The following is a 113,803-nucleotide window of genomic DNA, read 5'->3' as shown; positions in this document are numbered from 1 at the left end:
GCGCTATTCAGGCTGCAAGCGGCGCTAATCCATCGGTTTTTCCGCGGCTGCGGAACAGGCCGGTGCCGATCATCCGCCCCGTTTCAAGGGGAAGGGCAGTTGCGCAATAGGCGCATTCGGCGGTCAAGCGACCGACCATCCAGTGCGAACGGCCACAGCCTGGGCAATGGTTGGTTTCATTCGCCCGATAGACGATGCGAAATCCCATCCGGGCCGGGTCAAAGACTTTCTGGTCGTGACACATCGATTTTCTCCTCCAGGGTTCCATGTGTTGGAACGAGGCTGAGTATCGATGAAATGCGATGAATTGACTGTGACCGGAGTCACCAGTTTCTGTTCATCTTATTGCGGGTCCTCATTGCGAGCACCTTCCCGCATCCGCTGGGTTTGACGCGTCCGACGATTCTGCCGCTGCGGCGGCGCGCTCCGCTGGCGCGCCTGACGTGCTGGGCGAGCCTGGCGTTGCGCCGGCGCGGCTCCCTGACGATTTTGTCGTGCCTGGCGGCGTTGGCCTTGGGCAGGCGCCGTCCGCTGACGATTCTGGCGGGTTTCGGTCACGACCGGCGGATAGGGCCCCCGATAGCCGTTTCTCGTTCCGTTTCGATCGCCGCGCCGTTCCGCGCGTCGATCTGCCCGGCGGCCGTCACGCCGCGCTTCGCGTCGATCCTCACGCCGCTCGGCCCGTCGGCGATCACGTCGCCGGTCTCCCCGGGCATGGCGCCGAGCGCGTCGATCTTCCCAATGGCGGCGATGGCGATCGCCCCAGCGATGGCGGTTGCCGAGCCGATCATAGATGTAAAAGGAATGGCCGGGATAATAGAAGCCGTCATACCAGCCATAAGGGCCATAACGGTTGTTGTAGAAGATATTGCCATAGCCATAGCCATTGCGGGCGACATAGCCGGCATCTTCACAATCCGGGTACAGATACCCGTCCTTGTCATAGCATTCGGCCGGATAGAGGTCTCCGGCATAGCGATCGCCATAATAGCCCGTGCCATAGCCATCATAGATGGTGCAGGCCGACAGGCCGGTTGCCGCGATCGCCAACAGGGCGACATTTCTGATCCGTGTAAAATCCATAACTACCCCTTGCGCCCGTCCTTTCGGGCGACCCCCCGTCCTTTCGGGCACCCCCACTCTTCTTTCGGGCAACCCATAGCCACACTATCTAATGCGCCATGCTTGAACCGGTTGTGAACCGGCTGGTTTCATCCTGTGCCGGAACGGGACGGGCGCAGGAGAGGGTTCCCCAACGAAAAAGGGGCCCGCAAGCGAGCCCCTTCTCCGATTACCGTTGGACGGTAATTAGTCTTTGGTGATGAACTCAGGCAGCTCACCTTCGCCGCCCTTGTCTTCACTCTTTTCGTTGCGATCGCCCCGATCACGGCGCGGGCCACGACCACGTCCACCGCGACCACGACCACCCTTGTCGCCACGCGGTTCACGCGCTGGGCGGGTATCTTCCAGCTCTTCGCCGGTTTCCTGATCGACAACGCGCATCGACAGGCGGACCTTGCCGCGACCATCGACTTCGAGAACCTTGACCTTCACTTCCTGCCCTTCGGACAGTTCGTCGGTCACTTTCTCGACGCGCTCATTCTTGATTTCAGAGACATGGACGAGGCCGTCCTTCTGACCCATGAAATTCACGAACGCGCCGAAATCGACGATGTTGACGACCTTGCCGTCATAAATCTTGCCGACTTCCGGTTCTTCAACAATGCCTTCGATCCACTTGCGAGCGGCTTCGATTTCATTGATGTCGGACGAGGAGAGCTTGATTACGCCTTCATCGTCGATATCGACCTTGGCACCGGTTTCAGCGACGATCTCACGGATCACCTTGCCGCCCGTACCGATAACGTCGCGGATCTTCTCTTTGTCGATCTGCATCGTTTCGATCCGCGGCGCAAAGTCCGAAAGTTCGGTGCGCGTGGTGTCGAGAGCCTTGGACATCTCACCCAGGATGTGGGCGCGGCCGCCATTGGCCTGTTCCAGGGCGGACTTCATGATCTCTTCGGTGATACCGGCGATCTTGATGTCCATCTGGAGCGAGGTGATACCCTTTTCGGTACCGGCAACCTTGAAGTCCATATCGCCGAGATGATCCTCGTCACCGAGAATGTCGGACAGGACAGCAAAGTCGTCACCTTCGAGAATCAGGCCCATTGCGATGCCCGATACCGGCCGCTTCAGCGGAACACCGGCATCCATCATCGCGAGGCTGCCGCCGCAGACGGTGGCCATCGAGGAGGAGCCGTTGGACTCGGTGATGTCGGACAGCACACGGATCGTATACGGAAATTCTTCCGCATCCGGCAGGACCGGATGGAGCGCGCGCCATGCGAGCTTGCCATGGCCGGTCTCGCGGCGGCTGGTAAAGCCGAAACGACCCACTTCGCCGACCGAATAGGGCGGGAAGTTATAGTGGAGCATGAACGGCGAATAGGAGAGGCCGTTCAGGCCGTCGATCATCTGCTCTGCATCCTTGGTGCCCAGCGTCGTCGTAACGATCGCCTGGGTTTCACCACGGGTGAACAGCGCCGAACCATGCGTACGGGGCAGGAAGTGCACCATCGCTTCGATCGGGCGAACTTCGTCGAGCTTACGACCGTCGATCCGGCTACCATCCTTGATGATCGCACCGCGAACGATTTCGGCTTCAAGCTTCTTGACGACCTTGCCGGCAGTCATCTGCGTTTGGCCATCTTCCTCGGCAAAGGCTTCCTTCGCCTTGTCGCGGGCTGCGTTGAGCGCGTCCGAGCGTTCCGACTTGTCGGTCAGCTTGTAGGCAGCGGCGATATCGCCGCCAACCAGATCGCGAAGCTGCTGCTTCATGCCGTCCTGGTCATCGGCCGGAGCGAGTTCCCACGGATCCTTGGCAGCCTGTTCAGCGAGCGAGATAATCGCATCGATAATCGGCTTGGATTCTTCATGGGCGAACATGACAGCGCCCAGCATGACATCTTCCGGAAGCTCTTTGGCTTCGGATTCAACCATCAGAACGGCGTTCTGCGTGCCGGCAACCACGAGATCGAGTTCGCCTTCGGCGACTTCGTCCATGCTCGGGTTGAGCTGATATTCGCCATCCTTATAGCCAACGCGCGCAGCGGCGATCGGACCCATGAAGGGCAGGCCGGAAATGGTCAGCGCTGCCGAGGCAGCAACCAGGGCCAGAATATCGGGCTCATTCACGCCATCATAGGAGAGAACCTGCGCGATCACGTTGATCTCGTTGTAAAAGCCTTCTGGGAAAAGCGGGCGAACCGGGCGGTCAATAAGACGGCAGGTCAGCGTTTCTTTTTCCGTAGCGCGGCCTTCACGCTTGAAGAAGCCGCCCGGAATGCGTCCGGCGGCCGAGTATTTTTCCTGATAGTGAACGGTGAGCGGGAAGAAATCCTGCCCTTCGCGCACTGATTTGGCAGCGGTGACTGCGCACAGCACCACCGTGTCGCCGAGCTGCGCGAGAACCGCGCCGTCGGCTTGGCGGGCCACACGGCCCGTTTCGAGGGTCAGCTTCTGGCCGCCCCATTCTGTTTCGACTTTCTTTACGTCAAACATCTTTTCTTCTTCACTTTCCTTGCGAAGACCCGCCCTATGCGGGCTATCGCTAAAATTGCGGACCGAATTGTCCGCCTGTGTGGAGCCTTATTGCTCCTGTCTTTTGTTTAGACACAGACCGTAAGGACTGAGCCTGTCAAAGCCCGTTTCTCTGACTGATAAGCGCCCTTCGACATGCTCAGGGCTAACGGGAGGGGGATGAAACCATCCTCCATATGAAAACGGCCCCGCAAACGGAGCCGTTCCCCAAATTATTTACGAAGGCCGAGCTTCTTGATGAGGTCTTGATAGCGACCTTCATCCTTGTTGCGCAGATAACTGAGCAAGTTGCGGCGCTTGTTGACCAGCATCAGCAGCCCGCGGCGCGAGTGATGGTCTTTATGGTGGCCTTTAAAATGGTCGGTCAGGTTGGTGATCCGTTCGGTGAGGATCGCGACCTGGACTTCTGGGGAACCGGTATCGCCGTCTTCCCGTGCATTTTCTTTGATCACTTCAGCCTTGCGTTCGGCAGTAATCGACATCGCATCATTCCTTTCAAAACATCATAAGTTAAATCCCCGCACGACCTTCAGCTCGATCCCGTCACATTCGACGAGGGCAACCGGAACAGACTGGTCGGTTGCAAGATAAAGCCCGGCAGTGGCGGAATTCCCGGTCGTTCGCTGCCCCTTGCGGAGCTGCCTTGCCTGATCGGGAGTGACGGAAAGAGCCGGGATGTCGTCCAGCCCTGCCGCCAATGGCAAGAGTGCCTGTTCAAGGGAGCGCGTCTTAGCGAGTTCGTCCAGTTTGTCCAGCGAAATCGCGCTTTTCAGCGAAAAGGGCCCAGCCTTGCTGCGGTGCAACATAGTGACATGTCCAACCGTGTTCAAGGCGCGCGCAATATCGCGGGCAAGCGAGCGGATATAGGTGCCCTTCGAAACATGGGCGGTGAGGGTGACCTGCTGCATCAGGTCATCCCCGGGCAGGCGGGGATCTGGGTCCGCTGACGATGTGTCCTGCAGCTCTGGATTCCCGCCTGCGCGGGAATGGCAAAGCGCATGGATCGTTACGGCCCGCATCTTCATTTCCACATCTTCGCCGGCGCGGGCGCGGGCATAAGCGGGTTTGCCGTCAATCTTGAGCGCGGAATATTTGGGCGGGATCTGCTCGATTGGACCGGTGAATTGCGGAAGGATGGCCTTGAGCTCTGCGAGGGATGGGCGATGGTCTGACTGTTCAGTGACCGCGCCCTCCGCGTCCAGCGTATCCGTCTCCGCGCCGAACTGGATCGTGAAGTCGTAATTCTTGTTGCTATCGAGCATTCGCCCGGCCAGCTTGGTCGCTTCGCCAAGCGCGATCGGCAGCACGCCGGTGGCGAGCGGATCCAGCGTCCCGCCATGGCCGACCTTCACCTTGGCATAGCCGCCCTCGCGCAACGCCCGCTTCACCGCCGACACACAGGGCGTCGAACCGATACCGAGCGGCTTATCGAGAATGATCCAGCCGTGGAGTTTGGGGGTTAGGTCTGGCTCTGCCATTCGTCTGCCAATAGCCCGAAAACCGCCGTATCGCGAACATGGCCTGTCCAGGTGATGCGGTTTTTGCGGAGCGTGCCTTCATGGGTCGCGCCCAGCTTCAGGACAGCGGCCATGGAGCGCGCATTGCGGGTGTCGACGCGAAACTCGATGCGGGTATAGCCACAGGCGATCGCGTGATCGATCAGCAGGACCTTCATTGCCCGGTTGAACGGCCCGCCGCGGACCTCCGGCGCGATATAGGTCCCGCCAATTTCGACGACATGGTTCATCGGGTCGGCGTTTATATAGTTCGTCATGCCAACCACGGTATCGCCGTTGAGGATCGCATAGTTGGTCCAGTTTTTCGCGGTCGCCAGCGCGCCGATCATGTCAAAGCCGCGATCGAAATGCTCGTCCAGCATCGAAAAGGGATAGATGGTCCAGATGTCCGGATCCTTGGCGCACGCCGCGCGCAACCCTTCACGATGCGATTCGCTGCGCAGTTCAAGGCGGACATCGCCATCGGCCAGGGGCTGAGCGAGCGGTTGGGCAGGATCTGTCATGCGTGCCGGATGGCAGCGGAATATGGCCGGCTCGCGGCGACGTTACGGCACCGAAGGGATTATTCGGCGGCGGCGTCCGCCTCGGCTGCTTCCTCTTCTTCGTCCGGATCGGGGATCGCAACCAGGCTGCTCACAAAGCAGGGTCCGTCGCGGGTGATCACGCGGCTGAACCGATCGAAACGCGACGTCCCGCCGGTGTCGAAGCCCAGCGTCTCGGTAAAGCGCAGGCCTGGGCAGCGATTGGTGAACTCGGCGCGGTACCAGCGTCCATGATTGGCTTCGATCAGCAACACATCGCGTTCCGGCACGCGCCAGTTGCGGATCGATCGATTGGCAAAGGGGATATGGGTCTGTTCGGGCTCGGCCGCTTCACTACCCTCAGCGGCTTCGTGATGATCGAAGGCGAGGGCGGGCGCGGCAAGGCCGGTGAGAAGCGCGAGGGTGACTATCTGTTTCATGCGCATGATTCCTAATCCGACAAGCCTGAACAAAAGCTGAGAATTTTTGCCCAGCCGTGATAGACTGATTTCCAAAGAAGGAGCGTGTCATGGCCGATTTTGAATGTCATGTGATTGGCGCGGATAATGCCAGCTTGCTGAACGATATCGCGCCGGGGGTCTTCGAGGCGCCGGTGCGCGAAGATTTCCTCGTCACATGCCTTGAAAATTCCCAGCAATTTCTGATCGTTGCGGTGGGAGGAGGCCAGGTGGTCGGCAAGGCGATTTCCTATGTCTTCCATTTCCCGGAAAAGCCGAGCGAGATCTATATCGAAGAGATCGACGTCGCAAAGGACTGGCGCCGCAAAGGGGTTGCCAGCGCGCTGATGCAGTCGGTTGGTGCGGAGGGAAAGCGCCGCGGGATCGCTGAATATTGGCTGATCACCGAGAAAGACAATAAGGGCGCGCGGGCGCTCTACGAACGCACCGCCCATAACCGCCAGAAAAGCGTCTGGTACGAATTTTATTGTTGAGGGAGCGGGCCGGCACCGCGACATTGTGAGAGCAATGTTCTGACAAACAGACCCTCTAAACGTCCAGCCGTTCCATAAAGTGTCTACGGCACAGTGCGATATAGCGGTCATTGCCGCCAATTTCGGTCTGCTCGCCGGCTTTGACCGCCCGGCCTTGTTCGTCGATCCGCAGGTTCATCGTCGCTTTCCTCCCGCAATCGCAGACCGCTTTCAGCTCGACCAGCGAGTCCGCCAGCGCGAGCAATGTCGCCGAGCCTTCGAACAATTCGCCCTGGAAATCGGTTCGCAAGCCATAGGCCAGCACCGGGATGTTCCATCGGTCGGCGAGCCGCGCACATTGCCAGACCTGGTCCTTGGTCAGGAACTGCGCCTCGTCGATCAACACACAGGCGAGAGGGTTTTCGCGATGCTCGGCCAGCACTGCCTCTTCGATCTTGCTCGATCCGTCATAGCGATGCGCATCGCTGTGCAGGCCGATGCGCGAGCTGATCGCGCCAAAGCCTGGCCGGTTATCGAGCGCCGCCGTCCATAGCATCACCTTCATGCCGCGCTCGCCATAGTTGAACGCAGCCTGGAGCAGGGTGGACGATTTTCCCGCGTTCATCGATGCATAGTAGAAATAGAGCTTGGCCATTGCCCCAGCCTAGCGCCGGATGGTCGCAGCCGCCAAGTCTATTCCCCCCAGGCGAGATTCAATCCGTGCTCGCGCACCGCAACCGGCCAGTCAGCCGTTAGCGTTTCGAACCGCGATTGATCATTGGCATAGAGCGCCCGGATCGCATCTTCGAAATGCGGATAGTCACCGGCCATAGCGCTGAGGAAATGATAGGCCGCGTCGCGTTTTTCCCGATCGGAGGATCCCGCTTTGCGGGCCGTGTCGACCAATTTGCGCAAGGTTGCCGATGCGCCGCCGGGTTGCCGGGCCAGCCATTCCCAATGGCGCGGCAGCAAAGTCACTTCTTTCGAGGTGACACCAAGTTTCGGACGCCCGCGTTTCGGTGGCTCAACCTCCAGCGCTCGCAGATCGAAATCGATTTGCTGACCGGTTTCATCGTCGAACACCAAAATGTCGGATGATCGCGCGACATCCGGCAGGTCCCGCAGGGTTTCAACGATATGGTTGCGCGAACCCGTGGCGAGCCAGTTCTCGGTCACAAATGCAGTATAGCTTGTCATCATAGCCTCCAAAGGGATGGGCTATTTATGCCGGGGTAAAAATAGAGTCAATATACCCGGGTAAAAATACTCAAGCGGCTATTTTCCCTTGGATTCCTGCATGTCGGAGCGGATCGCCTCGACACCGGCCGGGTCAATCGGCCGACCGAAATTGATCCGCGCATTGGCATGGCCGACCTGTTGCCAGCCCATTGCTGCCTGGATCGCCGTCCATTGGCCCTGCGCATCGAGGCTCTGGTTGCAGGCCAGCTTGGCAAGCCGCAGTCCGATCATCGGCCGTTTTGCAATGCGCTTGGCCATGGTGAGAGTGAAATCATCGAGTTCGTCGCGCGCCACGACATGATTGACCATACCGAGCTCGCGGCACTCTTCGGCGGTGAAACTGGCGCCGGTGAACAGCATCTCCTTGGCCTTGCGATGGCCGACTTCCCAGACATGGGTGAAATATTCATGGCCGTTCACGCCAAAGGCGACGACCGGATCGGAGAATTGCGCATCCTCGCTCGCGATCACAATGTCGAATGGCCAGACCAGCATCAGCCCGCCGGCGATACACTGGCCCTGTACCTGGACGATGGTCGGCTTGGGAAGGTTTCGCCAGCGCCAGCACAGGCCAAGATACATTTCATGCTCGGTGCTCATCTGGCCGGCCTGGCCCGGCTCATCGAACCCGGCCCAAAGCGTCACCGGATCATGATCGGCGGGTGTTTCCCTGTCTTTCAGGTCATGGCCAGCGGAGAAATTCTTGCCCTCGGCGGCGATCATGATGCAGCGGATCGCATCATCCTGCGCAGCCTGGGTGAGCGCGCGATCGATTTCGTAGAGCATCTTCGCGTCCTGGGCATTCGCCTTGTCCGCACGATTTAGCGTGATCCGGGCGATATGCTCGGCCGGTTGATCATAGCGTATCCGCTCGAATTCCATCCCACTCTCCCTGTGCGCGCCTATGCGCAGCGATTCGGATAGCAGATTGGGAAGGGGGCACCTATTCCTCTTCGGACAGGTCCCGTGCGATTTTGGGGTCGCGCAGTAGCGTATCGATCTTGCCGCCCTCGTCGAAGCTTTCGTCGAGAATGAATTTCAGTGCTGCGGCATATTTTGTGTTCACCCGGCGGGATACTTCGCCGCGCAGATAGCGGACATTGCGCTTGAGCGCGGCGAGCACTTCTTCTTCGTCGCCACCGAGCAATGGCTTCACGAAAACCGTGGCATGTTTGAGGTCCGGTGACATGCGGACTTCGGTGATGCTGACCATATGCGTTGCCAGCACGTCGTCATGCACATCGCCGCGGCTCAATACCTCGGACAGCACATGACGCACGCGTTCGCCGACGCGCAGCAAGCGCACGGATTGGGTATCGTCAGAATTATTAGCCACGTCTCGTTTCGCCGTTCCGCCTTGCGCCGGAACCACCGTTCATGGCGTCAGGCGCAGCCTATTTCTTTTTGGAGTTGTCAGACGGCTTCTTGTCGCCGCCTTTGTCACCACCTTTATTGCCTGGCTTGCCTTTGTCGCCGCCTTTTTTGTCGCCCATCGAATCTCTCCCCAAGAATGGAGCGATGAGCTTAGGCGGTTTCCCAAGTCACTACAATGTCCGTTCTTTTTCCTCGACTTCGAACACTTCGAGTGTGTCACCAGGCTTCACGTCATTGGTCTCTTCGAGCACGACACCGCACTCAAGACCCGAACGCACTTCGTCGACATCATCCTTGAAACGCCGCAGCGAGGCGATCTTCGTGGCGCTGACGATCACATCGTCGCGCATCAGACGCGTGTTGAGGCCCTTGCGGATAAAGCCTTCGGTAACCAGCAGGCCAGCGGCCTTGTCTTTCTTGCCGGCCGGGAAGACTTCTTTGATATCCGCGCGACCCACGACATTTTCGATCCGCTCGGGGCCGAGTTCGCCAGCCATTTCGGCTCTGATCTCGTCGAGCAGATTATAGATGATATCATAGTAGCGCATTTCCACGCCATCGCGCTTGGCGATCTCGCGGGCTTTCGCATTGCCGCGGACGTTAAAACCGATGATCGGCGCGCCGGATGCAGCGGCCAGCGTCACATCGCTTTCGGTGATACCACCGACGCCGGAATGCAGGACGCGGACCCGGATATCTTCGGTCGAAATCTGCTCGAGCGAACTGATAATTGCTTCCACTGAACCTTGTACATCACCCTTGATGACGAGCGGGAATTCGATCGCCTGCTTCTCGCCCATTGCCGAGAACATATTCTCGACACTGGTCGGTGTTTGCGTCGTGCGCGCACGATCGATGACGTCCTGCCGATATTCGGCGACTTCGCGGGCACGCCCTTCGTCTTCCACCACGGTCAGCGGATCGCCGGCACGCGGGACGCCGGACAGGCCGAGAACTTCGACCGGAACCGATGGTCCGGCTTCCTTCACCTGCTTACCCTTGTCGTTGACCATCGCGCGGACCTTGCCGCTTTCCGCGCCGACCACGAAAATATCGCCGGTGCGCAGCGTACCGCGATTGACGAGGACGGTGGCAACCGGGCCGCGACCCTTGTCGAGCTTGGCTTCGACAACGGTGGCTTCTGCCTGGCGATCGGGATTGGCCTTGAGCTCGAGCAGTTCGGCTTGAAGCAGGATTTTCTCGGTGAGATCGTCCAGTCCATCGCCCTTGAGCGCAGAGATCTCGACATCCTGCACATCGCCGGACATCGCTTCGACCATCACTTCATGCTCGAGCAGACGTTCGCGCACTTTTTGTGGGTTGGCGCCTTCGACGTCCATCTTGTTGATCGCGACGATCATCGGGACTTCGGCGGCCTTGGTGTGATTTATCGCTTCGATCGTCTGCGGCATGATGCCGTCATCAGCGGCCACCACCAGGATTACGATATCCGTGACATTGGCGCCGCGGGCGCGCATTTCGGTAAAGGCAGCATGGCCCGGCGTATCGAGGAAGGTGACTTCCTGACCGCCCTTGGTCGTGACCTGATAGGCGCCGATATGCTGGGTTATCCCACCGGCTTCACCCGATACGACTTCACTGCCGCGCAGCGCATCAAGCACACTGGTCTTGCCGTGATCGACATGGCCCATAACCGTAACGACCGGCGGCCGCGGCTTCAGATCTTCCGGCTTATCTTCATCGCCTTCCATGCCGAGTTCGACATCGGACTCAGAAACACGCTGAATATTATGGCCAAATTCGGTGACGAGCAGCTCAGCCGTGTCCTGGTCTATCGTCTGATTGACGGTAACGGCCATGCCCATCTTGAACAGTGATTTGACGAGATCGGCGCCGCGTTCTTCCATCCGCTTTGCGAGTTCGCCCACGGTGATCGCTTCAGGCACGGTAACATCACGTGCTTTCTTGACCTGTGGCTGGTCATCGGCATGCGCGCGTTTTTCCTTGTCCTTTTCACGCGCACGCTTGAGCGCTGCGAGTGAGCGGGATCGCGGGCTGCCATCGCCATCGCGCAAAGCGCGGTTGACGGTAAGCTTGGAGCGTTCCTTGCGCTTGTCGCCGCGCTTCGGTTTGCCCTTGTCTTCTTTCTTCTTTTCGGCCCGTTTCGGCTTGGCTACCGGCGTGAAGGCACGCGGTGCCGGTTTGTTCGGGTCGAGTTGCGGTCCGCCGGGATCGTCCGGCGCAGCAGGATCGGCGGCTTCTTCTTCAACTGGTGCAGCCGCTGCTTCTTCCGCTGCTTCCTCGGCCTTGCGGCTTTCTTCAGCGCGATTTTCTTCGGCGCGTTTGGCTTCTTCCTGAGTCGCCTGTTTCTTGGCGTCGTCCTCGCGACGGCGGGCGTCTTCGAGTTGGGAAAGGCGGGCTTCTTCGGCTTCGCGCAGCAGTTTTTCCTGCTTTTCCTTGCGGCTCAGCGTTTCGTCGGCCTCGCTGGTCTTTTTGGCGGCTGGCGGCGGCGGTGCTTCAGGCTCTGCCGGCGGTGGCGCCGGGGCTTCTGCCGCCTCTTCAACCGGTGCAGGGGCAGGGGTTTCGCCCGGCTTGGTGAGCACGCGACGTTTCTTGCGTTCAACCACGACGGTGTTCTTCCGCCCATGGCTGAACTGCTGCTGGACCTTGCCCTCAACGGTGCGCTTTACGCCGAGGGTCCGGGTGCCAAGTGTCTTCTTGTTATCGTCGCTCATTCTAAGCCTTTGTCTTCCAACTCTTAATCGTTCGGTTCCAGCGAGTCTCGCCCGCCGGGACCGTTCGTGCCATTCGATCCAGAAAATTCCATCCAGCGCGAGAGTGCGCCTGATACACGTATTGCAGCCCGTTCGTCCACAACCGCGATATGTACAGTATTTTCGCGGCCCAGCGCCTCGCCCAATATGGTACGATCAGCCGGAATAACCAGCCCCCGCCGGTCACTGCCTTCTTCATCCATTCCGACCCGCCAGGCCTGATCCAGCTTGCGCCGTCCATCCTCGGCCGCATCGGACGCATGCATCAGCAATTCGACCTTGCCGGAGCGGGCTGCATTTTGCAGTTTTTCCGAGCCGGTCTGCAAACAGCCGCTGCGGGCTTCAAGGCCCAGCCGGTCCAGCGCATTGCGAGCCAGAGCAGCGTCGATACGTCCGACAAGATCATCAGGTATCGCAAAGGCACCGGTCTTGAATGCCCGGGCGAGGGCGCCCTTGAGCTTGCCATTGGCGAGCGCAGCGGTCAGCGCCTCACGATCCGGAGAAATCCATGCGCCGCGGCCCGGCGCCTTGGCGCGGACATCGGGCAGGATATCGCCATCAGGAGAGAGCGCCAGCCGGATCAGCGATGCGCTCGCGTCCGCCTCGCCCGAAAGGATGCATTTCCTTTCAGGCTCATGCGGCTTGCGCTGCTTCGGCTTCAGGCCGTCCGCGGTCTCATTGGTCGTCATCCGCAGCTGCGTCCTCCTCGGAAGCCTCTGCGGGTGCAGCCGGTTCGTCTTCGTCTTCGAACCAATGGGCACGCGCGGCCATGATGATCTCGTTGCCTTGTTCCTCGGTGAAGCCATATTCGCCGAGCACGCCGCCCTTGGGCTGCGCCCGGGCCGGTGCGGCCTGATCGCGGCGGCGCTGTTCGACGCGCTTCTTCTCGATCAGCTCATCGGTGGCGAGGTCAGCAAGATCGTCGAGCGTCTTGATGCCCGCTTCGCCGAGCGTCACCAGCATGGCTTCGGTAAGATAGGGCATGTCGACCAGATCGTCTTCGACACCCAGCTCCTTGCGGCGGTTGCGGGCCGCTTCTTCACGCTTTTCAAGCGCTTCGACAGCACGCGACTGCAATTCACCGGCAATCTCTTCGTCCAGCCCTTCAATCGCGGCGATTTCGGCCGGATCGACATAGGCGACTTCCTCAAGCTCGCTAAAGCCTTCGGCGACGAGCAGCTGCGAGAGCGTTTCGTCAACATCGAGCTCCGCCTGGAACATGTCGGAGCGCTGCATGAATTCTGCCTGGCGCTTCTCGTTCGATTCATCCTCGGTCATAATGTCGATGGCTGATCCAGTGAGCTGCGAGGCAAGCCGGACATTCTGCCCGCGCCGACCAATTGCCAGGCTCAGCTGATCGTCGGGAACGACAACTTCGATCCGCTCTTCTTCTTCGTCGAGCACAACGCGGCTTACCGATGCCGGCTGCAGCGCGTTGACGACAAAGGTCGCAAGATCGTCTGACCAGGGAATGATGTCGATCTTCTCGCCATGCATTTCCTGAACGACCGCCTGGACGCGGCTACCCTTCATGCCGACACAGGCGCCGACCGGATCGATCGAGCCGTCATGGCTGATCACGCCGATCTTGGCGCGGCTTCCCGGATCACGGGCCGCAGCCTTGATCTCGATAATGCCGTCATAGATTTCGGGGACTTCCTGGGCGAACAGCTTGCGCATGAAATCGGGATGCGCGCGCGACAGGAAGATTTGCGGCCCGCGATTTTCGCGTACCACCTTGAGGATCAGCGAACGGATGCGATCGCCGACACGAACGATTTCGCGCGGGATCTGCGCATCGCGGCGGATAACGCCTTCTGCGCGGCCGAGATCGACAACGACATGGCCAAATTCAACCCGCTTGACGACGCCGGTGATGATTTCACCCGCACGGTCCTTAAACTCGTCATATTGACGCTCGCGCTCGGCTTCGCGGACCTTCTGGAAGATCACCTGCTTCGAAGCCTGGGCCGCGATCCGGCCAAATTCGATTGGCGGCAGCGGATCGACGATGAAATCGCCAACGCTCGCGCCATCCTCTAGCTTCTGGCCCTGCTTCAGATCGACCTGCTTGAAATGATCTTCGACTTCCTCGACCACCTCGACAACCCGCCACAGGCGCAGATCGCCGGTTTCGGTATCGATCTTGGCGCGAATATCATTCTCGGCGCCATAGCGAGCCCGGGCAGCGCGCTGGATCGCGTCTTCCATCGCCTCGATAACGATCGCCTTGTCGATGATCTTCTCGCGCGCAACGGCGTCCGCAATTGCGAGCAGCTCGGCTTTGTTGGCGGAAATGGCAGAGGCCATGTCTTTATCCTTCTTCTTCCGTGATCGTTTCCGCGCCGTCGGTAGAGAGTGGAGCGGTTTCTGCAATGAGTTTGTCGGTCAATACCAGCTTGGCCGAATGAATATTCTGAAAATCGAAAATATGGTCATCCTTGCCGGGGACTTCGGCGTGAATGGCCTGGCCTTCACGTCCCTTCAGGACGCCTTTGAACTGTTTCGTGCCCATCACCGGTTCGAGCAGGTTGAACCGCGCTTCATGGCCGGCCCAATCGTCAAAATCGGTGAGCCGGGTCAGCGGCCGATCAATCCCCGGTGACGACACTTCGAGCCGGTAGGCGTCATCAATCGGGTCCTGTTCGTCGAGCATTTCGGAAAGCGCACGGGAAATCGCCGCGCATTCTTCGATCACCAGCTGGCGCGTATCTTCGCGCTCCGCCATGACCTGCAGGATCGGGCCATCCTCGCCGTTCATCATCTTCACGCGCACGAGCGCAAAGCCGAGCTTTTCGACTTCGGGTTCGATCAGGCGTGTCAATGCGGCGATGTCCGCCATATGGTTTCCGATACTCTCTTCCGGCCCAGTCTCAATCAGGCACAAATATGTCTTGCCGCTGCCGGCCCGAAGTTTCGGACCAGCCTCTGCAACGTTACCGATGTAGAGATAGGCAGGGGCTATATAGGCGGGGGTTTGATATCCGGCAAGGGAAACCATAAAGATGGTCGAAACGTAATAAATCCCATTTTCTTCACTCCCCGGGGGATCGCCATGCGCACCTATATCGCCAGCCTGTCCGTTATTGCTCTTGCCGCCTGCAGCGCAGCCGAAACCGTGTCGGCGCAAGAGAGTGATGCCGTCATCGCAGCCGCAACCGAGACCTTTTCTGTCGAGGAAGTCGCGACCTTTAACGAGCCCTGGGCGATGGCCTTCCTGCCGGATGGCCGGGCGCTGGTGACCGAGAAGAGCGGCACGATGCGCTTGTGGAGCCCCGATCAGGAGACGGTTGAGGTGAGCGGCATTCCGGCCGTCGATTATGGCGGGCAGGGCGGCCTTGGCGATGTGACGCTGCATCCCGACTTTGCCGAAAATGGCATGGTCTATTTCAGCTATGCCGAAGCGGGCGATGGCGAAACACGCGCTGCGGTCGTGGCGCGGGGCATATTGGTGGTGGCCGGCGATGATAGCGCCAGCCTCAACGATGTCGAAGTGATCTGGCGCCAGGGCCCCAAGACCGGGCGGCGCGGCCATTATGGCCATCGCATCCTGTTCGGTCCGGAGGGCTATCTGTTCATTGCATCGGGCGATCGACAGGAGCTGGAGCCGGCCCAGGATACCAGCAATAATCTTGGTACCGTCGTGCGCCTTAATGCTGACGGCAGCGTGCCGGACGATAATCCCTTTGCCGATCAGGGCGGCATGACCGCCGAGATCTGGTCCTATGGCCATCGCAATCCACTCGGTTTTGCATTCGACACTGAGGGCCAGCTTTGGGATGTCGAACATGGCCCGGCTGGCGGCGATGAGCTGAACCGGATCGAACGCAGTGTGAATTATGGCTGGCCAACGGTGTCCAATGGCGAACATTATGACGGCCGGCCGATCCCCGACCATGATACCGATGCCAGGTTCCGTGCACCCTATCTCAGCTGGACTCCGGTGATCGCGCCGGGCGGTATGATTTTCTATTCGGGCGATATGTTTGCCGATCTGACCGGCGATCTGCTGATTGCGGGGCTTTCAACCAACGCGATCATTCATGTCGAAATCGACGGAGAGACTGCGCGTGAAGCCGGTCGCTTCACCTTCGACAATCGCATCCGTGAGATCGAACAGGGCCCTAACGGCACCATCTGGATCCTCGAAGATGGCGAAGATGGCCGGATGATCCGCCTGACGGCCGGCGGCTAATGTCGGCGCTTGCAACGGTTGCCGAATATCAGCGCGATCTGGGCGCCAGCCTGGAACGGATGTTCGAAAACGCGCTGGACTGGGAGCATCTGCCCTATGTCCATTCCCACGCCTTTGCCTCGATCGATCTGGTCGAGGAGCGGGACAGCGGTTGGCAGGCGCGCGTCGGCACGCCGCAGGGCGGTGAATTGCTGATCGATCTCGAGCTTGATCGCGAAGCGGGCATCTGGACGACCAACAGCTATGCCGGCGATACGCTCGTCGGACGGATCATCACCCAGGCCACGGCGACCGGTGCCAATAGCTGCCGTGTTGATATCGACTTCCAGCTGCCCGATCCCGATGGTCCGCAGCGCGAAGCATTTTCGGCTTATTATCCAACCCTCTACGCGATGCTCTATGATGAAGACGAAGCGATGATGGTTGCCCGTTCCGAGGCTGTGGCTCGCGGACCGGGAGCTTTGGCCGAGCGGCGCAATGTTACGCGCGCCGATGGCAGCGCAGCGGAAGTCGCCCGCTATTGTCCGCATCTTGGGCTACCGCTTGATGCAGAGCCCGATAGCGATGGCACGATTACCTGCCCCTGGCACGGCTATCGCTTCGATATTGAAACCGGCAAATGCGTCAGCGGCGCAAGTTGCAGCTGGGCCGTCTGAAGCCAATTATTCCGAGAACAGCCATTCCAGATAGGCGGCAAGCCTGACCCCGCCCTGTTGCAGCCGTTGTTCGGCGATCGGCAGGTTCTGGTAGTTATACGCATAGCTCAGGTCCGTCTCGCCCGCCGCCGGATAGATGGTTGGGCGGATCGCGGCGCTTTCGGCGATCCAGACAAGCGCGTCGGCGGTCCACCAGCCAATCTCGGTTTGCGGCGCGATCGCCCGGCCAAGCCAGCGCGCATATTCGGTATAGCTGAGATTCTTGTCCATGATCATGTCGGTGTCCCAGACCCGGTGGAGATTGGTCTCCTCGCGGAACCAGGTCACCTGCTCATCATTGCCGCCGCGATCCGCGCCATTGCCGACATGGAGCGGCTGATGGAGGTCGCCGACGATATGGATGATGAAGCGCAGCGCCAGCGCCCGATCTTCGGCGGGCGCGCTGCGGTCCCGCACGGTGGCGGCAAATTGGGTGAGGGCGGAGGCCGCATCGCCTTGGGGCGGCGCGCCGACATCGGGATAACTGTTTCCTGGCGGAACCGTCACATAATGCCAGGGGCTCGCGTCATTCTGCCAGAAATCGGCGGGATTGGAGCGTTCCTCGTCGGGCCAGGTAGAGGCTTCGGCGAGATCTTCGACCCCCAGGATCAGCAATATCTCAGCGCGCGTCCGCCCGGACACACGCTCGTCAGCAAGCTGGCCGATGATGCGATGGCCAAGCTGGCCCCAGGCCTGGGCCGGCATAGGCGCTGCGACGATGATCGTTGCGAGCAATGACAATAGGATTTTCGGCACTGGAACTATCCCCCCAAGGTTGGCGCCCGCCCGCGCGGTCACAGGGGAATGATCCTAGATCAGTGGCCGGATGTTTCCAATGACAAGGCGGTCCGAAATGGTGGGGTCGTTCTAACCGATCATGAAAGTCGTTAGAGCTGAGCTTGTCGACGTACGTCTATCGGCGGAGAAACACCCTTCGACAGGCTCAGGGCTAACGGTATCTGGACGTGCTCCGGCGCAGGCCGGAGCCTAGGCCTGCCCTGTCGGGAAAGTCGGCCCCTTTCGGACTGGGCTCCGGCCTGCGCCGGAGCACAGGTTGCGCAAAATCCGCTCCCCGTCATGCTGAACTTGTTTCAGCATCCACTCCTCAGCATGAACGGGCCGCGCCTGTGGAGCGGTGGAAAATGAAACAAGTTCAGGGTGACGAACAGAATATACTGGGTACCTTATGTGCTCCGGCGCAGGCCGGAGCCTAGGCCTGTCCTGTCGGGAAAGTCGGAACCTTTCGGACTGGGCTCCGGCCTACGCCGGAGTACAAACTCAATCAACTGCACCTCACCCCAAATAGAAAGGGCCCCCACGGGAATGCCGTTGGAGCCCTTAATATTGCCGCGGGAGCAAACTATCCGCCGACGAACAGGATCTCGCGATCGCCGGTCGGCTGCACGGGTCGTGCGGTATTTCCATAAAGCTCGGTATAGGCCGTGATCTGTTCTGCAGAGATCGTCACAGGCTCGCTCATAAAGACCCAGTTCACGCCTTCGCTACAGGGCGGCGTGGTGAGAGATCCGGGGAAGCGGAAGAAGCTTTGCGTTTCGGGAAGCACTGCGCTCGGATCGAAGGTCACGCCCTCAAGCGTCTGGGAGCCTTCATCCGTGCTGAACGCGTCGAACGCAGCGGCGAGCGCTTCATTGGCTTCGCCTTCGGCAAGGAACACGCCGATCACGGCCAGTTCACCCGCTTCGCTGGCATGGACAAAGTGAATATCGCCGGCCGGCTGTTCGCCTTCGATCGTATATTCGCTCGGCATGTGCATATGTGCCTGGATGAAATCATAGCGCTCGCCTTCGAGCATGATGTAGCCGCCCTCGGGGGCCACGACATTGCTGTTATAGCCGGCGCCTTCGATCGTCATCGGGCCGCTCTGCCAGTTGATCTGCAGTGATACGTCTTCGCTGTCCGTCGCATCGGCGCGGACGAAATTGATCGGCGACTGGACGGTACCGGTGGCGCAGGTCGCATAATCTTCGTTGGCCGTGCCCCATTCTGCGGAATTGTCATAGGTCCAGGAGGCGTCGTCTACAGCGCCATCGACGCCTTCGTCGGGGCCGGTTTCACGTTCGGCGGGGCCGCTGCAGGCGGCGAGCGCGACGGCCGAGACCGCGAGCAAAACTGTCATTCGCATCGGAAACTCCAACTCATTATATGATCTGCCGTTCCCATAGGCTGTTTTGGCGGTGTACAGAATAGATTGTTTTCAACGATGATCATAGACACAGCCTATCAAAGACGCACCTCAACATCGAATCACCTATTGGCGCAGATAGCGGAAATACCAGACTTCATGGCCTTTTCCGCGGGCCTTGCGCTCATAGCGGGTTTCGGGCCAATCCTCAGGGCGATCCAGAAAATCGCGCGGGTTTTGCGCCTGCCAGGCGAACTCGGGTCGCTGGCCCATGATCATCATCGCCCAGCGGCAATAGATCGGATGATCGGTGCCCAGGCGGAACTCGGCGCCGGGTTTGAGCTTGGCGGCAATCATGTCGATCGGGCCGTGGTTCATCATCCGGCGCTTGGCATGTTTGGCTTTGGGCCAGGGATCGGGGTGGAGCAGATAGAGCCGGTCGAGCGAGCCATCGGGGAGCCGCTCAAGCGCGTCGAGCGCATCGCCCATATGGATGCGGATATTGGTGAGCCCGGCATCCTTGATATGGCCCAGCAGCCCGACGACGCCGTTGATGAAATGCTCGCAGCCGATAAAGTTGGTATCCGGCCGCGCGGCAGCCTGGGCGGCGAGATGCTCGCCCGAGCCAAAGCCGATCTCGAATTCGAGCGGGCTATCATTGCCGAAGATGGCGCGCGCATCGAGCGGACCGTCTTCGGGAATCGCGAGCTCGGGTAGCATCGTATCGAACATCGCCTGCTGGCCGACACGCAGCTTGTGCCCCTTGGAGCGGCCATAGAGGCGGCGGATGGTGGCGGGATCTACGGTCATGTGCTGGCAAATAACTCGCTATGGTCGTCGCGCAGCTTGGCTTTCTGCACCTTGCCCATCGCGTTGCGGGGCAGGGCATCGGCAAATAGGATTTTCCGCGGCTGCTTGAAGCGCGCGAGCCGATTTTCCAACACAGCGGATATCGCACTTTCATCGATAGTTTCGGTCTCGCGCACCACGATCCCGACCACCGCCTCACCAAGATCGGGATGCGGCACCCCGATCACCGCGCTCTCGCGCACCCCGTCAATCGCATCGATCGCAAGCTCTATTTCCTTGGGATAGATGTTGAGCCCGCCAGCGATAATCAGATCCTTCGCCCGGCCAACAATCGCGACGCGGCCTTCGGCGTCCATCGTCGCAATATCGCCGGTGATGAAATATCCATCGTCGCGCATCTCTTCGGCGGTCTTGTCGGCTTTCTTCCAATAACCCTGAAACAGATTTGGTCCGGTTATTTCGAGAACGCCGGGCGTCCCGCGTTCAACTTCATTGCCAAGCTCATCCGCCACGCGCGCTGAAACGCCCGGCAGCGCAAAGCCGACGGTGCCGGGAACCCGATTCCCCTCATAGGGATTGGAGGTGATCATGCCCGCCTCCGTCATTCCATAACGTTCGAGAATCGGCTGGCCGGTCTTGGCTTCGAACTCGGTAAAAGTGCTTTCGAGCAATGGCGCCGATCCGCTGATGAAGAGGCGCATGGCACTGCTGGCGTCGCGCGTGACGCCTGGATGATCGGCGAGGCGGACATAGAAGGTCGGCACGCCCATCAATACCGTCGACTGCGGCAGGTCCGCGATGATCGCGTCCGCGTCGAAGGCCTTGTGAAAACGGATCGTAGACCCGCCGAGCAGCGCGAGATGCAGCGCTACGAACAGGCCATGGACATGATAGATGGGCAGCGCATGGATCAGCACATCGTCTGACTGCCAGTGCCAGTAATCGAGCAAGACCCGCGCGTTGGAAGCGAGGTTGTCATGGCTCAACATCGCGCCCTTGGACACGCCGGTGGTTCCGGATGTGTAGAGGATCGCGGCGAGATCGTCTGCCGCGCGCGACGCGATTGGGGCGGCCTCTGTGCTGGCCTGCGAAACGCGTTCGGCCAGGCTGCCGCTGCCGGTGGCATCCAGGGTGACGAGCTTCGCATCTCCGGCAATACCGGCCACCGAGCCTTCCGCAGCCGGATCGCAGACAATGATCACCGGTTCCGCATCAGCAATGAAATAGTCGAGCTCAGCCGCGGTATAGGCGGTATTTAGCGGAACATAGACGAGGCCCAACCTCAGGCTCGCCAGATAGAGCAGGACATTCTCGATCGACTTACCGACCTGTACAACGATGCGGTCACCCGGCTGTCCGCCAAGGTCCGTCAGCGCATTCGCCCAGCGCGCGGTTTCCGCGTCGAGTGCATCATAACGCAGCCGGACGGTATCGCCCTCGACGATAAGCGGCTTGTTGCCTGCCTGTTCGGCGGCCGCAGCAATATGGGCGTAGAGATTAGCCGGATCGGTCATCGCAGCCGCTCATACTGTAGTCGGATTTGCTTGTCTGCCCGGTTGCCCGGCGTGGCTATTGCCCGACAGCAGCCTTGAGCGCATCGACCAGGTCTGTCTTTTCCCAGGTGAAGAAGTCGCCCTCGGCGGTCCGTCCGAAATGACCATAGGCCGCAGAGCGTTCATAGATCGGTCGATTGAGGCTCAGATGTTCGCGAATGCCGCGCGGTGTCAGGTTTACGAGATTCGGCAGCACTTCTTCGAGCACAGCTTCGTCCACCTGACCGGTGCCATGCAGATCGACATAGAAGGATAGCGGGTGCGACACGCCGATCGCATAGCTGACCTGGATCGTGCATTTCTTGGCAAGCCCGGCAGCCACGACATTCTTGGCGAGATAGCGAGTCACATAAGCGGCTGAACGATCGACCTTGGTCGGATCCTTGCCGCTGAATGCGCCGCCGCCATGCGGGCTGGCGCCGCCATAGGTGTCGACAATGATCTTGCGTCCGGTGAGCCCGGCATCGCCGTCGGGTCCGCCGATTTCGAAGTTGCCGGTCGGATTGACGTGGATTTCCGTTTCGTCGGTGATCCAGCCATCGGGCAGCACGTCATGAAAGACGCCGACCACATAATCGCGGATCGCGGCCTGGCCTTCATCGTTGGAGTGGCTGGCGGCATGCTGGGTCGAGACGACCAGCGCCGTTGCGGCAACCGGCTCGCCATCTACGTAGCGCAGCGAGACCTGGCTCTTGCTGTCGGGTTCGAGGAACGGGGCCGCACCGCTATGGCGATCATCGGCAAGACGCTCGAGTATCTTGTGCGAATAATAGAGCGTCGCCGGCATCAGGTCCGGCGTTTCGTCGCACGCATAGCCAAACATGATGCCCTGGTCGCCAGCGCCTTCATCCTTGTTGCCATCCGAATCGACGCCTTGCGCGATATCGCTCGATTGCGGGTGAAGATGGCAGGCATAGTCGAGCGTCTTCCAATGAAAACCCTCTTGTTCATAGCCGATCCGCTTCACCGCACTGCGCGCTGCCTGTTCGATAGCTTCGAGCGCGCCGGGTTCCCAATTTCCGTCCGTATCGATCATGCCGACACCGCGAACTTCTCCAGCCAGAACAATGCGATCGGTTGTCGTCAGCGTCTCACAAGCGACCCGCGCTTCGGGATCGCGCGACAGGAACAGATCGACGACGGCGTCCGAAATCTGGTCCGAAACCTTGTCCGGATGGCCTTCTGAGACGCTTTCGGACGTGAAGAGATAATTGCTGCGCATGCTGGTCCTCAATCCAATAAAGAAAGACCGGATAGGCCCTGCTGGCACGTCCGGTCTACATATAAAGAAATCCTTATGTCACTTAGCGAGGGCGGCGCATCAGTGCAAACGCCAATCCGCATAATAGGAGCGCAAACAGCAGGGGGATGAGATTGCCGTAGCGGGCGAACACAGTCGGGCTGGCTGCGGCAGGCAGCGCACTGCTGATCATTCCGGCTTCCTGATACGGGATATGATCGACAACATAGCCGCGCGCATCGATCACCGCGGAAATGCCGGTGGGCGTTGATCGGATTACCGGCAACCCTTCCTCAACCGCCCGAAGTCGCGCCTGGGCGAGATGCTGGGGCGGACCCCAGGCGCCAAACCAGGCGTCGTTCGACGGATTGAACAAAAAATCTGGCCGATCGTCCCGGTCCACGACCTGGCCGGAAAAGATAATCTCATAACAAATCTGTCCACCAACCCGACCAAAGCCCGGCAGGTCCAGCGTTGCAGGCCCAGGCCCCGGCCAGAAATCGAGATCGCCGGGTGCGAGGCGCGACATACCAACCGCTTCGAAAAAGCCGCGCAAAGGCAAATACTCACCGAAATGCACAAGATTGGCCTTGTCGTAGCGGGCGAGAATTTCGCCATCGCCATCCATTGCATACAGGCTGTTGCGCGCACCCACAGCGCGGCGGCGACCATCCTCGTCGGTCTCGACGATAAGCTTGGTTGCGCCCAGTAAGAGTATGTCATCCTCACCCAACAGGCTGGCGATGCGGAGGCGTGCGACCGGATCATCCTCGATAAATTCGGGTACCGCGGCTTCCGGCCAAAAGATAAGGCGCGGCTCATCTGACGGCTCGCCTGTCGTTGCAGCGAGGCGCTCGAAATTGTCCTGGGCAAAGGCCGGATCCCATTTCACCGCCTGATCGATATTGGGTTGGATCACCTGAATCATTTGACGATTGGCGTCTGCGGGAGCGGTCAGGGTCAGTGGCAGGTTCCACCAGCCGGCAATGCTCAGGACCAGCGGTATTCCGACCAACATGGCGAGCGCAGGCCAGCGCCGCTCGTGGAAGATCAGGAAGATCGCGCCTGCCAACAGGATGAGCAGCCCCGACAGGCCATAGGTACCGACGATCCGCACGGATGGTGCCAACAGTCCCTCGCTTCCCAATGTGCTGACAGTGATCGCGGCGAGGGGGTTCCAGGCAAAGTCGAACAGGATCGAGGCGCGCAGGAACTCGGTTGCGATCCAGGTCGCTGCAAACAACAGGACGAAGGTAACGGGCATCGCCTTGCCGATCCGCCAGGCCAATGCCGTGGCGAGTCCCGGAAACAGGGACAAATAGAGCGCAGCGATGATAACCGCGACCCAGCCCAGCCAGGCAGGCATTGCCGATTGATAGGCAAAGGAGCCCGCCATCCAGTTCAGCCCAACGATGAAATGCCCCAGACCAAATACATAGCCGGTCGCAAAAGCTGTGCGCATCCGGGCAACGTTGAGCGTCAATGCGATCAGCACCGCAAAGGCGGCGAGCGTCATCGGCCATAGCCCAAGCGGCGCAAAGCCGGTGGCGGACAAAGCGCCGGCACCCAAAGCGATTAGCATGTGTCTCACCCGACCATCGCTATTCCCTGAAGCACCGCATTTCAATGCAGAGCATCATTCCCGCCATCAACAGAATCGCCTAAGGACGGGCCATGACACATCTTCCACCTTTCCATCTCGCCTTCCAGGTCAATGATCTTGAGGCTGCGCGCCGCTTCTATGGCGAGATCATCGGCTGTACCGAAGGAAGATCGGACAGCCATTGGATCGATTTCGATTTTTTCGGGCATCAGATCGTCGCGCATCTCGATGATAATGCCGGTTCGAATGCTGTCAGCAACCCGGTCGATGGCCATGACGTGCCGGTTCCGCACTTCGGTGCAGTGCTCGAATGGGATGCGTTTCACGCATTGAAGGCCCGGCTAGAGGCAGCTGGCATCCAATGGGTACTCGAACCCTATCTCCGCTTCGAAGGCGAACCGGGCGAGCAAGCGACAATGTTTGTGCGCGACCCGAGCGGCAATGCGCTCGAATTCAAAGCCTTTCGCGATCCCGATCAGCTCTTCGCGACAGATTAGCTGTCGGCTTCGCCGTCCGCCGCATCTTCGTCACTAGCCGGCGGCGCGGACGGATTGCTGACCCGCCAGATCACGTCGCCGACATCATCGGCCACGAGCAAGGCACCGGTGGCATCGGTCATCACCCCGACCGGACGGCCAAGCGCGTTATCGCCATCAACGAAACCGGTCAGCACATCGACCATCTCGCCGACCGGTCGACCATTTTCAAATGGCACGAATACAACCTTGTAGCCTGAGCGCGGTCGGCGGTTCCAGGAACCATGTTGTCCGATAAAGGCACCGTTGCTGAACTGCGATCCAAGCCGCGCGCGATCTGCAAATTCGAGGCCGAGCGAGGCGGTATGCGGGCCCAGGGCGTAATCCGGAACCCGCGCATATTGAGCGAGACGCGGTGTCATCGGCTCGACCCGTTCGTCGAGATAGCGACCCCAATATACGCCCGGCCAGCCATAATGGGCACCGAACACCACTTCGCCCAGATAGTCAGGGGCAAGGTCGCCGCCCAGCATGTCGCGCTCATTCACGACCGTGTAGAGACGGTTGCGGGTCGGCTCCCAATCAAGGCCGACAGGGTTGCGCAGGCCAGCGGTGAAGATCCGGAAATCGCGCTCCTCGACATTCACTTCGAGGACCGCCGCACGATTTTCCTCAGCATCCATACCACGTTCGCCGATATTGCTGTTCGATCCGACAGCCACATAAAGCAGGTTCGGGTCATCGGGATGGGCGACGACATTCTTGGTCCAGTGGCTGTTGGGCGCATTGGCCGGGAGCTCAACAATGACTTCGCCCTGGCCTTCAATTTCGGTCTGGCCGGGTTCGAACGGATAGCGGATCAAGGCATCGGTATTGGCGATGTAGAGATAGCCCTCCGTCACCGCCATTCCGAACGGTGAGTTCATCCCATTGCTTTCGTCGAGCAGCGTCGTTCGCTGATCTGACGTCCCATCGCGATCGACATCGCGCAGCAGGGTAATGCGGTTTGCCGAGGCGCCCAGTGCGCCGGCGCGGGTCATCAGTCGTCGCTCAAACCAGCCCGTGACGCCGCTATATTCGCGCTCCGGCGCCCGGCTTTCAGCGACCAGCACATCGCCATTATCAAGCGTCAACATCCAGCGTGGGTGATCGAGATCATCGGCAAACAGATTGACCTCAAGCCCTTCGGCCGCAATTGGCATCTGGCCTTCGTTCCAGCCGGTTGCTTCGGCGACATTGATCGTCGGAAAGGTTTCGGCGCGCGGATCGGTGATCTGCGGGGTCTGTCCGCTGACCGCTTCAACGCTGAGCCGAGCCGGATGCGGGCGGATCATCAGCCACACAACAACGCCCAGCACGAGCAGGGCGAAGGGGATCATGATCAGTCTTCTGCGGCTCATTTCTCATTCCTTCCGGATTCGTCATCAGCATTGTCACCCGGGGGGTGTAGTTTCAATCGCGTGACGCGCTTGCTGTCGCCCTCGGTAACTTCGAGCTGCCAGCCGCTCGGGTGGTCCAGCAGATCGCCTTCGACCGGGACCCGCCCGGCCAGGACAAAGGCGAGGCCGCCCAGCGTATCGACATCCTCGTCAATCTCGCCAAGCCGCTCGTCAATAATCTCGGCAACATCATCAAGCTCGGCGCGGGCTTCGGCTTCCCAATGGCCATTGGCCGTTTCGGTCAGCAGCTCGCTGGCTTCTTCGTCATGCTCGTCTTCGATTTCGCCGACAATTTCCTCGACAATATCTTCGATGGTCACAATGCCTTCGGTGCCTGAATATTCATCGAGCACGATCGCCATATGGGTGCGCGTCGTCTGCATCTCGGCGAGCAAATCAAGAACCCCCATCGATTCGGGGACATAGCGCGGCTCGCGGATAAAGCTCTCAATTGTCGCCGGCCGGGGTTCGTCCGATACCAGCGCGGCAAAGATATCGCGGATATGGACCATGCCGATCACCTCATCGAGGCTCTCGCGATAGACGGGGAGGCGGCTATGACCGGCTTCTGCAAACACCTTCACTATGGTGTCGAAGCTCTCTTTCTCCTCGATGGCTATAATGTCGGCGCGCGGCACGCAGACATCGTCGGCTGTTGTTTCACCGAAATGGAGCAGGCGCTTGAGCATCTGGCGCTCAACGGCGGATAAATCGCCATTATCATCGATTTCCGCATCATGTTCATCGATGGCTGCTTCCAGCTCATCGCGCAGCGTCGCTTCGCCATTCTCTCCGAAAATCAGGCCGCGAAGGCCTTTCCATAATCGCCCGCCGCTGTTTTCAGCGGGGGCGGTGCTACTCGATTCTTCTGGCATAAAATTGGTGTGCTATACCTCGTTCAAGTTCACAACGGGCTGATAAGGGTCAGCAATACCCAGAGCCGCTAGGGCCGCTTTCTCAAGGGCTTCCATCGCGTCGGCCTCGGCTTCGCCCGTTTCGTGATCATAGCCTAGCAAATGCAATGTACCATGGACAATAAGGTGCGTCGCATGGTCCGGGACAGAAATGAATTTCTCTTCGGCTTCGGCCCGGCAAACATCATGCGCCAAGACGATATCACCGAGCAGCACCTCGCCATCGTCGCTATTGGACAGCGTGGCGAGCATATCCGGCTGGACCATCGGGAAGGACAGGACATTGGTCGGCTTGTCCTTGTCGCGATAGGCGGCGTTGAGCTGTTGCATCTCCGCATTGTCGGTGAGTTTGACGGACACTTCGACGGCCCAGGGTTGGGAGGCGAGCTCGGCGTATGGTGTCTGGCGAATGGCTTGGTCGACCGCCTTTTGTGCCAGCTCTTCCCAATTTTCGCGGTCCGCCCAGTGGTCGCCGCGTTGTACCGCGACTGCGATCATCCCGCGCCCTCATAGGCTTCGACGATCCGGCCCACGACGGGGTGACGGACAACATCGCCAACGCCAAAGCGCACGGTGGCGATGCCCTTTACATTTTCGAGCCGGGATACCGCATCAGCAAGGCCGGACACGCCTTCGCCGGGAAGGTCGACCTGTTTCGGGTCGCCGCACACGACCATCCGGCTATTTTCGCCGAAGCGGGTCAGGAACATCTTCATCTGCGCCGGTGTGGTGTTCTGCGCCTCATCAAGGATCACAAAGGCATCGGCGAGTGTCCGTCCGCGCATAAAGGCGATCGGAGCAATCTCGATTTCACCGCTGGCGATCCGCCGCTCAACCTGGTCGCTGGGCAGCATGTCATAGAGCGCGTCGTAAAGCGGTCGCAGATAGGGATCGACCTTTTCGCGCATGTCGCCGGGCAGGAACCCCAGCCGTTCGCCGGCTTCCACAGCCGGGCGTGACAGGATGAGGCGATCAACCGAGCCGGTGATCAGCTGATGCACGGCCTGGGCGACCGCGAGATAGGTTTTGCCGGTCCCTGCAGGCCCAAGCGAAAAGATCACATCGTCGCGGGCCAGCGCTTCCATATAATGGGTCTGGGCAACCGAGCGGGGGACGATCGTTTTCTTGCGCGTGCGGATCATCACCTTGGGCGGTTCCGACACATCTTTGCGGACAACTCCGTCCAAGGTTGGCTCAGCCGACATGGCGATCACCGCGGATACGGCTCCGGCATCGATTTCCTGGCCCTTGGCCAGACGGTTATAAAGGCCGGTCAGCACATCGCGGGCGCGCTCGGCATTTTCTGCGTCGCCTTCAATCGTCAGCTGATTACCGCGCGCGGCGATGTAAACGCCCAGCCGATTTTCGATGGCGACGAGATTTTGGTCATATTCGCCAAACAGACCGCCAAGCAGGTCCTGCCGCTCAAACTCAAGATCGAGCCGGGTCCGGCCGGGTTCAGCCTTGGCTGTATTCTTTTTCGCCATCAGGCCGCTTCCTTTCGCGCCAGCGCGCCGCCGAGACTCTTCGGCCCGGCACTGACAATGTCGACATCTACCATAGTTCCAATTGCAGCGTCGGTTTCCAGGTGAACCGATTGGAGCCAGGGCGATTTGCCGATACGCTGGCCGGGCTTGCGTCCGTCGCGCTCGAGCAAGAGCCGGGTGCGCATGCCGACGGTCTGCTCATTAAACGCCATTTGCTGTTCGTTGAGCAGCGCCTGCAGCCGCTGGAGTCGTTCGTCAGCCAGTTCGGCCGGAATAAAATCGTCAGTCATTTCGGCGGCCGGGGTGCCTGGGCGCGCGCTATATTTGAACGAGAAGGCCTGCGAATAATTGGTCGCGCGGACGATATCGAGCGTCGCTTCGAAGTCACTATCGCTTTCGCCCGGGAAGCCGACGATGAAATCGCCGGAGATTGCTATGTCCGGCCGCGCAGCGCGCATCCGTTCGATGATTTTGAGATAGCTCTCGGCGCTATGACTGCGGTTCATGGCTTTCAGGATCGGATCGCTGCCGGATTGCACCGGAAGATGCAGATAGGGCATCAGCGTCTCGACCTCGGCATGCGCCGCGATCAACCCGTCGGTCATGTCGTTGGGATGGCTGGTTGTGTAGCGAATGCGCTCAAGACCGGTAATGCCGTCCAGTGCGCGGATCAGGCCATCCAGTCCTTGCATCGTCCCGGACGCGTCTTCGGCGGCCCAGGCATTCACATTCTGGCCGAGCAGGGTGATCTCCTTCGCCCCGGCATCGACCAGCGCCTTGGCTTCATCGACAATCGCCGCCCAGGGCCGCGATATTTCCGCGCCGCGCGTATAGGGAACGACGCAATAGGTGCAGAATTTGTCGCAGCCTTCCTGCACGGTGAGGAAGGCGCTGGGTGCCTGTTTGGCGCGCTTCGGCAGCGCACCGAATTTCGAATCCGCCGGCATGTCGGTGTCGAGCGCATTTTCGCCGCGCGCAGCCTTGGCAACGAGCTCGGGGAGATTGTGATAGGCTTGCGGGCCAACGACGATATCGACTTCGCGCGCCCGGCGCGGAATTTCTGCACCTTCGGCCTGGGCCACACAACCGGCGACAGCGATCATCGGCGTCGATCCATCATCGCGCCGCATGCGGCCAATATCGGAATAGACCTTCTCGGCTGCCTTCTCGCGAATGTGGCAGGTATTGAGCACGACGAGATCGGCCGCATCCGCGTCATCGGCGGGCGACAATCCCTTGGCGTCCAGCAGCTCGGCCATGCGCTCGCCATCATAGACGTTCATCTGGCAGCCAAAGCTTTTGACGAAATAGCTTTTCGGATCGGTTCGACTCATGGGGCGCGCCTATAGGACGGACTTGCCGCCAAGAGAAGCGGAGAGCGCGCGGCGTATCTGTTCGCGGGCTGTCTGGGCAATCTCCTTGCGGTCGTTGCAATGGGTCGGATCGAAGGGTGTCAAAAACACCATGCGGACCGGGATAACGTCCCGCCGACACATGATCCGCCAGGTATAATGGAGGGCGCCCTCGGTGCCGATCCAGCCCACTTCCTGACCCAGGCCATTGAAATCGAGCATGATTGGCTGGACGCGAATCCCGCGCGGCGGCGGAACCAATACTGCAAAGAGCGAGGGTTTGAACGGCAACAGGCTGGTACCGTCGGTGGTCGTCCCTTCGGGGAAGATTGTCACCGGCTGGTGTTCTTCGATCGCCGCTTTCAACTCTTCAATTTGTTTGGCAACGCCGAGCCGATCGCCCCGCGAAACGAAGACCGTATGGTTCATGGTCGCGAGCCAGCCGGTAATCGGCCATTTGCGAATCTCGGCCTTGGCGACAAAGGCTGACCGGGTGACGCCGCCGATAATCGGAATGTCGATCCAGCTCAGATGGTTGGCGACGTAGAACACGTCTTCTTTCAGCGGTACGCCTTCGGTGGCGATCCGAATGTTGAGGATCCAGGCGATGCCGTAGAGAAAACGCGCAGGCCAGGGCGAGGTCAGGCCAACCAGCCGATAGGCAACATGCACCACAAGGCACAGGCCCAACAGGACAAACATCGCGATGAGCCGGAGCAGGAACCGAACCGGTCCAAAAAATCCGATGGGCGGATAGCTTTCTGGGTCTTCCGTGCTCATTCCTGCGTTTGTTCGATCCTTTGTCCAAGCGCGCCTGCAATTGTCGTTCCGCATTGCTCGGCAATATCCTTGCGGTGCGAGTTTTCGTCGATTGGTATCGGTTCGAGCAAATGAATTGTTACATCCTCAACCCCGCGCCGTGCAAAAATCGATCGTGCGTTGGTCGCAGCATGTGTGCCCCGCTGCCAGATCAACTCCATGCGGTTGTCGCCATAATCAAGGGCGATCGGCTGCACGCTGATATGATCAACGGGGGGAATGACTGCGCCGAATAATGCCGGGCGGAATTGTTGGAGTGTGCCATTGTTGAGCCGGCCTTCCGGGAAGAATGCGACCGATTTGCCTTCGTGCAGCGCTTCGCGAATGCGTTCGGCCTGCGCGCCCGCGGCGCGGCGATCGCTATTGGCGATGTAAATTGTACCAACCATTGTCGCGAGCCAACCAGCGATGGGCCAGCGGCGCACCGTTTCCTTGGACACAAAGGAGGCGCCGGTCGCCCCGCCGATCAGCAGGATATCCATCCAGCTTTGATGGTTGGACGCGAACAATATGGTTCCGGGTGCCCGCTCGCCGACAATCGTCGCGCGCATTCCGCAAGCCCGCGCGCACCATCCCAAAAAGCGCTGGGGCCAGGGGGATCGCGCGCGAAACAGGCGCCACAAGAGGTGGAGCGGCACGCACAACAGGATCAATCCCGCCAGCCATGCCAAGCGAAACAGGAAGCGTATCAACCGGCTATCCTATTTGTCTCGATTGAGGGACACACCGTATAATTCCATACGGTGATCGACGAGCCGATAGCCCAGCTTCTCAGCGATCTGGCGCTGGAGCTCTTCCAACTCCTCATCGACAAACTCGATAACCTTGCCGGTCTCGACATCGATCAGGTGATCATGATGTTCATCGGCCGCCGCTTCGTAGCGGGCGCGCCCATCGCCAAAGTCATGCCGTTCGAGAATACCGGCTTCTTCGAACAGCCGAACCGTTCGATAAACGGTGGCGATAGAAATGCCGCTGTCCACGGCCGAAGCGCGTTCGTGCAGCGCCTCGACATCGGGATGATCATCGGCTTCCGACAACACGCGAGCAATCACGCGCCGCTGTTCGGTGATGCGCAAGCCTTTTTCGGCGCACAGGGCTTCAATGTCGATTTTGCGATGCATGACTTCGGTCTAGAGAAATTCCGTGCGGCTGAAAAGAGAAACGCGACGCTAATATTATGCGGCGCGATTTACGTCCCGCCAGCTTTGATTTTACTTGCGTTTGCGGCGGCTGCCGGGTTTACGCCCAAGGCCGATTTTTTTGGCCAGTTTGCGGCGCTGCTCTGCATAGTTGGGCGATACCATCGGATAGTCGGCCGGCAGGCCCCAGCGCTGGCGATACTCATCTGGTGTCATGCCATAGTGGGTCATCAGGTGGCGCTTCAGCATCTTCAGCTTCTTGCCGTCTTCAAGGCAGACAATGTAATCGGGCTTGATTGACGAGCGGATCGAAACAGCCGGTTCTGGCTTTTCTTCTTCGGCATTTGCCTCATCGAGATCGCTAAGCGCGCTGTGCACATTCTGGATCAGTAAGGGCAGGTCGGAAACTGCAACGCTATTATTGCTGACATGGGCCGATACAATATCGGCAGTCAAAGTAATGAGCGTTTCGGTCATATCGACAGTATCGGTCATGTAATTACGATCCCAAGTTGTTCGTTTTTTTGGTGTTATGCTGCGATGCAGACGGCGTCACCATGTCAATCCAAAATGGATAAAGCAACGCCATCGCGTTGATGGTCAGCCGGACACCGGATTTAGCTGCAATGCCAATGTAATAGCGTCGAAACGCTCACCGTCCTCGCCGCTATAATAGTCGCGCCGCTGGCCGATCTTTTCGAATCCGGCGGCTTGGTACAACTTCGCAGCGGCGTTGCCGTCTCGAACTTCCAGGTGCAGTCGCTTGGCACCCCGTTCGGCAGCAGCGTCCTGAACCTGGCGGAGAAGATCGCGTCCAATTCCGCGCCCGCGGAAAGCCGAGCGGACGGCTATCAGCAATAATTCAGCCTCGTCCACGATCATCCGCGCCATCGCGAAGCCCGCCGGTTCATCATCAAGCGTTACCAGAGTGATCCAGCTATGCGCGTCGCCCAGCATTCCATCGCATTGCGAGCGCGACCAGCCTTCGCCGAACCGCGGATCGAAGGCGTCCTCCATAATCGTCATGACATCGTCGAGCTCGCGGTTGGACCGGCGGCCTGTGCTGGTGGCACCGAAAGAAGCGATGACACTCATTGCGACGGCTTCGCGTCGGGTGCGCGTCCATAGATTGGGTGGGGGGCGAGGGAGCGGTAGCTTTCAGGCAGCAGCAGGACATCTGCGGCGCGGGGCCATAGATTGCGGGCCTCGCCCTTGCCGGCGAGGGCGACCAGCTCAGCGGCGCCATTCCCTATCATAAGATCTTCTTTGATTTCGACAATTGCGCGGTCGGGCGTCATCGACGCCAGAGGCGCGATCTCACGCAGACCGGTTCTTTCGAATCGCTGGACGAACATTTCGCCATGACCTCCGAGGATGGTGACGGCCAGTCTATCGACTGCTTCGTCATCCGAAAAGGCCATTGCAGCCATCAAAGGAAGCGCAGAGTAACCATAAACCTCTGCTTGCCAGGCAAAACCCAAGGCACGTGCCATGGCCAGCCCGACGCGAAGGCCGGTAAAGCTGCCCGGTCCGCAATCCACGATGATGGTGTCCGCCCGGCCTTTGTCCGGCAGTTCTGCGATCATCGGCGCGAGACGCTCGGCATGGCCACGGCCGATGATTTCATGCTGCGCCGCGACGACAGTGTCGCCATCGATCAGCGCGACCGAGCAGGCCTCGCTCGTTGTGTCGATGGCCAGGATCATGGTGTCAGAGGATCGTATTGAAGGTGGAGAATTCGGGCCGCGGGCTGCGCTCGAAGATTGTCTTCGGATCGCCATAGCCGAGCGTTGAAATGAAATTCGCCTTGAATTTGGTGCCGGCGAAGAAGGCTGCGTTCACCTTGTCATGATCAAAGCCGGACATCGGCCCGGTATCGAGCCCGATCGCCCGGGTTGCGATGAGGAAATAGGCACCCTGAAGCGAGCTGTTGCGAAAGGCATGGTCCTCACGCGCAACAGGATCGGCTTCGAACCAGCTTTTTGCGTCGGCGTGCGGGAACAGCCAGGGGAGCTGCTCGTGAAAGTCGGGATCCATGCCAATGACGACTGCGGCAGGCGCAGTACGGATCTTGTCGACATTGCCTACAGCGGCACAGTCGGCGAGCTTATCCTTGGCATCCTGGGTCAGACACCAGGCAAACCGCCCTGGTTGCTGATTGGCCGAAGTCGGCCCCATTTTCATAAGATCGTAGATCTGATGGACCTGCTCTTCGGTTACCGGCCTATCGACATAGCCATTATAGGTGCGCGCGGTGCGAAAGATGGTGTCCAGCGCGTCATCGGAAAGCGGCGTGCCCATATATGGTCCCCTTTGATCGGATTGTGTCGGCACGGCCAGCTTAAATGGCGCGCACCTCGGTCACTTCCGGCACATAATGTTTGAGCAGCTGTTCGATGCCCTGTTTGAGTGTCGCGGTTGATGAGGGGCAGCCCGAACAGGCGCCCTGCATCTGGAGGAACACCTTGCCCTGCTGGAATCCGCGATAGACGATATCGCCGCCATCGCGGGCCACGGTCGGGCGGACGCGCGTGTCGATCAGCTCGCGAATTTGCGCGACGATTTCGGCATCCTCGGGATTATCTTCGAAACTTTCTGCCGGAATCACGATCTCTGCGGCGCTGCCTTCCTTGAACAACGGTGCGCCGCTTGCAAAATGATCAAGCATCACACCCAGCACATCGGGCTTGAGACCGGCCCAGGGAACGCCCTGCGCAGCGGTCACCGAGACGAAATCACGGCCGAAGAATACACCCGTGACATCGCCAAGATTGAACAGCGCTTCGGCGAGCGGAGACACGTCGGCATCTTCGGGAGTCGCAAAATCGCGGGTGCCGGAGGCCATGACCTGTTCACCGGGCAGGAATTTGAGGGTCGCCGGATTCGGCGTGGTTTCGGTTTCTATCAGCATGGCCCCGACATGGCGTTTCCTTGCGATCGGATCAAGGCCGCGTTGGCGCCGGATTTGACAGGCGGGCGCTGCAGGAACAGTCTGGCGGCGGGGATTTTCAATAGGAGAGTAGCAATGATGGTATTGTTGGGTCGCATCCTGCTTGGCACTTTGTTCGTCTTGGCAGGCTTTAACAAGACACAGGGTATTGACGGTTTCGCCGCATTTCTGGCGACCGGACCGGTTCCCTCAATCATGGCCTGGCCCGCCACAATTTTCGAGATTGTCGCAGGCCTGATGATCATTGTCGGCTTCTACACACGCTACACTGCCATTGCGCTAGCGCTCTTCTGCGTTGCAACGGGCCTCTTCTACCACCCGGCTGAAGGCGGCGGCATCGATATGAGCGCATTGCTCAAAAATCTCGCAATCGCCGGTGGTTTCCTGGTGCTCTATGTCAACGGCCCTGGCGCGCTCAGCGTTGACGAACGGCGCGGCGGTGGCGGCGAATAAAGCCGAATACCAATGATCCCGAAAAGCACCTTCGATTTTCTGCGGGAGCTCGCCGGGAACAATGAGCGCGATTGGTTCAACGCGAACAAGGATCGATACAAGGCGGAGGTCGTTGAACCGGTCTCCGCCTTTATCGAGGCAATGGCGCCGCGCGTGCATGCGATCAGCGAGCATATCGTGGTTGATCCCCGGCCGCATGGCGGGTCGATGTTCCGCATCTATCGCGATACGCGCTTTTCGAAGGACAAGACGCCGTACAAGACACATGTCGGCTGTCAGTTTCGCCATGCCGCCGGAAAAGACGCGCACGCGCCCGGCTTCTATGTGCATTTCGAACCGGGCAAATGCTTTTTCGGCGGGGGTGTCTGGCACCCGCCGTCCGAACCGTTGCGGGCGATCCGCGATCGGATAGTCGACAAGCCCGAACGCTGGCGCGAAGCGGTCGCCGATATCGATATTCGCGGCGATCAGCTGAAGCGCGGTCCCAAAGGCTTTGATCCCGATCATCCGCTGATCGAGGATCTGAAGCGCAAGAGCTTTTTTGCGATGTTTGAAGGCAAGGAAACGCTCGCGCGCTCGAAAAAGCTGGAAGATGAGGTTGAGGCGCAGTTCCGCCGGGCCGAGCCATTGATGGGGTTTATAGCGGACTCGATCGGCGTTGCTTTTTAACCAAAGCGCGCAAGATACTTGCGTATTCGCGCAACATCACCCATATGTGCTGCAGCGCAGCATGAAACAGACACCCTGTTTCTCCTAACAATCGGCAGCGTGATCGTCCGCATCAACTGCGGGACCGGCCGATAACCAGCGCCAAATTTTTTGAGGCTTCCCTTTTCACGCGGGTCGTTTCGCAACCCGCGATATGCGGTTCGTGCGATCGATCGATGGTGCGCGCCTGCATGTTGCTTATGTGAGTATATTAAGTGACCAAATTTTCCGATCTCGGCCTCGCCGAACCTCTTCAACGCGCGCTTGCCGCCAAGGATTATGACACGCCGACACCGATCCAGGTGCAGGCGATCCCGCCCTTGCTGGAAGGCAAGGATCTGTGCGGCATTGCGCAGACCGGCACCGGCAAGACCGCAGCCTTCGCGCTTCCCTCGCTCGATTATCTGGCTGAGGAAGAAGTCAACCGGCGGCCAAAATCCTGCCGGATGCTGATCCTTTCGCCGACGCGCGAGCTGGCCAGCCAGATTGCCGACAATATGCGCGGCTATGCCAAATTCCTGCACATGCGGATCGACACCGTCTTTGGCGGCGTTCCGGTCAACAAGCAGAAGCGCAAACTGTCCGACGGTGTCGACGTGCTTGTCGCCACCCCGGGCCGGCTGCTCGACCTGATCGACCAGCGCGCCCTGACCCTCGACGAGGTCGAAATTTTCGTTCTCGACGAAGCGGACCAGATGCTCGATCTCGGTTTCATTCACGATCTGAAGCGGATCGAGCGACTGTTGCCCAAGCGCCGTCAGAGCCTTTTCTTCTCGGCCACCATGCCGAAGAATATCGCCAATCTCGCTGACAAATTTCTGTACCAGCCGGTCAAGGTCTCGGTTGCGCCGCAGGCGACGACCGCCGAGCGGGTTGAGCAATATGCGACCTTTGTTGGCCAGAAGGAAAAGCAGGCGCTGTTGACGATGACCTTGCGCGACCAGGATATCGAACGCGCGCTGATCTTCTCGCGCACCAAACATGGCGCAGACCGGATCGTGCGCTTTCTTGCGGGTGCAAAAATTGGTGCCGCTGCGATCCATGGCAATAAGAGCCAGCCGCAGCGCGAAGCCGCATTGCAGGCCTTTCGCAACGGCGAGATCAAATATCTCGTCGCGACCGATATCGCCGCACGCGGGATCGATATCCCGGCCGTCAGCCATGTCTTCAATTTCGACATGCCCAATGTGCCGGAACAATATGTCCACCGGATCGGGCGGACGGCTCGGGCCGGTGCGAGCGGCATCGCGATCTCCTTCGTCAATGACGAAGATGAGCGCAGCTATCTCAAGTCAATCGAACGCCTGACCGGTATTCGCCTGCAGAAGCAGCCATTGCCGGAAGATTTTCAAGCCAAGGCGGCGGAACTGCCCAAGGCCGTGTCACGCGGTGCGCAAAAACAGAATTCTGGTGGCGGACGTCCGCGTCATGCCAATAAGAAGCGGCGTCCACGCGACGGGGAACGGTCTGAAGGCCAGGGTCAGAAACGGCGTCGGCGGCGCAACAACCGCAATGGCGTTGGCCAGCACCGTAACTCGGTGAAGCGCCAGGGCGCGCGATAGAAATCCGATGGGCGCGCGCCGCGTGCGGTGCGCGCCCAGCCGGTAGTTTAATCCTTAAAGGGCGTCGACCGCAGCGACGATATCGGCCGGTTCCGGGCGAATGCGATAGTCGGTTTCGACCATCTTCGCTTGGACCACGCCGTCCGTGCCGATCACGAGAATGGCCGGCCGCGGCACGCCATTGGCGAAGCTTTCCGGGCCATATTGCGGATCGCGCAAGTCGAACGCGTCGATCATCACCGATCCTTCGTCCGACAGCATTTCATATTCGATATCTTCGCGCTGAGCGAAGTCGGCAAGCAGGTCCGGCGCGTCATAGCTCAGCGTTGCGAGCGTATAGCCGCGCTGCTCGAGATCGCCTTGAATCGCGCGCAGGTCGACCATCTGACCCTGGCAATAGCTGCACCAGTCCGCGGAGCGATTGAATACCAGTACCAGCCCGTTTTCACCGCTGAGATCGCCGAGGCTACGCTCAGCGCCGGATGTGTCACGGGTCAGGAAATTTGCGGGAATGGCCTCGCCAACCGCCGGGCCGGAATGGTCCATCGGTGCGGTTTCAACCTGTTCGACCGGCTCGGTCGGGGCTTCGCTTTCCTGCGTACAGGCGGCAATGCCAAGAGTGGCGGTCGCGGCGATAAGGGCAATGGTATAGGCGCGCATGGTCTGCTCCAAATTTGAAAGTCTGCCTTCTTATTCGCGATAAGGGGCGCGCAGGTTACGATCCAGATCACAGTTTTGTGTGATACCCAAGAATATCTATTGTCTGCCGCCGGAAGGCTTGCACCGCCATGCGTTGCTGTGAAATAGGGATGCAAAGGGGATTCCGATGAACAAGAATATCATCATCATTGCCGTTGCCGCGATCGCCGCCTTCATGGCCGTACTGCTGATACCGCGGCTTTTGGAGCGCGATGTCGTTGCCGAACCGCGTGAAGAACCAGAATCCAGCTCGACGGCAGAAACCGGCTCTGCCGGATCCCGACAGAGCGATGCCCCTCAACAGCAAAGTTCCGCGCCGACAACCCCGCAACAATCTGGCGCCAATCCGATCCTTGAAGCGCAGCTCGCTGACGCTGTGCGCCAGGTCAACGCAGCCGGTCCGATCGTGATCGATGAGATGACGACGATGACTGCCGCCCGGTCACAAGGCGTCCGGATTCAATATCGCTATGAGCTTTCGCGGGAACTGAATGCCAATCAGGTACGCAACTTTCAGAATATTGCGACGACACAAAATCAACGCACCATTTGCGCTCGCCCGGAAACGCGTGAGCTCATCGATCTCGGGGGTGAGATTGAATATGTCTATTACGGCCCGGGCGATCGCTACCTGTTCAGCACGCCGATTGTCGGCTGCTAGAGCACATATTTGCTGAGGTCCGTGTCGCGCGCCACTTCGGCGAGCTGCTTTTCGACATAAGCGGCATCGATCACCAGAGCGTCGGCATCGTCGTCGGGTTCTTCCGACCCGGCCGCGAAGCTGATCTCCTCGACCAGCTTTTCGAGCACTGTCTGTAGGCGCCGGGCGCCAATATTTTCGATCTGGCTGTTCACCTCGGCGGCAATCTTGGCCAGCGCCGCAATCGCATCCTCGGTGAACTCGATCTCCACGCCTTCGGTGGCGATGAGCGCCCGATACTGTTCGGGCAAATTGGCTTTGGTCTCGGTCAGGATGCGAACAAAATCTTCTTCGGTCAGTGCACGCAGCTCGACCCGGATCGGCAGTCGACCTTGCAGCTCGGGGAGCATATCGCTCGGTTTGGCGACATGAAATGCGCCGGACGCGATAAACAGGATATGATCGGTTTTCATCGGGCCATATTTGGTGGCCACGGTCGTACCTTCGATCAGCGGCAGCAGGTCGCGCTGCACGCCTTCGCGGCTGACGGAACCGCCGCGAACATCTGAATCCGCGATCTTGTCGATCTCGTCCAGGAACACGATGCCATTGGCTTCGGCGTTGGCAAGCGCCACGCGGGCAACATCATCCTGGTCGAGCCGTTTTTCGGATTCTTCCTCGACCAGCTTGTCCCAGGCATCGGCGACGCGCATCTTGCGCTTCTTGCGCGCTTGCTGGCCGAATGCCTTACCCATCATGTCAGACAGATTGATCATGCCGACCTGGCCCGACATGCCGGGAATATCCATCGGCATATTGGGCGTATCCTCGACCTCAATCTCGACTTCGGTGTCATTCATATGATTGTCGATAATGCGCTGGCGGAAGCTTTCGCGCGTCGCATCGCTGGCGCCTTTGCCGGTTAGCGCATCGAGCAGGCGTTCCATGGCCGCCTTGGACGCGTCTTCGCGCACGGCTTCGCGGCGGCGATCCTTTTCCAGGCGCACGGCATCTTCAACCAGGTCCCGGGCAATCTGTTCGACGTCGCGGCCGACATAGCCGACTTCGGTGAACTTGGTCGCTTCGATCTTGACGAAGGGCGCGTCGGCAAGCTTGGCGAGCCGGCGGCTGATCTCGGTCTTGCCGCAACCCGTCGGCCCGATCATCAGGATGTTTTTCGGCGTGACTTCATTGCGCAACTCTTCGGACAGCCGCTGGCGGCGCCACCGATTGCGCAGGGCAACGGCCACCGCGCGCTTCGCATCGTTCTGACCGATAATATGCTCGTCGAGCGCAGCCACAATGGCTTTGGGGGTGAGGGCGTCGTTCATCAGGATACTGTCTTTCGAAAGGGAGTGACGATTAGCCGTTTTCGATCGTTTCGATCGTCAGCTGGTCATTGGTGTAAACACAGACTTCCGCCGCGATTGCCATTGCACGGCGGGCGATCTTTTCTGCATCTTCCTCATAATCTGTCAGCGCACGGGCGCCGGCGAGCGCATAATTGCCGCCAGATCCGATCGCCGCGATCCCGTCTACCGGTTCAAGCACATCGCCATTGCCGGTGAGGATCAGGGTGATGTCCTTGTCGGCAACAATCATCATCGCTTCCAGATTGCGGAGATATTTGTCGGTCCGCCAATCCTTGGCGAGCTCAACCGCGGCGCGCATCAGCTGGCCGTTATGGCGCTCCAGCTTTGCCTCAAGCCGTTCGAACAGGGTGAAGGCATCTGCCGTCGCGCCAGCAAAGCCGCCAATCACATTGCCATCGCCCAGGCGCCGCACCTTTTTGGCGTTGGGTTTCATGACTGTCTGGCCCATCGAAACCTGGCCATCGCCAGCGATTACGGCCTTGTTGGAATCTCGGACGGCAAGAATGGTGGTTCCATGCCACGGGGCAGTGCTGTGATTGTCGCTCATGATCGCCGATATATGGCCTGATCGGCGCGCCGCAAGATCGCGAACCCTTAAGTCGAAGGTAACCAATAGCCACTACCTCTGGCTGCGGGGATTTCGGGGATTAGTTGGCATGTCATCCAAAGACGATCCGCAGATTGCGGCATTACTCGGCGAAGCTGTTGATTCTGCGCTTTTTGCGCTGGATAGCGAGGGCCGGATTTCCAGCTGGAATAGCGGTGCAGAGCAGCTTTTCGGGCAATCTGCGGATACTGCGCTGTGGCAGCATTTTTCAATCTGTTTTACCAAAGAAGAACGCGCCAACGGCCTTGCCGACGCGATATTGGAGCAGGCGCGGGTCGCTGGCAGCTATCAGGAAAAGGCGCTGAAAATTTCGCGGGGCGACAAAGAGTGGCGCGCGAAATTCTATCTCCAGGCGGTCCATGATGAGCATGGCGAAGTCACCGGCTTTGGTGGAATCGCCCGAGATATTACCGCAGAATTTGCCGCCGAACAGCGGTTGATTGCGCAGCAACAGGCAGTGCATCAGCAAGAACGCCTCCGTGCGCTGGGCGTGTTGACGGGCGGCATTGCGCATGACTTCAACAATCTGCTGACCGTCGTTCGCGGTTCGGCCGAATTACTGCAGAGCGACACGCTTTCGCCTGAGCAGAAGGCAAAGCAGGTCGATGCGATTGTCGAGACTGCCGATCGCGCTGCCGAGCTCACCGGTCAGCTGCTCTCCTTTGCGCGGCAACAGCCGCTGCAGCCCGAGCGCATCGATCTCAACACTGTCGTCGCAGCCATTGCCGAGCGCCTGAAATCCGAACTCGGTGGCGGCATCAAGATTCTCAAGGCACCGGAATCCGCGCTCCACGATGTGCGCGTCGATCCCGCCCAGCTTGAAAATCTGGTGCTCAATGCTGCGACCAATGCCCGCGACGCCATGGACGGCGAGGGCACCATGACATTGGCGACGCGCAACGTAGAGGGCGCGAATGGTGAGGAAGTGTGTCTCTCGATCGCTGACACCGGTACCGGCATGACGCCAGATACGCTTCAACGTGCTTTCGATCCCTTCTTCACAACGAAGGATCCAGGTAAGGGAACGGGCCTTGGCCTGTCACAGGCCTATGGCTTTGCGGTCCAGTCCGGCGGTCGTCTCGATATCAGCAGCGAGCCTGGCCGCGGAACGACGCTCAGCCTTTACCTTCCGAAAGCCGATGTCGCTGTTCCCGGCGATAGTGCCGATATCGATCCGGCCCGCCATGATCTGCCGAATGGCACGCGGATCTTGTTGGTCGAAGACAGTCGAACAGTCGCGATTTTCGCGCAATCCCTGCTCGAAGATATGGGCTGCCATGTCGTCCACGCAGCCAATGCGGATGAGGCAATCTTGGCGCTCGAAGAGGAATCCGAAGAGTTCGACATCATCTTTTCCGATATCGTCATGCCGGGGCGGAGCGGGCTTGATCTCGCTGAAGAAGTGCGCAGCCAGAAGCCGGAACTGCCGATCCTGCTGGCCACCGGCTATAGCGAGGCGGCGGCGCGCGGCGAGGGCGGCGAATTCCCGATTCTGCCCAAACCCTATAAGCGGGACATGCTATCGGAGAAATTGTCGGAGACGATCAACGCGTTTCGAGCGGCAGCCTAGTCAGGCGATCGCCTCCAGGTCGAGCGGTCCGCTCGACAGGATTTCCAGCTTTCGATCATCAAGCGATTGGCCATGCAGCTTTTCATCGCGGGTGCGGATGAGGCCGGCAATCTGATCACGAAATACCGCAACCGCAGCGGTCAGCCAGCTGTTAACGAGCGGATCGCCAGGTGCATCGGTCACGTCGAACCGATCGAGCCGATCGATAATCGCGTTGCCTGCCATGAAATATTCGTTGGTGACCCAGCGATTGGTCGTGAACCAATGGGTCGGGATACCATCCAGATTGCAGGACAGCGCGACGAAATGGACGACCCTTGCCGGGGTCTTGCCCTCGGTTTTGGGTTTGGCTTCGGCTAGCGGTTCAATGCCGTCGAAATCGTCAAGCGGCAGGAACAGGTGGAAATGGCCATGTTCGCCGGGCTCGCGCTGTTCAGGCGGATGGGCATGATAGAACCAGCGCGATTTGGTCGCGGGGCTGACAGCGTCTTTTTCGGGATAATGCGTCCATTGCCGAAATTCGGCTTCCGGCGGAACGACGCGGGGTACCAGCGAAACGCCCTGCGACGCCATTTGCTCGGTAAGGGCAAATAGCGTCGCTTCGGGACTTTCGCCTAATAGGCTGCGCAACAGCCTTCGGCCGCCGCACAGCAGCCTTCCGCAGCAGCGGTTTCAGTGGCGGCGCAGCAGCCTTCAGCCGCCGCAGCGCAGCAACCTTCAGCCGCAGCACAGCAGCCTTCGCTGGCCGCATCGCAGCCATCATGGGCCGCGCAGCAGCCGCCTTCGGCTGCACAGCAACCTGCCGATCCTTCGGCCGCAGCGGCGCAGCATCGGGCTCCGCAGCTACAGGCTTGCAAGGCAGGCGCAGCCAGAGCCAGCCCGCCGGCGACGGCGAGCATGGAGGCGAGGCTACGTTTTTCAGTTTTTTCAGGCATGAGTATCTCCCAAGAGTTTAGTGGCCATCCGGGTTCGCCCTGAATCTGCAGCCGGTTACAAGAGACGGCAAGAAATTCGTCAACGGCCCAGCGCTGGGATGTGCGATACTATGTCCGCAAATGCCGACCTAGCGATCGACACCCTTTATCTTTCCCCATTGCCGGGCAGCGGTATAACCGAGATAGCCGGTGCCGAACAGCGCATATAGCGGCTCGGGGATTCCGGCGAGATAGGCGTTCATGCCGGCGGCGATATTCTGCGCCGCTTCAGGTCGAAAAGCGGCGAGCACGCCCATCGGCAGCGCCCAGAGCAGCAGAACATACATCACATAGAGAAAGCTTGGCCGCGCCCGGCTGGTCCAGGGGTCGGGCGATTGTGCTTCGGCAATGATTGCAGACAGCTGGGTCTGCAGCGTTTCCGCCGCCTGGCTGCCCTCCAGTTTGAGGAGCTCCAGCTTGGCGCGATCCCGTGCCTCGCGGTCCGGCAGGATACGATCGATGACGGTGCTGAGCGGGCCCAAAAGCCCGGAAATGATGGACATATCTATCTCCTTGGTAAAGTGATAGATACATAAATAACCTATTTGGATATCTGTAGGACAGCGCGGCGCGCACTGTGCGATACCCAATGATGCGATAAATCTGGGGACGAGATGGTCGGGGCGACTGGATTCGAACCAGCGACCTCCACACCCCCAGTATGATGCGCTACCTAGCTGCGCTACGCCCCGACCGAGGGGGCGCGCTGTAAATCCGATGACGGGGCAATGCAAGCGGTTCGCGAACCGCTATCGGCTCAATTGCCGAGAAAGGTCGTGAAACTCTCGATCGGCTCGCGATCCGTCCGGAAGCTGTTGATCGGCGCATCGGGATCATGATGGCCAAGGGCCAAGCCGCAATAGAGCATCTGTTCATCCGGTATGCCGAGCCAGGGCGCGACCGTGTCATGCAAGATTGCCCAGGCCTCCTGCGGGCAGGTGTCGAGGCCCTCTGCTTGCGCGGCGAGCATCAATGTCTGGATGAACATGCCGAGATGCGCCATCTGGCCATTGCCGACCGCAAGCGCGCGATCGATTGAAAAGAACATGCCAACCGGCGCATCGAAGAAGCGGAAGTTTGCCGCCATCTGTCCCATCCGGCCGGCCACATAGTCACGGGCAACGCCAGCTGCACCGAACATCTCTTCGGCATTGCGCAGGCGCCGCTCGGTATGCACGTCGCTCATTCCAGCCGGATAGATTTCAAACTCGGCCGCCCCAAGATCAACGCCATTGGCAATCGCCTTGAGCGCCACTGCCTTGAGTTCGTCCAGCTTGTCACCGGTCACGACATAGACGTTCCAGGGCTGCATATTGCTGCCCGAGGGTGAGCGGCTGGCCAGGGCCAATAACCGCTCAACTGTTTCGCGCGGAACCGGCGTGTCGAGAAAGGCGCGGCGGGACTGGCGCGCGTTGATCGCTTCGGATGCTGTCAGCTCGGCCATTATTCTAGTCGGCGCCCATCAGCGTCTTGCCGGCTTCGGCCGGATAGGCCTTGATACTGATGCCGAGAATTTTCGCGCTGCCCAGCGATTGGTTGAACGTCGCCATATGTGGGCTCTTGCCATGCGCATCGAGCGATGCCTGATCTTCCCAGACTTCGGCGATCCGCATGAGATTGGGATCTTCCATCGCCCGGCTGAAGGTATAGGCGATACACCCCTCTTCCTTGCGGGTTTCTTCCATCATCGTGATCGCGACATCATGCAGGCGATCCAGTTCGCCTTCATCCAAGCGAACCCATCCTTGAACGATAATCATAGCATCTCTCTCCATTTTTGATTTCGCGCTTGGTGCTAGCGCCCCGGAGCGCGGATGCAAATAAATTTGCCGCTGATGGATGGCAGTTGCGCAAAACGCACCTTAGATGATAGAGGCGCGCCACTTACTTGGAGCGTAACGATACGCTTCACCATCCAGCTTACAGGTCCGTACCATGTCCGCCACACCCGTTCTTGCCGCAGCCGCTCCATCTGGAGGCGCCGGCGCTTTCATCATTCAGCTCGTTCCACTCTTGCTGATCTTCGTGATCTTCTGGTTCCTGCTGATCCGTCCGCAACAAAAACGGATGAAGGATCATCGCGATATGATCACGGCCGTGAAAAAGGGCGATCGCGTGGTTACCGGCGGTGGCTTGCTCGGCAAGGTTACCAAGGTCAAAGATGATGAAGTCGAGATAGATCTCGGCGGCGGACAGAAAGTCACGGCATTGAAAGCCACCCTGTCCGATGTGCGCAATCCCGGCGCAGCCAACGATTAAGGCCATACGCACCCAATGAACGATTTCCCGACATGGAAGGTCTGGATGCTGACGGCATTGCTGGTCGTCGGCGTGCTGCTCGCTATTCCGAGCCTGTTGACCGATGCCCAGCGTGAGCAGATCCCCGATTTCCTCCCGCAACCCTCGATCAATCTCGGCCTCGATCTGTCGGGCGGCGTGCATATCCTGCTCGAAGCGCAGACCGAAGAATTTGAAGACCAGCGCCTCCAGACCATGTCGGATCGCATCGAAGATTCGATGGAAGATGATGGCCCGCTGATTGAAATTGGCAGCCTGTCCCGCAGTGGCGGTGAGGTCAGCTTCACGGTGCGCGACGAAGCGCAGCTCGACGATGCGATGGAGCGGGTTCGGGCGCTCACCCAGCCGGTTGGATTTACCGGTGAGCGCGATTTCAGTGTCGAGAATGAAGATTCGCTGCAGATCGTCGTGCGGCCAACCGAAACCGGCACCGCCGAAGCGGTCAATACAGCGGTGGAAACCGCAACCGAAGTTGTTCGGGCGCGTATCGATGAACTTGGCACCCGCGAACCAACGATCATTCGCCAGGGCAGCGAACGGATCGTGGTACAGGTCCCTGGCCTCGATAGTCCTGAATCGCTGATGAGCTTGCTTGGCCGAACGGCGTCGCTCGAATTTCGCATGGTGAACTATGATGCCGATCCGAATATGGCACTGGCCTGCCAGGCCCCGATCGGCAGTGAAGCCTTGCCCTATGCCAATCAGCAGGAAACGGCTGGCTGTGTGATCGTGCAACGCCGCGTGATGGTGTCCGGTGACCAGTTGGTGAATGCCCAGCAGGGTTTTGACCAGCGCACCGGCGAAGTGACGGTGAACCTCACCTTTGACGGACCGGGCGGCCGCGCCTTTGGCCGGGTGACGCAGGAAAATGTCGGTCGACCTTTTGCAATCATCCTTGATGGCGAAGTGCTGTCAGCACCGAATATCAACGAACCGATCCTCGGCGGTAATGCACAGATTACCGGCAGCTTCTCGGTCCAGTCGGCCAATGAGCTGGCGATTGCGTTGCGCTCGGGTCGCCTGCCGGTTGAACTGGCCGTGATCGAAGATCGCACCGTCGGCGCGGAAATCGGTGAAGAAGGTGTGCGGCTTGGCGGATTGGCCGGCATGATCGCGACGGTTGCCGTGATGACATTCATGTTCATCACCTATGGCCGCTTTGGCATCTATTCGAACATTGCCCTGGCGCTGAACCTGTTCCTCATCCTGGCAATCATGGCGATGCTGGATGCAACGCTAACGCTTCCAGGCATTGCCGGCTTTGTCCTGACGGTGGGTGCCGCAGTTGATGCGAACGTGCTGATCAATGAACGAATACGAGAAGAACAGAGACGCGGGCGCAAGATCATCGATGCGGTGCAGACTGGTTACAAGGAAGCCAGCCGTGCTATTTTCGATGCCAATATCACCAACTTTATCGGTGGCGCGCTGATGTTCTCATTCGGCTCCGGTCCGGTGCGCGGTTTCGCGGTCGTGCTGGTCGTCGGTATCATTACCTCGGTCTTTACCGCGGTTACCATCACCCGGATGATGGTATCGGTCTGGATCAAGAATAAGCGGCCCAAGGAGCTTGTGATCTGATGCGACTTCTCAAGCTTGTCCCCGACACGACGAACATCCAGTTCCTCAAATTTCGCAATATTGCGATTATCTTCTCGATCATCCTGACCGTGGCATCGATTACGCTGACCGCGACCCGCGGCCTGAATTTCGGCGTCGATTTCGCTGGCGGCCAGATGATCCAGGCCACCTTTGCCGACGATCTGGAGGCACCGGTTACAGAGCTGCGCGAAGATATTGCGGCGCTCGGCATCGAAGGTGCGTCGATCCAGCGGTTCGGTGATGAAAACCAGGTGTCCATCCGCATGCGCGTAACCGAGGGTGCGAATGACGATCCGGCGCTCGCCAATGAGGTGTCAACGCGCGTCACCCAGATGATGCAGGCCGAATATGAAGGGGTGCGGATCGATTCCGTCGATTCGGTATCGGGTAAAGTATCGGACGAGCTGTTCCGCGCCGGTGCACTGGCGCTGGGACTCGCGATGATCGCGATTGCGCTGTACATCTGGCTACGCTTTGAGTGGCAGTTCGGGGTGGGGGCGTTGTTCGCGCTGTTCCATGACGTCGCGCTGACCTTCGGTTTCTTTGCGCTCACCCAGCTGGAGTTCAATCTCAACATCGTCGCCGCGCTGCTGACAATCATCGGCTATTCGCTCAACGATACGATCGTTGTTTATGACCGGATCCGCGAAAATCTACGCAAATATCGCAAGATGGAGATTGTCCCGCTGCTCGATCTGTCGGTGAACGAAACGCTGGCCCGCACGGTGATGACGAGCTTGACCATGGCGATTGCACTGGTTGTGTTGATCTGGATTGGCCCGGATCTCCTGTTCGGCTTCACCACGGCGATGCTGTTGGGGATCTTCGTTGGTACCTATAGCTCGGTCTATATGGCGGCACCGATCCTCATCTGGCTCAAAGTCGGCCCGGATACGTTCGTGCCCGAAGAGACCGGTGGCGAGCAGAAGATCCATAAGGAGGGCTACGGCCGCTAATGGCCTCGCTTGAACGCGATACACCTGCTGCAGGGCCGGTGGTCACGGGATTCGCCGGCAATGCGTTCCGCCTCGATGAAGAGATAGTCGCGGGCGGCCTGTGGCTGACACCTGAATCGGCGCGGCCCTGGGATATTGCCGATATGGCCGATCTCAAGGTTGAGACGCTGGCGCCGTTGCTCGCCTTGGCGCCGAGCCCCGAATTTCTGCTGCTTGGCACCGGCGCGCGGCTCGAACGCCCATCACCTGCCTTTGTCAGCGCTGTGGAAGCGCTCGATATTGGTGTGGAGGCGATGGATAGCCGCGCCGCTGCGCGGGCCTGGGGGATGCTCCGCAGCGAAGATCGCTGGATTGTCGCAGCTCTCCTACCGATCGACTAGGGCGGAGAGATGGGCGAAGAGCTGTTCGCTATTCTGTTTCCATGAAAATTTGTCGACTGTGGCGCGCACGGCCTGTTGATCAGGGGGATCGGCGAGGATCGCGTTGATGGCGGTGGCGATGGCCGCTGGGTCGCTCGGGACAATCGCACCCGCTTCGGGCCGGTCCACCAGTTCCTTTGCGCCGCCGGCATCGCTGATCACGATCGGGGTACCGCAGGCCAGCGCCTCAACCCAGGCATTGGCCAGTCCTTCCGATACGGATGGGAGCGCCAGAACATCCGCCGTAGCCACCAGTTTTGCGACTTCGTCATGCGGCAGATTGCCCGGAAGATGGACGCGATCGGCGAGACCGAGTTGGTCCGCCAGGGTCGTCAGGCTGGAACGGTCCTCGCCTTCGCCGATGCACCATAGCTCAGCGTCCGGGATTTCTTTCAATGCGCGAATCACCAGGGACTGGCCTTTGCGCGGTATCAGCGCGCCGACCGTAACAATCATCGGGCCGGCAACATTGATTTCCTGTTTGGCCTTGCTCCTTTCGATCGGCTTGAATCGGTGCTTGTCGATGCCGGTATAATGGACGGCAATCTTCTCGCCCGGCATCCCAAGCGCCACCATGTCGGCCTTCAGCGCTTCGCTGACGGCCAGCAATCCGTTGGCCGCCTGACCGGCCGCCAGCACCTGTGAACCCGAACCCGGTCGAGCCCCCCAATAATGGATGTCTGCGCCGCGGGCCTTGACCGAGAAGGGCACATCGAACGCTTTGGCAATGCGCATGGCGGCGGGACCATCGGGGTAGAAAAATTCGGCATCGACAACGTCGAACGCAAAGCGTTCGCGGATCGTCTTGATCACCGGCCTTAGCGCCCTTGCGATTGCGGCAGGGGATCGCGATCCCCCGATTTTGGGGAGCACCCCAAAACGTGGCCGGTGGACAATGACATCCTTCCACAGCTCTTGCTCGGGAACATCGCGGAATTTTCGATAGCGCTCGTGCCGGCTAAGCGGCCAAATCGGGACCCCAATTGGGGCGACAACCTCCAGCTGGACATCATCCCGTGCCGCAAGCCCAAGCGTCTGACGCTCGACAAAACCGCCAAATGTCGGGCGCGCGGCGTCCGGGAACAGGGTGGCGAGGGTCAACACGCGAAGCATTGGCAAGCGCTATAGCCGAACATCGCGGGTTCGGAACCCTTTACAGCATCGTTGAATCTGTTCTCTTGGCGCGAGCGATCCGCTGCGCTAGAGGCTTGTCTCATGCGTATCCAGTCCCGCCCCGCGGCCATGTTGTTTGCCGCCATCGCTCTCGTCCCGCTTGCTTCATGTGCCGGTCCGAGCGCGCAAACCCGCGCCGACAACCAATATGTCGCCAGCGATGTGAACACCCTGTACAATCTCGCCAAGGACCGGCTCGACCGGAACCAATACGGGCTTGCAGCGGCGATCTTCTCCGAAGTCGAGCGCCAGCACCCCTATTCGCCCTGGGCGCGCCGTGCGCAGTTGATGGGGGCTTTCAGCAACTATCTTGATGGCGAATATCCCGAAGCGATTTCCGCGGCGCGACGCTTTCTCGCGATCCACCCAGGCAACCGGGATGCGCCTTACGCCTATTATCTGATTGCGATGAGCTATTATGAGCAGATCTCAGACGTCACCCGCGATCAATCGCTGACCCGCCAGGCGCAGGCTGCGCTGAACGAAGTCGTGCGGCGGTTCCCGGACAGCGTCTATGCGGCTGATGCCCGGCTGAAGCTGGACCTCGTTAACGATCATCTCGCCGGCAAGGAAATGGAAATCGGACGCTTTTACCAGCGCCGTCGGCAGTGGCTCGCGGCGACTGTCCGCTTCCGCAATGTCGTCGACAGTTTCGATACGACCACCCATGCACCCGAAGCGCTGATGCGTTTGACGGAAAGCTATCTGGCTCTGGGTATCGTTGAGGAGGCGCGCCGTGCCGCCGCCGTGCTCGGGAATAACTATCCTGAGTCGCGCTGGTACAACCGGGCCTATGAACTCATGCAACGCCATGGTGGCATTCCCGCTCCGGCAGCGGGCTAACACTTGGCGGCGATAGCCTCTGGCCTGATCAGCGAAAACCAGTAAGAGTCGGGTCATGCTGACCGGGCTTTCCATTCGCGATGTCGTGCTGATCGAAGCGCTGGACCTCAGCTTTTCGGACGGGCTTGGCGCGCTGACCGGTGAGACCGGGGCGGGTAAATCGATTCTCCTCGATGCGCTGGGACTAGCGCTCGGCGTGCGCGCGGATAGCGGGCTTGTGCGGCAAGGTGCTGAACGCGCGGTAGTCAGCGCCACCTTCGATATCCCGCCCAGCCACCCGGTTGGCGCATTGCTTACCGAGAGCGGCCTCGACGCTGAGCCTGGCGAACCGTTGATCGTGCGGCGGATCGTCAAGGCCGATGGCGGCAGCCGCGCCAGCGTCAATGATCAGCCCGTATCCGCTGCGCTCCTGCGGGAGATTGGCGGGTTGATGGTCGAGATTCACGGCCAGCATGACGATCGCGGGCTGCTCAATGCCAATGGCCATCGGGCGCTGCTCGACACGTTCGGTGGGATTGATCTTGCACCGCTTGCCGCCGCCTGGACTGATTGGCGCGCAGCCGAAGAGGCGCTGGCCGCCGCGCGCACGGAGGTCGAAGAGGCCGAGCGCGATCGTGAGTTTCTTGACTATGCCGTTGCTGAGCTGCGCCAATTGGCGCCGCAACCGGGTGAGGAGGCGGAGCTCGCCGAAAGCCGCGCGACCATGCAGAAGGGCGATCGGATTTCGGGCGATCTCTCTGAAATAGTCGAACTGCTCGACGGTTCGGAAGGCGGACTTGCCAAATTCCGCCAGGCCGCGCGTCGGGCCGATCGGATAGCCGGGGAGCATGAGGTGCTCGCTGAAGCACTGGCCGCCCTCGATCGCGCGCTGATCGAGGCGGACCTCGCCGAAGAGAAGCTCGCCGAAGCGGGACATATCCTCGCCTTTGATCCGGCCCGGCTCGATGAGGTGGAGAGACGCCTTTTCGACATCCGCGCACTCGCCCGCAAACACCGGGTGGAGCCTGATGCATTGTCGGAATTTGCCGTAGAAATGGCAGCGAAGCTCGAACGCATCGAAGCTGGCGGCGCGCATCTCGCGGCGCTGGAAACGGACGTTGCGGCAAAGAAGACGGCCTATGCGAAGGCTGCCAAATCCGTCCATGACAAGCGCACCAAGGCTGCCAAGGCGCTGGATACGGCCGTTGCCGCCGAACTTGCGCCGCTGAAGCTCGATGCCGCGCAACTGCGCACCGCGGTCGAACCACTCGACGAAGACCAATGGACGGCCCAAGGGCAGGATCGCGTGGCGTTCGAGATATCGACCAATCCGGGCGCGCCTTTTGGCCCGCTCGCCAAGATCGCCAGTGGCGGGGAGCTCTCCCGCTTCATCTTGGCGCTCAAGGTCGCGCTCGCCGAACAGGGCGGCGCGGCGACGATGATCTTCGACGAGATCGATCGCGGCGTTGGCGGGGCGGTTGCCAGCGCGATTGGCGAACGGCTGGCGCGTCTGGCCGAAGGCGCGCAATTGCTGGTGGTTACGCATAGCCCCCAGGTGGCCGCGCGCGCAGGCCATCAATGGCAAATCGCCAAAAGCTCCGACGGCCTCGTCACGCGTACGGGCGTGCAGCGTCTCGATGCGGAAGAACGCCGCGAGGAAATCGCCCGGATGCTGTCGGGGGCTGAGATTACCGATGAAGCCCGCGCACAGGCGGATCGGCTGCTCGAGGCGATGTGATGGTCAGATCGACAGTCATTAGCGCCTGTGGTTCGCCGCACCACCCCCTAACGTCCTCCCTTGAACGGGAGGGAGAATGATGGGGCAAGGTGCGATGGTCAGCGGATGCGGTATAGCCCCCTCCTCTTTAGAGGAGGGGGTTGGGGGTGGTGGCATGTCGCGAAAAACTCTGCTCGACCGAGCCGCCAAAATGCGTCGCGAGCCCACCGAACCAGAGCGCCGTCTCTGGATGGAGCTGCGCGGCAGCCGATTGCTCGGGCATAAATTCCGGCGCCAGGCAGTTATGGGAAACCGCATTGTCGACTTTTTCTGCCCGACCAAAGGACTCGCGGTTGAGATCGATGGCGATACGCATGATGCCGATCGAGACGCGGCAAGAGATGAGCGGTTGACCCGTGAAACCGGATTTCGCGTGGTCCGGTTCACAAATGCGGATGTCATGCGGAATATGGAAGGGGTCCTGATTGCGTTGAAGGCTGCGTTGCATGGGCAGGAAGATCGATGGACTGGGGAGCACCACCCCCTAACCCCCTCCTCTAAAGAGGAGGGGGGATGATGGACGAAGCCGATGTGGCGAATGAGCTGATGCGGTTGGCGAAAGAGATCGCCAAGCATAACCGGCTCTACCATGCCGAAGATTCGCCCGAGATATCGGATGCGGACTATGATGCGCTCATACGCCGCAATGCTGAGCTGGAAGAGCAGTTTCCGCATCTGGTGCGCGAGGATAGCCCGTCCAAGCTGGTCGGCGCGGTGATCGCCCATTCACCGCTCTCCAAAGTCCAGCATGAGCAGCGGCTCTATTCGCTCGACAATGGATTTTCCGACGAAGACATCGCCGAGTTCGCCGCGCGCGTGCGCCGCTATCTGAATCTGGCTGAAGACGAAGCCATTGCGATGACGGCCGAAGACAAGATTGACGGGCTGTCATTGTCGATCCGTTACGAGGATCGCAAGATGGCGCTGGCCGCGACCCGGGGCGATGGCCAGACCGGCGAGGATGTCACCGCCAATGCGCGGACAATCGCAGATATTCCGGACGAATTGCCCGAGGGCGCGCCCGATATCTTCGAGGTCCGCGGCGAGGTTTATATGTCGAAACAGGCCTTTGCCGATCTCAATGCGCGCCAGGCTGAACAAGACGCCAAACTCTATGCCAACCCGCGCAATGCGGCAGCCGGTTCGCTGCGCCAGCTCGATCCGGCGATCACTGAGAGCCGCAAGCTCAACTTTCTTGCCCATGGGTGGGGCGTTGCCAGTGCGGTTCCCGGCGAGACGCAGATGGCGGTGATGCAGGTGATTGCCGATTGGGGCATCCCGGTCTCGGACGACCTGAAACGCTGTGAGACGGTGGATGGCCTGTTGGGTCATTATCGGGCCATCGAAACCAAACGCGCTGACCTTGGCTATGATATCGATGGTGTCGTCTACAAGGTCGATCGGCTCGATTGGCAGCAGCGGCTCGGCTTTGTCGCCAAGGCGCCGCGCTGGGCGCTCGCGCATAAATTCCCGGCCGAGCGCGCCGAGACCGTGCTGGAGGATATCGATATCCAGGTCGGGCGCACCGGCAAGCTGACCCCGGTCGGGCGGTTGAAGCCGGTTACGGTCGGCGGTGTCGTGGTTTCCAATGTGACCCTGCACAATCGCGACGAGATTGAGCGGCTGGGTGTTCGTCCGGGCGACCGGGTGGTTGTCCAGCGTGCGGGCGATGTCATCCCGCAAGTTGTCGAAAACCTGACTCGCGACGAAAAGCGTGCGGCCTTTGATTTTCCCAATGCCTGTCCGGAATGTGCGTCCGAAGCGGTTGCCGAAGAGGGCGAGGTCGATGTGCGGTGCACGGGTGGGCTGATCTGTCCGGCCCAGCGCGTCCAGCGCCTGATCCATTTCGTCAGCCGGGTGGCGATGGATATCGACGGGTTGGGCGAGAAAAGCATTTCGGAATTTTATGATCTTGGCTGGCTCGACAAGGGCCCGGCCGATATTTTCCGCCTCCACACCAAACGCGAAGAACTGCTCGCGCGCGAAGGCTGGCAGGAAAAATCGGTCGATAATCTGTTCGCGGCGATCGAGGCGAAGCGCAATCCGGATGCGGCGCGGTTCCTGTTCGGCCTCGGCATTCGCCATATCGGCGCCGTGACCGCACGGGACCTGATGAAGGCCTTTGGGACGGTCGAGGCGTTGGAGGCGATCGCCATCCGCGCCCATGACGATGAAGAGGCTCAGGCAGAAATATCGGGCATTGATGGTATCGGGCCGACGGTTGTCCAGGCACTGACGGATTTCTTCCATGAGGCGCATAATCGGGATGCCTGGCACGATATGCTCGCGGAAATTTCGCCCGAGCCCTATGTTGTAGAAGTCACCGAGAGCGCGGTGTCGGGCAAGACGGTCGTATTCACCGGCAAGCTCGAAACGATGAGCCGCGACGAAGCCAAAGCCCAGGCAGAGCGGCTGGGCGCCAAGGCCTCCGGATCGGTCAGCGCCAAGACGGATTTGCTGGTGGCGGGTCCCGGAGCGGGATCTAAGCTCAAAAAGGCCGCCGATCTTGGCATTGAAGTCATCGACGAAGCCGGTTGGGCCGAGATTGTGGCACAGGCGGCAGACTAGGAGCGCGCGGTTCCGAAAACCCGGTCCTACAGGGCCGGTGCGTTGAACCAGCGCATGACGCCGGAGTTGAACGGCGTCCAGGCACCGATGCGTATGCCGGAGTCACGCAAGATCGCGCCGGTCCATTCGTTGCAGGTCCTGAAGGCCGTGTAGCGGCCATGGGCGGCATAAAAGGTATCGGCCGGGCCATAGGAACCCGCAGGTTGCGATGCGCCGCTCTCGTCAAGCGCGAATTGGGCGCGGATCGCGCCGGCAATCTCGCGATACTGGTCAGCGGTTACCCGGATTGCCCGGAGATCTTCGGCGGCATTGGGGGCTGCGATGTGATCGACATGGACCAGGCTGGCTTCACTGCCGAACAGCGCGGCGAACGCGGTTGAGAGGCGCAGATCACCCCAGGTCGGGGTCTCGAGATAGAATTGGCGATCGCCCCAGCCGAACAACAGGTGATCGCTTGCATAGCGGGGATCGCTCAGATGCTCTGGACGGATCAGATCACTCCAATCGGCGATTTCATTGCGGCGCGGCAGGACGAGACCAGTATGGATGCCATTGTCATGGACATAGAGGGTGATGCCGGTTTCCGGCTCGCGCCAATCATTATTGACCGGGATCAGCGATCCGCCAATGCCCGCTACCGGGTAGAACAGGGCGATCAGGGCGAGGATCGCCAGAAAACGTCCGATATTACGCAAAGCACGCTTCATCGCCCTCATCCTGCCGGTTTTGACCTCGATCATTCCTTCTTTTACGCCTTTGATGCTATACGGATCGCATGACAGCCGAAACACATGTTTTTGAACGCCCGCCAGAGGGCGCTGCCGAGGATTGGTCGATCCCGCAGGATTGGGACGCCTATACCACGGAAGATCACGAAACCTGGGATATCCTGTTCAAACGCCAGGTTCAGCAGCTACCGGGCCGCGCAAGCCAGGCCTTTCTGGACGGGATCGATGTGCTCAACCTCTCCAAGCCCGGCATTCCCGATTTTATCGAGCTGTCCGAGCGGTTGATGGACGCCACGGGCTGGAAGGTGATTGCCGTACCGGGGCTGGTTCCTGACGATGTTTTCTTTGACCATCTGGCCAATCGCCGCTTTGTCGCGGGGAATTTCATCCGGCGGCGCGAACAGCTCGATTATCTGCAGGAGCCCGATGTCTTTCATGACGTGTTTGGCCATGTGCCGATGCTCGCGAACCCGGTATTTGCTGATTATATGGCGGCCTATGGCCGGGGCGGCCTTCGGGCGCTCAAATATGACAGCCTGGATCATCTGGCCCGGCTCTATTGGTATACCGTCGAGTTCGGCCTGATCGAGGAAGCAGACGGACTGCGCATCTATGGTTCAGGGATCGTGTCCAGCCATGGCGAAAGCGTCTTCTCGCTCGACGATCCGAGCCCGAACCGGATTGGTTTCGACATGAAGCGAGTGATGCAGACCAATTACCGGATCGATGATTTCCAGCAGGTTTATTTTGTCATTCCGAGTTATGAGGAATTGCTGCGGGTAACGGTCGAGACGGATTTCGCACCGCTCTACAAGGAACTCGAGACAAGCTGCGATTACGCGCCCGACGATATTGCCGAAGGCGACCGGGTGATTACCCGCGGGACGCAGGCCTATGCCCGCGAACGCGCCGCCGCTTCTCCAGCCTGAGAATAGACCATTCGCCGCGCTCGAGCCGCTCGGCGAGCCGGAAATGCTGGCGTCGATAAGCGGCGATGACCGCATCGGCCTGGGTCTCAAGAAGGCCGGCAAGAATGAGCGTTCCACCGGGTGCAACCGCGCTGCCAAAGGGTGGTGCGAGATCAATGAGTGGTCCGGCGAGTATATTGGCGATCAGGAGGTCATAGGGCGCGCGGGCGCGCAAGCGGCGGTGAACAAGACCGGCTGCTGTGACCAACTCCAGTCGCCCCGGCCCATTGCCGAGTGCTATGTCGTTGATCGCTGCATTCTGCTCGGACACTTCAATCGCGAGCGGATCGATATCGGAGGCAATGGCGCGCGCCTGCGGCCAGATGGCGAGCGCTGCAAAGGCGAGGAGGCCTGTGCCGGTCCCGATATCGGCAAAGTTGCGATAGCGTCGACCGGTCGATTTCAATCGATCGAGCAGCGCAAGGCAGCCAGCGGTCGTTTCATGGTGGCCGGTGCCGAACGCCTGTCCCGCATCGATCTCGAACGTAGTCGCGCCCTCGGGCACTTCGTCGCGATGGATCGGGGTGTGGACGAAGAAGCGGCCCTCATGGATCGGCTCGAGACCAGCCTGGCTGAGGGCTACCCAATCTTCATCGCCGAGCCGGGTGATGACGGGTTCATGGCCGGCAGCACTGGGAACCAGATGGATGGCGGTCGCAATGGTGTCGGCGGCCGGTTCGTCTTCGAAATAGATATCGAGCTGCCATTCATCGGGTCGGGCGGGATCAATCTCGCTGGTCATCAGAACCGGCACCGGTTCCATAAGCGCGAAGGGCGCAATGTCTTCCTTGAGAATATCCGCTTCGGCGCGGGTGCAGGGCAGGGTCAGCTTCCAGCTATCGGACAAAGCTGGCCCCGTTAATGTCGAGCACTGCGCCGGTCATTGATGGCGGGGCGTCAAGCGCGCAAAAGCGAATCGTCTCGGCAACTTCTTCCGGGCTCGCCACGCGACCCAATGGAATGTCGCGTAGCAGCTGCTCACCGCCGCGGCTCTGGAGATAGTCTTCCGCCATGCCGGTCATGGTGAAACCCGGACAGATGGCAAAGGCGAGGATATTCTCAGCCGCATAGGCGCGGGCGATCGTCTTGGTCATCGCCACCATGCCGCCCTTGGACGCCGCATAGTGCCAATGGTTCGGGCTGTCGCCGCGATAGGCCGCGCGACTGGCAATATTGATGATCCGTCCGCCGCCATTTTCTTGGAAATGGCGCACAGCGAGGCGGCAGAGTTCGGCCGATGCGGTGAGGTTGATGCGCATCGTGCGCTCGAAGTCGCTCCGCCAGGCGTCATCGTCCTGGTCGATGGGCGAGGCTTCGAAAACGCCTGCATTGTTGATGAGGACATCGATCCGTCCATCGAGCAGGTCGAGCGCGTCCGACCATGCCCGGGACGCGGCACCGGGTTCGTCAAAATCCGCCGCGATCGTCACATGTTCGCCGGTCTGGGTCGCATGACAGGCAAGCTTGGTGTTGGGCGTGTCGAGCGCGGTGGCAGCGGCCTTGCCGATGCCTCGCCGTGCACCAGTGATCAGGATATGCGTATCGTTGTCCATCCGCCTTGGATAGGCGGACTGGCGGGTGAACGAAAGCGCTTAGCCGTCGGCCATTCGGCGGACGAATTCGCCAGCAGCGCCGGTCAGCTTTTGCAGGTGACCGTCCACACCGTGAAATCCGTCGGATACGCGCGTGATATCTGCCGAGACACTTTCACTATCCTCGCGGATCGCGGCGATCGTGCCCGACATGGAGTCAGCGGCAAGCGCTGTCTCGTCGACCGCGGCCGTGATCGTCGTGACCGTTTGGGCCTGTTGCTCCATCGCCGTCCGGATCCGGGTGGCAGAGGCCTGGACTTCGCTCACCGTGGCGCGGATCGATTCATTCGTCTCGACCGTCTGGGCCGTGGCGGACTGAATTGCGGCGATCTTGTTGGCGATATCGTCGGTTGCCTGGGCGGTTTGGTTGGCAAGCGTCTTCACCTCCTGGGCGACCACCGCAAAACCGCGACCGGCATCACCGGCGCGCGCCGCTTCAATCGTCGCATTGAGCGCCAGGAGGTTGGTCTGTCCGGCAACGTCGCGGATCAGGCCGAGAATGGATTCGATCGACACTGTGTGATCGGACAGGGCTTCGCTGACGCGCACGGCTTCCTGCGCTTGTTCAGAAGCCCGGGTCGCAACATCTGCGGATGTTTCGACTTCGCTGCGCGCTTCTTCGATCGCGCGGATAAGGCCGGCTGCGGTCTGTGCCGCTTCGCGCATGGCGAGCGCGGACTGTTCAGCCGCCGCAGCAACTTCGGAGGCCTTGCCAAGCATGCCATTCACCGATCGCGATGCATCGTTGGTGTTAGCGATCACCGACTGGCTGTCGGTGGTGGCGTCATTGACCGTCTTCTCGATCATTTCGCGGAAAAGCTCGGTGCTTTCCTGGCGTTTCGCTTCCTGTTCGGCGAACAGCAATTTGGTGATGAACGAGGATGTGATCTCGAGCTCCAGTGCGGAAAACTGGAAATGGGCCTTGGACAAAGCGAGCCGTTCATCGCGATCACCCTCGGTGGCGTCATCGATGATCTTGAGTACCGTCTGGTTGACCAGCGAAAGCGCCGCATAAAGCTCCTTGGGCGAGATACCGGCGGCAAGAATACGTTCGGCATGTTTGCGGGCAATTTCGGTCCAGCGAACGTCCATCGGCCGATTGAGCTTTTCGATGCTATATTCGGTGGAATAGATGATCGCTTTGTCGAGCTGCTCCGGGCTCATCGCCTTTAGCGAGGGGTTCAGTTCGATAAACCGGTCCCAAAACTCGGTCGCAAGCTGGCGTTCATGGCCATTGACCAGTTCGCCAATTCGCTTGACCTTATCTTCAAGGCTGCCGTCATGATCGAAAACGGCAATATGATCCTGGATACCCATTAAGCCTCCGCCCACGCTGTAAATCTGCGAGTTCAGGCCTAAAACAGATTGGTTAAGGCCACGTTAGCTTTGTGCATCCTGTTCGAAAGCGCAGCTTGCATGAAAAGGCCGTTCGTCTAAGAGGAAGACCACACAGGGAAAGCGCTAGAGACCATAATGTCACGCAATCATTCACGTCCATTATCGCCGCATCTTACCCATTGGAAATGGGGCGCCAATATGCTCGTTTCCATCCTGCACCGGATTACCGGCGTTGGCTTGGCTATTGTCGGCGGGATTATCTTTGCCGGCTGGCTATTGGCCGCTGCCAGTGGCGAAGCGAGCTATGCCTGGTTTCTTGATCTGCTGACCGTCGAGAGTGGCGCGATCAATATTGTCGGGGCAATTTTCGGCATCGGACTGACCTGGGCCTTCTTTACGCACCTGTTTAACGGAATGCGCCACTTCGTGCTCGATACTGGCGCGGGTTATGAGCTGCGCACCAATCGCTTCTGGTCGATCGCCGTAGTGGCCGGGGCCATCCTTGCAACAATCGCGCTATGGGCCTGGTTGTGCTGGCCGTTCATTGCCGCGCTCACCGGAGGAGATAGCTGATGAGTACGGGTCTCGGTCGCGTTCGCGGTCTCGGTTCAGCCAAGCAAGGCGCGCATCACTGGTGGACGCAGCGATTGACCGCGGCAGGCAATCTTCTGCTTGTCAGCTGGTTTGTAATTTCGCTGATCCGCTTGCCAAATCTCAGCTATGATGTCGTCACTGACTGGCTGTCTGCGCCACTCGTTGCGATCGCCATGATCCTGCTGTCGGCCAATGTCTTCTGGCATATTCGCCTCGGCCTTCAGGTCGTGGTCGAAGATTATGTTCAAAACGAAGCATCCAAATTGGGGATGATTGTGCTCATCAACTTCTTTGCGGTCGGCGCTGGTGCCATCGCCATTTTCTCCATCGCGAAAATCGCATTCGGGGGAGCTGCCTGATGTCGGACGCGTACAAGATTATCGATCACACCTATGACGCGGTGGTCGTCGGCGCCGGCGGATCCGGTCTTCGTGCAACAATGGGCAGCGCCGAGGCTGGCCTTAAAACGGCGTGTATTACCAAGGTTTTCCCAACCCGTTCGCATACCGTGGCAGCGCAAGGCGGTATTGCCGCTTCGCTCGGCAATAATACACCCGATCACTGGACCTGGCATATGTATGACACGGTCAAAGGGTCTGACTGGCTCGGCGACCAGGACGCGATCGAATATCTTGTCCGCGAAGCGCCGCAAGCGGTCTATGAGCTCGAACATGCGGGCGTGCCGTTCAGCCGTAATGATGATGGCACCATCTATCAGCGGCCCTTTGGCGGTCATATGCAGAATATGGGCGAAGGCCCGCCAGTCCAGCGAACCTGCGCTGCAGCTGATCGGACCGGCCATGCGATGCTTCATGCGCTATACCAGCAGAGCCTCAAATATGACGCGGATTTCTTCATCGAATATTTTGCGATCGATCTGATCATGGAAGATGGCGAGTGCCGCGGCGTGATCGCCATGTGCCTCGAAGATGGTTCGATCCATCGCTTCCGTTCGCAGGCCGTGGTTCTCGCGACTGGCGGCTATGGACGCGCCTATTTCAGCGCGACCAGTGCGCATAGCTGCACGGGCGATGGCGGCGGCATGGTGTTGCGCGCTGGCCTTCCGCTGCAGGACATGGAGTTCGTCCAGTTCCACCCAACCGGCATCTATGGCGCTGGCGTGTTGATCACCGAAGGCGCGCGAGGCGAAGGCGGTTATCTGACCAATTCCGAGGGCGAGCGCTTCATGGAACGCTATGCGCCGTCGGCGAAAGACCTGGCATCACGCGATGTTGTGTCGCGATGCATGGCCACCGAGATCCGCGAAGGGCGCGGGGTTGGATCGGACAAGGATCATATCTTCCTGCATCTGGATCATATTGACCCGACTGTGCTGGCCCAACGGCTGCCTGGTATTACTGAAACCGGCAAGATTTTTGCTGGCGTCGATCTGACGCGCCAGGCGCTGCCGGTCGTTCCAACGGTCCATTACAATATGGGCGGCATTCCCTGTAACTATTGGGGCGAGGTGGTGAATCCCACGGCTGACGATCCGGATGCTATCGTCAACGGTCTTTACGCGGTCGGCGAAGCGGCCTGCGTCTCCGTCCATGGCGCCAACCGTTTGGGCTCGAACTCGTTGATCGATCTTGTCGTGTTTGGTCGCGCAACCGGCCTGCGGCTCAAGGACAAGCTTGAAGGTGGCGCGAACCAGAAGCCGTTGCCAAGCGATAGCGCCGATCTCGCGCTCGAACGGCTTGATCATTTCCGCCATGCCGATGGCGAAACGCCGACAGCCGAGCTGAGGCTCGACATGCAAAAGAGCATGCAGGCCCATGCTGCCGTTTTCCGTGACACCAAGCTGCTCGACGAAGGCGTTGAGAAAATGACGGCGGTGAACACCAAACTGGCGGACGTGCAGGTAAGCGATCGGTCTTTGATCTGGAACACCGATCTCATCGAAACGCTTGAGCTCGATAATCTGATGAGCCAGGCGGTCGTGACCATGAATAGTGCCGCCAATCGGAAAGAAAGCCGTGGCGCGCATATGCATGAAGACTATCCGGATCGCGATGACGAGAACTGGATGAAACACACCGTCACCCGTTTCCCCGGCTGGGGCGGCAAGGATGGCAATGTGGCGATCGACTATCGCCCGGTCCACGATTTCACGCTGACCGATGACGCCGACTATATTGAACCGAAAGCGCGGGTGTATTGAGGATGGCTTGGCCGGCCTGGGTAATCTCCGCGCTGGCTCACCCCGAGGTTCGACGCGTGGGTATAGAGGCCGCTTCCAAAGCTGGCGGTTTATTGGCTGACCGATTGGGTAAGCGCAAAGGCCAGACGGAAATCCTCCCGCCGGCAGAGGGCGAACCGAGCGACGCCGAACTTTTGCGCGAGGCGCTGGAGAGTCTGCCGACCAAGCAGGAACTGGCCGAAGCGATCGCCGCCCTGGATGCTCAAAGCGAAGCGCGCGTTGCTCGCCTGCGCGGCACCATTATCATTATTGCGATCGTTCAGTTCACAGCATTGGGCATTGTGTTGGCCGTGTTACTTTGAATGCAGCGCAGATTGAGATGATAAGGAACTTTATGAAAAACAATGCTATTTCCGCGATATTTCTCGCCTGTGCTGCGGTGTTGGCAAGCCCGGCTGCTGCGGAATTGAGTGCCGCTGAGCAGCAAATCACCGCGACCGTCGATGCGGAATATGAGCGGCATATTGCGTTGCTCGAGCGCATGACAAACCAAAATAGCGGAACTCGCAATATTGAAGGCAATCGGGCGGTCATGGAGATGCTCCGGCCGGAATTTGAGGCGCTCGGCTTTACCGTCGAAATCATCGACCAAAGTGAGGTGGATCGCGCTGGCCATTTCTTTGCCCGGCACGAAGGCGATCCGGCCAATAAGCGGATATTGCTGATCGCCCATACCGATACGGTGTTTGAAGTCGATTCTGATTTTCAAACCTTTGTGCGCGACGGTGACCGCGCAACCGGCCCGGGCATCTATGATGACAAGGGCGGGATCATCATCATCTTGTCAGCGCTGCGGGCAATGCATGCGGCAGGCACGCTCGAAGGCGCCAACATCACCGTCGCAATTACCGGGGACGAAGAGGATTTTGGGGAACCCGCCAGCATCTCGCGGCGCGACCTGATCGCCGCTGGCCAATGGGCTGACGTGGCGCTCGGCTTTGAAAGTCTCTCCATCCAGGACGGCCAGGATATGGGCGTGGTCGCGCGGCGATCGTCCAATGCGTGGACGCTGCGGACTACCGGCAATGAAGGTCATAGCTCGGCCATCTTCAGTGAACGCATGGGTGACGGTGCGATTTATGAGCTGGCAAGAATTATCGCGCGATTCCGGACCGAGCTGCCCGAGCCGAGCCTCACCTTTAATGTAGGGCTGATCGCTGGCGGAACCACGGCGAGTTTCAGCGAAGACCTGCTGGCCGCAGAGGCGACCGGTAAAACCAACATTGTGCCGCCGATCGCCATGGCTCGCGGCGATTTCCGAACATTGACCCAGGAGCAGACGGACCGCGTTCGCGCTCGCATGGAAGCGATCGTGGCGGATCATTCGCCCGGCACCAGCGCCGCAATCACGTTCGATGAGGGCTATCCGCCTATGGCGCCCACCGAAGGCAATCGCGCACTTCTGGCACGGCTGAATGCCATCAATCAGGATCTCGGTCTGGATGCGCAACCCGAGCTCGATCCGCTGCGTCGCGGTGCAGCTGATATCTCATTTGTAGCGCCCTATACGGACGCACTTGCTGGCTTGGGGCCGTCAGGCGAAAGTGCGCATGCTCCTGGTGAGGCGATCCATTTGGACAGCATTCCGCGCCAGGCCCAGCGCGCTGCCATTTTGATGTCGCGCCTGGCCAGCGAAGCCCGGTAAGCGATTTGATGGCGGCTTGACTTCGCGCCTGTCGGACAAGACTGTTTAACGGGTCTGTCTAAGGGGGCTTGCATGCACATCATGTTTGAGCAGATTCGCGTGATTCTAATTGTGATGGCGTTGGTCTTGGGGATCACGGCCACGCCGAGCCTCGCCCAATCTCAGTCCGCGCCGGTGGTGACCCATACGCGACCGCTTCCCTCCTTCCTGTCTCGCGTCCAGCCGCATGAGGCTGTGCTTGGTGCCAATGCGGGTACCGAGATCGAATATGATCTGACCGCGCGCGCCGCGCTTGAGGATCATCAACGGCTTACAACCGCCTTGTCGGGCCTTGCTCCCCAACGGCCGGGGACCGTCGATTCCTATGTGGTGTCGATAGCATTGGACAGCGATCCGGTATTTGGACGCGAGGCGCGCGAAGCCGCGCGCGTTCTTGGCAGGCGATATGATGCGGAGGGACGAACCATCGTGCTCGCTGCGCCCGACGGCAATGGCGATGATAGTCTGCCGCGCGGATCGCTTACCTCATTGTCTATTGCGCTTGCGCGGGTTGCAGAGATTATGGATCCGGCCGAAGACGTGTTGGTATTGTTTGCGACAAGCCATGGGCTGCCTACGGGTATTGTCTATTATTATGGCGATCAGGGCTATGGATCGATGTCGCCGCTAAGGCTCTCCAATCTGCTAGGCGAGCTGCGCATCACCAATCGATTACTGATCATGAACTCCTGTTTTTCGGGGACTTTCTTGCGCAGCCTGTCTTCGCCAACCAGCGTTGTGATCAGCGCCGCCGCAGCGGATCGAACGTCCTTTGGCTGCACACCGAGCAATGATTGGACCTATTTTGGCGATGCCTTCATCAATAGGGCCCTGCGCCGTCCTCAGCCATTGAACGACGCCTTCGATCAAGCTCGGACCAAGATTGGCCAGTGGGAAGGAGATATCGGAATCACACCTTCGGAGCCGCAGATCTCAATTGGGATGCAAACGGCTGGCTGGCTCGGCGCTTTGGAAGGCCGCATGCCGCAATCTGCGACCGCGCCGGTGGGTCGACCCGCACCTGAAGGGACGCAAGCGGCGTCACGACGTTAGCGCCAGCGCAGATTGTCGCGACTGAGCTGATCCACGCTGGTGACGCCCATCAACTTCATGTCGCGTTCGATTTCGGCGCGTAAATTTCCGAGCGCCCGTTCGACGCCGGCCTGGCCAGCGGCGGCCAACGCGTAAAGATAGAGCCGTCCACCCGAACAGGCTTTGGCCCCAATACTAAGGGCTTTTAAAATATGGCTACCGCGGCGGATTCCACCATCGCAGATCACATCCAGCCGATCGCCCACGGCATCGACAATCTCGGCGAGCTGATCGAATGGAGCGCGGCTGCCGTCGAGCTGTCGGCCGCCATGATTGGAGATCATGATCGCGGTGGCCCCGATATCGGCTGCGCGTTTGGCGTCTTCGACGGACATGATGCCTTTCAGGCAAAACTCCCCACCCCATTCCGCACAGATCTGTTCAGCCGTGTCCCAGTCGAGCGATTGATCGAGCATGGTGGTGAAATAGTCGCCGATCGACAGCGCGACATTGCTGCCTTCGCCGATATGGCCGGACAGGTTTGGAAGCTCGAATTTCTCGCGGAGTAGATAGTTCAATCCCCAGGCCGGTTTGGCCGCATAGCTGAGGAAGGATCGCGGCGTGATGCGCGGTGGCGAGGTGAAGCCGGTATTGAGGCAGCGCTCGCGATTGCCTCCGACAATGGTATCGACCGTCAGGGTGAGGGCATCGAACTGCGCGGCTTTGCAGGCCTCGACCATGGCCCGGTTCAATCCTTTGTCCTTGTGAATATAGAGTTGGAACATTTTTGGGCTGGAGATGGTCTCTCCAATCTCCTCAATGCCAACCGTCGCGAGCGATGAGATGCCGAAATAGGTGCCGAATTTTTCCGCCGCCCGCCCAACCGCGCGCTCGCCCTGCCAGTGGAACAGCCGCTGCAGCGCTGTAGGAGACAGGAAGAGCGGCATGTCGATCTTCTGCCCCAACACGGTGGTCGACATGTCGATCTCCTCAACGCCCGCCAGGACGTTGGGAACGAGGTCACAACCTTCATAGGCACTGGTGTTGCGGCGCAGGGTCGCCTCATCATCTGCGCCCCCGTCAATATAGTGAAAAACAGGAGACGGGAGTCGGCGTCGCGCAAACCGCCGAAAATCATCGACATTATGGCATTTGTTCAATCGCATAGCGATGTCATCTAACCGACGCGGCGAGACTTGCCCAGCACGGCATCTGGCGGATTGCGTTTTATGTAGCTAGGGAGCGGAAAGGCACTGCAAGATATTGGGGGAGCACCGTGGCAGATTCACTTGAGCCGCTGAGAATTCCAGCGGAGGCCAGGGAACGGCTTCGCATCATGTACATGGCGAAACACGCGCTTTGGGGCGGCGGCATGCATCCTGAAGACGGCAATCATGCAATTTATCATCATGAAGTCCGAACAACGCTTGAGGGTCTTGATCTCAATCTGACGCTCGCCAACAGCTATGATGTGCTGTTTGAAAACCCGAACGTCGATTTCGTGTTCCCGCTTCTTAATCGCGGTGGCTTCGTCAACTCGGAAATGATGATCCCGTTGCTCTGCAACATGCATAGGATCGCTTATATTGGCGCGGGTCCTTTTATCCGTGGACTTGGTGATGACAAATCGGTGTCAAAACTCGTGTGCGCGCATGGCGGAGTGCCGACTGCACCTTGGTTCTGCTATCGACGCGGCGCGCCTGTCGAAGAGGCGGATTGTCCCAAAGCAGAGCGCTGGGTGATCAAGCCCAACGCATCATCAGCGAGTTGGGGCATATCGGATGCATTCGATTGGGCCGGCGTTGCCAATGCCGTTGCCGATATTCACGGCCAGGGTCATGACGCGATCGTCGAGCCATATCTCGACGGCTATGATGTCCAGGTCGCGTTCATTTCGATGGGTGACCCGGTGATGCTGCCAATGCTGATCTATGAACGGGAAGATACACAGAAGCTCTGGACTTATTATGAGAAACGCGATCTCGTCGCCAACGCCGAAAAGGCCTCACTCCAGCAATTCAATGATCCGGAATTCGCGCCCAAGGTTGCTGAGTATGCGCGCAAGGTCGCCCGAGAGTTCCGTCCATTCGACTATGGGCGGATCGAGTTCCGCTTGGATCGTAACACCGGCGATATCAACTTCATTGAAATCAATCTCAACTGTAACCTCTGGTCTGAAAAAGTAATGGCGAAAGCCGCCGCACTGGCGGGATTCAGTCATGCCGATCTGCTCGAGACAATTTTGGCAGACAGCTTGCGGCGCAATGGATTGATCGGAAACTGATTTCATTAAGCGGCGGTTCACACGCCTCCCTTCAACGCGGTCGACGAAACGGTAGTTATTGTCGATGAGTTGAGGGGAAAGAACATGAGTGAGACAGCCGATAGTCGGTCGCCAGGATTCAAACTGGCGCTTGTCCTGATCGTCGGTTTCTTGCTGTCGATACCGCTCTTCACGATCTGGCTGTTGGTCTATGATCGCGAACAACAATCCCAAACCGCCATGGCATCGATTGCCGAAGGCTGGGGCGGGCCGCAGATCATTTCTGGCCCTCAACTGATCATTCCCTATCAAGCAGAAACCAGCGAGACGACAGAAGAAGATGGACGTTCGGTGACGCGAACGCGCATGGTCTGGCGCGAACTGGCGCTAGCTCCTGAAACCTTGAATCTGGAAACGGAACTCGCACCGCAGCGACGCAATCGATCGATCTATGAGGCGGTTGTTTACGGAGCGACCACCAGCGGCTCCGCGCAGTTTGTTCTGCCAGCTGATCTTGCGCGTCTCGGTATTGAGCGATCGTCACTTGCCTATGAACGTGCCGAATTGCGGTTTGGACTGTCGGACATGCGTGCCATTCAAAGTGCCGATATCGAATTTGGTGGGAACGATGTCGAACTGCGGTCTGGCGGCGGTGTGGGGCCAGGCTTTTCTGCGTCCGTCGATGCATCGGCTCTGGCCGAGGAAAGCATTCCGGCGCGCTTCTCGATGGAGTTTCGCGGCAACCAGAGACTGTCATTGCAACCATTGGCTGGCGAGACGGAGTGGCGCGTTCGCTCGACTTGGCCGCACCCATCATTCGAGGGCGGCTTTAGCCCGCGCGAACGCGAAATCAGTGCGGACGGATTTGAGGCCTCCTATCGCGTTTCCAACCTTGCGCTTGGCCGATCGCTGGTCGCGGCTGGAGATGCTGCTAGTGCCATGGCGCCGCAAGACCAGATGGCGACCGGTCGCTATGCTTATGACGCGCCGGCTGGCGACTATGAAATCCGCGTGAACCTCATTCAGCCGGTGGACCTCTATTCGCGCGTCGATCGATCCGTGAAATATGGATTTCTGATCATCGGCTTCACGTTTCTTGCTTATCTGATGTTCGACGTGATTGCTGGCGTGCGGGTGTCTACGGTTGAATATCTTCTCGTTGGCGCCGCACTCATATTATTCTTTGTGTTGCTGCTCGCTTTTGCCGAGATAATTGGCTTCGGTTGGGCGTTTCTCACCGCCGCCGCCGCGATTGTCGGATTGAACACCAGCTATTCAGCCGCCGTTCTCAAGAGCTGGCGCAGGGCTGCCTATATCGGCGGATTATTGTCGGGCCTGTATGCGGTCATGTTCATGCTGCTTAATATGCAACGATACTCGCTACTCATTGGTTCGCTGATGCTTTTCGTTGCCCTGGCGGCCGTAATGTACACAACCCGTGGCATTGATTGGGGGCGGTCCGGGAGCGAAGCGCTGGACTAAGCGGGAATATTTTTGCCTAATGCCGGGATTCGCGGACTAAACCCCTTCCGCAGTGCGGAATGACGCGCTATCTCGCTCGCACACGGCAAGGAAATTGTACGCATCATGGCTGAATTCACGCTTCCGAAGAACAGCAAGATCACCAACAAGGGTGAAGTCCATAAATCCGATGGATCCCGTACGAAGACGTTCAAAGTCTATCGCTATGATCCTGATAGCGGCGAAAACCCGCATTATGATCGGTTCGAAGTTGATCTGGATGAGTGCGGTCCGATGGTACTTGATGCCCTGATCAAGATGAAGGGGGAGCAGGATAGTTCGCTGACATTCCGCCGGTCATGCCGCGAAGGTATTTGCGGGTCCTGTTCGATGAACATTGACGGCTCCAACGGCCTCGCCTGCACAACGGCGATCGAAGACTGCAAAAGCAAGGAAGTCACGATTACGCCGTTGCCGCATATGGATGTGATCAAGGATCTGGTTCCTGACTTCACCCATTTCTATGCCCAATATGCGTCGATCCAGCCCTGGCTGAAAACCGAAACACCCGAGCCTTCGGGCAAGGAGCGCCTGCAGTCTCCAGAAGAGCGCGCCAAGCTTGATGGGCTGTACGAGTGCATCCTGTGTGCCTGCTGTTCGACAAGCTGCCCCAGCTATTGGTGGAATTCGGACAAGTTCCTGGGTCCCGCCATTTTGCTTCAGGCCTATCGCTGGCTTGCTGATAGTCGCGATGAGCACACTGGTGAGCGTCTCGACCAGTTGGAAGACCCGTTCCGCCTGTATCGCTGCCACACGATCATGAACTGCGCGACGGTGTGTCCAAAGGGCCTGTCGCCGGCGCGAGCGATTGCCGAAACCAAGAAGATGATGCTCGAACGCTCGGTCTGAGCGGAGCGGATATCTTGTCGACATCGAAGTTCCGCCACGAACCCGATCCTGACAATCCGGGCTGGATGATCTGGGAGATATTGGAAGAGGATCGGTTCAACCGCTTCCTTGGTCCATTCCGGGTTCGCAAGGAGAGCGACACGATCGCCCGCTGCCGTATGTGGCCGCAAAGGGGGCATAGCAACCTTGCAGATTTCGTGCATGGCGGGGTTGTAATGAGCTTTATCGATGTTGCGCTGTTCGCCGGTTCGCGGACGCTGGGTATCGAGCATGCCGGCCGGTCGGTGACGCTTGATCTCACCTGTCAGTTCATGGCGCCCGGGAAAATGGACGAACCGCTTGATGCCGAAGTCGAGATATTGCGCGAGACCGGACGGCTCGTTTTCCTGCGCGGAATCGTTGTGCAGGACGAAGTGAAGGTATCGGCCTTTTCGGGCACCATCCGCAAGGTCAGCCCACCCAAATGACGGCGCTGGCCGCGCGCTACCAGGCCCTGGTTGAAGCAGGGGAGCTTCAGCCTGACCCGGACCAGCACGACGCGGTCGCGCATCTTGTTCGCTTGAGCGAGGAACTGGAGGCCGCGCCGCGTCGCGGCAGCGTGCTGTGGCGCGCGCTTGGCAAGAAGCCGGACAATGTGCGCGGTGTTTATCTGTGGGGCGGTGTCGGGCGCGGCAAGTCCATGCTGATGGACCTGTTCTTCGCCTGCCTCGACACTCCATCCAAACGCCGGGTCCATTTCCACGAGTTCATGCTCGACATCCATGATCGGCTGCGCGCCGAACGCGCCAAGGAGAAGGGCGATCCGGTGATCCCGGTCGCAGACGCCATTCGCAACGAAGCCCGATTGCTCGCGCTCGATGAAATGGTCGTCAATAATACGGCCGATGCGGCGATCCTGTCGCGGCTCTTCACCGCTCTGCTGGATAAGGGCGTGACCGTCGTCACCACATCCAACCGGCCGCCGATTGATCTTTACAAGGATGGCCAAAATCGCGAGCTTTTCCTGCCTTTTATCGACCTGGTCGAAGAGCAGCTGGAAGTGGTGCCCCTCAACGGTCCGACCGATTATCGGCTCGATCGGCTGGGCGGCATGCCAACCTGGTATGTGCCCAATGGCGATGAAGCCACGGCGAAACTCCGCGAGGCTTTCTTCCGGCTCACGGATTATTCGCCCGACGATGCCGACAATGTGCCGAGCGAAGAGATCGCCGTTCCAGGCGGGCGGACGATGCATGTTCCCAAATCGCTCAAAGGCGTCGCGGTATTCTCCTTCAAACGCCTATGCGGTGAAGCGCGGGGCGCCCCCGATTATCTGGCGATAGCGCGCAAATTCCATTCCGTGATTATCGTCGGGATCCCGCAAATGGGTCCGGCCCAGCGCAATGAGGCGGCACGGTTCAAGACGCTGATCGATGCGCTCTACGAGTATAAGGTGAAGCTGCTTGCGGCTGCCGATGCTGAGCCAACGGACCTTTACGCCAGTGGCGATGGGTCATTTGAGTTTGAGCGCACGGCATCGCGCCTCATCGAGATGCAGTCGCAAGACTATATGGCTGCCGGCCACGGCCCCAATGGCAGCTCGGAAACAGGATAGGGTAATACCCGACAACATTGCTTCCTTGCGTTGTCCGGGTAGATAGTCTGGCCAGCATTCCATTCATGAACTGAGGATATCGTTATGCGCCGAATTCTGAAGAATTGCGTCATATCATCAATGATTACAGCGATATGTGCGCTCGGTGCCGTGCCTGCTGCTGCCCAAGATAGGCTCGCCGAACGCGCCCTGTTGGAACAGATTGTCGAAATCCCGACCGTAGCGGGGCGTGGCGAGATGCCGAGACTGGTGGCGCTGTTGCGATCTGAGCTTGGCCAGGCAGGCTTTGATAGGTTCAACGTCCAACAGCATGACGATACCGAGACGTTGATCGCTCGACGATTGGCAGATCAACCGTCCGGCGAGGGGCCAATCCTGTTGATGGCGCATATGGATGTGGTCGATGCCGATCCGAATGATTGGCAAAACCCACCTTTCGATTTTCGTGAAGAAGAAGGCTATTATCTCGGTCGCGGCGTACGCGACAATAAGGCCGGCATCGCCGGCATGGTCCTGGCAATGCAGCGGCTCGAGGCATCGGGGTTCGCGTCGGATCGCGATCTGATTGTGCTGTTCACCGGGGATGAAGAAACGCTGCAAAATGGCGCGCGATTGGCCGCCAGCGAATGGCGCGAGCTAATCGAGGCGGATGTGGCCCTTAACAGCGATGGCGGTGGCGGAAGCGTTTTTCGCGACGGTCGCGTCGAAGGCTTTTTTGTCCAGATTGCCGAGAAAACCTATGCCGATTTCCAGTTTCGGGTGACGAACCGTGGCGGCCATAGCTCTCGACCGCGTCCGGATAACGCAATTTATCAGCTGGCCGCGGCTCTTACAGGTGTCGAAAGGCATCGCTTCCCACACCAGCTCAATGACGCCACGCGCATTTCCTATGAGATGCTCGCGGCCAATGATGATGGCTTTTACGGCCAACTCGTCCGCAGTTGGTTGGACGATCCCGACAATGGCGAGATTGCCGACCTGATCGAGTCCCTCGAACCTGGTCAGACACGCACACGCTGCGTCGCGACCGAGATTAGCGGGGGGCATGCTCCGAATGCCCTTCCGCAAAGCGCCCAAGCAACAGTGAATTGTCGGATTTTCCCGGGTACGCCGGTCGAAGACATTCAACGAACATTACAGATGATTGCCGGGCAGCATGTCGAGGTTAGCCTTATGGAAGGCAGCGGTGCATGGTCCGATCCGTCGCCAATCGATGAGGCGCTCTTCGCTGCTTATGGGAGTGCGCTGGCCGTTCGCTTTCCTGATGCGCCAATCATTCCGTTCATGTCCGCTGGAGCGACTGATGCTATCTTCACACGTGCGGCGGGCATCCCGACCTATGGTATTGGCGGGACTTGGGGCATATCTGGCGAAGCATCTGGCGCCCATGGGTTGGACGAGCGTGTATTGGTGGAAGGCTTCCATGGAAGCGTCGACATTTGGGAAGCGTTGTTGCGAGACCTTGCCGGCGCGGAATAATTGTTGCGCACCGCTTCGCCGCACGGCGTGGCTCCACCCGCAAAAATGCGTCAGTGGCTGTTGCCGACTCGCGGGTTAGGGTTTAAGCCCGCGCCCGTATTTCTGTTAGTTTTTCGCAAAATTCACGAAGGATAGACATGGCCCGCAACAAGATCGCGCTTATCGGCGCCGGAATGATTGGCGGCACGCTCGCCCATCTCGCCGGAATGAAGGAAATGGGGGACGTTGTCCTCTTCGACATCGCCGAAGGCATGCCGCAGGGAAAGGCGCTTGATCTTTCTCAGGCGGGGCCGGTCGAAGGTTTTGATAGCGCACTCAAGGGTACGCAGGATTATGCCGATATTGCTGGCGCTGACGTCTGCATCGTGACCGCGGGTGTTGCGCGTAAGCCGGGCATGAGCCGGGACGATCTGATTGAAATCAACCTCAAGGTGATGAAATCGGTTGGTGAGGGTATCAAGGCCCATGCACCCGACGCCTTCGTTATCTGCATCACCAACCCGCTCGACGCGATGGTTTGGGCGCTGCGCGAATTTTCTGGTCTTCCGCATTCCAAGGTGTGCGGCATGGCAGGCGTTTTAGACAGCGCACGCTTCCGTCACTTCCTCGCCGACGAATTCGGCGTATCGGTAGAAGATGTCACGGCATTCGTGCTGGGCGGCCATGGCGATACGATGGTTCCGGTTCCCGCTTATTCGACGGTGGCCGGTATTCCGATCCCCGATCTGATCAAGATGGGCTGGTCGACGCAAGACAAGATCGATGCAATTGTCGATCGCACGCGCAAGGGCGGTGGCGAGATTGTCGGTCTGCTCGGCAATGGCAGCGCCTATTATGCACCGGCGACCAGCGCGATCATGATGGCGGAAAGTTATCTGAAGGATAAGAAGCGCGTACTTCCCGCGGCCGCGCACCTCACCGGCCAATATGGCGTCGACGACCTATATGTCGGCGTGCCGGTGATCATTGGCAAGGATGGCGTGGAACGGATTGTCGAGATCGAACTCGGCGATGAAGCGCGCGCCAATTTCAATGTGTCGGTCGATGCGGTGAAAGAACTGCTCGTAGCCTGTAAGGGCTTGGACAGTTCACTCGCATAGCGCCCCTCAAGCAACAGGATTTTTAGCACGATGAGCATACTCGTCGACAGCAACACCAAGGTCATCACCCAGGGCATGACCGGTGACACCGGCACATTCCACACCCAGCAAGGTTTGGATTACGGCACCAAGATGGTCGCCGGCGTTACGCCGGGCAAAGGTGGGACGGAGCATCTCGGCCTGCCCGTCTATGATACGGTTGTTGAAGCGCGCGATGCGACCGGCGCGGACGCCAGCGTGATTTACGTGCCGCCGAAATTTGCTGCGGCATCGATTATCGAGGCGATCGAAGCGGAGATCCCGCTGATCGTGACAATTACCGAAGGCATTCCCGTGCTCGATATGGTCACGGTCAAAGGCCATCTCGACAAGTCCAATTCGCGGCTGATCGGGCCGAACTGTCCCGGTGTCCTGACCCCGAATGAATGCAAGATCGGCATCATGCCCGGCAGCATTTTTTCCAAGGGTTCGGTGGGCGTTGTAAGTCGATCCGGCACGCTCACCTATGAAGCTGTCCATCAGACAACGGCTGTAGGTCTGGGCCAGTCGACGGCGGTTGGTATTGGCGGCGATCCGGTGAACGGTACCAACTTTATCGACGTGCTCGAGATGTTCCTCGCTGATGATGAGACAGAGTCGATCGTCATGATCGGCGAAATCGGTGGTAGCGCTGAAGAAGAAGCCGCCCAATTCCTTGCGGACGAAGCAAAGGCCGGCCGCTCTAAGCCCGTCGTTGGCTTCATTGCTGGTCGCACCGCGCCTCCAGGCCGCCGGATGGGCCATGCCGGTGCGATTGTATCGGGCGGCAAGGGCGGTGCAGATGACAAAATCGCGGCGATGGAAGCCGCTGGTATTGCGGTATCGCCCAGCCCGTCGGAACTCGGCACAACACTCGCGGAACTGCTCAAGGGTTGATAGAGAGACAGTCCAGCGCCAAATCGATGGTGTGGGACAGCTAGGGATCACATTTCATGGGCTATGAGGGCTTGGACTTCTCACAGCTGGAGGGCGTTAGCCCTTCCTTTGTAGAGGCCCTGTATCGCCAGTATCGCGCCGACCCGGATGCGGTTGACGCTAGCTGGCGCGGCTTTTTCGAAGGACTGGAAGAAACTGCGAGCGGGCCGAGCTGGCAGCGACCAAACTGGCCGATCCAACAAACCAATTCGATGACGGCCGGGCTCGACCCGACCCAGATGACGATTGTCGAGCCGAACACGGCGCCGTCAGCACCGTCTTACTCCCGCAAAGTGCCGCCAGCCGGCGAGATTGAACGGGCTGCGGGGAATTCCATCCGCGCGATGATGCTGATCCGCACCTATCGGGTGCGCGGCCATCTGGCCTCCAATCTCGATCCACTGAAACTGCATGAGCGCGAGCTGCCCGCCGATCTGACACCGGAATTTCACGGGTTTACGGAAGATGAGCTCGATAAGCCGGTTTATCTTGGCGGTGCGCTGGGGCTGGACACGGCGACGGTCAACGAGATCGTCACGATCCTCCGCGAGAATTATTGCGGGCCGGTTGGCCTGGAATATATGCACATCAATGACCTGGAAGAGCGGCGCTTCTTGCAGGAACGGATGGAAGGCAAGGAAGCCACCATCCAGTTCACCCCGGAAGGCAAACAGGCGATCCTACAGCGCGTGATCGAAGCCGAGCAATGGGAAGCCTTTCTCGGCAAGAAATATGTCGGCACCAAGCGGTTCGGGCTTGATGGCGGTGAATCCATGGTTCCGGCGCTCGAAGCGATCATCAAATATGGTGGCGCGGACGGGGTGCGCGAGATGGTCATTGGCATGGCCCATCGTGGTCGGCTGAACGTGCTCGCCAATGTGATGGCGAAACCCTATCGCGCGATCTTCCATGAATTTGCCGGCGGCGCTGCCAATCCGGAAGATGTTGGCGGGTCCGGCGATGTGAAATACCATCTCGGTACGTCCACCGATCGCGAGTTTGACGGGATCAGCGTGCATATGTCGCTGGTGCCTAATCCATCGCATCTCGAAGCGGTGAACCCGGTTGTTCTTGGCAAGACCCGCGCCACCCAGGTGATGCGCGAAGATCTGGCCGAACATAAAGAGGTTCTGCCCGTCCTGTTGCATGGTGACGCGGCCTTTGCAGGCCAGGGCATCGTCATGGAATGTTTCGGTTTTTCGGGCATTCGGGGCTATAATACCGGTGGTTGCATCCATTTTGTGATCAACAACCAGATCGGCTTTACGACCAGCCCGCAATTTGCTCGCTCCTCACCCTATCCGTCAGACGTTGCGAAGATGGTCCAGGCGCCGATCCTCCATGTAAATGGCGATGATCCCGAAGCTGTGACCTTTGCGTGCAAGCTGGCGATCGAGTTTCGCCAGACCTTCCGCCGCGATGTTGTGATCGACATGTGGTGCTATCGCCGCTTCGGGCACAATGAAGGCGATGAACCAAGCTTTACCCAGCCGCTGATGTACCGTGCGATCCGGTCGCATCCCAAGGTTTCGAAAATCTATGGCGAGCGCCTTCTCACCGAAGGTGTGATCGGTGAAGAATGGGCCGACAAGGTCACCGATGAATTCAATGCACTGCTCGAAGATGAGTTTGAGGCCGGGAAATCCTATCGCCCGAACAAGGCGGACTGGTTTGGCGGGCGCTGGGAAGGGCTGGCCGCTCCGGCCGATCCGGAGACCGCGCGTCGCGGCATCGTGTCCGGCATTGAGAAAGACAAGCTCCACGAAATCGGCGCGCTGCTGACGACCGTTCCCGAAGATGTGCAGATCCACAAGACGCTCGGCCGCATCCTCGATGCCAAACGCAAGATGTTTGAAACGGGCAGCGGTTTCGACTGGGCGACGGCCGAGGCACTGGCCTTTGGTACGCTGGTCGATGAAGGCTATAATGTCCGCCTGTCTGGGCAGGATTCAGGCCGCGGGACGTTCAGCCAGCGCCATGCCGAATGGATCAACCAGGAAACCGGTGCACGCTATACGCCGCTGGAAGAAGTGCCAGGCGGTGAGTTTGACGTTCTGAACAGCCCGCTCTCCGAATATGGCGTGCTCGGCTTTGAATATGGCTATGCGTTGACGGATCCCAAGACGCTGGTGCTGTGGGAAGCGCAATTTGGCGATTTCGCCAATGGCGCTCAAATCATGATCGACCAGTTCATAGCGTCGGGCGAAGCAAAATGGCTGCGCGCGAACGGCTTGGTGATGCTTCTGCCGCATGGTTATGAAGGGCAGGGACCGGAGCATAGCTCCGCGCGCCTCGAACGGTTCCTCCAACTATGCGCTGGCGATAATATGCAGGTCGCGAACATCACGACCCCGGCCAACTATTTCCACGTCCTTCGGCGTCAGATGCAGCGGCCATTCCGCAAGCCGTTGGTGATTATGACACCGAAATCGCTGCTGCGTCACAAGGCCGCGGTTTCGGATGTCGACGATTTCCTTGGCGAAAGCCATTTCATGCGGATCAATTCCGATCCAAATCCACCAAAAGATACCGATATCAAGCGGTTGGTCCTGTGTTCGGGCAAGGTTGCCTATGACCTGTTCGATGCGCGCGACGCCGCAGGGGATAAAAACACCTCGGTCGTGCGGATCGAGCAGCTCTATCCGTTCCCCGGCGAGCCACTCGTCGTCCGCTTGAAACGAATGAAAAACCTCGAAACTGTGGTTTGGGCCCAGGAAGAACCGAAGAATCAGGGTGCATGGATGTTCGCCCGTCACTATCTAGAAGAATGTCTCGACGAAGCAGGAATTGGCCCGGACAGGCCACATTATGCCGGTCGCGAGCCCAGTGCCTCGCCGGCAACCGGTCTCGCCAAACGCCATGCCGAGCAACAAGAAAAGCTGGTCGCTGAGGCGCTCGGCCATAGCCAAGGAAAGAAGTAAGATGGCAACCGATGTTGAAGTCCCGACGCTCGGGGAATCGATTACCGAAGCGACGCTTGGCGAATGGCTAAAACAGCCCGGCGATGCGGTTGGACGTGATGAACCCATTGCCAGTCTGGAAACTGACAAGGTGGCCGTCGAAGTCCCCTCACCGGTAGCGGGCACATTGTCCGAACAGCTGGTCGCCGTTGGCGATACGATTGAAGTAGGTGCGGTCATTGCGCGCATTGGTGATGGTGCTGCAGCACCATCACCCAAGGCCGAAGCGAAGGAAGCGGCGCCAGCAAAACAAGCGCCGGCACCGGCCGCTCCTACCCCCGCAGCCGATGAGGATAGCCAGCCGCTTACCCTGTCTCCGGCCGTGCGCCGTCTCGTGCTCGAGCATGGTGTTGATCCCTCGAAGATTGCCGGCACCGGTAAAGATGGCCGACTGACCAAGGACGATGTGCTGGCAGCGGCCAAGGCTGAGAAAGGCCAAGCAAGCGCGCCGAGCGCAGCGCCCGCACCTCCGCCAGCTGCCCCGGCTCCTGAGCCTGCTGTCGCTGGCGAGCGGCGCGAAGAACGGGTTCGGATGACACGTCTCCGCCAGACGATCGCCCGGCGTCTCAAAGATGCGCAGGACACAGCGGCATTGCTTACGACCTTCAACGATGTCGACATGACGGCGGTGATGGACGCGCGCAGCCAATATAAAGAACTATTTGAAAAGAAACATGGAATCCGGCTCGGGTTCATGGGCTTCTTCGTGAAAGCGGCCTGCCTCGCACTGCGCGATGTACCGTCCGTCAATGCCCAGATCGAAGGCGAAGAGATCGTTTATCGTGACTATGTCGATGTGTCGGTTGCGGTCTCCGCGCCCAATGGCCTGGTCGTGCCGGTGATCCGCAATGCCGAAAGCATGAGCTTTGCGGAAATCGAAACCACGATCGCCGATTTCGGCCAGCGCGCCAAAGACGGTACCCTGTCGATGGACGAGATGCGCGGTGGCACCTTCACCATTTCCAATGGCGGCGTGTTTGGCTCACTGCTCTCAACCCCGATCATCAATCCGCCGCAGTCCGCGGTGCTCGGCATGCATCGGATAGAAAAACGCCCGGTCGTATTGCCGGATGGTTCGATCGCAGCCCGTCCGATGATGTATCTGGCGCTCTCCTATGATCATCGCTTGATCGATGGTCGCGAAGCCGTAACCGCGCTTGTCCGGATGAAAGAAGCGCTCGAAGATCCGATGCGCTTGCTGATCGACCTTTAGGGACATGGCGATGAGATTGCTTAGCTGCTGCTTGGCAGCATCGATGATTTTCATTGGCGGTTGTACGTCCGATCGCGATGACGGCGGCGGCGAGGAGGTCACTGCCGAGGCGCCGGACGAATCGGCAGCTCGATATCAGCGAGACTTTGAGACAGCTTTTGTCGACGGCTTTCGCAGCCAGTTCATACCGGGATGCGCCACTGCCGTCGTCAGTCGGGGCGTTGACCAGGCAGATGCCGAAACGATGTGCGCTTGTGTTGCTGATGTAATGATCCGCGACTATGCCCCAATGGAAATTGCGGGCGCCACCGACGAACAATTTGCTGCCGCCGCAGCTGAATGCAGAGAAATCCCGGAGCAGTCTGATGGCTAACACCGAATTCGATTATGATGTCCTATTTATAGGGTCTGGGCCGGGCGGTTATGTCGCCGCGATCCGAGCAGCCCAACTCGGTCTCAAAACGGCGTGCGCGGAAAGTCGTGAGACGCTGGGCGGCACCTGCCTCAATGTCGGCTGTATTCCGTCCAAGGCGATGCTGCATGCGTCCGAACTGTACGAAGAAGCGCATGACGGCGCGCTCGAAAAATTTGGTATCAAGCTGACCGGCACGAAACTCGACCTGGATCAGATGCACGCCGAGAAATCCAAGGCGGTGGGCGAGCTGACCGGCGGGATTGAATTTCTGTTCAAAAAGAACAAGATCGACTGGCTAAAAGGACATGCGACCTTTACTGGCGAAAATACGGTTGAGGTGGATGGTAAGGCCGTCACAGCCAAGGATATTGTGATTGCGACGGGTTCGTCGGTTACCCCGCTTCCGGGCGTCGAGATCGACAATGACAAGCATATCGTGGTCGATTCCACTGGCGCGCTGACCTTGCCGAAGGTGCCGAAACATATGGTCGTGATTGGCGGCGGTGTGATCGGGCTTGAGCTTGGGTCCGTCTGGCGCCGGCTGGGTGCCGAAGTGACGGTGATTGAATTTCTCGACCAGATCTTGCCCGGTATGGATGGCGATATCCGCAAGGAAGCCGCCAAGATCTTCAAGAAACAGGGTTTCAAAATTCGCACCGGTACCAAGGTGACCGGAGTGGAAGCGCTGAAGACCAAGGCGAAGCTCACCGTTGAACCGGCAGCCGGTGGCGATGCCGAGCAGATCGACGCGGATTGCGTGTTGGTTTCAATTGGTCGGCGGCCGAACACAGACGGGCTTGGCCTGGATGCGATCGGGCTTGAGCTGAACGAGCGCGGCCAGATTCCGATCGATCATGAATTCCGCACCACGGTTCCGGGTGTCTGGGCGATCGGCGATGTCGTGCCCGGCCTGATGCTGGCCCATAAGGCTGAGGACGAAGGCATTGCGGTTGCCGAAAATATTGCCGGTGAGATCGGCATCGTGAACCATGATGTGATCCCGTCCGTGGTCTATACCATGCCGGAGATCGCCGGAGTTGGCCTGACAGCAGAAGAAGCCAAGGAAAAAGGCTATACGATCAAATCGGGTAAATTCCCGATGATGGCCAACAGCCGCGCCAAGACGAACCGCGATACGGATGGCTTTGTGAAGGTGATTGCGGACGCGGAATCCGATCGGGTTCTGGGGGTCCATATCATCGCATCACTAGCCGGTACGATGATCGCCCAGGCCGCGCAGGCGATGGAATTTGGCGCGACGAGCGAAGATATCGCCTATACCTGCCATGCCCATCCGACCCATGCCGAAGCGTTGAAAGAAGCCGCGATGGCCGTTCAAGGCAAGCCCATCCATATTTGACCATCGCGGCTGGCTCGGCGAGAGCTGACCGCCGGGGAAAGAATCGATGCGGCTTCGATTGATAAAATGGCATATCTGGCTGGGCTGGCTCGCCGGCGTCCCGCTTGTGTTGTGGACGCTGTCTGGCCTGTTCATGGTTGCACAACCGATCGAAACCGTACGCGGTGCCCATTTGCGTGCCGATGCACCGAATATTGCGACGCCTGAAAATCCGCCGGTTTTCCCGCGTATCGATAGCAGCGTTCGCGCGGTGAGCGGTGTCGAACTCGCGCAGCGACATGATGGCACGCAATGGATTATCCGTTATGCCGATGGTGGCGGGCGACGCGCATCGATCGAGACAGGGGCCTATTTGCCGCTTCGGCTGACCAGCGCGGAGGCAGCCGAGATTGCAGAAGCGGCCTATGCTGGCGATCAACCCTTGGCTCAGATGCAGCTGTTCGCGGCCGATGCCAATCCAATGGACTTGCGGCGCAATCGACCGGCTTGGCAGGCGCGCTTTGGTGATAGCCATCACGTCTATATCGATGCAGAAACCGGTGATGTACTTGCAGTTCGCACCCGACTGTGGCGCGCGTTCGATTTCATGTGGGGGCTCCACATCATGGATCTGGAGGAGCGGAGCGATACCAGCCATCCGCTGCTGATTGGCTTTGCCGTGCTCGCATTCCTGATGGTGGTATTCGGATTGATCGTCCTGCCATGGCGGTACCTCAGACGCCGCAAGGGTCGCGCATGAGCCCGATAGAGTTCCCGATCGGTCCAGTTCTTTCCGCCTTGGATCTTGCCGGCATCGGTCTGTTTGCGGCTACGGGTGCGGTTGCGGCGGCGCGGGCCAAACAGACGCTGGTGACCTTCGCCTTTTTTGCACTGGCGACCGGCGTGGGGGGCGGAACGGTCCGCGATCTCCTGATCGGTGCGCCAGTATTCTGGATCGCAGACGCGCGGCCGCTGATCGCCTGTCTTGTTATTGCGCTGCTGATCTGGATCACACCGGCCCGGCTATGGCGCGGAAAGGCGCTGGACTGGCTGGATGCGGTTGGCATGGCAGCCTATGCGGTATTTGGGGCGGCGAAGGCACTGAGCTTTGGCGTACCGCCATTGGCCGCCGTCATGATGGGGATCTTCACGGCCTGTCTGGGGGGCATCATCCGAGATGTAATGGCGGGCGAGCCGTCAATCATCCTGCGCCCGGAGCTATACGTGACGGCGGCTGCGCTCGCGGCTGCATTGTTCGTCGGGCTGAGCGCTGTAGGTGTCATGCTACCGGTGGCGGCAGGAATATCGGCACTAGCCGGCTTTGGCCTCCGCGCGCTCGCAATATGGAAGGGGCTGGCCCTACCGGTGTATCGCGGCGGTTAGCCGAGCCATTCCGCGACTATCACCCGCATCGTTGCTGCATCGGCCGCGCTGGTGCGCCCCGGAATGACGTCAACAGGGCATTCAAGGCACCGTAACTGCATGGCCGGACCGGTCATCAGCAGCTGCATCTCAGCCATCACGGTCGCGAGGATCGCACGCGGGTCGGGGGCCAGCATCGTCCAGATGTCACGGGGAGCAGCGGTTTGCTGGGCGTCATCCTCGTCGCGGGTCCAGTTGCGGATGAACTCGGTGAAGGGATCAGGCGGTTGCTCGATCCACAGGACGCGAACGTCATCGGCTTCAACCTCGGCGCGCGATGCCGCCTCGGCAATCGCCTCATCGAGATTGCCAAATGCATCGACCAAACCAAGCTGGCGCGCTGTTCCGCCAGCCCAGACGCGGCCTTCGGCAAGCTCAGCGATCCGTTCGACCGGCATGTCGCGGTTCTCGCTGACCAGCGACAGGAAGCGGCGATAGATATCTTCGGTCCCCGATTGGAGGAGCCGCTGTGCTTCGGGGGATATCCCGCCAAACACATCGGGCTCACCGGATAGCGGCGTCGTCGTTACGCCATCGGCACCGATATCGAGTTGGTCGAGAGTGCCTTCGAAACTCGGGATGATGCTGAATACGCCGATCGATCCGGTGATCGTTCCCGGCTCTGCCATGATATGATCGCCGGCTGTCGCGACCCAGTAGCCGCCCGATGCGGCGAGGTTACCCATTGAAACCACAACCGGAATATCGCCTTCGGTTTCTGCAAAGCTGAGCACAGCGCGCCGGATCCTCTCCGATGCCAAGGCCGATCCACCGGGCGAATCCACGCGCAGGACCAGCGCCGAGAAATCATAGTTTTCGGAGGCCTCGCGGAGCAGGTCGGCGATTGTCTCACCGCCTGCCGTGCCAGCAGGGGCTTCGCCATCAACTATAGTCCCGGCGACGGTGACGACGCCGATATTGCTGCTGCCGCCCGAGCGCGGATTGGCGGCAATCCAGTTGGCGAGGCGAATGGCCTGAAAGCCGTTTGAAACATCTTCGCCGGAAATCTCTGCGATCCGCGCCTGCCAGTCGAGCCGCGTGCCGATTTCATCAACCATACCTGCGTCGCGCGCTGCGGTCGCAAGATCGTTGTTTGCGGCTTCCACCAGGTCTGCGGGCGTGGCGATAATCGCATCGATATTCGCGTCCGGCCGGGCTCGAGCCACATCTTCGCGCCATGCTTCGAACAGGCTGTCGGCGAGCGCCTGGCTGGCTTCACGTGCCTCGGGCGATTGATCGGCGCGGCTGTAAGGTTCGACGGCCGATTTGAACTCGCCAGCGCGGAAAATATTGGCGGTCACGCCAAATCGCCTAAGCATATCGCCATAATAGAGCCGATTACCGCCCGGTCCGAGGATCAATGCGCCGCCCATCGGGTGGACCCAGATCTCGCTCGCATGCGCCGCGAGGGCATAGGCATCGTCGCCATAGCCGGTCGCAAAGGCGATTACCGGCTTATCGGCATCACGTACCGTCTGGATCGCATCGCCAACCCGGGCAATCGCGGTCTGTCCGCCACCGAAAAAGCCATCAAGATCGAGCGCAACCGCGGTTACCCGGTCATCGGTTGCGGCACTTTCAAGCGCCTGGACGATATCGCGCAGGCGATGCTGGCGGATCGTTTCGCCGCCGGTGAGCGCGTCAAAGGGGTTCGTCTCTTCGGGCTGCTCGACGATAATCCCCTCAAGGTTGAGATGGAGCGCGCCATTGCCGGGCACAACCGGGTTGGGACTGGCCGTTAGCAGCGCGTAGAGCACGCCGAAAAAGAGCAGCATGAGGAGCAGGACAAGCCCGTCCTTGATTCCGACCAATATCTTCCAGGCACCGCTCAACAACCGCATCTTATGCTCCTAACACGTCAGACATACGGTATTTAGGGATGCAAACCGCCGGAAACAAATGCCACTCGCCAAACAGCGGCCAGATTTCTGCGAAGGAAAGCGTCTACCAGCGCACGAGGCGCGGCACGAACAGGCGGCCAACGAGCGTCGTGACCCCGATCGCGATCGTATACCATAGCCCGATATAGACGAGATCATTGTGCGGGCAGTGCATGGAATAGGCGAGGGCACCGAGGCTCCCTGCCGCCAGCCCGGTTACAGTCCCTGCGCGTTCCGGCGAGGTCGGCGCGCCGCGCCGTAACCACCAGGTGAGAACAGCGCCCAGAACAAGCCCGATGCTGATCGAATAGGTCAGGCACTCCACGCCGTTAACCGGATGTAGCCGCTCGGCGACCGGTGTGCGGCTCACCAGCGCTGCAACCGCGGCCGCGATCGGCACGATCAGCGCGGCCATCGCCGCCCAGCGCCAGCCCGATCGATTGGTTCCTACCGCGGGACGCGCCATGCTGGTGGCAGCCGATAAACTTGCAGCTGCCAATACGACCAGCAGGCCGGAGCGGATGAGGAACATCGGATCGGTTGCTGTGGAGCCCAGGAATTGGTCCCGAAAACCGAGTGTCGACACCACGAAAACAGCGCCGATCACCGTCAGCAGCACCATGCTGCCGATTGCGCCATTGGCGTTGAGCGGTTTTACCGGCTCCAGCTCCTCAGCGAGGCGATCAAGATCAAACTCTTCAGACATTATCCGTCATTCTTCCTCAATCGCCGCGGCCATGCGCTTCATGCCGCGATGAATATTCACTTTGACCAATGATTCCGATTGGCCGGTTTTCTGCGATGCCTCTGCAATGGTCAGGCCTTCGATTTTTACAAGCTTGATTGCCAGGGCTTGTTTCTCGGGGATCAGCCCCATCAGCTTCTCGAGCCCGATTTTTGCCGCGACCGCCGGATCGGATGGATCGGCCGCCAGCTCTTCATTGAGCTCGACTTCCTTGGTCCTATAGCTTTTGCGCAAATGATCGATCCAGCGATAGCGCGCGATCGCCGCCAGCCAGGGCAGAAATGCGCGGGTTGGATCATAGGATGCACGCTTGCGGTGGAGGGAGATCAATGTGTCTTGCACGAGATCATCCAGGACATGCGGCCCGATCTTGCGGGCATAGTAGCGCTTGAGCCATGTCTCGCATTCGCCCAGCAGCGTGCGATAGGCCTGTTTGTCCCCGTCTTGGGATGCCGCCATGAGGCGTGCCAGGGTCTCGTCGTCCGCAACCATAGGGGCGGTTTAGCATGCAAATCGGCGCTGTGTAGTCCGGTCATCGACCCCAGCGCCAAATCTGCGGTGCAAGAGGGGGGTGGGGAGCCGTCTGGCATTTTGCGACCCTCATATTGAGGTCGCCAGCCAGCTCCCCGGCCCTCGTCCATCCGCATGCACTGGGAGGCATCGTTCGCGCACACGCACCCAACGGACCTGCTCGGGGGCAACCTGCAAGCCTCAAGGTGTATGGATCGAGGGGAAACGGACAAATTCATCACACAAACTCGGTTATTCACGAGCCGGTTCGTGGTCTTCGTCCCCTCGGTTACATCCCTGAAGCGGAATTTTTCGATACTTTGGGCATTTTTCACTTGAATGCGCGCTTTGGTCGCTTAAATGGCGGTTGTTAGCACTCATCGATTGAGAGTGCTAAAATCTGTTTTGCATTATGAGCGACTGATCGGACACTTCATTGGGAAGTGTTTGGCCAGCGCATCAGATTTGGGAATTGAGGAAAGGTATTACAATGGGATTTCGTCCACTGCACGATCGCGTGCTGGTGCGCCGCGTAGAAGCCGACACGAAAACGGCTGGCGGCATCATCATTCCGGATAGCGCTCAGGAAAAGCCGCAAGAAGGCGAAGTTGTCGCTGCCGGCACCGGCCTGAAGGCTGACGATGGCAAGGTTACGCCGCTCGACGTCAAAAAAGGCGATCGCATCCTGTTCGGCAAATGGTCCGGCACGGAAGTGAAGCTCGACGGCGAAGATCTGATCATCATGAAGGAAAGCGATATTCTCGGCGTCGTCGCCTGAGGAAATTCCGCTTCTCCATAACATCTGAAATATAGAGGTAAGCTATCATGGCAGGTAAAGACGTAAAATTCGGCCGCGACGCGCGTGAGCGCATCATGAGCGGTGTCGACATTCTCGCCGACGCAGTGAAGGTCACGCTCGGTCCCAAGGGCCGTAACGTTGTGCTCGACAAGAGCTTCGGCGCGCCACGGATCACCAAGGACGGCGTAACCGTCGCCAAGGACATCGAACTGAAAGACAAGTTCGAAAATATGGGCGCTCAGATGGTCAAGGAAGTTGCTTCCAAGACCAATGACGTTGCCGGTGACGGCACCACGACTGCAACGGTTCTCGCACAGGCGATTGTTCGCGAAGGCATGAAGTCGGTTGCTGCTGGCATGAACCCGATGGATCTCAAGCGCGGCATCGACCTTGCTGTCACTAACGTTGTCGCCGATGTCCAGAAGCGTTCCAAGAATGTGAAAAGCTCAGACGAAGTCGCCCAGGTTGGTGTTATCTCCGCCAATGGCGATATCGAAGTTGGCCAGAAAATCGCTGAAGCGATGGACCGTGTCGGCAAGGAAGGCGTGATCACGGTTGAAGAAGCCAAGGGTCTCGAATTCGAACTCGATGTTGTTGAAGGCATGCAGTTCGATCGCGGCTATCTCAGCCCCTATTTCGTCACCAATCCGGAAAAGATGAATGTCGAGCTCGAAAACCCGTACATCCTGATCCACGAAAAGAAGCTTTCGAGCCTGCAGGACATGCTGCCGATCCTCGAAGCCGTGGTTCAGTCGGGTCGTCCGCTGTTGATCATCGCTGAAGACATTGAAGGCGAAGCGCTGGCTACTCTGGTGGTCAACAAGCTGCGTGGCGGCCTGAAGGTTGCAGCGGTCAAGGCGCCTGGCTTCGGTGATCGTCGCAAGGCGATGCTCGAAGACATTGCGATCCTGACCAAGGGCGAAATGATCTCCGAAGATCTCGGCATCAAGCTGGACTCGGTTACGCTCGGTATGCTCGGCGAAGCCAAGCGCGTCACCATCGACAAGGACAACACGACCATCGTCGACGGTGCGGGCCAGAAAAAGGCAATTGCCGGTCGCGTAGAAGCGATCCGTCAACAGATCGAAAGCACGACCAGCGACTATGATCGCGAGAAGCTTCAAGAGCGTCTTGCTAAGCTTGCTGGCGGCGTTGCCGTGATCAAGGTTGGCGGTGCCACCGAGATCGAAGTGAAAGAGAAGAAGGACCGGGTTGACGATGCTCTGCACGCAACGCGCGCCGCTGTTGAAGAAGGTATCGTCCCTGGCGGCGGAACCGCGCTTCTCTATGCCACTAAATCTCTGAAGGGCCTTGAAGGCGCCAATGATGATCAGACGCGCGGCGTCGATATCGTCCGCAAGGCGCTCTACGCACCGGTTCGTCAGATTGCTGAAAATGCCGGCCATGATGGCGCGGTTGTTTCGGGCAAGCTGCTTGACGGCAAAGACGCAAAGCTCGGCTTTAATGCCCAGACCGATACCTATGAGGATTTGGTCAAGGCTGGTGTCATCGACCCGACCAAGGTTGTCCGTGCTGCTCTGCAGGACGCCGCCTCGGTTGCTGGTCTGCTGATCACCACCGAAGCCACGGTTGCTGAGCTTCCAGAAGACAATGCACCTGCTGCTCCGGCGATGCCGGACATGGGTGGCATGGGTGGCGGCATGGGCTTCTAAGCCCGACCGGCATTCGCCAAGAAACAAGGGCCGGAGGCGCAAGCTTCCGGCCCTTTTTCTATGGAGCTGCCGCTGCAACGCCAGATCATTGCCCAGCGCGAACTTGAGTCTATGCTGGGGAGGCCATGTCGGATGCCGCGGACGAACCTGAGGCCATTGCCTTACGCAGAAAAGTAAGCGGTACGCTGCTGGTCCTATATGGCGTCGGCACTATGATTGGCGCGGGGATTTATGCGCTGATCGGAGAAGTAACGGCTGCAGCCGGCTGGTTCGCACCGCTCGCCTTTTTGCTGGCCTCGGTAATCGCTGGATTAACGGCGGCCAGTTTTGCGGAACTCTCGTCGCGCTATCCCCAATCAGCTGGAGAGGCTGCTTATGTTTCCGCCGCCTTTGCCAAGCCGCGCCTGGCTGTGCTGGTCGGCTTGCTGATTGTCGCTTCTGGTATCGTCTCCTCCGGCGTTATGTTTCGGGGGTTCGCTGGCTATGCATCGGGATTGGCGGTCTTCGAGCCATGGCATGCCTATCTTGCGCTCGCGCTCGTGATTGGTGCCCTGGCTAGCTGGGGTATCGGGCAGTCGGTACTTGCGATCGCGGTGATTACGCTGATTGAGGCGGGAGCTGTGCTCTTGGTCATCGCGCTCGGGGCGTTCCAGGGTATCGAAACCCCGGCTTCGATCCCGGTTTTCGGGTCGACAGAGGCGGTTGCCGTGGTCGCTGGCGCCGTGCTCGCCTTCTATGCGTTTATCGGTTTTGAAGACATGGTGAACATAGCCGAGGAGGTCAAAAATCCGCGGCGAACCATGCCGAGAGCCATCTTTGTCGCTCTGGCGGCAACGGCCCTGATTTATGTGGCGCTTTCGATCATCGCGATCTCCAGCGGCCCGATCGATATGCTGGCTAAGAGCAGTGAACCCATGACGCTTATCTTCTCCCGGCTGAGCGATTGGCCCAGCCAGTGGATGAGCTATGTCGCCATATTGGCCGTGCTGAACGGCGCCCTTGTCCAGATCTTGATGGCATCTCGTGTGCTGTACGGCCTGTCGCGCCAGGCGTTGATTGGGCCCTGGCTGGGACAGCTCAATGCCAGAACTCAGACACCGGTTTTGGCGACCATCCTCGTTGTTTTGCTCGTCTTTGTGAGTGCAACGCTATTGCCGTTGACCACTCTGGCACAGTTCACGTCATTGTTTTTGCTGATCGTGTTTGCTCTGGTGAACGTCGCGCTGATCCGAGTGAAAGCGCAAGGCGCAGGCCCTGAGGGATATTTCGCGATCCCGCGGATCATTCCCTATTTCGGAGCGATTTCGGCCGCGCTGTTCGCTTTGGCGAGTGCTTGGCAAATTGTGTCGTAACGCCCGTCAGCGACGAGATTTGCCGGTGTCAGGGGGTGTTGGCGAATACGGGCTCTCCGTCTTTGAGAGTCAACTCGATATTGATGTTGAGCAGTTCGTCCGTCGCTACGCTGGTCGGATCGGCTGACAGCACCACAATATCCGCGCGCATTCCCGGTACGAGCTGGCCCTTGCTGTCTTCCTCGCCAATTTGCCAGGCGGCGTTGCTCGTAATCATCGTCAACGCATCATAGGGGGACACACGCTGAGTCGGGCCCAATATGTCGCCGGATCGGGTGCGGCGGGTGACCGACGTCCAGACAAGCCGCATCATATCGGGCGGGATGATCGGTGCATCATTGTGAATCGTCGGCATGAGACCGAGATCGAGCGCTGTGCGCTGCGGTGATATGAAGTCTGCGCGAACCGGGCCAAGCGCGACATCGCGATGCCAGTCACCCCAGAAAAAAGTATGGGCGACGAAGAAGGATGGGTGAATTCCGAGCGCTCTTTGGCGCGCAAGCTGATCGGCCGTCACGACCTGGTTGTGGATCGCAACAGTGCGGGCATCTGCTGATATTCCGGAGGCCGCGACCTGGTCGATCAGCTGCTGGGCGGCAGCGTCGCCGTTGACATGGGCGAACACCTGCCAGCCATTTTCCGCCGCGGCGCTGAGATAACCGGCAAGCGTTTCGTCGGTCAGAATGGGATAGCCACTATAGCCTGCTACCTGGCCATCTGGCGGAACCGGAACCGGGTCGTGCAGCCATGCGGTCCGGCCTTGCGGCGATCCATCGAGCACCAGCTTGAGACCGGCGATCCGAAAGCGGTTTTCATAATCACCGCCAATTGGCAGCGCGGTCATATCTCCCCAATCATCGCCCATTCCCAGCAATGCGCCGACATCGATCTGGAGCAGATTATTCTGTTGGGCGGCCTGCATCAGTTGCAGCTGGCCGGGCGAGATCCGGCCGTCCTGTGCGGTGGTAATGCCGTTCGATACGTATATTTCCTGTGCGCGCTGCAGGGCCGCCATAAGCTCTGCGGGATCCGTCGATGTGGCCAATCCCATATGCGCGAAATAGGCGGTCTCCTCGAGCACCCCATTGGGCGTACGGCCATCGGCCTCGCGGCGAATGATGCCACCTTCCGGATCTGGGGTATCGGCATCGATACCGGCGATCGCCAGCGCAGCGCTGTTCATAACCGCGAGGTGGCCGGATGTATGGGTGGTGATAATCGGATGGTCGGTCGATATCGCATCAAGATCATGGCGGGTTGGGTGGCGGTTCTCCGCCAGCAAGGAGTCATCATAGCCGAAGCCGACAACCCATTCGCCCGGAGCGATCTGATTGGCTGCCAGATAATCGCGCATGCTCTGCTGGACTGCGGCAATATCGGACGCGCCACCGACCGGGGGCGGGGAGAGATTGGCGATACCCGCAATCACGCCGACGCCCAGAAAATGGCCATGCGCATCGATAAAACCGGGCAGGAAAGTTTGCCCTTGAAGATCGACGACTTCGCTATCGGCTCCGCGATGGGCCATGACGCTTTCGTCCGATCCGACGGCGATGATGATCCCGTCGTCTACGGCAATCGCTTCGGCCCGATCATTCACTCCAGTCATCGGAATACCGATGCCGTTGTGAAGGATGAGGTCCGCTTCGATCGTTTGCGCAGGCGCAGATACCGCGCTGAGCGCTAGCGTTAATGCTAGGAAGTGATGCCTTTTCATGGCTGCCCCTCTTGCCACCGCCGTGCTGTTTTGCACGATCGGCGGCAATAGTGGCTCAGCACCCGGGCCGAGTAAAGAAGCCGCGGCGTGCGGGCCTCGCGACTAGGCCATGTTGAGGAAGTAAATCAGATAGCCAGCGAGGAAGAGTCCCGAAGCAAAGGTACCGAACGCGCCAATCACGCGGGCAAGCACGAATAGCTTGCTGCCTGATTCTCCGTGCGACCCGGTAAGCGAGCTAAAGGCAATGGCATGGGACGCGCGGGCCACGACAAAGGCCATCCCGACCCAGCACAGAATGACCGGCGATCCGCCAACCAGTTCGGCGAGCGCCAGGACGACCAGGAATATCGCTGCATTCTCGGCAAGATTACCGTGGCGCCGGATTTTCCGTTCCAGGTCCGGATCATCGCCGACCCCGATATTGGTTTGCGATTTTACTCGGTGGAGGCCGACGGTGATCATCAAAATGAGCTGCAAGGCGAGGATGACGGCAGCGACGGTGGCGGAAATGACAGGAACGGGCATGATTATTCTCCATCATGGAGTTTGGGGGTGACACGGCTGCTGTAGCGGTGCAAAATAGCATCGTCTAAGTCCAAAAAAGCACCATAGCGGTGCATTTATGCGACATAAGCTATCAAGGGAATCTCCATATGCTTCGCCACCCGGATCCCGACTGGGAAGATATCAAGACATTCAATGCGGTAATGGATGCGGGTACCGTACGGAGCGCGGCCCAAAAGCTGGGTGTTCATCATTCCACGGTCAGCCGTCGGATCGAATCACTGGAACGGACGTTGCAGGTGCGGCTCTTTGATCGGCGTCCGGAAGGCTATGCGCCGACCCAGGCAGGCGAAGAGCTTGCCAGCATTGCTGATGAATTCGGGGCTGAGCTAACGACGATATCGCGGCGTATAGCAGGTCGTGACGATATGCTGCCGGGCAAGCTGACCGTGACGATGGCCGAACCCCTGGCAGTAGGCATTTTTGCGCCAAAGCTCTCTGAATTCTGCGAAGCTTATCCGGGTCTCGAGCTCGATATTCGCGTCACATATGAGGAGCTCGACGTGGCGCGGCGAGAGGCGGATATTGCTGTCAGGATGAACAATAATCCGCCGGATACATTAGTCGGCAAACGCTTCTTTCCCTATCATATGAGCATCTATGCTTCGCCCGACTATTTGAAGTCACATGACTTGGTGAATGATCCCAAATCTGCGCGTTGGCTGGGGTGGGGGGATGATGACGAAGAATATCCCGAATGGACCCAATCGACGGAATATGCGCGGGTTCCGGTTTGGGGAGCTTTTGATCGCCCGACGGTCCAAATTGGCGCTGTGCAGGCCGGGCTTGGGATTGCCATGCTGCCATGTATGATGGGTGATGTGGCGCCAGGATTGGTTCGCGCTACGGATCGCAAACCAACACCGGCGCGTGACATATGGGTGCTCACCCATAATGATCTTCGTCGCACCGCACGTGTTCGCGCATTTATGGATTTTGCAGAATCAGTGATTCGAGCGAATAAACCGCTGCTTGTCGGCGATCTTGTTGCAAATGGTTAGGGCTATTCTTCGTTCTGCGCGGTGGTTTGCTCGTCGGTTTGGGCCGACTGTATGGCGCTCTCATAGTCTTGTTGCGCTTCGTCCAACGCCGCCGCTGCTTCATCAAGCTGCCGATCTTCAGCGCTGGTAAGGCCTTGCTCGTCGCTTCCACCGCTACAGGCAACCAGAATGACAAGAGAGGCGATTGCAATAGATCGCATCATTGATTTCTCCCCCAAGTACCGGATCGCAGATAATGTTTCCGGCCATAAAAACTAAAAAAGGCCGCGCTCGGGATACGGGCGCGGCCTTTCTTAATCGTTGAAGCGCAGTGCCTTACTCGGCAGCGGCTTCTTCTTCGCCTTCGTCGCCCATGGCGTCGTCAGCAGCGGCTTCCATATCGGAAGCCATTTCGTCCATTTCAGCCATCGCGTCGTCAGCAGCAGCTTCCATATCGGCAGCAGCTTCGTCAGCAGCAGCTTCTACGTCAGCAGCAGCATCTTCAACTGCGTCCGCAGCGTCGCTGGCTGCGTCATCGGCAGCTGCGCATGCAGCGAGGCCAAGTGAGGCCGCAAGGGCCAAAGGCAATGCAATAGTCTTAGTCATGGGTGCTCTCCCAGTAGTTAGCGAATTCACGTTAAACGACATGGGCCCCCGAGGGTCGACCCCCGAAACCAGTCACGAAATTTCTAGCCGGGCTGGATCCGTAAAGCAATATTGCTTCAAATTGGGTCTATTGAGGCTCAGCTACCGTTGGATCATCTTCCACCGTCGGCGCGTCAAAATCGTCCATCTCGTCCAGGTCTTCAAGCGCGGCTTCGAACGCAGCATCCTCGCTATTCTCAAGATCGCCATCACCGGCATTCATACCGGACATGTCATAGTTCAAAATCTGAGCTTCGCGGGTTTGGAAATAGGCGGAACGGGCCGCAGCATAAGGATCCGCGCTGCTATCTAGGAACGCGTCAACGCCAGTGTCCATCAAATCTGAACGTACGCTGATGATGCCGCCCGCCCGGATCGCCAGCTGCTCCTGGCTCGATAAGTTGAGCCCCCGATCAAAGAAGAGCGAAACGGGATTGGCAACGATGTCGACGATCAAACCGAAGGTATCGCGCTGGGTTGATGGTCCAAAGATCGGATTCAGGACATAGCCGCCATCACCGACTCCCCAAACCGCCAGCGTCTGCCCGAAATCTTCGGGAGCCGGATCGATCCCCAGAGCAGAGGCATGATCGAAAAGGCCGCCAATGCCGATCGTCGAATTGACAATGAACCGACCAAGATTGCGCAAGGCCCGTCCTGGGCGACCTTGGAGAATATTATTGATGAAGGACCATGGTTCGGTGAGGTTTCTGAAGACATTGGAAACCCCGCTTCTTAGCGGACGGGGCGTCACGGCGCGGTAGACATTGGTTACCGGCCGTATCGCCACATCATCAATGCCTTGATTGACGGCCCACATATCGCGATTGAATTCTTCATGCGGATCGCGGTCGGCCATCCCGTTAGGACCAGCCTGGGTTGTAGCGCAGGCGCTGAGGCACAGCGCCAGTAGCAATGACATCAGGAGTTTACGCACGACAATCTTCCCAGGAGTACCTTCAGGTCGGATCAAGGAATGCCTCGCTGTGTCGAATGTGTCGAGTCATTTTGGGCCAGTAAAACGTTAACGCTAATCTGGCCCTCAAATCACGAAACCCCGAGATATCAGTGATAAAAGCCCTGATATCCACTTAGTTGACCGCATATAAAGATATCTTTATATCCTTATAAATGCGCGCTGAGTTAGAGATCTTTCGGGCCTTAGCGGACCCAACCAGGCTGCGGATTGTCGCGCTTCTGCGCGCCATGGAGCTATCGGTTGGCGAGCTGGCTCAGGTTCTCGGTCAAAGCCAGCCGCGCGTGTCTCGCCATGTGAAGATTTTGGTCGATGCCGGTTTGGCCGTGCGTCGGAAAGAGGGCAGCTGGGTGTTTTTGGGCCTCGGTGACCCGGGGCGCGTGCAGCCATTGCTCAAGGCGATTGATGGCTGGTCCGATGCCGATCAGGATCATTGGATGCGCGCCGACCTGGCTCGATTGGAAGCTGTGCGCGCTGATCGCCAGGCAGCGGCAGAAGCTTATTTTGCGGCCCATGCAGAGCAATGGGACGCGATCCGGTCACTGCATGTTGCCGAGAGCGATGTCGAAGAAGCCATGCACCGCGCTCTCGAGCCTGAGGAGATTGGTCGGCTTGTCGATATTGGAACCGGCACCGGGCGCATTCTTGAATTGTTCAGTGGTCGAGCGGACCGTGCGACGGGTATCGACCGGAGCCCGGAGATGCTTCGGCTCGCCCGTGCAAAGTTAAGCGAGGCAAATCTCGAAGATACAGAAATCCGCCAGGGCGATATGTATTCCTTGGAGCTGCCAAGCGCGGATTCAGACACGGTAGTCTTGCACCAGGTTCTGCATTATGCCCAACAGCCTGCCGCCGCGATCGCCGAGGCGTCACGACTTCTCGATGCTGATGGACGGCTTCTGATCGTCGATTTCGCTGCGCATGAACGAGAGGATCTGCGCAGTCAGGCCGCGCATGCACGGCTAGGGTTTTCGGATCAGCAGATCGCCCGATGGTTTGAGGCGGCAGAGATTGAAGGCGGATTATTCGAACAGCTCGAAGGCGGTGAATTGACTGTCAAATTATGGCTCGGACGGCGAAAAGCCAGTCGGCGATTAAAGGTGGTAGCGGCATGACAATTGATGAATTGCATGAAGCACGCCGCGCTGCCGATGAGCCGCTGTTTGCCGACTTAGCTGGCGATGCCCGAATCTCTTTTGAGTTTTTTCCGCCAAAAACGGAAAAGATGGAAGCGACGCTGTGGGACTCGGTTAAGATGCTCGAGCCACTTGGTCCGCGCTTCATTTCGGTGACCTATGGGGCTGGGGGCTCCACCCGGGAACGGACCCATGCAACCGTGCGTCGGATCGTGCAGGAAACATCTGTCAAAGCCGCAGCCCACCTCACTTGTGTCGACGCGAGTAAGGGCGAAATAGAAGAAGTCATCAGCGACTATTGGGATGCTGGCGTGCGCCATATTGTCGCTTTACGCGGTGATCCGCCGCGCCAGGGCGATACCTTCGAACCGTTTCAGGCGCATCCCGATGGCTATGCCAGTGCTGCTGAGCTGGTGGAAGGAATTAAGGCTTTCAAACCATTTGAGGTATCTGTGGCGGCCTATCCCGAGGTTCATCCGGAGGCCGAGACGGCGCAGTCCGATCTCGATAATCTCAAGCGCAAACTGGACGCCGGGGCAAATCGGGCGATTACGCAATTCTTCTTTTCAGCCGACAATTTCTTCCGCTTCCGCGACGACGTGGCAGCGGCCGGTATCGACGCTGAAATTGTTCCGGGAATCTTGCCGGTATCCAATGTGGCTACGACAAAGCGGATTGCCGGGATGTGTGGTGCGTCGATCCCGCCTTGGATGGATCGGCTGTTCGATGGACTGGATGCGCTGCCAGCTGCTCGCCAGCTGATATCGGCAACCGTGGCCGCTGAGCTGTGTCGTAAACTTTATGCGGGCGGGGTTCGTGACTTCCATTTTTATACGTTGAACCGGGCCGAATTGTCATATGCCATCTGTCATTTATTGGGAATCCGGCCCGATGGCGGTATGCCCGAAGGAGCGAACCAATGACCGATATTGCAGAGCAAATTCGCGCGATTGCTGCTGAGCGGATTCTTGTGTTCGACGGCGCATGGGGCACGGCGATCCAGGGCTATGAGCTCAGCGAAGATGACTATCGCGGTGATCGCGAATTCCGCCTGGATCAGAAGGGCAATAACGATCTCCTGTGCCTGACCCAGCCGCACATTGTTGAGGAAATCAGCACCGCCTATCTTGAGGCGGGTGCAGATATCATCTCGACGAACACGTTTAGCGGCACCACCATCAGCCAGGCCGATTATGGCGATGAAGCGCTGGTGCATGAGCTCAATGTCGCCGCTGCAAAGCTCGCCCGGCACGCGGCTGATACAATCGCAACGCCGGAAAAACCGCGCTTTGTGGCGGGTTCGATTGGCCCGACCAACAAGACGCTCTCGCTCTCGCCCGATGTCAATGATCCCGGATTTCGCGAGGTCGATTTCGACGAGATGAAGTCCGTTTATGCCGAACAGATTGACGGGTTGATTGATGGCGGGGTGGATATGCTGCTCGTTGAGACGATTTTCGACACGCTCAACGCCAAGGCCGCGATCATGGCGGCCCATGAATCGGCTGAGCGCCATGGCACGACATTACCGCTCATCCTGTCGATGACGATCACCGACATGTCGGGCCGCAATCTCTCCGGCCATTCGATCGAGGCTTTCTGGGCATCGGTGCGCCATTCCAATCCGTTGGCCATCGGGCTCAATTGCTCGTTCGGTGCCCATCGCCTGCGCCCCCATATGCAGGCGATCTCCGAGATGGCCGATACGCTCGTCATCGGTTACCCCAATGCCGGGCTGCCGAACGAGCTTGGCGAATATGACGAATGTGCGGAGAAAACGCGCGAAAAGCTGAGCGAATGGGTCGAGCTGGGAATCGTCAATATCGTCGGCGGTTGCTGCGGGACGACGCCCGAGCATATCCGCGCAATTGCCGAACTGGCTGACGGCCAGCCGCCCCGGGCGATTCCTGAAGGCATCAGCCAAACCTTCCTTGCCGGTCTCGAACCGATGACGCTTGCCGCCTGAAAGCTGCCATGACCGACACTTCCGCCACCTTCGTCAATATCGGCGAACGTACCAATGTGACCGGCTCTGCCCGGTTCAAGAAGCTGATCCTCGCCGATGATTATGAGGCAGCGGTAGAAGTCGCGCGCCAACAGGTGGAGAATGGCGCGCAGATCATTGATATCAATATGGACGAAGGTCTGCTCGACGCTGAAAAGGCGATGACGACCTTCCTCAAACTGATCGCCGCCGAACCCGATATCGCGCGTGTGCCGATCATGATCGATTCTTCGAAATGGTCCGTAATCGAAGCCGGACTCAAATGCGTCTCGGGCAAGCCGATCGTCAATTCGATCAGCATGAAGGAAGGCGAGGACGAATTCCTCGCCCATGCCGCAAAATGCCGGGCCTATGGCGCTGCCGTCGTAGTCATGGCGTTCGACGAAACCGGCCAGGCCGACACCAAGGAGCGCAAGATCGAGATCTGTGAGCGGGCCTATAAACTGCTGACAGAAAATGGTTTTCCGCCCGAAGATATTATCTTCGATCCAAATGTCTTTGCCGTCGCCACCGGCATTGACGAACATCGCCGCTACGGGCTCGATTTTATTGAAGCGGCGCGCGAAATCCGCGCGCGCTGCCCTGGCGTTCATATCTCTGGCGGTCTTTCAAACCTGTCTTTCAGTTTCCGCGGAAATGAGCCCGTGCGCCGAGCGATGCACAGCGTTTTCCTTTATCACGCCATTCCTGCCGGCATGGATATGGGCATCGTCAATGCCGGCCAGCTCGACGTGTATGATCAGATCGATCCGGCACTGCGTGAAGCCTGTGAAGATGTGATATTCGATCGCCATGACGATGCGACCGAGAATCTGATCGCTCTGGCAGAGAAGTTTCGCGGCACCGACAAAAAGGCGGAAAAAGAGGCTGAGGAATGGCGCAGCTGGGATGTCGTCAAACGCCTTGAATATGCGCTTGTGAAAGGCATCGACGCGCATGTCGTCGACGACACCGAGCTGGCGCGCCAGACGATCGATGAGCGTGGCGGTAAGCCGATCGAGGTGATCGAAGGGCCGTTGATGGACGGAATGAATGTTGTCGGAGACCTGTTCGGATCCGGCAAGATGTTCCTGCCCCAGGTCGTCAAATCGGCGCGCGTGATGAAAAAAGCCGTCGCGCACCTGCTGCCCTATATCGAGGCAGAAAAGGATGAGAATGCCAAAGGCAAGGGCACGATCATCATGGCCACGGTCAAGGGCGATGTACATGATATCGGCAAGAATATCGTCGGCGTTGTCCTGCAATGTAATGGATTTGTGGTTGTCGATCTTGGCGTGATGGTGCCGTGGAGCGATATCCTTCAGGCGGCCAATGAGAATGACGCGGACATGATTGGCTTGTCGGGTCTGATCACGCCCTCGCTTGATGAGATGGTGACGGTAGCCGAGGAAATGGACCGCGCCGATATGCAGGTGCCACTGCTGATCGGCGGCGCGACAACCAGCAAAGTACATACCGCGCTCCGTATCGAACCGGTCTATGCCGGGCCGACTATCCATGTCCTCGATGCCAGTCGGGCCGTCGGCGTCGCATCGACCCTCGTCTCACAAACCCAGCGCGATCCGTTCGTTGAACAAGTTGCCAATGACTATGATGAAATCCGCACGGCGCGCGAGGGCAGGGGCGCGAGCAAGCTCGTTTCGCTTAACGAAGCGCGGAGCAATGCGTTCGAAATTGACCTGACGCTCAAACCTGATGCACCGGCGAAGCCCGGGCTGCATGTGTTCGACGATTGGCCGCTGGACGATCTGCGCAGCTATATCGACTGGACGCCCTTCTTCCGCGCATGGGAGTTGGCCGGTACCTATCCTGCTATTCTTGACGATGATGTGGTTGGCGAAAGCGCGCGGGACCTGTTCGCGGACGGACAAAAGATGCTCGACCGGATCATTGAAGAGGAATGGCTGAAACCGCGCGCAGTGGCCGGCCTGTGGCAATGTCGGCGTGAGGGCGATGATATTGTGGTGATCGCTGACGATGGTGAGCATCGATTGCCGATGCTGCGCCAACAGGTCGCCAAGCGATCGGGCCGCGCCAATATGTGCCTTGCTGATTTTATTGATCCCGCCGGGGATTGGATTGGTGGTTTCGCGGTCTGCGCCGGTCATGGCATCGATGCGCATATCGAACGCTTTAAGGCGGATACCGACGATTATTCGGATATTTTGCTCAAGGCGCTGGCCGACCGCCTGGCCGAAGCCTTTGCCGAGCGGATGCACGCCCATGTACGGACGGACCTATGGGGCTATGCCGCCGACGAAGATCTTATCAACGAAGATCTGATCCGCGAAAAATATACCGGCATTCGCCCGGCACCTGGTTATCCGGCTTGCCCGGACCACAGTTTGAAGCCGCTATTGTTCGAACTGCTCGGCGGCGGCTCCGGGCACAATGGCCCAGCCGGGATTGAGCTGACCGAGAGTTTTGCGATGTGGCCGACAGCGGCTGTATCGGGCTTCTATTTCGGCCATCCCCAGTCGCAATATTTCGGCGTGGCCAAGGTCGGGCAGGATCAGCTCGAAGACTATGCTGGCCGTCGAGATGTCGATCTCGACATCGCGAATCGCTGGCTCAGGCCCAATCTGGAGCGCTAACCAGCTCAAAAAAAGGGTTAATCGTCGAGAAAAGCTTCCGTTAACGAAACTTTTTCGGAAAAAATTAACTAGCGAGCGCGCAACCTCACGCCTCAATTGGGGGGCAAAATGCGTCTTTCACCTGTGATAATACTCGCTGTTCTGATCGTCAGCTGCTCGCCCTTGGTGATCTGACCGGGTCGGACCGTCAATTGACATGATCGAGATACTCTTCGAAACCATCGCCATGTGGTTACGAACGATCGCGCGCATTGGCGCCATGGCTTCACTGATATTCGGGCTGGTCCCGGCTGCGGCGCAAGAGGCGACTCGACCCAATATCGTTCTCATCCTCGCTGACGATGTCGCCTTCACGGACTTCGGGGCCTATGGCAGCGAGATCAACACGCCCAATATCGATGCGCTTGCCCAGCGCGGCGTGCTCTTCACAAATTTCCATGCGACACCGATGTGCGCGCCCTCGCGCGCCATGCTGATGACGGGGGTCAGCAGCCATCGTGCTGGCGTCGGCAATCTGCCTGAGACCACGCCGGTGGAACATCAAGGGTCACCAGCCTATCGCGGTTATCTGGCACCAGAAGTACCGACCATTGCCGAGCGGCTGCAGGCGATTGGCTATCGCACATTCATGACCGGCAAATGGCACCTCGGACATAGCGAGGAGACCTTGCCGAGCGCCCGGGGTTTTGATCGCACGTTCATCCTGGATGCGACCGGTGGCGATAATTACGAAGATCGACCCTATCTGCCGATCTATGAAGAGGCGCCCTGGTATGCCGATGGCGAGCCTGTTGGCCTGCCGGACGATTTCTATTCATCCGAATTTCTCGTCGACCAAATGATCGACTTTGTTGGAAGTCCTGAGGAGGGCGAGCCCTTCTTCGCCTATGTCGCCTTCCAGGCCATCCATATCCCGGTCCAGGCACCGCGCGAATTCACGATGCGTTACCAGGGCGTTTATGACGATGGCTGGCATGTCCAGCGTGCCCGCCGCGCTGCGGCGGCCCATGCGCTGGGCGTCGCGGATAGCGATGCGCCGATCGGTCCGATGCATCCGGATCTGCGTGATTGGGACGCGCTTAGCGACGAGGATCGCGCCTTCTACACCCGCGCCATGATGGTCAATGCCGGTATGCTCGAGGCGATGGACTATCACCTTGGTCGTCTGATCGCGCATCTTCGGGAAACCGGCGCCTATGAGAATACGATCTTCATCGTCACTTCGGACAATGGTCCGGAAGCGGGCAGCCCGCTGGACACGGCGAACGGCGCTTTGTCGCTCTGGCTGACCGGTTATACGGCGGAAACCGAAAATCTGGGCGAGCGGGGCAGCTTTGGTTTTATCGGCCCGGAATGGGCAAGCGCTGCCGCTTCGCCCCATGCCCTATTCAAATTCCACGCCAATGAAGGCGGCACGCGTGTCCCGCTAATCGTGGCTGGCCCGGGTGTTTCTGATGGCATCATGGCGCGCCAGCTAAGCCTGATCAGTGATATTCCGGCGACTATCGCGACGTTGGCCGGTGCGGAGGTGAGTGGCATCACGGGCCGCAGCCTGGTTCCGGCACTCGAGGGCGGTGAAGAGGCCGTCTATGGCCCCGAAGACGGATTCGGTATCGAATCCGCCGGGCGCCGGGCCTATTATCGCGGACGCTACAAGATCATCAGCAACGGCCCGCCCTATGGCGACAATGTCTGGCGGCTCTACGACATGGAAAACGATCCGGGCGAGACACGGGATCTGGCGGCTTCAGAACCGCAGGTTTTTGCAATGATGCTTGGGGAATATGAACGCTGGGCCGAGGACAATGGCGTGCTCGAAACGCCTGAAGGCTATGAACCGATCAAGCTGCTGGTTGATAACGCGCGCGGCATATTGATGCGCCGCTATTGGTGGGTGCTTGCGCTGGCCGGCTTGGTCATCATCGCTCCGATCGTCTTGCTCGTCTATCGCCGGCGCCGCAAGCGGCGCGCGACCGCCTAGCGGCAGTTCGTCTCGGCGACATCGGGCATCAGGTCGAGACAGCGGCCGTCAATTTCGACATCGGAAATATCGAGATCGATCAATGAGGCGAGCGTCGGCATGATATCGACGGTCATAACGCCCAGCGGCTGTTCAAACTGCTCGGCACCGGGCCACCAGAAGAGGATCGGAACGCGCCGGTCATAGTCCCAGACGCTGCCATGGGTGGCGACATAGGCACCCGGGAAAGGTTGCGGGATCGGCGTGACGCGCGGCTGCAACACGACGATGAAGTCGCCGGAGCGATCCGGGTGGAAATTGGCGCGGACACGATCAAGCACCGTCCAATGTTCGGGCGGCGCGTCGGTGACGGTCTGCGCCATGATCTCGTCGCGACCATAGACGCGATAGACTTGCGGATGCGCAGAGATCATTGCAATCGCCCGATCGATCACCTCGGCGCGGCGACCTTCCGGTACAGACCGATCGACATAGAAATCACCGAACGGGCTGTCTGCGCGCAGGACCGGTGCTTCGAGGCCAGTTTCGGTTGCGAGCCGCTCGTCCAGCGTCTCGAAACCCGGGAGCAGGCGCGCGGCCCGCGGTGCCGCCTGGCCAACCTGGCGTTCGGGCAGGTCGAGCCCGCCATGATCGGCGGTGAGCATCACGACATAGTTGATCCCGCGTGCATCAAGCCGGTCGAAGAAGTCGCCGAGCATAGTGTCGAGCGCGGTCAGCTGGACACACATCTCAACGCCATGCGTGCCATAGGCATGGCCGATATAATCGGTCGAGGAGAGGCCAATGGCGAGCAGGTCGGTGGTTTCGCCCTGACCAAGTGAGAGTTCGGAGACGAGATCGGCGGCGAGCACCAATGTCAGCAGATCACCTTCAGGCGACGCAAGTATCTGGCGGCTGTCGGTAGTCGGTCCGCGCGAAAAGACATGGGTGCCGACGGTAATGCCCTCACCAATCGGGACCGCGCGATTGTACGCGGCGCAATGCTGCGGAATGGGCAGGGCAACGCGATTTGAAACAGCGGCCTGCATTGCAGATTCGTTGATCCGCTGCACCGCTTCGGGAAGGTCGCGCCCGGCGAAGGTCGTGAATCCTGCATCGCCGGGCCAGTACATATGATCGGCCTGAGAACCGCCAAGCATCACCGCAGCCCGATCCTTGCCGGATACCGAGACAATTTGGCTCGCCTCACTCACTCGTTGCAGCAGGTCTCCCAATGTGGGCACCAAAAGATTCCCGGTCGAGACGGTGTAATCGCTCGACGAGGAACCTTCGACTGTCGGATCTTCCGAACAATAGATGCGAGTGTCTTCGCGCGTCACGCTCATATCGAACCAGCGATTGCCCACCACACCCGCGCGACCGGGATGCGCACCGGTCAGGATCGTCGCATGGCCGGGGCAGGTTTCGGTCGCCGAATGGGCTTGATAGCCGGATGGAAACACTGCGCCCGAGAGCAAGCGGGCAAAGCCGCCGCTGAAATTTTCGCGATGCTGGGCGAAGATATCGGCGCTCAGTTGGTCGACCGAAATCGCGACGACGAGTCGCGGCGGTGCCGATTCGGTGGCTTCGGGCGCGTCGGTCGCTTGCGCAAACGCCGAAAAAGGTAGGGAAAGCGCTGTAACCAGCGTGGCAATGCGAGCGAATTTCATCGGTAGACCCCTTGATAGTGCACGGCGGATATAGCGCTGCTATAGCGCGCTCGCGAAGGAGCAAATAGGTGCGATTTTCGGCTTTTAAGACCCTTTCTGGCGTGTTTGCGGCCTTTTTGCTGTTGCTGCCCGCAATTGCAGCGGCCCAGCTCCCGCGCGAAAATGCGATCCAGACCGATCTGCTTGCTGAAACGCTGAGCCCGGCGCCGGGCCAAAGCTTCACGATCGCGATCCGGATGCTGCCCGATGAAGGCTGGCACGGCTATTGGCTCAATCCCGGTGAGGCGGGCATCCCGAACAGTTTTGAATGGGAGCTTCCTGACGGCGTGACGGTCGGCGAATTGCGCTATCCGGTGCCCGAACGGCTCGTGATCAGCGGCATCATGAATTACATCTATCATGGCGAATATGCGATGCTCGCCGAGGTAATGCTGGATGAGGGCATTGCGCCTGGAACCGCGCTCCCGCTGCGTGCCCAGGGCCAATGGCTCGCCTGCACCAATGAAATTTGTGTGCCCGAGGATGGCGCGATCGGCATCGACCTGCAGGTGGGCTCTGGCGAGATTACAGATGCCGCCCAGTTTGATGGCTATCGCGCGCACCTGCCGCGCCCGCTCGGCAGTGAAGCAGTATTCGAGGTGGTCGGCGACACCCTTCGCCTTGCCATTCCTTTCCCGCAGGCAGCGGATATTTCAGCACCCTATTTCTTCGCTGAAACCGATCGCGTGCTCGATTATAGCGCCGCGCAGAGAATCTCGCGCAATGGCGATATGCTGATCATCGAAGTTTCAGCCGAATCCGACGCTGAGACAGTCGATCGCATCGAAGGCCTGATCAAAATTGGCGAGCATGACGGGTTGATGCTGGCGGCGGTCCCTGGCGGCGTTCCGGCGGCTGGTGAACTGGTATCCCCCGATAGCCAAACCGATGGCCGGATGAGCGCCGATATCGGCACGGTCCTCTTCGCGCTGGGTGGTGCAATCCTCGGCGGAGTGTTGCTCAACATCCTGCCCTGCGTATTTCCGATCCTCAGCCTGAAGGCATTGAGCCTTGCCAAGGCTGGCGGCGAGGAGCGAGCCGTACGCCGCGATGCGCTGGCTTATACAGCGGGTGTGATCATCGTCTGCCTTGGCCTCGGCGCAGCCTTGCTGGCCCTGCGCGCGGGCGGTGCGGCGGCAGGCTGGGCATTCCAGCTGCAAGAGCCGCGGATGATCATGTTTCTATTGCTGCTGGTCACCGCAATCGCGCTCAACCTGGCTGGCCTGTTCGAAGTACCAAGCTTTACCGGCGGCGGTCGCTTTGCTGACAAGGATGGCGCTACCGGCTCCTTCTTCACTGGCGCGCTGGCAGCCTTTGTCGCGACCCCTTGCACCGGACCGTTCATGGCGGCGGCACTTGGCGCGGCGCTGGTTGTGCCGACGATCGTCGGGATGGCCATCTTTGCCGGACTGGGCTTTGGCCTTGCGCTGCCATTCCTGATCCTCGCTTATGTCCCGGGCTTGCGGTCCAAGCTACCCAAACCCGGACCCTGGATGATACGGTTTCGCCATCTGATGGCGGTGCCGATGTTCCTGACAGCATTAGCGCTCGGCTGGATCCTGGGCCGCCAAACTGGCGTGAATGGCATGACGCTTGGTATCGCGGCCGCGCTCGGTATCGCCTTGATGCTGTGGTGGGCGGGCAATCGCCAGGTGGCCGGCAAACGCGCATGGCTGCCAATGATCCCGGCAATGCTAGTGACGCTGGGCGCGCTCGCCATGGTGCCCCAGTCCGCTCCGGCGGAGGCCTCGGCCTATGAAGGCGGTGCGCTCAACGCAGAAAGCTTCAGCGAGGATCGGCTTGCTGCACTGCGCGCAGAAGGCCGGTCGGTATTTGTCTATTTCACAGCCGATTGGTGCATCACCTGCAAGGCCAATGAAGCGGGCGCGCTTAACCGGGCCGCGGTGGCCGAGCATTTTGAAGCGCAGAACATTGCGGTGCTGGTCGGCGACTGGACGAACGGCGATCCGGTGATCGGCCGCTTCATCGAAAGCCACGGTCGTTCAGGCGTACCGCTCTATCTCTATTATGGCGCCGATGGTGGGCCGGAGATCTTGCCGCAAATCCTTACCGTCGGCCTGCTGACCGAGTTGGCCGGATAACCGCTGTCAGGCCTAGCGCCCGACATCCTCATCGTCGCTGATCATCGGGCCGACTGGCGCATCCATAGGCGGTGCATCGACAAGCGCGCGCACCCAAGTTCGCTCGCCTCCCACCCAGGTCTCGGCGACTTGCGTCTCCCGAATTTCGTCCGGCGAGATTGCAAAGATATCGCGATCCAGGATCAGGAAATCGGCATAGAGACCCTCGCCGATCCGTCCGATCTGATCTTCGGCAAATCCGGCAAAGGCAGCGTCGGTGGTAAAGGCGGCGAATGCCTGTTGCAGCGAAATTCGCTCATGCGCCTGCCAACCGCCCGCGGGCTGCCCAGCTGCATCCTGTCGGCTGATTGCCACGGCAAGGCCCGGGAAAGGATTGGGGTTTTCAACCGGGAAATCGCTGCCAAAGGCGAGGCGCGATCCACTCCGCAACATCGAGTTCCAGGCATAGGCGCCGGTAAGGCGGTTTGGCCCAAGCCGCGCCTCGGCCATCAGGCGATCCGATGTCTGATGGACGGGCTGCATCGAGGCGATGATGCCATGCTGGCTGAAACGCGCCAGGTCTGCCGGGTCGACGATTTGCGCATGTTCGATCCGCCAGCGGCGATCATCGGTATAGCGCGTCGCCAGTTCCTCGATCGCGCCCAAGGCTTCGCGGTTTGCGCCATCGCCAATTGCATGGATCGCGGCCTGGAACCGGTCGAGCGACAAGCGGCTCAACCGATTGCGCAGGGCAATGCCGTCAATGAGCGCAAGACCGATTTCGCCGGGAGCGTCAGCATAAGGTGCGTTGAGCAGCGCGCCGCGCGAGCCCAGTGCACCATCACCGTAAATCTTCAGTCCGACCATCCGCAGACGACCGTCATAGAGCCACGGCGTCTGTGCATCGCCGGCAATATCGAGCAGCGTATCGAGCGCATTGGCATAGGAAATCACGCGGACGCGCAGAAGGCCACGATCGCCCGCTCGGCGCAGCACGCCCCAGTCATTGGGAGAGGTGCCCATATCGTGCATCGTCGTCACGCCGTAGCTCAGCAACAGATCCTGCGCCTCGCGCAGCGCCATATCGCGGACCGGCGGTTGTGGTGTCGGAATAGCATTCTCAACGAGCGCCATGGCTGTATCGACAAAAACACCATTGGGTTGGCCGCCATCGCGTTCGATCCGGCCGCCGGATGGCGATTGGGCGTTTGCCGTGATGCCCGCCGCTTCCATTGCTACGCTGTTCGCGACCCCGGCATGCCCATCCACACGGGTTAGCCAGACGGGCCGGTCGGCGACTGCGGCATCAAGATCGGCTGCGTTCGGGAACCGTCCAAGCCCCCAGCTTTCCTGGTTCCAGCCGCCACCGATAACCCAACGCAGCGTCGGGTTTTCCGCTCTATATTGGGCCAGTCGCGCCATCGCTTCTTCAAGGCTGGTCGTGTCGGAAAGGTCCAGCTGGATCGCGCTGTAACCCAGCCCCATCATATGGCCATGGGCATCGATCAGTCCGGGAATAACCGTCATTCCCCGGGCGTCGTGCCGGAAATCGACTTCGCGTGGGCGGTCATCATTACGGCGCAACAGCTGCGTGATGCGCCCGGTTTCGACATTGAAAGTGAAGCCGGTAAAGCGGATCAGATTGCCATCTTCGTCCAGCGTATAGCCATTGGCATTGTCCACCAATGCATCGGCCTGGGCTGGCGTTGGCAGAAGCAAGGCGGCGAGGGCGATTATACAAGCTGTCACCCAACCCGCTTGCCCTGAGCGTGTCGAAGGGCTGTCCTTCACTTCATCGTCGCTGCAAAGAGAAGGGCAGGGCTTCGACAGGCTCAGCCCGAACGGTTTTCCATTATTCACTCTTCCAGTCTCCTTACCAACGAACTTGTATCCTGACGGGCGCCGCCCATCGCCTGGACCTCGGCATAATAGCTGTCGACAAGCTCGGCGAGCTTTAGCGTCGCGCCCGTGTCTGCGCCTTCTTCAATCGCCAAGCCCAAATCCTTGCGCATCCAATCGACGGCAAATCCGAAATCGAATTCGCCCTTCGCCATCGTCTTCCAGCGATTGTCCATCTGCCAGCTTTGCGCCGCCCCGCCAGAAATCGCTTCAAAGACCTTGTCGAGATCGAGTTCGGATCGTTTGGCGAGGTGCAACGCTTCGGAAAGGCCCTGCAATACACCGGCAATCGCCAGCTGGTTGCACATCTTGGTTTGCTGCCCGGCACCGGCATCGCCGCAATGGACGATGCGTGCCGCATAGGCCTGCATGATGGGTTCAGCGAGCGTCATCCCTCGACGACTGCCACCGCACATGATGGACAGCGTTCCGCCTTCTGCGCCCGCCTGACCGCCGGATACCGGAGCATCGACGCAATGGATCCCCTGGGGTTCTCCGATTTCAGCGAGTTTGCGAGCGAGCTTTGCCGAGACGGTCGTATGGTCGATCCACAATGTGCCTTCATGCATCGCCGCAAAGGCGCCGTTATCGCCCAGAGTCACCATTTCGACATCGGAATCTGCCCCAACACACGCAATCACCGCGTCGACGCCTGTCGCGGCGGCGGCTGGAGTAGGCGCGCCTGATCCGCCACGCGCCGCAACCCAGTCAACGGCCTTTGATGCCGTACGATTATAGACGGTGACTTCATGCCCGGCCTTGAGAAGGTGGCCTGCCATCGGCCCGCCCATTACGCCGAGCCCGAGAAATGCAATCTTTGCCATGATCTGACGCCTGTCTTTGGTATCGAGCGCGATCCATAGGATGTGTTTGCCCTAGACGCCAGATAGGCTAGGGCGAGCAGGTTATGGCGACAGCAGCAGACACCAATCCCGATTCGACCGTCACGCTTGATAGCGTGCGTGCCGCACATGAGCGGATCGCCGATGCGATCGTTCGCACCCCAACGATGAAGAGCAAGACGCTCTCGGACATGACGGGTGCGAATGTTTGGCTGAAATTTGAGAATCTGCAATTCACGGCATCGTTCAAGGAACGCGGAGCGCTCAACAAGCTGCTCCAGCTCTCAGATGGCGAACGCAAGCGCGGCGTTATTGCGGCCTCGGCCGGCAATCATTCGCAGGGTGTTTCCTATCATGGCGCGCGGCTCGGTATGCCGGTCACGATCGTGATGCCCGAACATACGCCGACCGTTAAAGTCCAGCAAACAGAAGGACATAATGCCAATGTTGTGCTGCATGGCGAGCGGTTCGACGACGCCCAGGCGCGGGCGTATGAGATTGCTGAAGAACGCGGACTGACCTTCGTCCATCCATTTGATGATGCCGATATCGCATCGGGGCAGGGCACGGTCGCGATCGAGATGCTGGAGGATGTTCCCGAAATTGATACGCTGTGCGTGCCGATTGGCGGCGGGGGTCTGATTGCTGGTGCTGGTGTCGCTGCCAAGGCGATGCGGCCTAAGCTCGAAGTGATCGGCGTCGAGGCGGAACTCTATCCTTCCACCTATTCCAAAATGCGCGGACTAAAGCTGCCTTGCGAAGGCGATACGTTGGCAGAGGGTATCGCGGTCAAAGAACCGGGCGAGTTAACACTGGAGATTATCCGCGAGACGGTCGACGATATCCTGCTGGTCAGTGAGCGCGATCTGGAGCGCGCTGTCTCTCTGCTGCTGCAGATCGAGAAGACGGTTGTTGAGGGTGCTGGTGCTGCCGGGCTCGCGGCGATGCTTGACCATCCCGCCAAGTTCAAAGGCAAGAATGTCGGACTGATCCTGTGCGGCGGAAACATCGACACACGATTGCTGGCAAATGTGCTGCTCCGCGATCTGGCCCGCGATGGACGGCTGGCACGGCTTCGGATCCGGCTCAAGGATCGGCCGGGCGCGCTCTATTATGTCGCCAAGGTGTTTGACGAGCAGCAGGTCAATATCATCGAAGTCTATCACCAGCGCGTATTCACCACCCTGCCGGCCAAAGGGCTGATCACCGATATCGAATGCGAAACGCGTGATCGCGCACATCTGGAGCGGTTGATCGCGGCGCTGGAACGCGAAGGCTATGAGGTGTCGCCGGTCGAACTGGCCTAAGCCCAGATCCTAGCGAATATCGGGATAATGGCGGTCGAGGCCGTATTTGCGGCCAAATGCCCAGCTCATCCCGCATTTCATATAAATCCAGTTTGCCTTAAGCGGGCCCCATTCGGCAATCCGCCGGTCCGATGTCTTCACGATCCGCGGGACAAGCTTCACGCTTCCTAGCCGGCAGAGCCGCAGGCACAGATCAACATCTTCCATGATGTTCATATCGGGATCGCAGCCGCCCACGGAGAGGAAATCCGCGCGGCGAAAGAACATCGCATGATCTCCGAACAGGAGCCGCAATCCGCGCACGAACAAGTGGGGACGCAGCAAGATCGGGCCGTAATAGGTCTTCGCCCAATTGTGAAAACTCGTGCCCCAACGGGTCTTGGTGCCGGTGAGCAGGGGGGTGAAGCCACCCAAGGCGCGGCGTGGATTGGCGAGCGTGTCCTCGACGAGGGCTAATGCATCGCTCGGAAGTTCGGTATCGGCATGCAGCACGCAGATCAGGGCGGCATGCGCTTCTTCAACGCCGCGATTGAGCTGGGTCGCGCGCCCCTTGCGGTGATGGTCGATAACGCGAAAACCTGCCTCCCGCGCAATCTCCACCGAGCGGTCTGTGCTCCCGCCATCGACGGCCACGACTTCGGCCGGTTGCGGATCGAGCGTGGCGATATTGGCGATCACTGCGGGAAGCGCGGTCTCTTCGTTGAGCATTGGGATCACCAACGTGACTTCGCTGCGTCTCCGATCGCTCATGTCGTGAGCCATGGCCAGCGCGCCAGATCTTCGGGACGATCGCAATCTGCTAATAGCGGCAGGAGTTTGGGTTCTATATCATGCTCCGCCAATCGCCGTAGCGTTTCGGGTAACACCACCTCGGTGCCCCATTCCATGCCGGTGAAAAGAAAGTCATAGCGCGCCGCTATGCCAATCAGCCAGTAGCCGCCATCCTCGGCCGGTCCGATCACCACGTCATGCTTGGTGAGTGCGTCGGCTGCTTCTCTCAGCAAGTCCGCCGTTAGGTCCGGGCAATCTGCGCCGACAAAGATCACCGGCGGCGCGCCAATGGCAGCTCGCAGCCGATCGCCGAGATCTCCATCGCCCTGTGCGATGAGGCTGAGGTCAGCGCCGAGCCAGTCCGCAAAGCGGGTTGCTTCGGCTCCAGTGTACCGGATTTCGATTTCCAGTGCGCTTGCGCGCATTGCCGCCGCTGTCCGTTCGGCTAACTGCCGATGGACATTGGCAGCGCCCGCTTCACCGACCGCCGGAATCAGGCGCGTCTTGGCCTTCCCCGGTTCGGGATAGCGGGTGAAAAGAACGAGACGAGCATCAGGCATGGGATCGCCTTACCGGCTCATTGCGCTCTGGCCAAAGATAAGTTGGGTCATCTGCTCTCGGTCGAACAGATTTGCCGGATGTCGTCCGGTACCCGTCGTTGATCGATGATCGGTGTTGCAGTGCCGCAGCGCCGTTATTGCGCAGCCATATACCGACAGATTTTTGGCATTTCAGGGGACTTAGCCATGCAGAAACTAACCGCAATTTTCGCCGCCACGCTCATCGCGTGCGGGATCAATTCTGCCGCGTCGGCTCAATCCGCGTCACCACCGATTATCTACCAGCCCGATCAGGATTCTCCGATCGGCGCGCGCAACCCGGAGGCGCCCGAGCAGACACAAGAGCTCAGCTTCCTGATCGGTGATTGGGATGTCGCGCTCATTATCCATCCGCTCGAAGGAGAGGACATCTCTTACGCTGCGCGCTGGCATAACAGCTGGATCGTCAATGGATATGCGGTGATGCAGGAATGGCGGGGACCCTATGCCACAGGGGTCGAGCTGCGCAGCTTCAATCCGGAAACCGGGCGTTGGGAAGGGCATAATTATTACACGTTTCGAAAGACATGGACCGAATCGTCCGGCGAGTTTGTTGATGGCGAATTCATCATTGAGACTCGCGACGTCGGCCCGAACGGCCCATTTATCGGTCGGGAGCGCTATTTCGAAATTCAACCTGACTCATTCAGGATGAGCGCCACGCGATCAGAAGATGACGGCGCAACATGGTCTTCGATCACCTATGAGATGCTGTGCACGCGCGCGCGCGAATAAGCAGGCGTTTTTTGGTACGCGTGATGAAGATGGCGGGCCGGTCGCCAAGTCGCTAAAGGATGGCGTTCCAAGGGGAGCCATTCATCGATGCTGTCAGTTCTGGATCTTTTTCGCATCGGTATCGGGCCATCGAGTTCGCATACCGTTGGGCCGATGCGTATCGGGCGGCGCTTTATCACCAGCCTCAAGCGTCAGAATCGCCTGCACATGACAGTGAAGCTGACGGTTGAGCTGCAAGGCTCGCTTGCGCTGACCGGGGCGGGGCATGCGACGCCCAAGGCGGTAATCCTCGGGCTGATGGGGCTGAAACCCGAAACGCTGGATCCGGAATCCGCCGATGCGCTTGTCGAGCGCGCGCATAATGAAAAGCGCATGGCGCTCTCCGAGGATGTCACGATCGATTTCGATCCTGAGGCTGATATCGTCTTCGCCTATGATGTGATTCCCGACCTCCACCCGAACGGGATGAAGCTGATCGCGCATGACCGCGATGGTAATCGGCTTGCCGAACGGACTTACTATTCCACCGGCGGCGGCTTCATTGCCTCGCGACGGCAGCTGGAACGGCCCGCAAAGGATGACATCATCCGGGTCGGGACCGAGGTGCCCTATGCTTTCAGCTCCGCACAACAGATACTCGATTGGTGCGAGAATGAAGATCTGGCGATCCATGAGCTGATCTATGCCAATGAGGATGCTCGTCGGCCGCGTGCGGCGACTGACCAGGCGCTCGATCGGATTGCCGCTGTCATGATGGCGTGCGTTGATCGCGGACTGAAACATCAAGGCATGCTGCCCGGCGAACTGCAGGTGAAGCGCCGCGCGCCCGGCCTTTGGGCCAAGCTCAGCGCCACGCCGCAATCCAATGAACAGGAACAATTGTTCGACTGGCTCAACGTTTATGCCATGGCCGTGAACGAAGAAAATGCAGCCGGCGGCCAAGTCGTGACCGCGCCGACAAATGGCGCGGCGGGCATCATTCCTGCGGTGATCCGACATTATTGTCGGCGCGATGATATGGACCCGAGCGCGATCCGCAGATTCCTGCTCACCGCGGGCGGGATCGGGCTCCTCTACAAGCAGCGTGCTTCGATTTCGGGCGCCGAGATGGGCTGTCAGGGCGAGGTGGGCGTTGCCTGCTCAATGGCGGCGGCCGGGCTCGCTGCCGTCTGGGGCGGTACGCCGACACAGGTGGCTAGCGCAGCCGAGATTGGCATGGAGCATAATCTTGGCCTGACCTGCGATCCGGTTGGCGGGCTGGTGCAGATCCCCTGTATCGAGCGGAACGCCATCGGCGCGGTGAAGGCGGTCAACGCAGCGCGGCTCGCCCTTCACGCGCATGAGCGCATGCGGGTCAGCCTCGACCAGGTGATCGAGACGATGCGGCAGACCGGGCTCGACATGTCGTCCAAATATAAAGAGACGAGCCAGGGCGGGCTGGCCGTCAATGTCGTCGAATGCTGATCCGCTGACGGGTTACGGTGCGACCGGCAGTTCCGTGAACACCTCAGCACCCGGCCCAAGCGGAACGCCCAGCGCGACCCAGCCAAAGACCAGCAAAATCCCGGTGACCATCATCCATATCGAATAGGGCAGCATGGTTGCGGCGAGACTTCCAAGTCCGAAATCCTTCACCCAGCGCTGGCAGAAGATCAGGATCAGCGGGAAATAGACCATCAACGGGGTGATGATATTGGTCGCGCTATCACCGACACGATAGGCGGCGGTTGTCATTTCCGGGCTGATCCCGAGCAGCATGAGCATGGGCACCAACACCGGAGCGACCAGTGCCCATTTGGCGCTGGCTGAACCGACAAACAGGTTCAGCAAGCCAACAAAGACCACGATCAGCGCGAGCAGCAGTGGCGCGGGCAGGGCAAGAGCCTGGAGGCCGGCGGCACCCTTCACCGCGAGTATCAATCCCATATTCGACCAGGCAAACATCGCGACGAAATGCGCCGCGGCAAATGCGAGGACGAGATAATAGGCGAGATCGGCCATCGAATCCGACATCATCTTCACAAGATCGCGATGATTGCCGATGGTTCCGGCAGCCCGGCCATAAGCCCAGCCACAGGCGAGGAAGAGAATGAAAAAGGCCGCGACGAGCGACCGATAAAAGGGCGACATCTGCGCTTCA

Annotated in this window: 113 protein-coding genes and 1 tRNA gene (1 of these 114 running past the window's edge); 51 read left to right on the top strand and 63 right to left on the bottom strand. The window is 59.4% G+C overall.

Going from position 1 to position 113,803, the window contains the following annotated elements; translation table 11 throughout:
- Positions 1-7: 7 nt before the first annotated feature.
- From HFP51_RS08770 to HFP51_RS08740, 7 genes are all read right to left on the bottom strand, one after another.
- Positions 8-244 (bottom strand): hypothetical protein, encoded by a 237-nt coding sequence (locus HFP51_RS08770; protein ID WP_176873726.1) that lies wholly within the window; start codon positions 242-244, stop codon positions 8-10.
- A 98-nt stretch (positions 245-342) separates the two neighbouring features.
- Positions 343-1,083, bottom strand: coding sequence for a hypothetical protein (locus HFP51_RS08765; protein WP_176875370.1), 741 nt, complete (start codon positions 1,081-1,083; stop codon positions 343-345).
- Between the two features lie 225 nt (positions 1,084-1,308).
- Entirely contained in the window at positions 1,309-3,564 is a 2,256-nt protein-coding gene (pnp, locus tag HFP51_RS08760; protein ID WP_176875369.1) for a polyribonucleotide nucleotidyltransferase, read from the bottom strand.
- A gap of 251 nt (positions 3,565-3,815) precedes the next feature.
- Entirely contained in the window at positions 3,816-4,085 is a 270-nt protein-coding gene (gene rpsO, locus HFP51_RS08755; protein ID WP_176875368.1) for a 30S ribosomal protein S15, read from the bottom strand.
- 21 nt (positions 4,086-4,106) lie between these two features.
- The gene (truB, locus tag HFP51_RS08750; RefSeq protein WP_176875367.1) at positions 4,107-5,081 is read right to left on the bottom strand and encodes a tRNA pseudouridine(55) synthase TruB; all 975 of its coding nucleotides are present in this window, start codon (positions 5,079-5,081) and stop codon (positions 4,107-4,109) included.
- On the bottom strand, positions 5,063-5,623 hold the full coding sequence (locus HFP51_RS08745) for a GNAT family N-acetyltransferase (protein ID WP_176875366.1): 561 nt from the start codon (positions 5,621-5,623) through the stop codon (positions 5,063-5,065). The genes truB and HFP51_RS08745 overlap by 19 nt, the downstream gene beginning before the upstream one ends.
- A gap of 59 nt (positions 5,624-5,682) precedes the next feature.
- Positions 5,683-6,081, bottom strand: coding sequence for a DUF6491 family protein (locus HFP51_RS08740; RefSeq protein ID WP_176875365.1), 399 nt, complete (start codon positions 6,079-6,081; stop codon positions 5,683-5,685).
- A gap of 89 nt (positions 6,082-6,170) precedes the next feature.
- Between HFP51_RS08740 and HFP51_RS08735 the strand changes: the two genes are divergently transcribed.
- On the top strand, positions 6,171-6,593 hold the full coding sequence (locus tag HFP51_RS08735) for an N-acetyltransferase (RefSeq protein ID WP_176875364.1): 423 nt from the start codon (positions 6,171-6,173) through the stop codon (positions 6,591-6,593).
- Between the two features lie 55 nt (positions 6,594-6,648).
- Here HFP51_RS08735 and HFP51_RS08730 read toward each other — a convergent pair whose 3' ends face one another.
- From HFP51_RS08730 to rimP, 8 genes are all read right to left on the bottom strand, one after another.
- A complete protein-coding gene (locus tag HFP51_RS08730) occupies positions 6,649-7,227 on the bottom strand; it encodes a thymidine kinase (RefSeq protein WP_176875363.1) in 579 nt (192 codons plus the stop codon).
- Positions 7,228-7,265: 38 nt separating this feature from the next.
- Positions 7,266-7,748: a DUF2239 family protein gene (locus tag HFP51_RS08725; RefSeq protein WP_370462909.1), complete on the bottom strand. Its 483-nt coding sequence runs from the start codon at positions 7,746-7,748 to the stop codon at positions 7,266-7,268.
- Between the two features lie 99 nt (positions 7,749-7,847).
- Complete coding sequence (locus tag HFP51_RS08720; protein ID WP_176875361.1) at positions 7,848-8,693, bottom strand: enoyl-CoA hydratase; 846 nt, start codon at positions 8,691-8,693, stop codon at positions 7,848-7,850.
- A gap of 61 nt (positions 8,694-8,754) precedes the next feature.
- On the bottom strand, positions 8,755-9,147 hold the full coding sequence (rbfA, locus tag HFP51_RS08715; RefSeq protein WP_176875360.1) for a 30S ribosome-binding factor RbfA: 393 nt from the start codon (positions 9,145-9,147) through the stop codon (positions 8,755-8,757).
- 208 nt (positions 9,148-9,355) lie between these two features.
- Positions 9,356-11,881, bottom strand: a complete 2,526-nt coding sequence (gene infB, locus HFP51_RS08710; protein ID WP_176875359.1) for a translation initiation factor IF-2 — start codon at positions 11,879-11,881, stop codon at positions 9,356-9,358.
- A gap of 23 nt (positions 11,882-11,904) precedes the next feature.
- A complete protein-coding gene (locus tag HFP51_RS08705; RefSeq protein ID WP_176875358.1) occupies positions 11,905-12,609 on the bottom strand; it encodes a DUF448 domain-containing protein in 705 nt (234 codons plus the stop codon).
- A complete protein-coding gene (gene nusA / locus HFP51_RS08700) occupies positions 12,596-14,230 on the bottom strand; it encodes a transcription termination factor NusA (RefSeq protein WP_176875357.1) in 1,635 nt (544 codons plus the stop codon). The genes HFP51_RS08705 and nusA overlap by 14 nt, the downstream gene beginning before the upstream one ends.
- Positions 14,231-14,234: 4 nt before the next feature.
- Complete coding sequence (gene rimP, locus HFP51_RS08695) at positions 14,235-14,762, bottom strand: ribosome maturation protein RimP (protein ID WP_176875356.1); 528 nt, start codon at positions 14,760-14,762, stop codon at positions 14,235-14,237.
- A 213-nt stretch (positions 14,763-14,975) separates the two neighbouring features.
- On the opposite strand from rimP, the gene HFP51_RS08690 reads away from it, so the two are divergent.
- Together HFP51_RS08690 and HFP51_RS08685 are read left to right on the top strand one after the other, a co-directional pair.
- A complete protein-coding gene (locus HFP51_RS08690; protein WP_176875355.1) occupies positions 14,976-16,115 on the top strand; it encodes a PQQ-dependent sugar dehydrogenase in 1,140 nt (379 codons plus the stop codon).
- Positions 16,115-16,771, top strand: coding sequence for a Rieske (2Fe-2S) protein (locus HFP51_RS08685; protein WP_176875354.1), 657 nt, complete (start codon positions 16,115-16,117; stop codon positions 16,769-16,771). Before HFP51_RS08690 ends, HFP51_RS08685 begins: the two co-directional genes overlap by 1 nt.
- Positions 16,772-16,777: 6 nt before the next feature.
- On the opposite strand, the gene HFP51_RS08680 is transcribed toward HFP51_RS08685, so the two are convergent.
- From HFP51_RS08680 to lnt, 6 genes are all read right to left on the bottom strand, one after another.
- Positions 16,778-17,566 carry a S1/P1 nuclease gene (locus HFP51_RS08680; protein WP_255454615.1) on the bottom strand — a complete coding sequence of 263 codons (789 nt, stop codon included), beginning with the start codon at positions 17,564-17,566 and terminating at the stop codon, positions 16,778-16,780.
- 604 nt (positions 17,567-18,170) lie between these two features.
- Complete coding sequence (locus HFP51_RS08675; protein ID WP_176875353.1) at positions 18,171-18,953, bottom strand: carbonic anhydrase; 783 nt, start codon at positions 18,951-18,953, stop codon at positions 18,171-18,173.
- Between the two features lie 126 nt (positions 18,954-19,079).
- Positions 19,080-19,763, bottom strand: a complete 684-nt coding sequence (locus HFP51_RS08670; RefSeq protein ID WP_176875352.1) for a tRNA (guanosine(46)-N(7))-methyltransferase TrmB — start codon at positions 19,761-19,763, stop codon at positions 19,080-19,082.
- Positions 19,760-21,277 carry an AMP-binding protein gene (locus HFP51_RS08665; RefSeq protein WP_176875351.1) on the bottom strand — a complete coding sequence of 506 codons (1,518 nt, stop codon included), beginning with the start codon at positions 21,275-21,277 and terminating at the stop codon, positions 19,760-19,762. The genes HFP51_RS08670 and HFP51_RS08665 overlap by 4 nt, the downstream gene beginning before the upstream one ends.
- A gap of 55 nt (positions 21,278-21,332) precedes the next feature.
- Positions 21,333-22,538: a methionine adenosyltransferase gene (gene metK / locus HFP51_RS08660; protein ID WP_176875350.1), complete on the bottom strand. Its 1,206-nt coding sequence runs from the start codon at positions 22,536-22,538 to the stop codon at positions 21,333-21,335.
- An 82-nt stretch (positions 22,539-22,620) separates the two neighbouring features.
- Positions 22,621-24,138 carry an apolipoprotein N-acyltransferase gene (lnt, locus tag HFP51_RS08655; protein WP_176875349.1) on the bottom strand — a complete coding sequence of 506 codons (1,518 nt, stop codon included), beginning with the start codon at positions 24,136-24,138 and terminating at the stop codon, positions 22,621-22,623.
- 92 nt (positions 24,139-24,230) lie between these two features.
- Between lnt and HFP51_RS08650 the strand changes: the two genes are divergently transcribed.
- Positions 24,231-24,656 carry a VOC family protein gene (locus HFP51_RS08650; RefSeq protein WP_176875348.1) on the top strand — a complete coding sequence of 142 codons (426 nt, stop codon included), beginning with the start codon at positions 24,231-24,233 and terminating at the stop codon, positions 24,654-24,656.
- Here the strand turns inward: HFP51_RS08650 and HFP51_RS08645 are convergent.
- The 13 genes from HFP51_RS08645 to HFP51_RS08585 form a co-directional block, all read right to left on the bottom strand.
- Positions 24,653-26,035, bottom strand: coding sequence for a sorbosone dehydrogenase family protein (locus tag HFP51_RS08645; protein ID WP_218135289.1), 1,383 nt, complete (start codon positions 26,033-26,035; stop codon positions 24,653-24,655). The two genes, HFP51_RS08650 and HFP51_RS08645, sit on opposite strands and share 4 nt — an antisense overlap.
- On the bottom strand, positions 26,032-26,949 hold the full coding sequence (locus HFP51_RS08640; RefSeq protein WP_176875347.1) for a hemolysin family protein: 918 nt from the start codon (positions 26,947-26,949) through the stop codon (positions 26,032-26,034). The genes HFP51_RS08645 and HFP51_RS08640 overlap by 4 nt, the downstream gene beginning before the upstream one ends.
- A 12-nt stretch (positions 26,950-26,961) precedes the next feature.
- The gene (gene ybeY / locus HFP51_RS08635; protein ID WP_176875346.1) at positions 26,962-27,486 is read right to left on the bottom strand and encodes an rRNA maturation RNase YbeY; all 525 of its coding nucleotides are present in this window, start codon (positions 27,484-27,486) and stop codon (positions 26,962-26,964) included.
- Positions 27,483-28,475, bottom strand: a complete 993-nt coding sequence (locus HFP51_RS08630; RefSeq protein WP_176875345.1) for a PhoH family protein — start codon at positions 28,473-28,475, stop codon at positions 27,483-27,485. The genes ybeY and HFP51_RS08630 overlap by 4 nt, the downstream gene beginning before the upstream one ends.
- Positions 28,475-29,809 (bottom strand): tRNA (N6-isopentenyl adenosine(37)-C2)-methylthiotransferase MiaB, encoded by a 1,335-nt coding sequence (gene miaB, locus HFP51_RS08625; protein ID WP_176875344.1) that lies wholly within the window; start codon positions 29,807-29,809, stop codon positions 28,475-28,477. The genes HFP51_RS08630 and miaB overlap by 1 nt, the downstream gene beginning before the upstream one ends.
- A gap of 9 nt (positions 29,810-29,818) precedes the next feature.
- Positions 29,819-30,607 (bottom strand): 1-acyl-sn-glycerol-3-phosphate acyltransferase, encoded by a 789-nt coding sequence (locus tag HFP51_RS08620; RefSeq protein WP_176875343.1) that lies wholly within the window; start codon positions 30,605-30,607, stop codon positions 29,819-29,821.
- Positions 30,604-31,197, bottom strand: a complete 594-nt coding sequence (locus HFP51_RS08615) for a 1-acyl-sn-glycerol-3-phosphate acyltransferase (RefSeq protein ID WP_176875342.1) — start codon at positions 31,195-31,197, stop codon at positions 30,604-30,606. The genes HFP51_RS08620 and HFP51_RS08615 overlap by 4 nt, the downstream gene beginning before the upstream one ends.
- Positions 31,198-31,347: 150 nt before the next feature.
- A complete protein-coding gene (locus HFP51_RS08610) occupies positions 31,348-31,770 on the bottom strand; it encodes a Fur family transcriptional regulator (RefSeq protein WP_176875341.1) in 423 nt (140 codons plus the stop codon).
- A gap of 90 nt (positions 31,771-31,860) precedes the next feature.
- Positions 31,861-32,283, bottom strand: coding sequence for a MucR family transcriptional regulator (locus tag HFP51_RS08605; protein ID WP_176875340.1), 423 nt, complete (start codon positions 32,281-32,283; stop codon positions 31,861-31,863).
- 105 nt (positions 32,284-32,388) lie between these two features.
- Complete coding sequence (gene rimI / locus HFP51_RS08600) at positions 32,389-32,883, bottom strand: ribosomal protein S18-alanine N-acetyltransferase (RefSeq protein ID WP_176875339.1); 495 nt, start codon at positions 32,881-32,883, stop codon at positions 32,389-32,391.
- Positions 32,880-33,494: a tRNA (adenosine(37)-N6)-threonylcarbamoyltransferase complex dimerization subunit type 1 TsaB gene (gene tsaB / locus HFP51_RS08595; RefSeq protein ID WP_176875338.1), complete on the bottom strand. Its 615-nt coding sequence runs from the start codon at positions 33,492-33,494 to the stop codon at positions 32,880-32,882. Before tsaB ends, rimI begins: the two co-directional genes overlap by 4 nt.
- 4 nt (positions 33,495-33,498) lie before the next feature.
- On the bottom strand, positions 33,499-34,089 hold the full coding sequence (locus HFP51_RS08590; RefSeq protein ID WP_176875337.1) for a malonic semialdehyde reductase: 591 nt from the start codon (positions 34,087-34,089) through the stop codon (positions 33,499-33,501).
- A 40-nt stretch (positions 34,090-34,129) separates the two neighbouring features.
- The gene (locus HFP51_RS08585) at positions 34,130-34,699 is read right to left on the bottom strand and encodes a NifU family protein (protein WP_176875336.1); all 570 of its coding nucleotides are present in this window, start codon (positions 34,697-34,699) and stop codon (positions 34,130-34,132) included.
- Between the two features lie 114 nt (positions 34,700-34,813).
- Between HFP51_RS08585 and HFP51_RS08580 the strand changes: the two genes are divergently transcribed.
- From HFP51_RS08580 to HFP51_RS08570, 3 genes are all read left to right on the top strand, one after another.
- On the top strand, positions 34,814-35,191 hold the full coding sequence (locus HFP51_RS08580; protein WP_176875335.1) for a DoxX family protein: 378 nt from the start codon (positions 34,814-34,816) through the stop codon (positions 35,189-35,191).
- A 12-nt stretch (positions 35,192-35,203) separates the two neighbouring features.
- Positions 35,204-35,860, top strand: a complete 657-nt coding sequence (locus HFP51_RS08575; RefSeq protein ID WP_176875334.1) for a DUF2461 domain-containing protein — start codon at positions 35,204-35,206, stop codon at positions 35,858-35,860.
- 254 nt (positions 35,861-36,114) lie between these two features.
- Positions 36,115-37,461: a DEAD/DEAH box helicase gene (locus tag HFP51_RS08570; protein WP_176875333.1), complete on the top strand. Its 1,347-nt coding sequence runs from the start codon at positions 36,115-36,117 to the stop codon at positions 37,459-37,461.
- Positions 37,462-37,515: 54 nt separating this feature from the next.
- On the opposite strand, the gene HFP51_RS08565 is transcribed toward HFP51_RS08570, so the two are convergent.
- A complete protein-coding gene (locus HFP51_RS08565; protein ID WP_176875332.1) occupies positions 37,516-38,121 on the bottom strand; it encodes a peroxiredoxin family protein in 606 nt (201 codons plus the stop codon).
- Between the two features lie 166 nt (positions 38,122-38,287).
- On the opposite strand from HFP51_RS08565, the gene HFP51_RS08560 reads away from it, so the two are divergent.
- Positions 38,288-38,821, top strand: a complete 534-nt coding sequence (locus HFP51_RS08560) for a hypothetical protein (RefSeq protein WP_176875331.1) — start codon at positions 38,288-38,290, stop codon at positions 38,819-38,821.
- Here the strand turns inward: HFP51_RS08560 and hslU are convergent.
- Complete coding sequence (hslU, locus tag HFP51_RS08555; protein WP_176875330.1) at positions 38,818-40,131, bottom strand: ATP-dependent protease ATPase subunit HslU; 1,314 nt, start codon at positions 40,129-40,131, stop codon at positions 38,818-38,820. The two genes, HFP51_RS08560 and hslU, sit on opposite strands and share 4 nt — an antisense overlap.
- Positions 40,132-40,162: 31 nt before the next feature.
- A complete protein-coding gene (hslV, locus tag HFP51_RS08550; protein WP_176875329.1) occupies positions 40,163-40,720 on the bottom strand; it encodes an ATP-dependent protease subunit HslV in 558 nt (185 codons plus the stop codon).
- Between the two features lie 109 nt (positions 40,721-40,829).
- Between hslV and HFP51_RS08545 the strand changes: the two genes are divergently transcribed.
- Complete coding sequence (locus HFP51_RS08545; protein ID WP_176875328.1) at positions 40,830-42,350, top strand: PAS domain-containing sensor histidine kinase; 1,521 nt, start codon at positions 40,830-40,832, stop codon at positions 42,348-42,350.
- Here the strand turns inward: HFP51_RS08545 and HFP51_RS08540 are convergent, their stop codons facing one another.
- The 6 genes from HFP51_RS08540 to HFP51_RS08515 form a co-directional block, all read right to left on the bottom strand.
- On the bottom strand, positions 42,351-42,980 hold the full coding sequence (locus HFP51_RS08540; RefSeq protein ID WP_176875327.1) for a hypothetical protein: 630 nt from the start codon (positions 42,978-42,980) through the stop codon (positions 42,351-42,353).
- Positions 42,965-43,285 (bottom strand): hypothetical protein, encoded by a 321-nt coding sequence (locus tag HFP51_RS08535; protein ID WP_176875326.1) that lies wholly within the window; start codon positions 43,283-43,285, stop codon positions 42,965-42,967. The genes HFP51_RS08540 and HFP51_RS08535 overlap by 16 nt, the downstream gene beginning before the upstream one ends.
- A 128-nt stretch (positions 43,286-43,413) precedes the next feature.
- Positions 43,414-43,827: a holin family protein gene (locus HFP51_RS08530; protein ID WP_176875325.1), complete on the bottom strand. Its 414-nt coding sequence runs from the start codon at positions 43,825-43,827 to the stop codon at positions 43,414-43,416.
- Between the two features lie 112 nt (positions 43,828-43,939).
- Positions 43,940-44,016 (bottom strand) — tRNA-Pro (locus HFP51_RS08525).
- A gap of 65 nt (positions 44,017-44,081) precedes the next feature.
- Positions 44,082-44,768: a nitroreductase gene (locus HFP51_RS08520; protein WP_218135288.1), complete on the bottom strand. Its 687-nt coding sequence runs from the start codon at positions 44,766-44,768 to the stop codon at positions 44,082-44,084.
- Between the two features lie 4 nt (positions 44,769-44,772).
- A complete protein-coding gene (locus tag HFP51_RS08515) occupies positions 44,773-45,084 on the bottom strand; it encodes a putative quinol monooxygenase (RefSeq protein ID WP_176875324.1) in 312 nt (103 codons plus the stop codon).
- A gap of 175 nt (positions 45,085-45,259) precedes the next feature.
- Between HFP51_RS08515 and yajC the strand changes: the two genes are divergently transcribed.
- The 4 genes from yajC to HFP51_RS08495 are packed head-to-tail and all read left to right on the top strand — an operon-like array spanning position 45,260 to position 48,560.
- A complete protein-coding gene (yajC, locus tag HFP51_RS08510) occupies positions 45,260-45,583 on the top strand; it encodes a preprotein translocase subunit YajC (RefSeq protein ID WP_176875323.1) in 324 nt (107 codons plus the stop codon).
- A 15-nt stretch (positions 45,584-45,598) separates the two neighbouring features.
- Positions 45,599-47,203 (top strand): protein translocase subunit SecD, encoded by a 1,605-nt coding sequence (gene secD, locus HFP51_RS08505; RefSeq protein ID WP_176875322.1) that lies wholly within the window; start codon positions 45,599-45,601, stop codon positions 47,201-47,203.
- Entirely contained in the window at positions 47,203-48,180 is a 978-nt protein-coding gene (gene secF, locus HFP51_RS08500) for a protein translocase subunit SecF (protein WP_176875321.1), read from the top strand. The genes secD and secF overlap by 1 nt, the downstream gene beginning before the upstream one ends.
- Positions 48,180-48,560 (top strand): Mth938-like domain-containing protein, encoded by a 381-nt coding sequence (locus tag HFP51_RS08495; RefSeq protein WP_176875320.1) that lies wholly within the window; start codon positions 48,180-48,182, stop codon positions 48,558-48,560. The genes secF and HFP51_RS08495 overlap by 1 nt, the downstream gene beginning before the upstream one ends.
- Here HFP51_RS08495 and HFP51_RS08490 read toward each other — a convergent pair.
- Positions 48,546-49,712 carry a glycosyltransferase gene (locus HFP51_RS08490; RefSeq protein ID WP_176875319.1) on the bottom strand — a complete coding sequence of 389 codons (1,167 nt, stop codon included), beginning with the start codon at positions 49,710-49,712 and terminating at the stop codon, positions 48,546-48,548. The genes HFP51_RS08495 and HFP51_RS08490 overlap by 15 nt on opposite strands.
- A gap of 102 nt (positions 49,713-49,814) precedes the next feature.
- On the opposite strand from HFP51_RS08490, the gene HFP51_RS08485 reads away from it, so the two are divergent.
- The 4 genes from HFP51_RS08485 (at position 49,815) to ligA (ending at position 54,939) form a co-directional block, all read left to right on the top strand.
- Entirely contained in the window at positions 49,815-50,615 is an 801-nt protein-coding gene (locus tag HFP51_RS08485; RefSeq protein WP_176875318.1) for an outer membrane protein assembly factor BamD, read from the top strand.
- A 55-nt stretch (positions 50,616-50,670) separates the two neighbouring features.
- Positions 50,671-52,332 carry a DNA repair protein RecN gene (gene recN, locus HFP51_RS08480; RefSeq protein ID WP_176875317.1) on the top strand — a complete coding sequence of 554 codons (1,662 nt, stop codon included), beginning with the start codon at positions 50,671-50,673 and terminating at the stop codon, positions 52,330-52,332.
- Positions 52,333-52,408: 76 nt separating this feature from the next.
- On the top strand, positions 52,409-52,888 hold the full coding sequence (locus tag HFP51_RS08475; RefSeq protein ID WP_370462908.1) for an endonuclease domain-containing protein: 480 nt from the start codon (positions 52,409-52,411) through the stop codon (positions 52,886-52,888).
- A complete protein-coding gene (gene ligA, locus HFP51_RS08470) occupies positions 52,885-54,939 on the top strand; it encodes an NAD-dependent DNA ligase LigA (RefSeq protein WP_176875316.1) in 2,055 nt (684 codons plus the stop codon). The genes HFP51_RS08475 and ligA overlap by 4 nt, the downstream gene beginning before the upstream one ends.
- A 26-nt stretch (positions 54,940-54,965) precedes the next feature.
- Here ligA and HFP51_RS08465 read toward each other — a convergent pair whose 3' ends face one another.
- The gene (locus HFP51_RS08465; protein WP_176875315.1) at positions 54,966-55,646 is read right to left on the bottom strand and encodes a TIGR02117 family protein; all 681 of its coding nucleotides are present in this window, start codon (positions 55,644-55,646) and stop codon (positions 54,966-54,968) included.
- 68 nt (positions 55,647-55,714) lie between these two features.
- On the opposite strand from HFP51_RS08465, the gene phhA reads away from it, so the two are divergent.
- The gene (gene phhA / locus HFP51_RS08460; RefSeq protein WP_176875314.1) at positions 55,715-56,596 is read left to right on the top strand and encodes a phenylalanine 4-monooxygenase; all 882 of its coding nucleotides are present in this window, start codon (positions 55,715-55,717) and stop codon (positions 56,594-56,596) included.
- Here the strand turns inward: phhA and HFP51_RS08455 are convergent.
- Genes HFP51_RS08455 through HFP51_RS08445 form a run of 3 tightly spaced genes read right to left on the bottom strand, consistent with a single transcriptional unit; the run spans position 56,541 to position 59,544 of the window.
- A complete protein-coding gene (locus HFP51_RS08455; RefSeq protein WP_255454613.1) occupies positions 56,541-57,482 on the bottom strand; it encodes a 50S ribosomal protein L11 methyltransferase in 942 nt (313 codons plus the stop codon). The genes phhA and HFP51_RS08455 overlap by 56 nt on opposite strands.
- Positions 57,472-58,188 (bottom strand): SDR family NAD(P)-dependent oxidoreductase, encoded by a 717-nt coding sequence (locus HFP51_RS08450; RefSeq protein ID WP_176875313.1) that lies wholly within the window; start codon positions 58,186-58,188, stop codon positions 57,472-57,474. The genes HFP51_RS08455 and HFP51_RS08450 overlap by 11 nt, the downstream gene beginning before the upstream one ends.
- A gap of 39 nt (positions 58,189-58,227) precedes the next feature.
- On the bottom strand, positions 58,228-59,544 hold the full coding sequence (locus HFP51_RS08445) for a methyl-accepting chemotaxis protein (protein WP_176875312.1): 1,317 nt from the start codon (positions 59,542-59,544) through the stop codon (positions 58,228-58,230).
- Positions 59,545-59,700: 156 nt separating this feature from the next.
- Here HFP51_RS08445 and sdhC point away from each other — a divergent pair, with 156 nt between their 5' ends.
- The 6 genes from sdhC (at position 59,701) to HFP51_RS08415 (ending at position 65,096) form a co-directional block, all read left to right on the top strand.
- Positions 59,701-60,138, top strand: a complete 438-nt coding sequence (gene sdhC / locus HFP51_RS08440; RefSeq protein ID WP_176875311.1) for a succinate dehydrogenase, cytochrome b556 subunit — start codon at positions 59,701-59,703, stop codon at positions 60,136-60,138.
- Positions 60,138-60,518: a succinate dehydrogenase, hydrophobic membrane anchor protein gene (gene sdhD, locus HFP51_RS08435; RefSeq protein WP_176875310.1), complete on the top strand. Its 381-nt coding sequence runs from the start codon at positions 60,138-60,140 to the stop codon at positions 60,516-60,518. Before sdhC ends, sdhD begins: the two co-directional genes overlap by 1 nt.
- On the top strand, positions 60,518-62,320 hold the full coding sequence (sdhA, locus tag HFP51_RS08430; protein WP_176875309.1) for a succinate dehydrogenase flavoprotein subunit: 1,803 nt from the start codon (positions 60,518-60,520) through the stop codon (positions 62,318-62,320). The genes sdhD and sdhA overlap by 1 nt, the downstream gene beginning before the upstream one ends.
- A gap of 2 nt (positions 62,321-62,322) precedes the next feature.
- The gene (locus HFP51_RS08425; RefSeq protein WP_176875308.1) at positions 62,323-62,661 is read left to right on the top strand and encodes a hypothetical protein; all 339 of its coding nucleotides are present in this window, start codon (positions 62,323-62,325) and stop codon (positions 62,659-62,661) included.
- Positions 62,662-62,693: 32 nt separating this feature from the next.
- Positions 62,694-64,004, top strand: a complete 1,311-nt coding sequence (locus tag HFP51_RS08420) for a M20/M25/M40 family metallo-hydrolase (protein ID WP_176875307.1) — start codon at positions 62,694-62,696, stop codon at positions 64,002-64,004.
- Between the two features lie 72 nt (positions 64,005-64,076).
- Complete coding sequence (locus tag HFP51_RS08415) at positions 64,077-65,096, top strand: C13 family peptidase (RefSeq protein WP_255454612.1); 1,020 nt, start codon at positions 64,077-64,079, stop codon at positions 65,094-65,096.
- Here the strand turns inward: HFP51_RS08415 and HFP51_RS08410 are convergent.
- Positions 65,093-66,241: an alpha-hydroxy acid oxidase gene (locus HFP51_RS08410; protein ID WP_176875306.1), complete on the bottom strand. Its 1,149-nt coding sequence runs from the start codon at positions 66,239-66,241 to the stop codon at positions 65,093-65,095. The two genes, HFP51_RS08415 and HFP51_RS08410, sit on opposite strands and share 4 nt — an antisense overlap.
- Positions 66,242-66,351: 110 nt before the next feature.
- Between HFP51_RS08410 and HFP51_RS08405 the strand changes: the two genes are divergently transcribed.
- The 14 genes from HFP51_RS08405 to HFP51_RS08340 all read left to right on the top strand — a co-directional run bounded on the left by HFP51_RS08405 (position 66,352) and on the right by HFP51_RS08340 (position 82,145).
- Positions 66,352-67,359, top strand: a complete 1,008-nt coding sequence (locus HFP51_RS08405; protein ID WP_255454611.1) for a phosphoribosylglycinamide synthetase — start codon at positions 66,352-66,354, stop codon at positions 67,357-67,359.
- Between the two features lie 84 nt (positions 67,360-67,443).
- Positions 67,444-68,820, top strand: a complete 1,377-nt coding sequence (gene creD / locus HFP51_RS08400; RefSeq protein ID WP_176875305.1) for a cell envelope integrity protein CreD — start codon at positions 67,444-67,446, stop codon at positions 68,818-68,820.
- A gap of 105 nt (positions 68,821-68,925) precedes the next feature.
- Complete coding sequence (locus tag HFP51_RS08395) at positions 68,926-69,708, top strand: succinate dehydrogenase iron-sulfur subunit (RefSeq protein WP_176875304.1); 783 nt, start codon at positions 68,926-68,928, stop codon at positions 69,706-69,708.
- 14 nt (positions 69,709-69,722) lie between these two features.
- Positions 69,723-70,175: a PaaI family thioesterase gene (locus tag HFP51_RS08390; RefSeq protein ID WP_255454610.1), complete on the top strand. Its 453-nt coding sequence runs from the start codon at positions 69,723-69,725 to the stop codon at positions 70,173-70,175.
- Positions 70,172-71,302 (top strand): cell division protein ZapE, encoded by a 1,131-nt coding sequence (zapE, locus tag HFP51_RS08385; RefSeq protein ID WP_176875303.1) that lies wholly within the window; start codon positions 70,172-70,174, stop codon positions 71,300-71,302. Before HFP51_RS08390 ends, zapE begins: the two co-directional genes overlap by 4 nt.
- Before the next feature lie 84 nt (positions 71,303-71,386).
- Positions 71,387-72,781, top strand: coding sequence for a M20/M25/M40 family metallo-hydrolase (locus tag HFP51_RS08380; RefSeq protein WP_176875302.1), 1,395 nt, complete (start codon positions 71,387-71,389; stop codon positions 72,779-72,781).
- Positions 72,782-72,918: 137 nt separating this feature from the next.
- Positions 72,919-73,881, top strand: coding sequence for a malate dehydrogenase (mdh, locus tag HFP51_RS08375; protein ID WP_176875301.1), 963 nt, complete (start codon positions 72,919-72,921; stop codon positions 73,879-73,881).
- 30 nt (positions 73,882-73,911) lie between these two features.
- Positions 73,912-74,796, top strand: coding sequence for a succinate--CoA ligase subunit alpha (gene sucD, locus HFP51_RS08370; RefSeq protein WP_176875300.1), 885 nt, complete (start codon positions 73,912-73,914; stop codon positions 74,794-74,796).
- 56 nt (positions 74,797-74,852) lie between these two features.
- Positions 74,853-77,756 carry a 2-oxoglutarate dehydrogenase E1 component gene (locus tag HFP51_RS08365; protein WP_176875299.1) on the top strand — a complete coding sequence of 968 codons (2,904 nt, stop codon included), beginning with the start codon at positions 74,853-74,855 and terminating at the stop codon, positions 77,754-77,756.
- 1 nt (position 77,757) lies between these two features.
- Entirely contained in the window at positions 77,758-79,008 is a 1,251-nt protein-coding gene (gene odhB / locus HFP51_RS08360) for a 2-oxoglutarate dehydrogenase complex dihydrolipoyllysine-residue succinyltransferase (protein WP_176875298.1), read from the top strand.
- Between the two features lie 10 nt (positions 79,009-79,018).
- Positions 79,019-79,381: a hypothetical protein gene (locus HFP51_RS08355; RefSeq protein WP_176875297.1), complete on the top strand. Its 363-nt coding sequence runs from the start codon at positions 79,019-79,021 to the stop codon at positions 79,379-79,381.
- Complete coding sequence (gene lpdA / locus HFP51_RS08350) at positions 79,374-80,783, top strand: dihydrolipoyl dehydrogenase (RefSeq protein WP_176875296.1); 1,410 nt, start codon at positions 79,374-79,376, stop codon at positions 80,781-80,783. Before HFP51_RS08355 ends, lpdA begins: the two co-directional genes overlap by 8 nt.
- A gap of 46 nt (positions 80,784-80,829) precedes the next feature.
- Positions 80,830-81,522 carry a PepSY domain-containing protein gene (locus HFP51_RS08345; protein ID WP_176875295.1) on the top strand — a complete coding sequence of 231 codons (693 nt, stop codon included), beginning with the start codon at positions 80,830-80,832 and terminating at the stop codon, positions 81,520-81,522.
- On the top strand, positions 81,519-82,145 hold the full coding sequence (locus HFP51_RS08340) for a trimeric intracellular cation channel family protein (RefSeq protein WP_176875294.1): 627 nt from the start codon (positions 81,519-81,521) through the stop codon (positions 82,143-82,145). Before HFP51_RS08345 ends, HFP51_RS08340 begins: the two co-directional genes overlap by 4 nt.
- On the opposite strand, the gene sppA is transcribed toward HFP51_RS08340, so the two are convergent.
- The 3 genes from sppA to HFP51_RS08325 all read right to left on the bottom strand — a co-directional run bounded on the left by sppA (position 82,142) and on the right by HFP51_RS08325 (position 85,301).
- Positions 82,142-84,025, bottom strand: coding sequence for a signal peptide peptidase SppA (gene sppA, locus HFP51_RS08335; RefSeq protein ID WP_176875293.1), 1,884 nt, complete (start codon positions 84,023-84,025; stop codon positions 82,142-82,144). The two genes, HFP51_RS08340 and sppA, sit on opposite strands and share 4 nt — an antisense overlap.
- A gap of 103 nt (positions 84,026-84,128) precedes the next feature.
- Positions 84,129-84,770 carry an NrsF family protein gene (locus HFP51_RS08330; protein WP_176875292.1) on the bottom strand — a complete coding sequence of 214 codons (642 nt, stop codon included), beginning with the start codon at positions 84,768-84,770 and terminating at the stop codon, positions 84,129-84,131.
- Between the two features lie 6 nt (positions 84,771-84,776).
- The gene (locus HFP51_RS08325) at positions 84,777-85,301 is read right to left on the bottom strand and encodes a sigma-70 family RNA polymerase sigma factor (RefSeq protein WP_176875291.1); all 525 of its coding nucleotides are present in this window, start codon (positions 85,299-85,301) and stop codon (positions 84,777-84,779) included.
- Between the two features lie 508 nt (positions 85,302-85,809).
- On the opposite strand from HFP51_RS08325, the gene groES reads away from it, so the two are divergent.
- The 3 genes from groES to HFP51_RS08310 all read left to right on the top strand — a co-directional run bounded on the left by groES (position 85,810) and on the right by HFP51_RS08310 (position 89,143).
- Positions 85,810-86,097, top strand: a complete 288-nt coding sequence (gene groES, locus HFP51_RS08320; RefSeq protein ID WP_176875290.1) for a co-chaperone GroES — start codon at positions 85,810-85,812, stop codon at positions 86,095-86,097.
- A gap of 47 nt (positions 86,098-86,144) precedes the next feature.
- Positions 86,145-87,791 carry a chaperonin GroEL gene (gene groL / locus HFP51_RS08315; RefSeq protein ID WP_176875289.1) on the top strand — a complete coding sequence of 549 codons (1,647 nt, stop codon included), beginning with the start codon at positions 86,145-86,147 and terminating at the stop codon, positions 87,789-87,791.
- Between the two features lie 125 nt (positions 87,792-87,916).
- Positions 87,917-89,143, top strand: a complete 1,227-nt coding sequence (locus HFP51_RS08310) for an APC family permease (protein WP_176875288.1) — start codon at positions 87,917-87,919, stop codon at positions 89,141-89,143.
- 28 nt (positions 89,144-89,171) lie between these two features.
- Here HFP51_RS08310 and HFP51_RS08305 read toward each other — a convergent pair whose 3' ends face one another.
- Together HFP51_RS08305 and HFP51_RS08300 are read right to left on the bottom strand one after the other, a co-directional pair.
- Positions 89,172-90,860, bottom strand: a complete 1,689-nt coding sequence (locus HFP51_RS08305; RefSeq protein WP_176875287.1) for an amidohydrolase — start codon at positions 90,858-90,860, stop codon at positions 89,172-89,174.
- Positions 90,861-90,962: 102 nt separating this feature from the next.
- The gene (locus HFP51_RS08300; protein ID WP_176875286.1) at positions 90,963-91,385 is read right to left on the bottom strand and encodes an MAPEG family protein; all 423 of its coding nucleotides are present in this window, start codon (positions 91,383-91,385) and stop codon (positions 90,963-90,965) included.
- 128 nt (positions 91,386-91,513) lie between these two features.
- On the opposite strand from HFP51_RS08300, the gene HFP51_RS08295 reads away from it, so the two are divergent.
- Positions 91,514-92,425, top strand: a complete 912-nt coding sequence (locus HFP51_RS08295) for a LysR family transcriptional regulator (protein WP_176875285.1) — start codon at positions 91,514-91,516, stop codon at positions 92,423-92,425.
- Between the two features lie 2 nt (positions 92,426-92,427).
- On the opposite strand, the gene HFP51_RS08290 is transcribed toward HFP51_RS08295, so the two are convergent.
- From HFP51_RS08290 to HFP51_RS08280, 3 genes are all read right to left on the bottom strand, one after another.
- Positions 92,428-92,628, bottom strand: coding sequence for a hypothetical protein (locus HFP51_RS08290; protein ID WP_176875284.1), 201 nt, complete (start codon positions 92,626-92,628; stop codon positions 92,428-92,430).
- A gap of 112 nt (positions 92,629-92,740) precedes the next feature.
- Positions 92,741-93,010, bottom strand: a complete 270-nt coding sequence (locus HFP51_RS08285; protein ID WP_176875283.1) for a hypothetical protein — start codon at positions 93,008-93,010, stop codon at positions 92,741-92,743.
- A gap of 127 nt (positions 93,011-93,137) precedes the next feature.
- Positions 93,138-93,986, bottom strand: coding sequence for a VacJ family lipoprotein (locus HFP51_RS08280; protein ID WP_176875282.1), 849 nt, complete (start codon positions 93,984-93,986; stop codon positions 93,138-93,140).
- 194 nt (positions 93,987-94,180) lie between these two features.
- On the opposite strand from HFP51_RS08280, the gene HFP51_RS08275 reads away from it, so the two are divergent.
- From HFP51_RS08275 to HFP51_RS08255, 5 genes are all read left to right on the top strand, one after another.
- On the top strand, positions 94,181-95,140 hold the full coding sequence (locus HFP51_RS08275; protein WP_176875281.1) for a metalloregulator ArsR/SmtB family transcription factor: 960 nt from the start codon (positions 94,181-94,183) through the stop codon (positions 95,138-95,140).
- Positions 95,137-96,084: a methylenetetrahydrofolate reductase gene (gene metF, locus HFP51_RS08270; protein ID WP_176875280.1), complete on the top strand. Its 948-nt coding sequence runs from the start codon at positions 95,137-95,139 to the stop codon at positions 96,082-96,084. Before HFP51_RS08275 ends, metF begins: the two co-directional genes overlap by 4 nt.
- Positions 96,081-97,127, top strand: coding sequence for a homocysteine S-methyltransferase family protein (locus HFP51_RS08265; RefSeq protein ID WP_176875279.1), 1,047 nt, complete (start codon positions 96,081-96,083; stop codon positions 97,125-97,127). The genes metF and HFP51_RS08265 overlap by 4 nt, the downstream gene beginning before the upstream one ends.
- An 8-nt stretch (positions 97,128-97,135) precedes the next feature.
- On the top strand, positions 97,136-99,760 hold the full coding sequence (gene metH / locus HFP51_RS08260; RefSeq protein ID WP_176875278.1) for a methionine synthase: 2,625 nt from the start codon (positions 97,136-97,138) through the stop codon (positions 99,758-99,760).
- A gap of 196 nt (positions 99,761-99,956) precedes the next feature.
- Positions 99,957-101,741 (top strand): arylsulfatase, encoded by a 1,785-nt coding sequence (locus HFP51_RS08255; RefSeq protein WP_176875277.1) that lies wholly within the window; start codon positions 99,957-99,959, stop codon positions 101,739-101,741.
- On the opposite strand, the gene HFP51_RS08250 is transcribed toward HFP51_RS08255, so the two are convergent.
- Positions 101,738-103,390: an alkaline phosphatase family protein gene (locus HFP51_RS08250; protein WP_176875276.1), complete on the bottom strand. Its 1,653-nt coding sequence runs from the start codon at positions 103,388-103,390 to the stop codon at positions 101,738-101,740. The genes HFP51_RS08255 and HFP51_RS08250 overlap by 4 nt on opposite strands.
- 68 nt (positions 103,391-103,458) lie before the next feature.
- Between HFP51_RS08250 and HFP51_RS08245 the strand changes: the two genes are divergently transcribed.
- Positions 103,459-105,531, top strand: a complete 2,073-nt coding sequence (locus tag HFP51_RS08245) for a protein-disulfide reductase DsbD (RefSeq protein WP_176875275.1) — start codon at positions 103,459-103,461, stop codon at positions 105,529-105,531.
- 12 nt (positions 105,532-105,543) lie between these two features.
- Here HFP51_RS08245 and HFP51_RS08240 read toward each other — a convergent pair whose 3' ends face one another.
- Entirely contained in the window at positions 105,544-107,259 is a 1,716-nt protein-coding gene (locus HFP51_RS08240) for an amidohydrolase (protein ID WP_255454609.1), read from the bottom strand.
- A 107-nt stretch (positions 107,260-107,366) separates the two neighbouring features.
- Positions 107,367-108,233, bottom strand: a complete 867-nt coding sequence (locus HFP51_RS08235; protein WP_176875274.1) for an NAD(P)-dependent oxidoreductase — start codon at positions 108,231-108,233, stop codon at positions 107,367-107,369.
- Between the two features lie 83 nt (positions 108,234-108,316).
- Here HFP51_RS08235 and HFP51_RS08230 point away from each other — a divergent pair, with 83 nt between their 5' ends.
- Positions 108,317-109,558 (top strand): threonine ammonia-lyase, encoded by a 1,242-nt coding sequence (locus HFP51_RS08230; protein ID WP_176875273.1) that lies wholly within the window; start codon positions 108,317-108,319, stop codon positions 109,556-109,558.
- Between the two features lie 9 nt (positions 109,559-109,567).
- Here the strand turns inward: HFP51_RS08230 and HFP51_RS08225 are convergent, their stop codons facing one another.
- Together HFP51_RS08225 and HFP51_RS08220 are read right to left on the bottom strand one after the other, a co-directional pair.
- On the bottom strand, positions 109,568-110,308 hold the full coding sequence (locus tag HFP51_RS08225; RefSeq protein ID WP_176875272.1) for a glycosyltransferase: 741 nt from the start codon (positions 110,306-110,308) through the stop codon (positions 109,568-109,570).
- The gene (locus HFP51_RS08220) at positions 110,305-110,889 is read right to left on the bottom strand and encodes a TIGR04282 family arsenosugar biosynthesis glycosyltransferase (RefSeq protein WP_176875271.1); all 585 of its coding nucleotides are present in this window, start codon (positions 110,887-110,889) and stop codon (positions 110,305-110,307) included. Before HFP51_RS08220 ends, HFP51_RS08225 begins: the two co-directional genes overlap by 4 nt.
- Before the next feature lie 186 nt (positions 110,890-111,075).
- On the opposite strand from HFP51_RS08220, the gene HFP51_RS08215 reads away from it, so the two are divergent.
- Together HFP51_RS08215 and HFP51_RS08210 are read left to right on the top strand one after the other, a co-directional pair.
- Entirely contained in the window at positions 111,076-111,663 is a 588-nt protein-coding gene (locus HFP51_RS08215; RefSeq protein ID WP_176875270.1) for a hypothetical protein, read from the top strand.
- 87 nt (positions 111,664-111,750) lie between these two features.
- Entirely contained in the window at positions 111,751-113,127 is a 1,377-nt protein-coding gene (locus HFP51_RS08210; RefSeq protein ID WP_176875269.1) for an L-serine ammonia-lyase, read from the top strand.
- A 12-nt stretch (positions 113,128-113,139) separates the two neighbouring features.
- Here HFP51_RS08210 and HFP51_RS08205 read toward each other — a convergent pair whose 3' ends face one another.
- A protein-coding gene (locus HFP51_RS08205) for an AbgT family transporter (protein WP_176875268.1) crosses the window boundary here: on the bottom strand, positions 113,140-113,803 show its 3' portion. Its footprint extends 992 nt past the window's final position; 664 of the gene's 1,656 nt are visible here — the last part of the coding sequence; the start codon falls outside the window, past its right edge; it ends in the stop codon at positions 113,140-113,142.

The sequence above is a fragment of the Parasphingopyxis sp. CP4 genome, assembly GCF_013378055.1.
Classification (GTDB): Bacteria; Pseudomonadota; Alphaproteobacteria; order Sphingomonadales; family Sphingomonadaceae; genus Parasphingopyxis.
This window is presented reverse-complemented; position numbering and strand designations above follow the sequence as displayed.

Coding starts and splice junctions, on each gene's coding strand:
- HFP51_RS08565 (WP_176875332.1), bottom strand. CDS start 38,121: ATGCGCGCCTATACCATTGCCCTTATCGCCGCGACCGCCACTCTTGGC.
- rimI (WP_176875339.1), bottom strand. CDS start 32,883: ATGAGTGTCATCGCTTCTTTCGGTGCCACCAGCACAGGCCGCCGGTCC.
- secF (WP_176875321.1), top strand. CDS start 47,203: ATGCGACTTCTCAAGCTTGTCCCCGACACGACGAACATCCAGTTCCTC.
- HFP51_RS08230 (WP_176875273.1), top strand. CDS start 108,317: ATGGCGACAGCAGCAGACACCAATCCCGATTCGACCGTCACGCTTGAT.
- hslV (WP_176875329.1), bottom strand. CDS start 40,720: ATGAGCGACAATCACAGCACTGCCCCGTGGCATGGAACCACCATTCTT.
- lpdA (WP_176875296.1), top strand. CDS start 79,374: ATGGCTAACACCGAATTCGATTATGATGTCCTATTTATAGGGTCTGGG.
- HFP51_RS08305 (WP_176875287.1), bottom strand. CDS start 90,860: ATGAAAAGGCATCACTTCCTAGCATTAACGCTAGCGCTCAGCGCGGTA.
- HFP51_RS08295 (WP_176875285.1), top strand. CDS start 91,514: ATGCTTCGCCACCCGGATCCCGACTGGGAAGATATCAAGACATTCAAT.
- HFP51_RS08420 (WP_176875307.1), top strand. CDS start 62,694: ATGAAAAACAATGCTATTTCCGCGATATTTCTCGCCTGTGCTGCGGTG.
- HFP51_RS08325 (WP_176875291.1), bottom strand. CDS start 85,301: ATGGTTGCGGACGACGAGACCCTGGCACGCCTCATGGCGGCATCCCAA.
- pnp (WP_176875369.1), bottom strand. CDS start 3,564: ATGTTTGACGTAAAGAAAGTCGAAACAGAATGGGGCGGCCAGAAGCTG.
- HFP51_RS08620 (WP_176875343.1), bottom strand. CDS start 30,607: ATGAGCACGGAAGACCCAGAAAGCTATCCGCCCATCGGATTTTTTGGA.
- HFP51_RS08670 (WP_176875352.1), bottom strand. CDS start 19,763: ATGACCGTAGATCCCGCCACCATCCGCCGCCTCTATGGCCGCTCCAAG.
- HFP51_RS08340 (WP_176875294.1), top strand. CDS start 81,519: ATGAGCCCGATAGAGTTCCCGATCGGTCCAGTTCTTTCCGCCTTGGAT.
- HFP51_RS08265 (WP_176875279.1), top strand. CDS start 96,081: ATGACCGATATTGCAGAGCAAATTCGCGCGATTGCTGCTGAGCGGATT.
- HFP51_RS08485 (WP_176875318.1), top strand. CDS start 49,815: ATGCGTATCCAGTCCCGCCCCGCGGCCATGTTGTTTGCCGCCATCGCT.
- recN (WP_176875317.1), top strand. CDS start 50,671: ATGCTGACCGGGCTTTCCATTCGCGATGTCGTGCTGATCGAAGCGCTG.
- HFP51_RS08415 (WP_255454612.1), top strand. CDS start 64,077: ATGCACATCATGTTTGAGCAGATTCGCGTGATTCTAATTGTGATGGCG.
- tsaB (WP_176875338.1), bottom strand. CDS start 33,494: ATGATCCTGGCCATCGACACAACGAGCGAGGCCTGCTCGGTCGCGCTG.
- HFP51_RS08300 (WP_176875286.1), bottom strand. CDS start 91,385: ATGCCCGTTCCTGTCATTTCCGCCACCGTCGCTGCCGTCATCCTCGCC.
- HFP51_RS08495 (WP_176875320.1), top strand. CDS start 48,180: ATGGCCTCGCTTGAACGCGATACACCTGCTGCAGGGCCGGTGGTCACG.
- sdhD (WP_176875310.1), top strand. CDS start 60,138: ATGAGTACGGGTCTCGGTCGCGTTCGCGGTCTCGGTTCAGCCAAGCAA.
- HFP51_RS08530 (WP_176875325.1), bottom strand. CDS start 43,827: ATGTCCATCATTTCCGGGCTTTTGGGCCCGCTCAGCACCGTCATCGAT.
- HFP51_RS08210 (WP_176875269.1), top strand. CDS start 111,751: ATGCTGTCAGTTCTGGATCTTTTTCGCATCGGTATCGGGCCATCGAGT.
- phhA (WP_176875314.1), top strand. CDS start 55,715: ATGACAGCCGAAACACATGTTTTTGAACGCCCGCCAGAGGGCGCTGCC.
- infB (WP_176875359.1), bottom strand. CDS start 11,881: ATGAGCGACGATAACAAGAAGACACTTGGCACCCGGACCCTCGGCGTA.
- groL (WP_176875289.1), top strand. CDS start 86,145: ATGGCAGGTAAAGACGTAAAATTCGGCCGCGACGCGCGTGAGCGCATC.
- rimP (WP_176875356.1), bottom strand. CDS start 14,762: ATGGCGGACATCGCCGCATTGACACGCCTGATCGAACCCGAAGTCGAA.
- odhB (WP_176875298.1), top strand. CDS start 77,758: ATGGCAACCGATGTTGAAGTCCCGACGCTCGGGGAATCGATTACCGAA.
- HFP51_RS08730 (WP_176875363.1), bottom strand. CDS start 7,227: ATGGCCAAGCTCTATTTCTACTATGCATCGATGAACGCGGGAAAATCG.
- HFP51_RS08770 (WP_176873726.1), bottom strand. CDS start 244: ATGTGTCACGACCAGAAAGTCTTTGACCCGGCCCGGATGGGATTTCGC.
- HFP51_RS08255 (WP_176875277.1), top strand. CDS start 99,957: ATGATCGAGATACTCTTCGAAACCATCGCCATGTGGTTACGAACGATC.
- miaB (WP_176875344.1), bottom strand. CDS start 29,809: ATGAGTCGAACCGATCCGAAAAGCTATTTCGTCAAAAGCTTTGGCTGC.
- creD (WP_176875305.1), top strand. CDS start 67,444: ATGAGTGAGACAGCCGATAGTCGGTCGCCAGGATTCAAACTGGCGCTT.
- HFP51_RS08395 (WP_176875304.1), top strand. CDS start 68,926: ATGGCTGAATTCACGCTTCCGAAGAACAGCAAGATCACCAACAAGGGT.
- sucD (WP_176875300.1), top strand. CDS start 73,912: ATGAGCATACTCGTCGACAGCAACACCAAGGTCATCACCCAGGGCATG.
- HFP51_RS08330 (WP_176875292.1), bottom strand. CDS start 84,770: ATGTCTGAAGAGTTTGATCTTGATCGCCTCGCTGAGGAGCTGGAGCCG.
- HFP51_RS08740 (WP_176875365.1), bottom strand. CDS start 6,081: ATGAAACAGATAGTCACCCTCGCGCTTCTCACCGGCCTTGCCGCGCCC.
- metK (WP_176875350.1), bottom strand. CDS start 22,538: ATGCGCAGCAATTATCTCTTCACGTCCGAAAGCGTCTCAGAAGGCCAT.
- HFP51_RS08765 (WP_176875370.1), bottom strand. CDS start 1,083: ATGGATTTTACACGGATCAGAAATGTCGCCCTGTTGGCGATCGCGGCA.
- HFP51_RS08220 (WP_176875271.1), bottom strand. CDS start 110,889: ATGCCTGATGCTCGTCTCGTTCTTTTCACCCGCTATCCCGAACCGGGG.
- truB (WP_176875367.1), bottom strand. CDS start 5,081: ATGGCAGAGCCAGACCTAACCCCCAAACTCCACGGCTGGATCATTCTC.
- HFP51_RS08535 (WP_176875326.1), bottom strand. CDS start 43,285: ATGCCTGAAAAAACTGAAAAACGTAGCCTCGCCTCCATGCTCGCCGTC.
- HFP51_RS08365 (WP_176875299.1), top strand. CDS start 74,853: ATGGGCTATGAGGGCTTGGACTTCTCACAGCTGGAGGGCGTTAGCCCT.
- lnt (WP_176875349.1), bottom strand. CDS start 24,138: ATGCTAATCGCTTTGGGTGCCGGCGCTTTGTCCGCCACCGGCTTTGCG.
- HFP51_RS08685 (WP_176875354.1), top strand. CDS start 16,115: ATGTCGGCGCTTGCAACGGTTGCCGAATATCAGCGCGATCTGGGCGCC.
- HFP51_RS08225 (WP_176875272.1), bottom strand. CDS start 110,308: ATGAGCGATCGGAGACGCAGCGAAGTCACGTTGGTGATCCCAATGCTC.
- HFP51_RS08665 (WP_176875351.1), bottom strand. CDS start 21,277: ATGACCGATCCGGCTAATCTCTACGCCCATATTGCTGCGGCCGCCGAA.
- mdh (WP_176875301.1), top strand. CDS start 72,919: ATGGCCCGCAACAAGATCGCGCTTATCGGCGCCGGAATGATTGGCGGC.
- HFP51_RS08355 (WP_176875297.1), top strand. CDS start 79,019: ATGAGATTGCTTAGCTGCTGCTTGGCAGCATCGATGATTTTCATTGGC.
- HFP51_RS08615 (WP_176875342.1), bottom strand. CDS start 31,197: ATGCGCGCGACGATTGTCGGCGAGCGGGCACCCGGAACCATATTGTTC.
- metF (WP_176875280.1), top strand. CDS start 95,137: ATGACAATTGATGAATTGCATGAAGCACGCCGCGCTGCCGATGAGCCG.
- HFP51_RS08410 (WP_176875306.1), bottom strand. CDS start 66,241: ATGCGATTGAACAAATGCCATAATGTCGATGATTTTCGGCGGTTTGCG.
- HFP51_RS08610 (WP_176875341.1), bottom strand. CDS start 31,770: ATGCATCGCAAAATCGACATTGAAGCCCTGTGCGCCGAAAAAGGCTTG.
- groES (WP_176875290.1), top strand. CDS start 85,810: ATGGGATTTCGTCCACTGCACGATCGCGTGCTGGTGCGCCGCGTAGAA.
- HFP51_RS08250 (WP_176875276.1), bottom strand. CDS start 103,390: ATGAAATTCGCTCGCATTGCCACGCTGGTTACAGCGCTTTCCCTACCT.
- HFP51_RS08310 (WP_176875288.1), top strand. CDS start 87,917: ATGTCGGATGCCGCGGACGAACCTGAGGCCATTGCCTTACGCAGAAAA.
- HFP51_RS08575 (WP_176875334.1), top strand. CDS start 35,204: ATGATCCCGAAAAGCACCTTCGATTTTCTGCGGGAGCTCGCCGGGAAC.
- yajC (WP_176875323.1), top strand. CDS start 45,260: ATGTCCGCCACACCCGTTCTTGCCGCAGCCGCTCCATCTGGAGGCGCC.
- sppA (WP_176875293.1), bottom strand. CDS start 84,025: ATGCGGTTGTTGAGCGGTGCCTGGAAGATATTGGTCGGAATCAAGGAC.
- HFP51_RS08290 (WP_176875284.1), bottom strand. CDS start 92,628: ATGATGCGATCTATTGCAATCGCCTCTCTTGTCATTCTGGTTGCCTGT.
- HFP51_RS08520 (WP_218135288.1), bottom strand. CDS start 44,768: ATGGCCGAGCTGACAGCATCCGAAGCGATCAACGCGCGCCAGTCCCGC.
- hslU (WP_176875330.1), bottom strand. CDS start 40,131: ATGAACGACGCCCTCACCCCCAAAGCCATTGTGGCTGCGCTCGACGAG.
- zapE (WP_176875303.1), top strand. CDS start 70,172: ATGACGGCGCTGGCCGCGCGCTACCAGGCCCTGGTTGAAGCAGGGGAG.
- HFP51_RS08735 (WP_176875364.1), top strand. CDS start 6,171: ATGGCCGATTTTGAATGTCATGTGATTGGCGCGGATAATGCCAGCTTG.
- nusA (WP_176875357.1), bottom strand. CDS start 14,230: ATGGCCTCTGCCATTTCCGCCAACAAAGCCGAGCTGCTCGCAATTGCG.
- HFP51_RS08275 (WP_176875281.1), top strand. CDS start 94,181: ATGCGCGCTGAGTTAGAGATCTTTCGGGCCTTAGCGGACCCAACCAGG.
- HFP51_RS08450 (WP_176875313.1), bottom strand. CDS start 58,188: ATGGACAACGATACGCATATCCTGATCACTGGTGCACGGCGAGGCATC.
- HFP51_RS08490 (WP_176875319.1), bottom strand. CDS start 49,712: ATGCTTCGCGTGTTGACCCTCGCCACCCTGTTCCCGGACGCCGCGCGC.
- HFP51_RS08545 (WP_176875328.1), top strand. CDS start 40,830: ATGTCATCCAAAGACGATCCGCAGATTGCGGCATTACTCGGCGAAGCT.
- HFP51_RS08515 (WP_176875324.1), bottom strand. CDS start 45,084: ATGATTATCGTTCAAGGATGGGTTCGCTTGGATGAAGGCGAACTGGAT.
- ligA (WP_176875316.1), top strand. CDS start 52,885: ATGATGGACGAAGCCGATGTGGCGAATGAGCTGATGCGGTTGGCGAAA.
- HFP51_RS08465 (WP_176875315.1), bottom strand. CDS start 55,646: ATGAAGCGTGCTTTGCGTAATATCGGACGTTTTCTGGCGATCCTCGCC.
- HFP51_RS08630 (WP_176875345.1), bottom strand. CDS start 28,475: ATGGCGAAAAAGAATACAGCCAAGGCTGAACCCGGCCGGACCCGGCTC.
- HFP51_RS08690 (WP_176875355.1), top strand. CDS start 14,976: ATGCGCACCTATATCGCCAGCCTGTCCGTTATTGCTCTTGCCGCCTGC.
- secD (WP_176875322.1), top strand. CDS start 45,599: ATGAACGATTTCCCGACATGGAAGGTCTGGATGCTGACGGCATTGCTG.
- HFP51_RS08560 (WP_176875331.1), top strand. CDS start 38,288: ATGAACAAGAATATCATCATCATTGCCGTTGCCGCGATCGCCGCCTTC.
- HFP51_RS08605 (WP_176875340.1), bottom strand. CDS start 32,283: ATGACCGATACTGTCGATATGACCGAAACGCTCATTACTTTGACTGCC.
- sdhA (WP_176875309.1), top strand. CDS start 60,518: ATGTCGGACGCGTACAAGATTATCGATCACACCTATGACGCGGTGGTC.
- HFP51_RS08380 (WP_176875302.1), top strand. CDS start 71,387: ATGCGCCGAATTCTGAAGAATTGCGTCATATCATCAATGATTACAGCG.
- HFP51_RS08475 (WP_370462908.1), top strand. CDS start 52,409: ATGATGGGGCAAGGTGCGATGGTCAGCGGATGCGGTATAGCCCCCTCC.
- sdhC (WP_176875311.1), top strand. CDS start 59,701: ATGTCACGCAATCATTCACGTCCATTATCGCCGCATCTTACCCATTGG.
- HFP51_RS08585 (WP_176875336.1), bottom strand. CDS start 34,699: ATGCTGATAGAAACCGAAACCACGCCGAATCCGGCGACCCTCAAATTC.
- HFP51_RS08720 (WP_176875361.1), bottom strand. CDS start 8,693: ATGGAATTCGAGCGGATACGCTATGATCAACCGGCCGAGCATATCGCC.
- HFP51_RS08590 (WP_176875337.1), bottom strand. CDS start 34,089: ATGGGCACGCCGCTTTCCGATGACGCGCTGGACACCATCTTTCGCACC.
- HFP51_RS08345 (WP_176875295.1), top strand. CDS start 80,830: ATGCGGCTTCGATTGATAAAATGGCATATCTGGCTGGGCTGGCTCGCC.
- HFP51_RS08650 (WP_176875348.1), top strand. CDS start 24,231: ATGACACATCTTCCACCTTTCCATCTCGCCTTCCAGGTCAATGATCTT.
- metH (WP_176875278.1), top strand. CDS start 97,136: ATGACCGACACTTCCGCCACCTTCGTCAATATCGGCGAACGTACCAAT.
- HFP51_RS08675 (WP_176875353.1), bottom strand. CDS start 18,953: ATGCGAATGACAGTTTTGCTCGCGGTCTCGGCCGTCGCGCTCGCCGCC.
- HFP51_RS08645 (WP_218135289.1), bottom strand. CDS start 26,035: ATGAGCCGCAGAAGACTGATCATGATCCCCTTCGCCCTGCTCGTGCTG.
- HFP51_RS08425 (WP_176875308.1), top strand. CDS start 62,323: ATGGCTTGGCCGGCCTGGGTAATCTCCGCGCTGGCTCACCCCGAGGTT.
- HFP51_RS08235 (WP_176875274.1), bottom strand. CDS start 108,233: ATGGCAAAGATTGCATTTCTCGGGCTCGGCGTAATGGGCGGGCCGATG.
- HFP51_RS08285 (WP_176875283.1), bottom strand. CDS start 93,010: ATGACTAAGACTATTGCATTGCCTTTGGCCCTTGCGGCCTCACTTGGC.
- rpsO (WP_176875368.1), bottom strand. CDS start 4,085: ATGTCGATTACTGCCGAACGCAAGGCTGAAGTGATCAAAGAAAATGCA.
- HFP51_RS08640 (WP_176875347.1), bottom strand. CDS start 26,949: ATGCCAGAAGAATCGAGTAGCACCGCCCCCGCTGAAAACAGCGGCGGG.
- HFP51_RS08445 (WP_176875312.1), bottom strand. CDS start 59,544: ATGGGTATCCAGGATCATATTGCCGTTTTCGATCATGACGGCAGCCTT.
- HFP51_RS08580 (WP_176875335.1), top strand. CDS start 34,814: ATGATGGTATTGTTGGGTCGCATCCTGCTTGGCACTTTGTTCGTCTTG.
- HFP51_RS08215 (WP_176875270.1), top strand. CDS start 111,076: ATGCAGAAACTAACCGCAATTTTCGCCGCCACGCTCATCGCGTGCGGG.
- HFP51_RS08705 (WP_176875358.1), bottom strand. CDS start 12,609: ATGACGACCAATGAGACCGCGGACGGCCTGAAGCCGAAGCAGCGCAAG.
- HFP51_RS08745 (WP_176875366.1), bottom strand. CDS start 5,623: ATGACAGATCCTGCCCAACCGCTCGCTCAGCCCCTGGCCGATGGCGAT.
- ybeY (WP_176875346.1), bottom strand. CDS start 27,486: ATGATCGCAGTCGCGGTACAACGCGGCGACCACTGGGCGGACCGCGAA.